At 58.6% G+C, this 80,931-nt stretch carries 67 protein-coding genes and 1 tRNA gene; 42 read left to right on the forward strand and 26 right to left on the reverse strand.

What is annotated here, in order from left to right; translation table 11 throughout:
• Nucleotides 1-466: 466 nt before the first annotated feature.
• Both HMPREF2692_RS00910 and HMPREF2692_RS00915 read left to right on the forward strand, forming a co-directional pair.
• The gene (locus tag HMPREF2692_RS00910) at nt 467-2,443 is read left to right on the forward strand and encodes a Rib/alpha-like domain-containing protein (protein ID WP_070822419.1); all 1,977 of its coding nucleotides are present in this window, start codon (nt 467-469) and stop codon (nt 2,441-2,443) included.
• A 21-nt stretch (nt 2,444-2,464) separates the two neighbouring features.
• On the forward strand, nt 2,465-8,428 hold the full coding sequence (locus HMPREF2692_RS00915; protein WP_371326275.1) for a putative Ig domain-containing protein: 5,964 nt from the start codon (nt 2,465-2,467) through the stop codon (nt 8,426-8,428).
• A 588-nt stretch (nt 8,429-9,016) separates the two neighbouring features.
• Here the strand turns inward: HMPREF2692_RS00915 and HMPREF2692_RS00920 are convergent.
• From HMPREF2692_RS00920 to HMPREF2692_RS00935, 4 genes are all read right to left on the reverse strand, one after another.
• A complete protein-coding gene (locus tag HMPREF2692_RS00920; protein ID WP_070822423.1) occupies nt 9,017-10,393 on the reverse strand; it encodes an NAD-dependent succinate-semialdehyde dehydrogenase in 1,377 nt (458 codons plus the stop codon).
• Nucleotides 10,394-10,465: 72 nt separating this feature from the next.
• On the reverse strand, nt 10,466-12,028 hold the full coding sequence (locus tag HMPREF2692_RS00925; protein ID WP_070822425.1) for an APC family permease: 1,563 nt from the start codon (nt 12,026-12,028) through the stop codon (nt 10,466-10,468).
• A 75-nt stretch (nt 12,029-12,103) separates the two neighbouring features.
• Nucleotides 12,104-13,027, reverse strand: a complete 924-nt coding sequence (locus HMPREF2692_RS00930; protein WP_070822427.1) for a universal stress protein — start codon at nt 13,025-13,027, stop codon at nt 12,104-12,106.
• A gap of 3 nt (nt 13,028-13,030) precedes the next feature.
• Complete coding sequence (locus tag HMPREF2692_RS00935; RefSeq protein ID WP_070822429.1) at nt 13,031-14,542, reverse strand: flavin monoamine oxidase family protein; 1,512 nt, start codon at nt 14,540-14,542, stop codon at nt 13,031-13,033.
• Nucleotides 14,543-14,706: 164 nt separating this feature from the next.
• On the opposite strand from HMPREF2692_RS00935, the gene HMPREF2692_RS00940 reads away from it, so the two are divergent.
• Complete coding sequence (locus HMPREF2692_RS00940; RefSeq protein WP_070822431.1) at nt 14,707-15,420, forward strand: TetR/AcrR family transcriptional regulator; 714 nt, start codon at nt 14,707-14,709, stop codon at nt 15,418-15,420.
• Between the two features lie 26 nt (nt 15,421-15,446).
• Here the strand turns inward: HMPREF2692_RS00940 and HMPREF2692_RS00945 are convergent, their stop codons facing one another.
• The 3 genes from HMPREF2692_RS00945 to HMPREF2692_RS00955 are packed head-to-tail and all read right to left on the reverse strand — an operon-like array spanning nt 15,447 to nt 19,505.
• The gene (locus HMPREF2692_RS00945) at nt 15,447-16,487 is read right to left on the reverse strand and encodes a histidinol-phosphate transaminase (RefSeq protein ID WP_070822433.1); all 1,041 of its coding nucleotides are present in this window, start codon (nt 16,485-16,487) and stop codon (nt 15,447-15,449) included.
• A gap of 54 nt (nt 16,488-16,541) precedes the next feature.
• Complete coding sequence (locus HMPREF2692_RS00950; protein WP_070822435.1) at nt 16,542-17,819, reverse strand: amino acid permease; 1,278 nt, start codon at nt 17,817-17,819, stop codon at nt 16,542-16,544.
• A 27-nt stretch (nt 17,820-17,846) separates the two neighbouring features.
• On the reverse strand, nt 17,847-19,505 hold the full coding sequence (locus HMPREF2692_RS00955) for a thiamine pyrophosphate-dependent enzyme (protein WP_061920964.1): 1,659 nt from the start codon (nt 19,503-19,505) through the stop codon (nt 17,847-17,849).
• 137 nt (nt 19,506-19,642) lie between these two features.
• On the opposite strand from HMPREF2692_RS00955, the gene HMPREF2692_RS00960 reads away from it, so the two are divergent.
• Nucleotides 19,643-20,536, forward strand: a complete 894-nt coding sequence (locus tag HMPREF2692_RS00960; RefSeq protein ID WP_070822437.1) for a LysR family transcriptional regulator — start codon at nt 19,643-19,645, stop codon at nt 20,534-20,536.
• Here HMPREF2692_RS00960 and HMPREF2692_RS00965 read toward each other — a convergent pair.
• Both HMPREF2692_RS00965 and HMPREF2692_RS00970 read right to left on the reverse strand, forming a co-directional pair.
• Nucleotides 20,533-21,204 (reverse strand): TIGR03089 family protein, encoded by a 672-nt coding sequence (locus HMPREF2692_RS00965; protein WP_062041833.1) that lies wholly within the window; start codon nt 21,202-21,204, stop codon nt 20,533-20,535. The two genes, HMPREF2692_RS00960 and HMPREF2692_RS00965, sit on opposite strands and share 4 nt — an antisense overlap.
• 220 nt (nt 21,205-21,424) lie before the next feature.
• Nucleotides 21,425-23,068: an LCP family protein gene (locus tag HMPREF2692_RS00970; RefSeq protein WP_179294277.1), complete on the reverse strand. Its 1,644-nt coding sequence runs from the start codon at nt 23,066-23,068 to the stop codon at nt 21,425-21,427.
• Nucleotides 23,069-23,254: 186 nt separating this feature from the next.
• Between HMPREF2692_RS00970 and HMPREF2692_RS00975 the strand changes: the two genes are divergently transcribed.
• From HMPREF2692_RS00975 to HMPREF2692_RS00985, 3 genes are all read left to right on the forward strand, one after another.
• Nucleotides 23,255-24,169 carry a glycosyltransferase family 2 protein gene (locus tag HMPREF2692_RS00975; RefSeq protein WP_061920970.1) on the forward strand — a complete coding sequence of 305 codons (915 nt, stop codon included), beginning with the start codon at nt 23,255-23,257 and terminating at the stop codon, nt 24,167-24,169.
• A 65-nt stretch (nt 24,170-24,234) separates the two neighbouring features.
• Entirely contained in the window at nt 24,235-25,329 is a 1,095-nt protein-coding gene (locus HMPREF2692_RS00980) for a mannose-1-phosphate guanylyltransferase (protein ID WP_061920973.1), read from the forward strand.
• Nucleotides 25,330-25,840: 511 nt separating this feature from the next.
• A complete protein-coding gene (locus HMPREF2692_RS00985) occupies nt 25,841-26,089 on the forward strand; it encodes a WhiB family transcriptional regulator (RefSeq protein WP_005528147.1) in 249 nt (82 codons plus the stop codon).
• Nucleotides 26,090-26,187: 98 nt separating this feature from the next.
• On the opposite strand, the gene HMPREF2692_RS00990 is transcribed toward HMPREF2692_RS00985, so the two are convergent.
• The gene (locus HMPREF2692_RS00990) at nt 26,188-26,658 is read right to left on the reverse strand and encodes a metallopeptidase family protein (RefSeq protein WP_061920975.1); all 471 of its coding nucleotides are present in this window, start codon (nt 26,656-26,658) and stop codon (nt 26,188-26,190) included.
• A gap of 94 nt (nt 26,659-26,752) precedes the next feature.
• Between HMPREF2692_RS00990 and HMPREF2692_RS00995 the strand changes: the two genes are divergently transcribed.
• Entirely contained in the window at nt 26,753-27,250 is a 498-nt protein-coding gene (locus tag HMPREF2692_RS00995) for a DUF3499 domain-containing protein (RefSeq protein ID WP_082778557.1), read from the forward strand.
• A 54-nt stretch (nt 27,251-27,304) separates the two neighbouring features.
• Complete coding sequence (locus tag HMPREF2692_RS01000) at nt 27,305-28,672, forward strand: phosphomannomutase/phosphoglucomutase (RefSeq protein WP_061920979.1); 1,368 nt, start codon at nt 27,305-27,307, stop codon at nt 28,670-28,672.
• Nucleotides 28,673-28,898: 226 nt separating this feature from the next.
• On the opposite strand, the gene HMPREF2692_RS01005 is transcribed toward HMPREF2692_RS01000, so the two are convergent.
• On the reverse strand, nt 28,899-30,248 hold the full coding sequence (locus HMPREF2692_RS01005) for an FAD-dependent oxidoreductase (RefSeq protein ID WP_061920981.1): 1,350 nt from the start codon (nt 30,246-30,248) through the stop codon (nt 28,899-28,901).
• Between the two features lie 337 nt (nt 30,249-30,585).
• Between HMPREF2692_RS01005 and HMPREF2692_RS01010 the strand changes: the two genes are divergently transcribed.
• The 4 genes from HMPREF2692_RS01010 to HMPREF2692_RS01025 are packed head-to-tail and all read left to right on the forward strand — an operon-like array spanning nt 30,586 to nt 34,288.
• Entirely contained in the window at nt 30,586-32,262 is a 1,677-nt protein-coding gene (locus tag HMPREF2692_RS01010) for a nitrite/sulfite reductase (RefSeq protein ID WP_061920983.1), read from the forward strand.
• On the forward strand, nt 32,259-32,534 hold the full coding sequence (locus HMPREF2692_RS01015) for a hypothetical protein (RefSeq protein ID WP_061920984.1): 276 nt from the start codon (nt 32,259-32,261) through the stop codon (nt 32,532-32,534). The genes HMPREF2692_RS01010 and HMPREF2692_RS01015 overlap by 4 nt, the downstream gene beginning before the upstream one ends.
• On the forward strand, nt 32,531-33,244 hold the full coding sequence (locus HMPREF2692_RS01020; RefSeq protein WP_061920986.1) for a sirohydrochlorin chelatase: 714 nt from the start codon (nt 32,531-32,533) through the stop codon (nt 33,242-33,244). The genes HMPREF2692_RS01015 and HMPREF2692_RS01020 overlap by 4 nt, the downstream gene beginning before the upstream one ends.
• A gap of 3 nt (nt 33,245-33,247) precedes the next feature.
• Nucleotides 33,248-34,288, forward strand: a complete 1,041-nt coding sequence (locus tag HMPREF2692_RS01025) for a sulfite exporter TauE/SafE family protein (protein WP_061920989.1) — start codon at nt 33,248-33,250, stop codon at nt 34,286-34,288.
• A 12-nt stretch (nt 34,289-34,300) separates the two neighbouring features.
• Here the strand turns inward: HMPREF2692_RS01025 and cobA are convergent, their stop codons facing one another.
• Entirely contained in the window at nt 34,301-35,065 is a 765-nt protein-coding gene (gene cobA / locus HMPREF2692_RS01030; RefSeq protein WP_061920991.1) for a uroporphyrinogen-III C-methyltransferase, read from the reverse strand.
• Between the two features lie 122 nt (nt 35,066-35,187).
• On the opposite strand from cobA, the gene HMPREF2692_RS01035 reads away from it, so the two are divergent.
• Both HMPREF2692_RS01035 and manA read left to right on the forward strand, forming a co-directional pair.
• Nucleotides 35,188-36,234, forward strand: a complete 1,047-nt coding sequence (locus tag HMPREF2692_RS01035) for an exopolyphosphatase (protein WP_201040658.1) — start codon at nt 35,188-35,190, stop codon at nt 36,232-36,234.
• Between the two features lie 18 nt (nt 36,235-36,252).
• The gene (gene manA, locus HMPREF2692_RS01040) at nt 36,253-37,509 is read left to right on the forward strand and encodes a mannose-6-phosphate isomerase, class I (protein WP_061920993.1); all 1,257 of its coding nucleotides are present in this window, start codon (nt 36,253-36,255) and stop codon (nt 37,507-37,509) included.
• Here the strand turns inward: manA and HMPREF2692_RS01045 are convergent.
• Both HMPREF2692_RS01045 and HMPREF2692_RS01050 read right to left on the reverse strand, forming a co-directional pair.
• A complete protein-coding gene (locus HMPREF2692_RS01045; RefSeq protein ID WP_061920994.1) occupies nt 37,493-37,852 on the reverse strand; it encodes a hypothetical protein in 360 nt (119 codons plus the stop codon). The two genes, manA and HMPREF2692_RS01045, sit on opposite strands and share 17 nt — an antisense overlap.
• Nucleotides 37,853-37,930: 78 nt before the next feature.
• Nucleotides 37,931-38,746 (reverse strand): hypothetical protein, encoded by an 816-nt coding sequence (locus HMPREF2692_RS01050; protein WP_061920996.1) that lies wholly within the window; start codon nt 38,744-38,746, stop codon nt 37,931-37,933.
• A gap of 550 nt (nt 38,747-39,296) precedes the next feature.
• On the opposite strand from HMPREF2692_RS01050, the gene HMPREF2692_RS01055 reads away from it, so the two are divergent.
• The 9 genes from HMPREF2692_RS01055 (at nt 39,297) to HMPREF2692_RS01095 (ending at nt 49,417) form a co-directional block, all read left to right on the forward strand.
• Complete coding sequence (locus tag HMPREF2692_RS01055; RefSeq protein WP_061920998.1) at nt 39,297-39,650, forward strand: DUF4259 domain-containing protein; 354 nt, start codon at nt 39,297-39,299, stop codon at nt 39,648-39,650.
• A gap of 2 nt (nt 39,651-39,652) precedes the next feature.
• Entirely contained in the window at nt 39,653-40,267 is a 615-nt protein-coding gene (locus HMPREF2692_RS01060; protein WP_061921000.1) for a dTMP kinase, read from the forward strand.
• A 4-nt stretch (nt 40,268-40,271) separates the two neighbouring features.
• Complete coding sequence (mtrA, locus tag HMPREF2692_RS01065; RefSeq protein WP_061921002.1) at nt 40,272-40,964, forward strand: MtrAB system response regulator MtrA; 693 nt, start codon at nt 40,272-40,274, stop codon at nt 40,962-40,964.
• Between the two features lie 93 nt (nt 40,965-41,057).
• Nucleotides 41,058-42,752 carry an MtrAB system histidine kinase MtrB gene (mtrB, locus tag HMPREF2692_RS01070; RefSeq protein WP_082778558.1) on the forward strand — a complete coding sequence of 565 codons (1,695 nt, stop codon included), beginning with the start codon at nt 41,058-41,060 and terminating at the stop codon, nt 42,750-42,752.
• Entirely contained in the window at nt 42,752-44,494 is a 1,743-nt protein-coding gene (locus tag HMPREF2692_RS01075; RefSeq protein WP_061921004.1) for an LpqB family beta-propeller domain-containing protein, read from the forward strand. Before mtrB ends, HMPREF2692_RS01075 begins: the two co-directional genes overlap by 1 nt.
• Before the next feature lie 126 nt (nt 44,495-44,620).
• The gene (locus HMPREF2692_RS01080; protein ID WP_246817627.1) at nt 44,621-45,319 is read left to right on the forward strand and encodes a ComF family protein; all 699 of its coding nucleotides are present in this window, start codon (nt 44,621-44,623) and stop codon (nt 45,317-45,319) included.
• 199 nt (nt 45,320-45,518) lie between these two features.
• Complete coding sequence (gene hpf / locus HMPREF2692_RS01085) at nt 45,519-46,166, forward strand: ribosome hibernation-promoting factor, HPF/YfiA family (protein ID WP_070822439.1); 648 nt, start codon at nt 45,519-45,521, stop codon at nt 46,164-46,166.
• Nucleotides 46,167-46,379: 213 nt separating this feature from the next.
• On the forward strand, nt 46,380-48,938 hold the full coding sequence (gene secA, locus HMPREF2692_RS01090; protein WP_061921008.1) for a preprotein translocase subunit SecA: 2,559 nt from the start codon (nt 46,380-46,382) through the stop codon (nt 48,936-48,938).
• Between the two features lie 125 nt (nt 48,939-49,063).
• Nucleotides 49,064-49,417: a hypothetical protein gene (locus tag HMPREF2692_RS01095; protein WP_062035669.1), complete on the forward strand. Its 354-nt coding sequence runs from the start codon at nt 49,064-49,066 to the stop codon at nt 49,415-49,417.
• A 43-nt stretch (nt 49,418-49,460) separates the two neighbouring features.
• Here the strand turns inward: HMPREF2692_RS01095 and HMPREF2692_RS01100 are convergent, their stop codons facing one another.
• Entirely contained in the window at nt 49,461-49,868 is a 408-nt protein-coding gene (locus HMPREF2692_RS01100; protein WP_061921012.1) for a hypothetical protein, read from the reverse strand.
• A 183-nt stretch (nt 49,869-50,051) separates the two neighbouring features.
• Between HMPREF2692_RS01100 and HMPREF2692_RS01105 the strand changes: the two genes are divergently transcribed.
• Together HMPREF2692_RS01105 and HMPREF2692_RS01110 are read left to right on the forward strand one after the other, a co-directional pair.
• Complete coding sequence (locus tag HMPREF2692_RS01105) at nt 50,052-50,462, forward strand: HAD-IA family hydrolase (RefSeq protein WP_061921014.1); 411 nt, start codon at nt 50,052-50,054, stop codon at nt 50,460-50,462.
• A 9-nt stretch (nt 50,463-50,471) separates the two neighbouring features.
• Nucleotides 50,472-50,978, forward strand: coding sequence for a DUF6912 family protein (locus HMPREF2692_RS01110; RefSeq protein WP_201040661.1), 507 nt, complete (start codon nt 50,472-50,474; stop codon nt 50,976-50,978).
• Here the strand turns inward: HMPREF2692_RS01110 and rsgA are convergent.
• Nucleotides 50,975-51,994, reverse strand: coding sequence for a ribosome small subunit-dependent GTPase A (rsgA, locus tag HMPREF2692_RS01115; RefSeq protein WP_062035668.1), 1,020 nt, complete (start codon nt 51,992-51,994; stop codon nt 50,975-50,977). The two genes, HMPREF2692_RS01110 and rsgA, sit on opposite strands and share 4 nt — an antisense overlap.
• Nucleotides 51,987-53,255: a 3-phosphoshikimate 1-carboxyvinyltransferase gene (aroA, locus tag HMPREF2692_RS01120; RefSeq protein WP_235591304.1), complete on the reverse strand. Its 1,269-nt coding sequence runs from the start codon at nt 53,253-53,255 to the stop codon at nt 51,987-51,989. The genes rsgA and aroA overlap by 8 nt, the downstream gene beginning before the upstream one ends.
• A 20-nt stretch (nt 53,256-53,275) precedes the next feature.
• On the opposite strand from aroA, the gene HMPREF2692_RS01125 reads away from it, so the two are divergent.
• Nucleotides 53,276-53,965 (forward strand): SOS response-associated peptidase, encoded by a 690-nt coding sequence (locus HMPREF2692_RS01125; protein WP_070822441.1) that lies wholly within the window; start codon nt 53,276-53,278, stop codon nt 53,963-53,965.
• Nucleotides 53,966-53,982: 17 nt separating this feature from the next.
• On the opposite strand, the gene ybaK is transcribed toward HMPREF2692_RS01125, so the two are convergent.
• Nucleotides 53,983-54,501, reverse strand: coding sequence for a Cys-tRNA(Pro) deacylase (gene ybaK, locus HMPREF2692_RS01130; protein ID WP_083323789.1), 519 nt, complete (start codon nt 54,499-54,501; stop codon nt 53,983-53,985).
• A 40-nt stretch (nt 54,502-54,541) separates the two neighbouring features.
• Between ybaK and HMPREF2692_RS01135 the strand changes: the two genes are divergently transcribed.
• Nucleotides 54,542-55,147 carry a sigma-70 family RNA polymerase sigma factor gene (locus tag HMPREF2692_RS01135; protein ID WP_371326274.1) on the forward strand — a complete coding sequence of 202 codons (606 nt, stop codon included), beginning with the start codon at nt 54,542-54,544 and terminating at the stop codon, nt 55,145-55,147.
• Nucleotides 55,144-55,416 carry a mycothiol system anti-sigma-R factor gene (gene rsrA / locus HMPREF2692_RS01140; RefSeq protein WP_062035663.1) on the forward strand — a complete coding sequence of 91 codons (273 nt, stop codon included), beginning with the start codon at nt 55,144-55,146 and terminating at the stop codon, nt 55,414-55,416. The genes HMPREF2692_RS01135 and rsrA overlap by 4 nt, the downstream gene beginning before the upstream one ends.
• 94 nt (nt 55,417-55,510) lie before the next feature.
• Here the strand turns inward: rsrA and HMPREF2692_RS13520 are convergent, their stop codons facing one another.
• Both HMPREF2692_RS13520 and HMPREF2692_RS01145 read right to left on the reverse strand, forming a co-directional pair.
• Complete coding sequence (locus tag HMPREF2692_RS13520) at nt 55,511-55,585, reverse strand: 50S ribosomal protein bL37 (protein WP_096030696.1); 75 nt, start codon at nt 55,583-55,585, stop codon at nt 55,511-55,513.
• A 114-nt stretch (nt 55,586-55,699) separates the two neighbouring features.
• A complete protein-coding gene (locus HMPREF2692_RS01145; protein WP_061921027.1) occupies nt 55,700-55,960 on the reverse strand; it encodes a WhiB family transcriptional regulator in 261 nt (86 codons plus the stop codon).
• 561 nt (nt 55,961-56,521) lie between these two features.
• Between HMPREF2692_RS01145 and HMPREF2692_RS01150 the strand changes: the two genes are divergently transcribed.
• Complete coding sequence (locus tag HMPREF2692_RS01150) at nt 56,522-56,998, forward strand: hypothetical protein (RefSeq protein ID WP_062035662.1); 477 nt, start codon at nt 56,522-56,524, stop codon at nt 56,996-56,998.
• A 38-nt stretch (nt 56,999-57,036) separates the two neighbouring features.
• On the opposite strand, the gene HMPREF2692_RS01155 is transcribed toward HMPREF2692_RS01150, so the two are convergent.
• Nucleotides 57,037-58,275: an Rv3212 family protein gene (locus HMPREF2692_RS01155; protein WP_062035661.1), complete on the reverse strand. Its 1,239-nt coding sequence runs from the start codon at nt 58,273-58,275 to the stop codon at nt 57,037-57,039.
• A complete protein-coding gene (locus HMPREF2692_RS01160) occupies nt 58,272-59,597 on the reverse strand; it encodes a DEAD/DEAH box helicase (RefSeq protein ID WP_070822443.1) in 1,326 nt (441 codons plus the stop codon). The genes HMPREF2692_RS01155 and HMPREF2692_RS01160 overlap by 4 nt, the downstream gene beginning before the upstream one ends.
• A gap of 76 nt (nt 59,598-59,673) precedes the next feature.
• Here HMPREF2692_RS01160 and HMPREF2692_RS01165 point away from each other — a divergent pair, with 76 nt between their 5' ends.
• The 8 genes from HMPREF2692_RS01165 to HMPREF2692_RS01200 all read left to right on the forward strand — a co-directional run bounded on the left by HMPREF2692_RS01165 (nt 59,674) and on the right by HMPREF2692_RS01200 (nt 72,057).
• Complete coding sequence (locus tag HMPREF2692_RS01165) at nt 59,674-59,898, forward strand: DUF3107 domain-containing protein (protein WP_061921035.1); 225 nt, start codon at nt 59,674-59,676, stop codon at nt 59,896-59,898.
• 69 nt (nt 59,899-59,967) lie between these two features.
• Complete coding sequence (locus tag HMPREF2692_RS01170; RefSeq protein WP_083323790.1) at nt 59,968-60,918, forward strand: DUF3152 domain-containing protein; 951 nt, start codon at nt 59,968-59,970, stop codon at nt 60,916-60,918.
• A gap of 9 nt (nt 60,919-60,927) precedes the next feature.
• Nucleotides 60,928-61,707, forward strand: a complete 780-nt coding sequence (locus tag HMPREF2692_RS01175; protein WP_061921039.1) for a hypothetical protein — start codon at nt 60,928-60,930, stop codon at nt 61,705-61,707.
• Nucleotides 61,704-64,880: an ATP-dependent DNA helicase gene (locus HMPREF2692_RS01180; protein ID WP_235591009.1), complete on the forward strand. Its 3,177-nt coding sequence runs from the start codon at nt 61,704-61,706 to the stop codon at nt 64,878-64,880. Before HMPREF2692_RS01175 ends, HMPREF2692_RS01180 begins: the two co-directional genes overlap by 4 nt.
• Nucleotides 64,864-68,073 (forward strand): ATP-dependent helicase, encoded by a 3,210-nt coding sequence (locus tag HMPREF2692_RS01185; protein WP_070498502.1) that lies wholly within the window; start codon nt 64,864-64,866, stop codon nt 68,071-68,073. Before HMPREF2692_RS01180 ends, HMPREF2692_RS01185 begins: the two co-directional genes overlap by 17 nt.
• A gap of 156 nt (nt 68,074-68,229) precedes the next feature.
• Nucleotides 68,230-69,291 (forward strand): potassium channel family protein, encoded by a 1,062-nt coding sequence (locus HMPREF2692_RS01190; RefSeq protein ID WP_235591010.1) that lies wholly within the window; start codon nt 68,230-68,232, stop codon nt 69,289-69,291.
• Nucleotides 69,291-70,010, forward strand: coding sequence for an NAD(+) diphosphatase (locus HMPREF2692_RS01195; RefSeq protein WP_061921045.1), 720 nt, complete (start codon nt 69,291-69,293; stop codon nt 70,008-70,010). Before HMPREF2692_RS01190 ends, HMPREF2692_RS01195 begins: the two co-directional genes overlap by 1 nt.
• A complete protein-coding gene (locus HMPREF2692_RS01200; protein ID WP_061921047.1) occupies nt 70,003-72,057 on the forward strand; it encodes an ATP-dependent DNA helicase UvrD2 in 2,055 nt (684 codons plus the stop codon). Before HMPREF2692_RS01195 ends, HMPREF2692_RS01200 begins: the two co-directional genes overlap by 8 nt.
• Nucleotides 72,058-72,132: 75 nt before the next feature.
• On the opposite strand, the gene HMPREF2692_RS01205 is transcribed toward HMPREF2692_RS01200, so the two are convergent.
• Nucleotides 72,133-72,996 (reverse strand): hypothetical protein, encoded by an 864-nt coding sequence (locus tag HMPREF2692_RS01205; protein WP_062035655.1) that lies wholly within the window; start codon nt 72,994-72,996, stop codon nt 72,133-72,135.
• Nucleotides 72,997-73,056: 60 nt separating this feature from the next.
• On the opposite strand from HMPREF2692_RS01205, the gene HMPREF2692_RS01210 reads away from it, so the two are divergent.
• Entirely contained in the window at nt 73,057-73,566 is a 510-nt protein-coding gene (locus HMPREF2692_RS01210) for a M48 metallopeptidase family protein (RefSeq protein ID WP_062035654.1), read from the forward strand.
• Nucleotides 73,567-73,611: 45 nt separating this feature from the next.
• Here the strand turns inward: HMPREF2692_RS01210 and HMPREF2692_RS01215 are convergent, their stop codons facing one another.
• Nucleotides 73,612-74,988 (reverse strand): zinc-dependent metalloprotease, encoded by a 1,377-nt coding sequence (locus HMPREF2692_RS01215; protein ID WP_062035653.1) that lies wholly within the window; start codon nt 74,986-74,988, stop codon nt 73,612-73,614.
• Nucleotides 74,989-75,081: 93 nt separating this feature from the next.
• On the opposite strand from HMPREF2692_RS01215, the gene HMPREF2692_RS01220 reads away from it, so the two are divergent.
• On the forward strand, nt 75,082-76,146 hold the full coding sequence (locus HMPREF2692_RS01220) for a YlbL family protein (protein WP_061921055.1): 1,065 nt from the start codon (nt 75,082-75,084) through the stop codon (nt 76,144-76,146).
• Here the strand turns inward: HMPREF2692_RS01220 and HMPREF2692_RS01225 are convergent.
• Nucleotides 76,143-76,826 (reverse strand): beta-N-acetylglucosaminidase, encoded by a 684-nt coding sequence (locus HMPREF2692_RS01225; protein ID WP_235591011.1) that lies wholly within the window; start codon nt 76,824-76,826, stop codon nt 76,143-76,145. The genes HMPREF2692_RS01220 and HMPREF2692_RS01225 overlap by 4 nt on opposite strands.
• Before the next feature lie 90 nt (nt 76,827-76,916).
• The gene (locus tag HMPREF2692_RS01230) at nt 76,917-77,468 is read right to left on the reverse strand and encodes a PPA1309 family protein (protein ID WP_061921059.1); all 552 of its coding nucleotides are present in this window, start codon (nt 77,466-77,468) and stop codon (nt 76,917-76,919) included.
• A gap of 121 nt (nt 77,469-77,589) precedes the next feature.
• Between HMPREF2692_RS01230 and HMPREF2692_RS01235 the strand changes: the two genes are divergently transcribed.
• On the forward strand, nt 77,590-80,556 hold the full coding sequence (locus HMPREF2692_RS01235; RefSeq protein ID WP_061921061.1) for a UPF0182 family protein: 2,967 nt from the start codon (nt 77,590-77,592) through the stop codon (nt 80,554-80,556).
• A gap of 160 nt (nt 80,557-80,716) precedes the next feature.
• Nucleotides 80,717-80,793: transfer RNA gene (locus HMPREF2692_RS01240), tRNA-Met, on the forward strand.
• Nucleotides 80,794-80,931: the final 138 nt, after the last annotated feature.

Raw genomic sequence — 80,931 nt, forward strand, 5'->3', positions numbered from 1 at the left:
CCCTGGGGTGGAACTGCTAACAACGTAATGGGTAGGCAGGGGTGTTTTTCCAAAGTATTTCTGAAATCTATTTTTCCAGCCGCGTCCGGCTATCAGTGCAGGTTATAGCGAAATAAAACGAACATTACGGGATGAGAACTCTGAACACCTAATCAATTTAGTGTGATTAGGGTCACATATTTTCCAGTGGCTGCTCGGCTAGGAATTGTTACTGTTATTGGGTAAGAGTTTCCCAGAGATTTCTAAAGTTTTTGCTAAGGAGCTCAATACGTCTACATAACATCTCGAGTAATTCGATCCCTCTACGAATAGCCAACCTCCTCACGTACTTTGTTATCGCTCTGTCTGCTCTACAGCTGCGACAACACCTGAATTAGAGAAAGCATTGGTCATGTCCAAAATAACTTTTCGGCCACCTCGTTCTGTAGCTGCACTCAGCGGGCTTAATTTAAGCGGCCGCTGGCGTATGCTCACTGCCTCTGGCATGGCTGCCGCGCTAGTTATGGGCGGGGTCGTTGTTGTACCCAACCTCCTCGATAATGAGCCTGCAGCCCAGGCGGAGACCGCAGCGCCAGGTTCCTCCGAAGAAACCGCCATAAACACTACGGTTCCCGCGGGAAGTACCCGCTCCGTGAACGGCTTCGTGGGCCTGCAGACCGGCGGCACCATGCAATCGAACCTGAACGATCCAAACGTTGCGCCCATGTCTGGCGTGAAAGTCTTTGCCCAGTGGTTCGAAAAGGACGGCACGGCGTCGCCGATTTATACCACCACCACCGGCGCCGATGGTCAGTTCCACATCGGCATGACCTCCTTTACTGACGCCAAGGGCGTCCGGCGCAACTTCGACGCAGACCCCAACTTGCCGGAGGGGGAGAAGCTCCGCATCTGGTCCATCAATCCGGATACCTCACAGTACAACCTGCTCTACTCCTATGGCCAAGAGCAGATCATGCCGGAAAGCAACGTCGCCAACACCGAGGCAGGCGCTAGCCAGTCCGTGGGGTCTGATACCTATAACGACATCAAGATCGCTTACTCGCCCATCGCTAACAACAAGGTGATGCACAACCTGGCCGAAGCTGCTACCAACGAGCGCTCGGGCTCCTATGGCCAATACTCCGGTACCGTCTTCTGGAACCAAACCAACGCCGCCGCCGGCGCCCTCTTGTGGCAGAACTACCAGTCCGTCAACGGTGTCGACTCCGTGGCTCCAGACGTCACTGTGTATGGCTCCTACCTTTCTGATTACGCGCTATCGCGCATCTACGATCCCGCAACCATGGCCGCCATCGGTTACAAGGGCCGCGTGCGCGATTCCAACTGGAGTACCCAGCAAGAACTCGCGCTGCAGCAGTGGATTAAGCAGCGGATGGCAGCGGAAGGCCAGCAGAAGTGGATCGCAGAGACCGTCCAAGCCAAGACCGATGCCAACGGTAAGTACACGCTGCAGTTCCGCGGTATCTGGGGAAATAGCTGGGACGATAGAGGTATTTTGTCCAAGGATTATACCTGGCACAACCTGGCTGATTCTGCCGCGGACGGTTCTTGGGCCAACGGCAACATGAAGTCGAAGCACGTCAACGACGAGTGGATGTTCTTCTCATTGCAGGACATGCCGGGAATTTCCGTGAACACGCCGTTTAACTACAACGGTTACACCGGCAACACCACCAGCAACTTAACCTCTGCCGGCACCTTGGCCGGATGGCCGTCTAACTGGGGCGGTTCGCTGGATTACGCCACCAACATCAACTTTGCGCTGTACCCGGGCAACCTGAAGTTTGACGTCACCCCGTATGACTCTTTCTCCAACGTCGCTACTGCGGGTCAAGCCATCGAGACCAGCACGACGGGCCTGCAGTACGACAAAATCGGTAACACGCGTTATCAGATCGCGTGGTTCGACGAGGCCGGCAATGAACTGACCCAGTACACCTGCCCGCCGGAAGCGCCGGACGCGAGTGGCACGCTTCCTTCCTGCGGTTTTGTCACCGACCCTAACTTGAAGAAGACCACCACCTACACCGCACGCTTGTTTGCGGTCTCGCCCTCTGGCGTGCGCGATGGCCTGGCGATAACGCAGGATTCCTTCACCGTTAAGCCATTGCCGGCGTCCGGGCACTACGAGCCCACCTATGGTTCTACAACCGTGGCTCAAAGCAGCACTGGTTCCGTTGCGGCGCCGCTTTTTGACGACTCGACTACCGCAACAACCGTTGAAACCCTGCCGGCACCAGCCGGTACCACCTACAAGCTGGCGGATGGCGCCCCAACGTGGGTAAAGATTGATGACCAAGGCACCATCACCGCCACACCGGGCACCGACGTTGCGCTGGAAGATTACACCGTCCCGGTCATTGTCACCTACGCCGATGGCTCGACCGACCTCGTCAATGCCAAGGTCACGGTCACTGACGGCATCCTGCCGCAGATTGAGTAGATCGATTCGCAGAACCTGGAGCTGGGCGAAGCCATCGCGCCGATTAAGGTTACGCCGACGGATAACGTCGGTGTGACCAGCGTTGAGGTCAGTGGCCTGCCAGATGGCGTCACCTATGATCCTGCGGCCGGAACCATTAGTGGTACTCCGTCAGCCACCGGGGCGTCGACAGTTAACGTCCGCGTCGCCGATGCCGCCGGAAATGTCATCGAAACTGCATTCAGTATCAACGTCGTGGATTCTTCCGCGCCGGTTCTCACCAGCCCGGATGCCATCGTCCCAGAGGATAAGCCTGCTTCGATTCCGATCAAGGTGGACGATCCTAAAGCCACCGTCACCGTGGAAGGTGATATCCCGCCGGGCATGACCTGGAACGAGCAAAACGGTGCCCTCGAAGGTACCCCAACCGAACCGGGCATCTACACGGTCGCCGTATCGGCCACCGATCCCCAGGGCAATAACTCTGTATCCAACCTGGTCGTTACTGTTACCGACACCAAGGCGCCGACCATTGCCAAGATCGACGACGCCACCGCAGAGGCCGGTCAACCGATCACCGCAATTCCAGTAGACGTCACCGATAACTTCGACAAGTCCGTCAGCAACGTTGTAGTCGCGGGCCTGCCACCAGAAGTTACCTATAACCCGGAGACCCACAAGATCGAAGGAATCCCGCAGGCACCGGGAGAGTACCCAATTACGGTGACTGCGACCGATGCCGCCGGCAATACCTCGACCCAGGAATTCCTTCTCAAGGTAGCCGACACCACCGCGCCGCAGGTAGATAACATTGCCGATGCCACCGTAGAAAATGGCACTGCGCTGGACCCAATCACCGTGACCAGCAATGAGCCGAACTCCACCTTTGCTGCATCCGGCCTGCCAGAAGGTGTTTCCATCGACCCGAACACCGGCATCATCTCTGGTACACCAAAGACTGAAGTCACGAGCCCAGATGGCAAGAACTTCCCGGTCACCGTCAAGGTAACTGATCCTTATGGAAACGTCACCGAGAAAACCTTCAACATCACGGTCACCGATACCGTTGCCCCGGCTCTGCGCCCGCTTCGTGACGTATCGGTTCCTGAAGATCAGCCGCTCAACCTGGAGCCTGTCACCAGCCCGGACCCGACTGCCAAGATCACCGTTACCGGCCTGCCAGAGGGAGTGACCTTTGATAGCGAAACGGGGCTCGTTACGGGCACCCCAACCGCTCCGGGGCGCTACCTCGTTACCGTTACCGCCACCGACCCAGCTGGTAATTCCACGAGCGAGACCGTTGTCTTGCTCGTGGGCGATGCCACCGCGCCTACCTTCGATGATCCGGAGGATCAGACGATTAACCAGGGGAAGCCCATCAAAGATATCGATCTGATGAGCCTAAACCCGGCCGACAACTCCACCGCACCGCAGGATCTCGCCTGGACCGTCACCGGCCTGCCCGAGGGTGTGACCTACGATCCCGCGACCAAGAAAATCTCCGGCACCCCGAAGGAAACCGGCTCTTCCGTAGTAACCGTCACGGTTTCCGATGCTGCGGGCAATACAACGACTCAGACCTTCGTCATTGCGGTTAACGATGCAACGGCGCCTGCCATCACTCCGGTGGACAGCGTCAGCGTCCCGGAGGATAAGCCAATCACTGAGATTCCGGTCGCTACCGATGATCCGAAGGCGGAGATTGAAGTCACGGGTCTGCCTGAGGGCTTGAGCTACAACCCGGATACCAAGAAGATCGAGGGCACCCCGACTAAGCCGGGTACCTATGATGTCGTTATTGCGGCAACTGATGCAGCGGGCAACGTGTCCCACGAACCGTTCACCATCACCGTCGAAGACAAGACCGCCCCGGTCATCGATCCGATTGAGAAGCAGGATATCGCTCTGAACGAGACGATTAAGCCGGTCGTGGTCTCGGTAAATGATCCGGATGCTACCGTCCAGGTTGATCCGGAGACCCTGCCGAAGGGGGTTAGCTTCGACCCCGTGACCAACACCTTTACCGGCCGCCCAGAGAAGCCGGGAACCTACACCATTAAGGTCACGGCTACCGATGCCGCCGGCAATACCTCGCAGCCCGTTGATTTTGTCATCACCGTCTCCGATAAGACCGCGCCGCAGATCGCGCCGATTTCGGATCCTACCGTTCCCGCGGATTCCTCGATCACGCCAATTGAGATCACCGCTGAGGACAACGTTGCGGTGACCTCCTTGACAGTCACTGGCTTGCCTGAGGGTTTGAGCTATAACCCCGATACCAAGCAGATTGAGGGCACCCCGACTAAGCCGGGAAGCTACCCAGTGACGATCACCGCTAAGGACGACGCTGGCAATACCACCGAAGAAGTCTTCAACATCAACGTCAATGACGCCGGTGCACCAGTCATCCAGCCGCTGCCCGATAGCACGGTCGCTGCGGGATCTGAGGCCAACCCGATTCCAGTGCGCGTAGATGATCCTTCTGCGAAGGTAACGGTTGAAGGCCTACCTGATGGCATGACTTTTGACCCAGAGGCGGGACTAATCACCGGTACCCCGACCAAGCCGGGCACCTACACCGTGACCGTGACCGCGGTCGACGAAGCGGGCAACAAGGCTATCGATACCTCGACCATCACCGTCACCGATGCCCAGGGGCCAAAGCTGGACGAGATCAGTGACCAAGACGTTGCTGCCGGCAGCGCCATTAAAGATATCGTTGTCAAGGCGGATGACCCTGATGCCAAGATTTCCGTAGTCGGCCTGCCAGAGGGCGTTCAGTATGACGCCGCTACCAACACGATTTCTGGCACGCCAACCACCGCGGGCACCTACCCAGTGCGCGTCCTGGCAACCGATGTAGCCGGAAACACCTCCTACGTTGACTTCACCATCACGGTCAGCGATTCCACTGCTCCGAAGGTCGAGCCCATCGCCGATCAAGAAGTAGACAAGGGCGATGCCATCACTCCTGTCAAGGTACTCAGCGACGATCCGAGCGACACCGTGACGGTCATCGGCCTGCCTGCTGGTCTCAGCTTCGACCCAGAAACCCGGACCATCTCTGGCACGCCAACCACCGCTGGTGAGCACCCCGTGACCGTGGTTGTCACCGATGCCGCGGGCAACACGACCAAGGAGACCTTCACCATCACCGTCGTCGACCCTGGAGCGCCGGTTCTGGAACCAATTTCGGATCAGAAGGTGCCGCTAGGGGAAGCGATTACGGAGATTAAGCCAACCGTGACGGATCCGTCGATTTCTACGACGATCACCGTGACCGGGCTGCCGGACGGCGTTACTTACGACACCAATACCAATACGATTTCGGGTACTCCAACCCGCGCGGGTGACTTCCCCATCGTGGTCACCGTAACGGCCACTGACGCCGACGGTAAGTCTTCCGTCGAGAAGTTCACGATCACCGTGGTCGATTCTGAGGGGCCTTCCTTAGACGGCGTCGCCGATCGGACCGTCACGGAAGACACCGAGCTTGACCCGATTCACATCACCTCGGATGACCCGCAGGCTACCCTGACCGTGACTGGCTTGCCTTATGGCGTTCGGTTCTTCGCGTCCACCGGCGAGATTTCCGGTGTGCCAACTACTCCGGGCACCTATGAAGTGACGGTGACCGCCACCGATGCGGCAGGCAATACTACCGAAAAGAAGCTGACCATCACCGTAAAGGATGCAACCGGTCCGCAGGTGGATCCGATTGCAGATCAGGCTGTCGATGCCAATACGCCGATTGAAACGATTCGGGTCTCTTCTGATTCGGACACGGATAAGGTAACGGCCTCCGGTCTGCCGGATGGCGTGAAGCTTGAGACCGTTGACGGCGTTGCCACCATCACCGGCACCCCGACCAAGCCGGGCACCTACGAGGTCACCGTGACGGTCACCGATGCCAGCGGCAATGCCACCGACGAAACCTTCACCATCGTGGTCCGTGAGCCGGCCGATACCAGCGCGCCGAAGCTTGACCCGATTTCGGATCAGACCGTGAAGCTGGGCGAAGACGTCACTGAAGTCACCGTTCACAGCGATGACCCAGCAGCAACGCTGAGCGCAACCGGCCTGCCTACTGGCGTCGAATTTGACCCAGCTACCGGCACCATCAGCGGCAAGCCGAGCGCCCTCGGCCACAGCGAGGTTACTATCACGGCAACCGACGCCGCTGGAAACAAGTCCACCACGACGTTCATCATCGACGTCGTCGCAGCCGCGCCGACGGATCCGACCGACCCGACCGACCCGACCGACCCGACCGATCCGACCGACCCAACGGATCCGACCGACCCAACGGATCCGACGGATCCGACCGACCCAACGGATTCGGTCACGGCACCGGTGATTGCACCTATCGCTGACGTGGATGTTGCAACCAATACGACGATGCTGCCAATCAACGTCGTGGTTGATAACGAGGAAGCAGACGTCACCGTCACCGGCCTGCCGGATGGCGTGACCTATGATCCGGCCACCGGCCAGATTTCTGGCAAGCCAACCAAGGCTGGCGACTACACCGTGACTGTTAAAGCAACGGTGAATGGCGTATCTTCGACCAGCGAATTCCACATCGTGGTCAAGGATCCGCAGCAACCGCTGGCAGACGCAAATAGCCCGGCATACCCGCCGGTAGACGTCGAGCCGGGTAGCGAGGTCAAGGTCCCACAAACCGGCGATACGGTACTTCCTGAGGGCACTAAGTTCTCCACCACGGATCTGAACGCGAGCGTTGACCCAGCAACGGGTGAACTGACTGTCAAGGTCCCGGAGGATGCAACCCCGGGTGATATCATCACCATTCCGGTGACCGTGACTTATCCAGACGGCTCTACTGATGAGGTAGAAGTTGTTGTCACGGTTGTTGAGCCTGCGCCTGCCGACGTCACGGATTACGAACCTGCTTATTCCAAACCCGTAAAGGTTGCATCCGGTGAGACTGGTTCTGCTGAAGTTCGGTACGGTTCTGATGATGCTCCGAGCGGCACGACCTATAAGATTCCTGCTGATTGGGCCGGCCAAGGTGGTTGGAACGTAAGCATCGATGAAGCCACCGGCAAGCTGACGGTTATCGCGCCGAAGGCGGGCACGGCAACTCCGGATGATCTCGAACTCGTTGTTCCGGTAGTCATCACCTACCCGGATGGGGCAGTGGCTGACACCATTGCGGCAACGTTCACCCTGGATACCTCCGGCGATACTCCGGAAACCCCGGATACACCGTCTTGGAACGATGCGAAGGCCCCGGCTGGTAGCGCCGTGAAGGTTCCAAATGCCGGCGGCAAGGTACCGGCAGGTGCCAAGCTCGATGAGGCCACCGGCCCAGGTTCCGCGACCTTGGAAGAGAACGGCGATGTCATCGTCACCATCAAGCCAGACGCCAAGCCAGGCGATACCGTAACCGTCATCGTCCGCGATGGCTCCGGCGAGGAAATCGACAGCATCACCGTGACCGTCACCGAGCCGAACACCGACCCTGGTACTGACCCCGGTAAGAACCCAGGCAGCTCGGATGGCTCTTCTGACGGTTCCTCCGACGGTTCCTCCGACGGTTCTTCCAACGGTTCTTCCAACGGTTCTTCCAGCGTTGACCTGGGTCGTTGTATCCCAGCTGGCCTGGCTGTAGGCCTGCCGCTGCTGTTCCTGATTCCGGTTGGCATGGCTTCCCAGATCAAGGTTCCGGGTCTGTCCCCGTTCATCGAGCAGATTTCCGGCCAGATTGGCAAGGCCAACATCGAACTGCAGAAGCAGCTGGGTATCTACAACCCGGCTATTGCTAAGCAGGTTGCTGGCATCAACGCTCAGTTCGGTAAGTACGGCGAGTCAGCTGGCAAGGTTGCTGGCGGTGTCGCTCTGGTTGCCGCTGGTGCACTGGCTATCGGCCTGCTGGCAGATGCTTGCTCCCCGAAGAACTCCTCTTCCTCCAACGGTTCTTCTGACGATGCTTCCGATGGTTCCTCCAACGGCGGTTCCTCCAACGGTGGTTCTAGCAAGTAATCTCTCGCTGAGAAATCTCCCTACGAGCAGCCGAAGCTACTGCTTAAGGCAGCCGGTTAATCCCGGTTGCCACTAGCTTCACCACCAAGCGAAACGCCCGTCTTCTATTTCTTTCCAAGTAGAAGGCGGGCGTTTGGTGATCCCGCGGCCTTCGCTGTTGTCTGCGGCGGGTTAAGGGTCAAAAGGGGATGCGGACGAAATCTTGAAGTCTGCTGGTCACAATTGCTAAAAGCTGCGTGTATATTCCGGCAGGCAATATATCGGGGTGGATTTCGACCAATCCCGGGGTTTGAACCGTACCTGTGCTAGCAAGTGCGGTTTGATTTGCCTTCATGTCTAAGAATCGACCGCGATGTCCGGTTTGTACAGGGGGCAGGCCCGCCTACAAAAACTGCTTTCAAAGCTGCAACCACCACTATGCGTAGTACTCGACGGTGGATTAGGAGCCTGGTCAGCATTAAAAGCCCTGTGGCCAAACAGGGGTCAGGTCCGACGCTAACAAAAAGACCGGCCGACGACACGCCGACCGGACATACTTTTTTGCTACTTAACCCAGTTTTTATATTGGGGTGATTCTCTGCGTCGAGATTAGTTCTCGACGTAGTACATCTGCTTGTTGACGAACTCGTCCATACCCAATGGGCCGAGCTCACGGCCGAAGCCAGAGCGCTTCACGCCGCCGAAAGGCAGCTCTTCGCCCTCACCGGCCGGGGTGTTGACGTTGGCCATGCCCACCTCGAGGCGGCGAGAGATGGCGGCTGCGCGCTCGGTGTCCTTGGAAAAGACGGTGCCGCCCAGGCCGAACTGGGTGTTGTTAGCCAGCTCGAGCGCTTCCTCGTCGGAGGAAACCTTGTAGACCACAGCAACTGGGCCGAAGAACTCCTCGTAGTAGATGTCAGAGCCGACTGGAATGTCGGTGATAACGGCGGGGGAGATGAAAGCACCCTTGTCCGCCAGCTCGCCGCCAGCGCGCAAGGAAGCGCCTTCCTTCACCGCGCGCTGAATCTGATCGTGCAGGGTCTCCGCAGCCGCACGCGAGGACAGGCAGGAGTAGGTGCCTTCGCCCTGGGCGTCGGCAGGCGCTGCCTTTGCTGCCTGTGCGAGCTTGGTCAGCTCAGCCACGAACTCCTCGTAGATGTCCTCCATGACAATCATGCGCTTGTTGGAGTTGCAGGCCTGGCCCGTATTGTACATGCGGGTCGTCCACGCCAGCTTGGCTGCTTCCTTGACGTCGTCGGTATCGAGAAGAATGTAAGGATCGGATCCACCGAGCTCGAGCACTGCCTTCTTCAGGTTTTGGCCTGCCTGGGCACCCACGATGGCGCCGGCGCGCTCGGAGCCAGTCAGGGAAACTCCCTGGATGCGTGGATCCGCGATGATGGTGGAAATCTGATCGTGGGTGGCGAAGATGTTGTTGTACACGCCTTCCGGAATGCCGGCGTCATCCATGATCTTCTGCACGGCGAGTGCGGAGCGAGGGCAGATTTCTGCATCCTTTAGGACGATGGTGTTGCCGAGGACCAGGTTCGGGCCCACGAAGCGGGCAATCTGGTAGTAGGGGAAGTTCCACGGCATGATGCCAAGCAGCGGGCCGATGGGCAGGCGGCGGATTACCGCAGTGCCATTGGCAGAAGCCGGAATCGGCTGATCCTTGGTGAACTCCTCGCCGTTATCGGCGTAGTACTTGATGATGGCCGCTGAGAACTCTGCTTCCTCGATGCCTTCGGAGATAGGCTTGCCCATCTCTTCCGCGGCAATCTTGGCCAGCTCCTCCTTGCGCTCCGCAAAGAGGTGTGCTGCGCGAGCAACGATTTCCGCGCGCTCGGACATCGGGCGCGCGCTCCACTCGCGGTAGGCTGCGGCGGCCTTCGCCAGTGCGCCTTCTACCTCGGCGTCGGTGGCGGAGTCGAAGGTCTCGACGATCTCGTCAGTAGCAGGGTTCTGAACTCGGTAAGTGTTAGACATTAATACTCCTTGTTGTGTGATCCAGCTCTTTTTAGAGCCTAATAGTGAACTAGGTTGAAATAGGGCTAGCCTCTAAACTAGCGGCAATTGAGAGTCTTCGCCGGACGTTATCCGCTTCAATGTGCGGCCCTTGAAGAAATCCGGATGGGCAAAGCGCGTGAACAGCATTAATACGGCGCCGAGCAACAGAATTCCCATGCCCAGCACGAAGACGGTGCCCACTCCGAAAATTGAGGAGCCAGAACCGTATTCCGGGCTAAGCGAATCGAATGCGGTGGTAAAGAACATCAGCAGCAAGAAGCCGCCACCCAGCAGGGGGAAGACGAACTTGAAGATGATGTTGTGTACGCTGCTGAAAAGCTCGTGGCGGAAGTACCAAATGCAGGCCACGGCGGTGATGCCGTAGTAGAAGCAGATCATCAATCCGAGGGCAGAGATGGTGTCCCACAGAGCGTTCTCAGAAAGGATGCGCGTGACCGTGTAGAAACCGCCCGCTGCAATAGCGGAGGCAATCGTGGCCGTAGACGGCGTGCGGAACTTGGGGCTGATCTTGGAAAAGACCGGCGGCAACGCCTTGTAGTATCCCATCGCCAGCAGCGTACGGGCGGGGCCCACCATCGTGGACTGCAGCGAGGCGAAGGAACTGGAGAGCACAGCGACATAGATAAGCAGGGCGGCCGAGCCCAGCACAGGGGAGGAGAGCGCGGCGAAGATCGATTCCTGGTTCTCCGGGGTGCCGGCACCCAGGCCTTCATCACCCGTTCCTGCCCACGTGATGACGGCCAAGGCAGTCAGAATGTAGAGGCTGATGATGACCAAGACCGTGATGGTTGCAGCGCGCCCCGGAGTCTTTTCTGGGTCCTTCGTTTCCTCGTTCATCGTCAGCGTGACGTCCCAGCCCCAGAACATGAAGATGGACAAGGAAATGCCGGCCGCGATGAGGGAGAAGTTGCCGATTTCCAGCGGATTAAACCATGAAACTGAAATCGGGGTGAAGTCGAATCCGCCGCCCTTATAAGCGCGCACGATGGCCACGATGTCAAAGACCACAATGGCCATTATCTGGATGGCAACCAGCACGTATTGCAACTTCTGCGTGGAATCTAGGCCACGATAGGAAACCCAGGCTGCGATCGCGATGAAGACCATCGTGGTGGGGATATTAATCCAGAGATTGCGCGTCAGGTCTGCAATTTCGGGGCGGCCTGATATCTGAGCAAGGAAGAGATAGAAGAAGTCCACAGCGACTGCGGCAAGGTTCGAAAGCACCAGGATGGTGGCAGTAATAAGGCCCCATCCGCCCATCCAGCCCACCCAGGGGCCAAAGGCTTTGGTGGCCCAAGTAAACGAGGTACCGGAATCCGGAACCGCATTGTTGAGCTCACGGTAGGTAAAGGCCACCAGGAGCATCGGGATGAATCCCAAAAGGAGGACCGCCGGAACAAACTCGCCCACCGCGGAAATGGTGGGGCCAAGTCCGGAAGTCAGCGTATAGGTCGGCGCGATGCAGCTGATGCCGATGACGACTGCGCCGAGTAAGCCGACGCGTCCGGTAGCCAGGCCTTTGGTGGAGGCGATGTTATCGCCGCTGCCCGGCGTGGGCTGAATCGGTGGTGCAGGAGTGGCACTAGTCATGACTACTCACCGCCTTTCAAAAAGAACTAGGAAATACGGTCTGGTGGTAGGAAGCGATTTGGGCGAAAGCGCCTGCTAGATCGCTTCGTGTTCGGCGCCGGCGTGCATGTAGCCGGCTGGTACGACGACCATAGGGACAGGGATGGAGCGCAGCATTCGCGACGCCGTGCCACCCAAGAAGAGCCGGCCGGGAACCGCGAGGCGAGAAGAGCCAACCACGGCGAGCTCTCCGTCTTGCCAGGTGACGTTTTCCATTGCTGCTTCGACGTCGCGCCCAGTGGCGACGTCGGTTGTGGCGTAACCAGCCGAGAGCATTTCTTCGGCGATATCGCCCAGCTTGCGGTTGGCATAAGCGCGTACCGCATTGGGAACGTCGGTGCCGAGGCCATGCAGATCGGACTCGCCAGGTAGCACGAGCGAAAGCAGGCGCAGCGGAATGCGACGGCGCCGCGCGCGGTCCAAACCAATCGCGATGACATCCGTGGTGCCTGGGCGCGGACCAAACATGGCGGTGATGCGGCTAATCGGGCCGGGGTAGGAGTAGCCGTGTGGCGCGAGAGCGATAGGGACAGTACCGGAGTGCAACAACGTGTTGACCGCAGTACCCATTTGGAAGCGGCCGAAAAGGCCGCCCTTGCGCGCACCAACCACGATCATGTCGCAGTCCAGTTCTTCCGCCGCGCGATTGAGCGCTTCGGCTTCAGACTCGCCGGGGACGATTCGGGCGGTGGCGCGGATGTCACTGGGGACTTCGCCCAGCGCCTCCTGTAACCAACCTGCAATCTGTTCTTCCAGGATGGAACTGTATCCGCGGTCGTGCGGGTAGACACCGGAGAGGGAATTATTGGCCGGCGCGGCCATGACGATCTCAAGGTTGACGTTGCGGGTCTTAGCAAGGGCGATGCCCAAGCGGAGCGCGTCCTTGCCGTAGTCCGTAGCAACGTAGCCCACCAAGATATGTCCGGTGGCTGCGCGACGATCAAAATCAGAAGCAGACAATACTTAACCCTTATCCGCAATCTTCTGGGCGACGAGCTCGCCCTGGCGGATAGCGCCGTCGACGTGCTGGTAGCCCTCGGCCGCGATGTCGGAGCAGGCGTAGTAGATGGAGCCGGTCGGCTCGTTCTGCAGGTGGCCCCAGCGGGATAGGCCGCCTAGGTCATAAGAGGTGGCGTAGGCGCCGCGGGTCCACTCCTCAGCGGCCATGTCGGAGAGGTAAAACGCGATTGGCTCCTTGGTCTTCGGGCCCAGGTAGTCCGCCATGGCAGAAAGTATGCGCTCCTTGCGCTCTTCTTCTGGCAGGTGCCACATTTCCTCGGCATAAACGTCGGAGACGAAGCCAACCAAGGTGCCGTACTGGTCTTCTTCGCCCTCGGCGGAGGCAGCAAAGCTCTTGCCGTAGTTGGTGTTGTCGTAGACCTCCTGAACCAAACGGCCGCCGCCGAAGCCGGTGCCGGAAAGACCCTCTTCGCGCCAGAAAGGCTTGTCGTAGATGGCGTGGACCTTGATGACCAAGCCCATGGAGATGTGCTGGTGCACGATCTGCTGGTCTCGTGGCAGCGGCGGAACGAAGGAGATGCGGTTGTACAGGTTTGGTGGAACCGCGAGCACGGCGTAGCGCGCCTTCACGGTGACCTTCTCGGAGTAGGCGATGACCTCGCGGGCCTCGCCGTTGTTCGGCACGCCGTTGCGAACGTCGGCTGCGACCTTGTTGAGGTCATCAGCGGTGGTTGGGTCAACCTCGGCCCAGTGCAGTTCGCGCACCGGGGTGCCGAGGTAAACATCCTCGCCTAGCTCTTCGGCTATGGTTAGAGACACGGACTGCATGCCGCCGACCACGCGGCGGTCCAGGATGAAGTCCTCGTCGACCAAGTTGGAGAAGGAACCCGCGGAAGCAGCCATCAGGACTGTCTGAAGCGTGGAGAAAGCATAAGAAGGCTTTGTGAGCATGCCCGAGGCGACGTAAATGGAGACGTTGTCGATTGCCTCCGGGTCATCAGACAAGCCTTCGAGCCACTTGCGGAAGGAGATGGAGTCCAGCTCCTTCGCACGCGGGTGTGCCCAGGGGCGCGCCGGGTCCATTTCGGCTGCGAGGTCATCCATGATCTTGATGAGGCGGTCCATCTCCGCGATGGTCTTCTCGGAAGCGGGGAAGACGGTGCCCTCGTACTCGTGGCGGGTGCCGTCTGGGGCAACGTAGATGGACTTGCCCTCGCGGTAGCGCTGGAAGGTTTCGAGTCCTAGCTCATCAACGAGCTCGATGAGCCGCGTCTGATCCGGGGAAATCCACTGTCCGCCCAGCTCCACGAAGTGCTCGACACCCTCGGCATCCTTGACCTTGCCATTCCAAGTACGGCCGCCGACGCGGTCGCGGGCTTCCAAGACTGCGACGGAAAGGCCCTTCTTCTTCAGCGTGCGTGCTGCCATGAGGCCGGCAGGGCCCGCGCCGATGACGACAACGTCGCGCTCGAGGACCGGGTTGGTGTTGGATTCGTTGCTAAATAATGACAACATGGTGGGTTCTCCTGTGCGAAGTGGTGAACATCTTCCTCTACGCGGTGCAGAGGAAACGTCTATGGGAAAATTGTTTGAAAGCTCAGCGCAAAATGAACAACATTCATTTTGTGTTGCGTGTCACTGTACAGGAATCAATGTGACTCTGGATAGAGGTTTGAGCCATGAATTTTTCGCGCGCTAAAGGTCGGCCACCAAAGGCGCTGGTAAACCGTGAGAAAATTGCCGAGGCCGCTTTAAAAATTGTGGAGGAAAGTGGCTATGCCAAACTCACAATGGCCCGAATTGCCTGCGAAGTGGGGGTGGGGCCGAGTGCGTTGTACAACCATGTACTTAACAAACATGAGCTGCTCATCCTTGTAGAGGATGCGGTTATGGCGCAGGTAGACGCATCGCTTCTCGACGCCGCCTTAGCGGGCGAGGTGAGCGTGCGTTACGCATTAGAGGTCTGGGCGCGTTCCTACCGCGATGTATTCGCGCGGCACTATCCGCTGGTGGAGGTCATTGCTTCTACCCCCGTGTCCGGTGCTCCACGGGCAGTGAAAATGTACGAAAAATTAGCTGAGGTACTGGCATTTGCCGGCGTCGAATCCGCGCAGATTCTGCCGCGGATCATCATGCTGGAGTCCTTCATCTACGGCTCCGCCTTCGACGCCAATGCTCCCCAAGAAATCTTCGAGGTTCCCGAAGACGGTGATATAGAAGCACCGCATCTGCGCAGCGCTCGTGCTGCATGGCAAGAAAAACTTTCGGCTGCGGCAACTAAAGAGCAAAAAGCCGCCAACCCGTTTGCGGAAGATCCGTTTCAAACGGGTTTGGCGGCGTTATTGGCAGATTTCCTGCCGACGGTTCCAGGTGAGCAACCGCCGTCTAAGTAGGGAAAGGGCGATGGGATAGAAGGCGATTATTCGCCGTATGGGCGAATGCCCGCACGCTCCCAGGCGGCCAAGAAGATGTTTGTTTCTTCCTCAGTTGTAATGGAAACGCGAACGCCTTCATCCAGGTAGCGGCGAATGATGACGCCTTCGTCGGAAAGCTTGCGTTCAACCTCTTCGGCGTCGCCGCGTGGAATCCAAACGAAGTTGCCCTTGGAAGGGCGCGCGCCAATTGCCTCTGCTACGCGCTCGCGCTGCACCTTGGTCTCTTCGACGCGGGCAAGCAGCTCCTCTGCCGAGTTAAGCGCTGCGATGGCAGCCTTTTCTGCCATGTAGGTAACCGTTAGCGGCATGGTCATTAGCTTGAGGCCGTGGATGAGCTCCGGGGAGGCGATGCCGTAACCCACGCGTGCACCGGCAAGGCCGAAGGCCTTGGAGAAGGTGCGGGCGCCCACCAGGTTCGGGTAGTTGAAAATCTCCTCGGCAGAGTCCGGGGTATCCTCCGCGTCGTTGTACTCCCAGTAAGCCTCATCGAGGATAACCACGATGTCCTTCGGAACCCGCTCCATGAAGTCACGGAACTCGCCCTTGGTGATGGTGGTGCCGGTTGGGTTATTCGGGTTGCAGAGGATGATGACGCGGGTCTTGTCCGTGATGGCCTTAATTACGGCATCCAAGCCCAAGCGGTCGTCCTCGGTAAGCGGAGTCATCACTGGTTCCGCGCCGGCCATGCGCACGTAGAGCGGGTAAGCCTCGAAGCTGCGCCACGGGAAGATTACTTCGTCACCAGTGTGGCAGGACATTCCGATGGCCTGCTGAACGATGGCCGAGGCGCCCGCCGCGATGGTGAGGTGATCTTCAGGAACGCCCAGGTACTTAGAAAGCTCGGTGGTCAGTTCTGGGCAGCCATCGATCTGGTAGCGGTTGGTCTCCGCTGCCGCCCGCGTCATTGCCTCGAGCACGGAGGGAAGCGGCGGGTTAGGGATTTCGTTGGAGGAGAGCTTCAGCTTGTCGCCGTCGGACTTGCCGGGCTTGTAATCAGGGAACTTGTTGAGATCAGAGCGAAGCATATGGTTTTAAAACTCCTAACTTTAAAGCGACTTTTAAGAAGTGATAGATAAGAATTAGAACATGTTCCACACGGTAACCGCCATAATGACGATTCCCATGCCAAATACGAAGTAGTTCCACGGGTCATTTTTGAACTTGGAATAAGCGTCGAACTTCTTGAACATGTAGACCGGGACCAGGTAAACGAGGAAAGCCACGAAGATGCCACCGACGACCGAAATCATCGACACGATGGATGGGTTATAGACCGCCACCAGGGTAGTGCCAACGAAGGTGATGAGATAAATGATGTTGAGCAGGCTGCGGTGCGAGATACGCTCAGCCATCTTTGGCGCTGCTAGGCGCAGCAGGTACTCTGTGCCTTCCTCGGTGCCCAGCATGTGGCCGAAGTAGGAGGAGATGATGGCGCACATGACCACAACGGGTGCCATGTAGGCCATGAACGGGGTGCCGGTGACGTTAGCGAAGTAGGACAGTACCGGAATGTTTTGTTCCAGCGCCTCATTCATACCGTCGGCGCCCAAAGCCAGGACGCATGACCAAACAAAGAACATGGTAAAGACCACCAGCAAGATGGCGGTAAGCAGCTCCGTGCGGTCAACGCGCTTGGCGGTCTTCTCGCCATAGGCCGGCTGCATGTCTAGTGCGAACTGAGACAGTGCCGCCATGTGGGAAAAGGAAAATACAAGCACCGGCAGAATCAGCAGGATTCCCTTGAGGATTCCAAAGTCGCCTTCACCGTTGTCGTAGTGCAGGAAGCTCTGAAAATCCCAGCGTGGGATGAGGTAGATGGACGTTGCTGCCAAAGCGAAGATGAGCGGATAGACCAGCACCTGGGCCAGCCACAGCATGGGCTTGCGGCCCACGGCGAACGCGCCGGTCATAATGCCCACGCAAAGGATGGCGAGTACCCACCGGTTGATGGAAGGTCCACCCAGTTGGTTGACGATGAAGCTATCGACCGAGTTGGTGATGCTGATGCCGTAAATCAGCACCGTGGGGAAGATAGCGAGCCAGTACAAAATGGCGATAACGATGCCGGAGGTGCGGCCAAAATACTGCGTGGCCAGTTCCAGGACGTCCTTGCCGTGGTCGTGGATGGGCGCGCCACTGACTATTCGGACATAAGTGCGGTGCGAGAAATAGACCAGCGGCAGGATGAAGACCGTGGCAAAGACCAGTGGCCAGAAACCAAATCCACCAGCGTTAAGTGGAAGGAACAAAATTCCTGCGCCGACGGCAGTGCCGAACAGGGTGATGACCCAAGTCATGGTGGAGCCAGCAGGTTTGGCCTCCGCACGCTCAACAGCGGTAGCAACGGTATCGCTCATTGAAAAATCCTTTGTTTGGGGACAGGTTTAGTCGTTGTCAGGCAGCGACAGAGCTTGATCCACAATCACGTTGATGACTGCTGGAATCTGCTTCTCGCGCATAGCCTGCAGGGCGCGCTCGACGGCAGGGCCTGCCTCGGCGTCGGAAGTGACAAGCTCGCCGTGTGCGCCGAAGCCACGGGCGACGGCGGCGAAATCCGGGTTGGAAAGCTGGGTGCCGGAAACGCGATCAGGGAAGTGGTTCTTTTGGTGATCGCGGATGGTGCCGAATTCGCCGTTGGACATCACGACGGTCAGATAAGGAGCGCCGTACTGCAGGGCGGTAGCCAGCTCTTGGCCATTCATCAAATACTCGCCGTCGCCAGCAATGGCGATGACGGTGCGCTCAGGAAACTCCAGCTTGGTGGAGACTGCACCTGGAACGGAGTAGCCCATCGAGCCATTGCGCACGCTGAACTGGGAGGGGTAGACGTTGGTGTGCATAAACTGCTGCGCCCAGATGCAGTGATTGCCGGCGCCGAAGGTGTAGATGGAATCCTCTGGGGCCTGCTCCTGAATGGCGCGCATGAGTGATTCGATGTGTGCGGTTCCCTCAGGAGCCGGGCGCCAGTCGGCTTCGTCCTGAACCGTAGAGAAAGCCACCTGCGCCGCGTGCGCATCCGCGAACCACTGCTGCTGGGCAGCAGAGGCCTCGCCCGCATTGATCTCAGATAGCGCTTCGGCGAAGGCTACCGGGCTGGCCAGGATGTGGCGGGTGACGGCTGCGGAGTTGCCGCGCAGGCTGGAATCGATGTTGATGAAGAAGTTGTGGTCATTTGCGCCTTGACGCAGCTTGTAGCCGTCAGTCGGGACGTCGCCAAGCACTGCTCCAACGGCGAGTACGAGGTCGGAATCCTTGAGCAGCGCAGCTGCCTTCTCATCTCGGCCGTAGCCCAGCCAGCCGGCGTTGGCCGGGGAAGAAAAAGGGATGCGGTCGCTGGCGCGGAAATCGTGGACCACCGGAATCTGGTTGGTCTCTGCAAACTCGGTGATTTGGCGTGCGGACTCTGGGGTCCAGCGCGGGCCGCCGGCGAAGATGAGTGGGCGCTCGGCGGAGCGTAGGGCCTCGGAAAGCTCGGCGATATCGCTTGGGGATACCGCGCCGTCTGTCACGTTGATTGGCTGGATAATCTCCCCGTCGAAGTCCATGTGGAGAATGTCCTCCGGCAGGCCCACCACTACTGGGCCTGGGCGGCCCTGCTTGGCCTGGAAGAATGCCTCGGCCACCACGTGGGAAGCACGGGATGGGTCATCGAGGATGAAGACCTGCTTGGTCTGGGTGCCAAACCAAGCCTTTGGGTCGAACTCCTGGAAGGACTCACGGTCACGGTCGGGGAAGGGAATAAGGCCCACGAAGAGGACCATCGGGGTGGAATCCTGCCAGGCGGTGTGAATGCCAACGAAAGCATTGGAGGCGCCTGGGCCGCGGGTGACCATTGCGACGCCCGGCTCACCGGTGGCCTTGCCGTGTGCCTCTGCCATGTAGGAAGCGCCGCCTTCCTGGCGGGTAACGATGGCTTCGATGGGGCTGTCATAGAGCCCATCAAGTACTGGCAGGAAGCTCTCGCCTGGGACGAGGTATGCGCGCTTGACGTTGTGTGCTGCGAGAGATTCAGCGATGGCGGTGCCAACATGGCGACGAGTCATAGTTTTCAGACAATCCTTCTTTTGTGATTGGTGCAACAATTTCACCCTATTGTGAAGGGTTTTCGTCCATGTTGTCTAATGTCTAAGATTTTTCAAATCCATGCTCATTGGTAATAGCTCGTGTTAAATGAAGATTTATGGATTACACGAGGGCGAAATATTTCTTGGCGCTTGCGCGCACCGGTTCCGTGACCACCGCGGCAGAGCAATTGAGCATCACCCAGCCAGCGCTAAGCCGCCAGCTGCGGCGCTTTGAGGAGGAGCTGGGGCTCGAGCTTTTCGAACGCGCAGCTGGGGTGCTGCGTCTCAACGAGGCGGGCAAGGCATTGATTCCCGTGTGCCAGCAATTGGTGGCAGATAATAACAGGGCTACGCAGGCGGTTTCGGCGCTGCAACGCGGCGAGATGCGCGCCTTGCAGGTGGCGGCAACGCCGACGACCATCTCGACGATCTTGGCGCCTTTCATCGTTGACGCGCGCGAGGAGATTCCGCTTCTGACCACGCTGGCGGTCGAGCACTACGAGGTGTACCAGGCGCTAGATACCACCGCCGATGTGGTGGTGACGCCAATTCCAGTAAAGGAGGGGCTTGATTCCGTTCCGCTGGGGGAGGCCACTATCCGGGCGTGGGTAAACAAGGAGCACCCTCTAGCGGGCCAAGACAGCATTGAGGTGGAGGACTTGGTCACTCATCGCCTAGCCATGTCAGGCCGGCGCAGCGTCTCGCGCGGGTTCTTCGATGCCTTTGTAGGGCGCAGCCACGCTGTGCTTGGCGACGTCGTCGAGTGTGAGGACACCGTTACGCTCATCGCCCTCGCGCGAGCCGGGCGCGCAATCGCCATCTCCAGTGCTCTGCAGGCTCACGACGCGGTAGGCCTGCGCATCTGCAACGCGGAGGAGATGCTAGGCGGTGTGCCCCTGCACGCGGCTTGGCGTAGCGGGCACTTCGCCGCCGCGGAAATCCATGCCGTGGTCACGCGCCTCCAGGAGTTTCTGGGAATTAACCCCGCCGATGGCGTTCGTGCCAGCTAAAGACGCAGATCCACCTTCTCGTTGGCGGCGATTTCTTCTAAACGCTCGGCAGTGCACATGCCGGCGACAATCACGGCGGAGCCTCCACATGCGAGCGGTTCGAGAATCAACTTCTTAAAGGAATCCTTGTCCTTCCACCCCGCGGACATTACGCGTTGGGCAGGGCCGGCGGCAGGATAAAGCTCCGGTAAAGCGGTGGTGGGGCCATAGAACTGATCACCGTAGAAACGCACGGTGGGCCCAAAATCAATGGCGCCGGCGGGCAATTCGCCGCCAGATTCGATGACGCCGCGCCCGAATGGATCATCGGTAACGAGCACAACATCGGCGCCTGTGAATTCCTCGCTCAACTCTGCAAAGCCCTCGGGCGCGGCAAAAATAACATCGGGGCTTGCGCCGTCTAGCTCGGCGCGCGTGAACGCTGTGTCGACGCCGGCAGCAATGGCACCCAAAGCGATAACTGCGGGCTGCCAGGAAACAGGAAGGTCGAGGAAAATGAGGGAATCGGAAGCGAGCTCAAGCTCTTCTAAGAGCATGTTGGCAATCTTGGAGACCCAGTTATCCAAGGTCTGTGCGGAAAAATCCATGCGCGCGCCGGTGGCTTCGTTGTAGAACGTCAGGCGCGGCGCTGCGGCATCTGCGGAAAGTAGGTGCTGAAGCATATCCATGTCCGCCCATGGTAGGTGACTGAGCCTTTGCGCGGCAGGGAATGCTTTCACACCACGGTCCTAGGCCCCCGAGCGCCCCGGAAGGTGAGTGATAGGGATACTCATTTTCTAACATTAAATGGCAACTACCTGCCAAAAAATTGGGGAACGATCCCTAAGAAAAGCCAGGAACCTTTTGGATTAGGTCCCTGGCTTGAGAATTACTTAGTTTGTGTGGCGTTTAGTTTACGCAGCGCGGGCCCTCGCCGCCGGCGTCGATTTCCGGGGCAACCTCTGCCGCGCCCATGTCGCTGCCTGGGGTGCCGACCTGCTCGCTCGGTGCGGTGTCGGTAGGTTCTGCGTCCTGTGCTTCCTTGTCGGACGGGCCTTCGTAGTCGTCGTAAGCCACGACGACAAAGGTGTTTTCATCCAGCGACGGGCTGGACGTAACCGGCAGACCGCCGAGCTGCTCAGCCAAGTCTTTGGCGCGTTGATCGTTCTCATCCGCGGCGACAACCTGGGACTCGTAGTACAAGCCCGGCTCGGCATTGCTGGTCTGGCCGACCTTGTAGCCCACGCCAGTCAGCCACGTGCCAACGCCGGAGGCCAGGCCGTCGATGCTGCCCGCGTTGAGCACGTTGACCTCGATGCCATCGGCCACTGGCTTTTCGGAAGGGTTGGAGCCTGCCTCTGCGCTTGACGACGCCGCGGCTTCCTCCGTCTGCTCCGCAGTCTTGGCGAGGTCATCCATAAACTTATGGACCTCTTGCTTGTTGATGGTCACGACGGACTCACCGTAGTCACCCACGCCGTCGATGGAGGTCACCGGAATGGTGGTGAAGGTGACGTTGCCGCCGGCCAAGCCCGAAAGCTGGGTGACCAACCCCATGACGTCCCAGCCCTCATCGATGACTACAGAGCGTTCGATTGCGTCAGCAATCTTGGAGAGCTTATTCGGGTTAGCTAGGGTGCCAGAGGAGAGCACCTTGGAAACCAAGGAAGCCATATATGCCTGCTGGCGCACGATGCGGTCCAAGTCGCCGCGCGGAAGCTCGTAACGCTGGCGGACGAAGGACAGGCCCTGGGCGCCGTGGAGGGTCTGGCGGCCCTTTTTGAAATCAGCGCCAGACATGACGTCCTTGACGTCGTTGTTCAAGCACACGTCGACGCCACCGACGGCGTCGGTAAGCAGCACGAAGCCCAGCAGGCCGACCTCAGCGTAGTGATCGATGTCGATGTCTGTGAGCGAGCGCACCATGCTGATAAGTCCCTGGCGGCCGGCCTCCACGCCCTGCTGCTCGATCTCCTTCGCGGAATGCGGCTTCTTCTTGCCTTCAGCCTCTGCCTCGGCGTTTTCTTGCTCTAGCTCTTCGACCTTGTCCGTCTTGTGGTTGGCGAAAACGCCGTTAATCTTGGTGTTTCCAAAATCGCCGTCGTCGACGTAGGTATCGCGCGGAATCGAAACCGCAGTTGCACGGGAGCCGTCATCCGGGATGCGGATGATCATGATTGTGTCGGTGTTTTCCTCGCCCTCGTCCACACCGGCGTGCAGGTCCGCCAGTTCCTTCTCCGATAGTGGGTTACCCTTGGCATCCGTGCGCGAATCCTTGCCCACCAGCAAGATATCCATCGCGCCATCTTCGGTGTCTGCCTTAAAACCACCCTTGTTGCCTAACGCGAGGTTAGAGACAGAGGACATGCCATCTCCCACGCGGCCCACGGTGGCATAGCCAACGCCAGAGAACACCAAGATTGCCGCCGACACAAATGCCATGATGGCCTTCAGGGGCTTGGACCCCTGTTGCTTTACCGCCGTCGCCGAATTGGGCGAGGGCGAGATGGCGCGGGAACGACGCTGCTTGTCTGACTTTTTCTCAGAAGACACAGGTGGAGGACTTTCTAATTGTGGCGTTCAAAGGTGGCAGCAAGCAAGGTGGCTTCTCTCGGTGCTTGCCGTGTAGCCAAGTTAGGGCTGATCTTGTGACAGTTTAGGCGAGAAGATAAAGAAATCGTGATCTATACATGATTTTTGTCAAGCTTGTAGTGTCTTGGCAGTAACCTAGCAGCGAGTATGGGTACGCTAAGCAGCATTGTGAACACAGATAACGTAACTGCCCTCGCAGTGGTCACGGTGACGTATTCGCCGGGCCATTACCTCGGGGATTTCCTTAAATCGCTGGAAAGCGCAACCAACCGGCCCACGGCTGTGGTCTTGGCGGATAACGGCTCCACCGATTCAGTGCCGCAGGCCGCGGCTGCTGGCCGTGACGACGTTGTGTTTTTAGACACGGGCGGCAACATCGGTTACGGCGGCGGAATGAATGCCGGCGCGCGGCTCGTCAGCTCTGGCGCGCTGGGTGAGGTCGATGAAGAGTTCTTCCTCATCAGCAACCCAGACGTGACTTTTACTCCTGGAGCTTTGGATAAGTTGGTGGAGTGCGCGCGCCGGAATCCACAAGCCGCAGCCGTAGGCCCGCGCATCGTGGAACCGGATGGCTCGTATTATCCTTCCGCGCGTGCGATCCCCACATTGACCACCGGCATCGGCCACGCCCTGTTTGGCACCATCTGGCCTAGCAACCCGTGGTCGCGTGCCTATCGCAATGACGCCGATATGTCCGTTGAGCGCGAGGCGGGCTGGCTTTCGGGTTCCTGCCTTTTGGTGCGGTGGGATGCGTTCCAGCAGATCGGCGGCTTTGACGAGCGCTACTTCATGTACATGGAAGACGTCGATCTGGGCGACCGTTTTAGTCGTGCGGGCTGGAGCAACGTCTTTTGCCCTGAGGCAATCATCACCCATGCCAAAGGGCACTCTACCCAGGCGCACGCGGGTGCGATGCTGCGAGCCCACCACGACTCGGCCTACCGCTTCCAAGCGGACCGCCATCCGCAGTGGTGGCAAGCGCCAGTCCGACTAGCGCTCAAGGCCGGACTGCGGTTGCGCGGGTTTGCTCTAAGCGCCCTAGCGTGCCGCAGCAGTGGCTAGGCTCCTTGGGCATATACACTGACCCCGATAAAACACGTCGATTTATTCGCATAAGGAATTCTTCTATGAGTCAAGCAGCTGTCCAATGGGGCGCTTCTACCGATGCCGTCATCCTCGTCGGTGGCCGTGGAACCCGCCTGCGCCCGCTGACCATCGGCACCCCAAAGCCGATGTTGCCGACTGCTAACTATCCGTTCCTCCAGCACCTTCTTGCCCGCATCAAGGCTGCGGGCATTACCCACGTGGTGCTGTCGACGTCGTTTAAGGCAGAGGTCTTCGAAGAGTACTTCGGTGACGGTTCCGATATGGGCTTGGAAATCGAATACGTAGTAGAAGAGACCGCGCTGGGTACCGGCGGTGGCATCCGCAACGTCTACGACAAATTGCGCCACGATACCGTGATGGTCTTCAACGGCGATGTTCTCTCCGGTATGGACCTGGGTGGCATCTTGCAGACCCACCACGAAAAAGATGCGGACGTTACCATGCACCTGCTTAACGTGGCAGACCCGCGCGCCTTCGGCTGCGTTCCGACTGACAGCAACGGCCGCGTGACGGCGTTTTTGGAAAAGACCGAGGACCCGCCAACGAACCAAATTAACGCTGGCTGCTACACGTTCAAGCGGAAAGTCATTGAGACCATTCCGGCTGACCGCGTGGTCTCCGTTGAGCGTGAGACCTTCCCGAGCCTGTTGGAGTCCGGCCGCTTGGTGGTAGGCCACGTCGACAACTCCTACTGGCGCGATATGGGCCGCCCAGATGACTTCGTGCGCGGTTCTTCTGACTTGGTTCGCGGCATTGCTCATTCGCCGCTGTTGGAAGGCCACACCGGTGAGTCCATCGTCGATGAGTCTGCGGGAATCGCCGGCGGTGTGTTGTTGCTTTCTGGCACCGCGATTGGCCGCGGCTCCGAGGTTGGTGCAGGTTCGCGTCTGGACGGCACTGTTGTCTTTGACGGCGTGACCATCGAGCCGGGGGCAATCATCAGCAACTCGATTATCGCTTCGGGCGCGCATATCGGTGCCAACGCACACATCGACAACTGCGTCATTGGTGAGGGGGCTGTCATCGGCGCCCGCTGTGAACTCAAGGGAGGCATGCGTGTCTTCCCAGGCGTGCAGATTCCGGATGCCGGCGTCCGCTTCAGCTCTGACGCTTAAAAAGGCAGACATTTAAGTTATCTCTCCCATGACCCGTTTCCTTTTAAGGGGGCGCAGGTGGTGGGAGTTTTCGCGTTTTAGCTGGTCTTTTACGGTTTTGGTTGCTGGGTAGCTTGTGCGCGCAGAGATCCAGCAGATCGGCTTAGATGGTGGCGACACGCCGATCAAACCTTGGAATTGTTCACAGGAATATGAAGCACCACTACATATAGTACCCCCAGGACTTACCCCCAGAGGGGGATCTATGTGACGGATGTGAAAGTTGGGGATCGTGTGCTGCGTTTTTGGCGAGAATCCCCGGAAGGCCCCGTTTTCGGGTTGACGATATTTAGTGATCCGGTGTGAAATAACATCAGTGTAATCAAGCGCATCGGCGACGCCTCCGCCAAACTTTGGCTTCGGTGTAAGGTCGGTGCAACTTAGAAGAAACTACCCAACCTCGGAGAAAGGAATTAGCGTGGAGAAAAACTCAAATAATGGCGCTATTCTCCGTGGCGGTGCTGCCGCAGAGATGTCTCTCGATGAGCTTTTTGGCGCCGTCGAGCAGGAGTGGCAAGACCAGGCACTGTGCGCGCAGACTGATCCTGAAGCCTTCTTTCCGGAAAAGGGAGGCTCCACCCGCGAAGCCAAGCGTATCTGCCAGGCTTGTGCGGTGCGAGATGAGTGTCTCGAGTATGCACTTGAGCATGACGAGCGCTTCGGAATCTGGGGCGGACTGTCTGATCGTGAACGCCGCCGCCTCAAGCGTGAGATTGGTTAACCTCCGGCTAGGGAGACCTTTCTTCTTAAATCCTTCACCTCTATCTATGTTTAGTGTCATCTGGCGCTAGGGTGTGGATTGTGGTGGAGGATTTTTGCTTACCAGCTAAACCGAGGATCAACGTCCTGTGGATCAAGGTTGAGGTAATTGGCCACCAACGCAGTTAGAACCGTGCCGAGTAGCTCGGCGCGTTCGCTAGATGTTTCGACACGCTCCTCGATGGGCATCCGGAAAATTACCATGCGGGCACGTGTTGGGTGGCCGGCAGTATCAACGCCAGCGGGGACAACCCGGCCTAAGGGTACAGGGCCGTCGGAGATGATCTCTTCCGGCAGGACCGTCATATCAGCAGAAAGCCGCATGCGTGGAACCGTGTCCACCGCCAAGTCCAATCCGGCGAGCTGTTCTGCAAAAGCATTCTGGATGGGGGCATAGGCCTCGAGCACGGCCATGTCGAAGCGCTCGCTCTTGCTACGGAACCGCGGCGTCGATTGTGGCAAAAGCGGTCCGTGCATGCCCCTTCCGCGGCGGTCGCGGAACGGACGAGTGTGGGGGCGGCGCATGGTCATGCCCGTGATTTTAAGGTTTCACATGACCATTTTCGTGCGGGGCGCGCCGAGTTTCGACTATTCAAATCTCAACTAAAGGTTTAGACTCATTGCCGTGAATCATTCTCGTCATTGCTCTCGTCCAGGCTGCGGCAAACCCGCCGTGGCAACTTTGACCTACGCGTATTCACAGCAGACGGCCGTCGTAGGCCCGCTCGCGGAGGAGACTGATCCGCATAGCTGGGACTTGTGCGAAAAGCACAGCTCCCGCATCACCGCTCCCATCGGCTGGGAGATGGTGCGCGTGGACCGCATTGAGCTTGAGGAAGAAGACGACCTCATGGCTCTGGCCGAGGCAGTTCGCGAGGGCGGGCGCGTCACCACCGGGCTAGTTGAGGATGGTTCGGGCTCCGGCCAAGACCCGATCGACTACGCCGCCAACTTTGATGGCGCCGATCCTGATAGCTCCAACCACCCGGTCTTCCGCACGCGCCGCGTAAGCGAGGCCAAGCAGCGCCGCCGGGCACACTTGAGCGTCGTGCCTGACGACGCCCTGACTCAGGACGCCTCCGAATCCGCCGCGGGTGGCCGCCATCGCTTGAAAGAGGACTAGTTTTAGGCCACGGCTCCAGTATTTGGGGCTGGGGGAAGAGTACTATTGCAGGTTATGCGTACTCGTGAACAGCTAAACGCCGTTATTAAGGCCTATGACGTCCGTGGCGTCGTGGGTGAAGACATTGATGAGAATTTCGTCCGCGACACTGGTGCTGCTTTCGCCGCTATTTTGCGCGAAGAAGGCGAGAAGACGGTGGCTGTGGGCCACGATATGCGTCCTTCTTCGCCGGCGTTGTCTGCTGCCTTTGCTGAAGGCGTAGCTTCGCAGGGCCTAGACGTGGTGAAGTTGAACTTGACCTCCACTGATGAGCTCTACTTTGCAGCAGGCTCCATGGAATGCGCCGGTGCGATGTTTACCGCCTCGCATAACCCAGCCAAGTACAACGGCATCAAGCTTTGTCGCGCTGGTGCTGTCCCGGTGGGCCAGGAGACCGGCCTGGAAGCAATCAAGGACATGCTCGTAGATGGTGTTCCAGCCTACGACGGCGCCGCAGGTTCCGTCTCCGAGCGTGAGGTCCTGCCTGACTACGCAAACTTCTTGCGCTCTTTGGTTCCGCTGGAGTCTTCCCGCCCGCTCGTTGTAGCCGTGGATGCAGCAAACGGTATGGGCGGACACACGGTTCCGGCGGTCTTCGAGGGCCTTCCTTTTGACGTGCGCGAGCTATTCTTCGAGCTAGATGGCACCTTCCCGAATCACGAGGCTAATCCTTTGGACCCGAAGAACCTCGTGGACCTGCAGGCCTTTGTGAAGGAGCAGAAGGCAGACATCGGACTCGCCTTCGATGGCGACGCCGATCGCTGCTTCGTGGTCGATGAAAACGGCGATGCAGTTTCGCCTTCTGCTATCTGTGCACTTGTCGCGGAGCGCTACCTCAAGAAGTTCCCAGGCTCGACCATCATTCACAACCTGATTACCTCCAAGACGGTCCCGGAGCTTATCGCTGAAAACGGCGGCAAGGCTGTGCGTACCCGCGTGGGTCACTCCTTCATCAAGGCCCAGATGGCCAAGGAGAAGGCTGCCTTCGGCGGTGAGCACTCTGCGCACTACTACTTCCAGGAGTTCTGGAACGCGGACTCGGGCATGCTCGCTGCGATGCACGTGCTAGCTGCGTTGGGCGAATCCGATAAGCCGCTTTCTGAACTCATGGCGCAGTACTCGCGTTATGAAGCTTCTGGTGAGATTAACTCCACCGTGGAGGATCAGAACGCTGCTACGCAGGCAGTGCTCGACGGTTTGGCTGAGGAGATTGAGTCCGTCGATGAGCTCGACGGCGTGACCGTGGAGCTGAAGGGCACCGATGCGTGGTTCAACGTGCGTGCTTCCAACACTGAGCCGCTGTTGCGCCTGAACGTCGAGGCAAAGACTGCTGATGAGGTCGATGCCATCGTGGAGAAGGTTCTCGGCATTATCCGCGCTTAGGCGCTTTCCCGTGCCGGTGCCTTCGCGCAGGCCGCCTTTCTGCGTGTACCGTTTCCTGTAAATAGTGAACCCAAACAGGCTAGCTTTGCCGGCCTATTTGCAAGAAACGGTACATTCGCGGAGGCTGAGCCGCGGGTGAGCGCCGCCCTAGCCGAGCCGCAGGGCGTGGCCGCGCCGCAAAACACAAAAAGCGCCAGCACAATGCTGGCGCTTTTATGCGGGAAAATTAGCCGCGGGAGTGGGTAACCATGTCCTCCCACTCGACGTACTTCTTGCGCTCGCGGCCTTCTGCCTCACCAAGCGCACGCTCGGCAGCGTCGAGGTTCTTCCAACCATCCCAGGTCAGGAACTCGATGCCTGCTTCGGACAAGGTTGCGGTGATGTCCTCGTCGGAGGAGTGGGAAAGCTTGCCAGCCTCGGCGTCCTCGAGCAACATACCGATGGTCTCCGTTGCATCAGACTTGGTGTTGCCAATAAGTCCGACCGGGCCACGCTTGATCCAGCCCGTGGCGTAAAGGCCCGGAACGATGCTGCCGTCCTGCTCGATGACGTGGCCACCATCGTTGTTGATGACGTTTTTGTCGGTATTGAAAGGAACGGTATCGATGGCATCGGAACGGTAGCCTACGGCGAGGTAAACAGCCTGGACAGGCCACTCGGTGAACTTGCCGGTGCCGCGAACGTTGCCGTCACCAGTCAGCTCCGTGCGTTCGGTCTTGATGCCGGTGACCTTGCCGTTCTCGCCGAGGATTTCGACCGGCTGCTCGAAGAGGTGAATCTGCAGGGTGTGCGGCGCATCCTTCGGCTCGCGGATGGCGTAGCCCTCGAGGGTCTGGCAGACCAGATCCTGGGACTTAGAGTTTGCACGTGCTTCGAGAGAAGCTTCGTCGTAGTCGATGTCTTCTGGGTCGACAACAACGTTGATGGTCGGGGAGTGGTCCAGCTCCTTGAGCTCGAGCGGAGTGAACTTAGCCTGTGCGGGGCCGCGGCGGCCGAAAACGCGGACCGTTTCAGCCTGGTTCTTGGCCAGGGAGTCATAAACATTGTCTGGGATTTCGGTGACCTTGAGCTCGTCGCCGGTCTTCGCCAAGATGCGGGCGACGTCGAGTCCAACGTTGCCCACGCCCACGACGGCTACTTCCTTTGCGCTGAGATCCCACTCGCGGTTGAAGCGTGGGTTGCCATCGTAGAAACCAACGAACTCGCCTGCGCCGTGGACGCCTTCGAGGTCTGCGCCTGGGACGTCGAGGTTGCGGTCGCCGACAGCGCCGGTTGCGAAGACGACTGCGTCATAATGCTCCTGTAGCTGAGCCACGGTGAGGTCGCGGCCGATGTGCACGTTGGAGATGAGGCGAATTTGCTCGGTTTCCAAAACGCGGTGCAGGGAGTTGACGATGCCCTTGATGCGTGGGTGGTCCGGCGCCACGCCGTAGCGGATCAGGCCGAAGGGAGCTGGCATCTGCTCGATGAGATCGATCTCAACATTGCCACCGGTCTTTTTAACCAGGATGTCAGAGGCGTAGATGCCTGCTGGGCCAGCGCCGATGACGGCTACCTTCAGTGGGGCTTGCGACATGTCAGTAGTGGGCCTTTCCTCAAGATTTTTACGGAATATTGGAACGACTAGCGCTAAACGCTAAAAGCCATCGTTCAGGTACTGGTCGTAATACTAGTCGTTCTAATTCCTTTTATGAATATTAGACTGATTAGTCTGCTGAAACTTCGTGAGCGTGGGGTTTATTGAACCGCGTTAACGTAAATCCGGCAACCGGGTTATTTAGATTCTTCCAGCTTGGCGATGTTGTCGCAGGTCACATTGTAAAGAGTGGTGAAATTAATCCGAACCGCTTTGTCTATTGAGGTTAGACAGGTAGGTTTTTGGCAACCACTACGAAAGGCAATTGTTCACCGCCATGACTACCGCAACGAAACCTACCGCCAAGTCTCGTACGCGCAAGCCAGAAGGACAATGGAAAATCGACGGTACAAAGCCGCTTAACGCGGACGAGGAGATCAAGCGCGAGGACGGTGGTCTCTCCGCCCGCCAGCGTGTCATCGATATCTACTCCAAGCAGGGCTTTAAGTCCATCCCGCCGGAGGACCTTGCGCCGCGCTTTAAGTGGCTTGGCCTTTATACCCAGCGCAAACAGAATCTGGGAGGCGAGCTAACCTCCAAGCTCAGCAATGCGGAGCTGCAGGATGAGTACTTCATGATGCGCGTGCGCTTCGACGGCGGTCGCGTCAGCCCGCAGCAGCTGCGCACGGTGGGGGAGATCTCGCGGGATTATGCGCGTTCCACCGCGGATTTCACGGACCTCCAAAACATCCAGCTGCACTGGATTCAGATTGAGGACGTCCCGGGTATCTGGGAAAAGCTGCGCGCGGTGGGCCTCGATACTCTGTTGGGCTGTGGCGACGTTCCCCGCGTCATCTTGGGCTCGCCGGTGGCGGGAGTCGCGGAAGACGAAATCATCGACGCCACCCCGGCCATCGATGACATCGTGGCTAACTACCTCCCGCGCGAGGAGTTCCACAATCTCCCGCGCAAGTTCAAGACGGCCATTTCGGGCAATCGCCGGCAGGACGTTACTCACGAGATTCAGGACATCGCGTTCGTCGGCGTCGATCACCCCGAGTACGGCCCTGGTTTCGACTGCTTCGTCGGCGGCGGCTTGTCCACGAATCCCATGCTTTCCCAGTCCTTGGGCGCTTGGGTGCCGCTTGAGCGTGTACCGGAGGTGTGGGCCGGCGTGGCTCGCATCTTCCGCGATTATGGCTACCGCCGCAATCGCAATCGAGCGCGCCTGAAGTTCCTAGTCGCGAAGTGGGGCATCAAGAAGTTCCGCGAGGTGCTAGAAAATGAGTACTTGGACGCCCCGCTTGCCGACGGCGAGCCCCTTACCGTCGAGCCTGGCTCCCGCGACCACCTCGGCGTGCACAGACAAAAGGATGGCAACTTTTATCTCGGCGTCAAGCCCACCGTAGGCCACGCCACGGGCGAGCAGCTCATCGCTATTGCCGACGTCGCGGAGCGTTTCGGCATTACCCGCATCCGCACCACGCCGATGAAGGAACTTCTCTTCCTCGACGTCAAGGAAGCCGATATTCCGGCTCTTTCGCGGGCGCTCGATGAGACCGGTTTGTACTCACAGCCATCTGAGTTCCGGCGCGGCGTTATTTCCTGCACCGGCTTGGAGTTCTGCAAGCTTGCGCACGTGACCACGAAGGCCCGGGCGATTGAGCTGGTGGACATCTTGGAAGACACCTTGGGCGACCTCGACGTGCCGATTTCCATTGCGCTCAACGGCTGCCCGAATGCTTGCGCGCGTTCCCAGGTCTCGGATATCGGACTGAAAGGCCAGATAGTCACCGATTCCGAAGGAAACCGTGTTGAGGGCTTCCAGGTGCATCTGGGTGGCGCGCTCGGGCTCTCCCCGGACTGGGGGCGCAAGCTGCGCGGGCACAAGGTCATCGCGGATGAGGTCCCAGACTATGTCATCCGGTTGGTGCAGAAATATAAGGAGCAGCGCGAGGAAGGCGAGCAGTTCCGCCACTGGGTCCTGCGCGCAGATGAGGAGGATCTGCAGTGAATTTTCGTCGCGAGCCGAATCCGAACCGCAACCATCCGATGTACTGCCCCTACTGCGGCGGCATGAACCTCTTTCCCGATGAGGAAGGCGATTTCGCTTGGAAGTGCTGCGAGTGCCTGCGTATCTTTTCCGTGATGTTCCACGGTCAGGATGATGCGCCGGTAGCACCTGCCAAGGCGGTTTCTTCCAACGAGGCGTTGCAACGATCGCTGCAACGTCGCGGGCATCTGTCTACGGCTAAGCAGGATGCAAGCGCGGGGAGCAGACGATGAGCGCACTGATTACGCTTTCACATGGTTCGCGCCATCCAGAGGCAGCTCTTGGTATTGAGGCTTTGACGCGAAAGGCGGCGGCGCTTGCCGGCGCCACATCTTATGAAGCGGCTTACCTCGATTTTCACGAAACTGACCTGGAAGCTGCAGCACAACGAGTAGCTGCCGCGGGGCAGAGGGAAGCGGTGGTCGTGCCACTGCTGTTTACGCAGGGCTATCACCTGCGCGTGGATGTGCCGGAAGCGATCGATCGCGCTGCACATTCCGCCGGGCTGCGGCTGCTGCAAGGAGAAGGCTTAGGCACCGGTGCCGACATCGCGGAGCTCTTAGCAGCGCGTGCGATGGCGCCGCAGACAGGTAAGAAGCCACAGCATCTTGTCATCTATGCCGTGGGCTCTTCGGACGAGAAGGCGAATAGCGCTGTGCGCGACCTCGCTGCGAATGTAGAAAGCCTCACCCATCTGCCTACCTCGGTGGTGTTTGCAACACGTGGTGGGAAAGAGGGCGTCGCCAAGCAGGTGCGCCGCCAAGGCGAGGTGCGGGTGCTGCCACTGTTTAGCACGGCAGGGCTGTTGCTGGACCTGCTCGCGGATTCCCCTGCACAAGTAGACTCCCCGCTAGGCACTGACCTTGCTGGGGTTGTTGCTGACCGTTTTGCCCATGCAGCGGGCTTGTCCACCCAGACTCACATGCTTGCACAGATCGGATAAAAAATGCGGTCGTTCATTCTGATTGCTCTAGCCGGCGCTGCGGCACAGCTTGTCGACGGCGGAATTGGCATGGGCTTCGGCGTAACCTCCACGACCATGCTGCTCTTGGCTGGTCTTGGGCCGGCACAAGCCTCTGCGGTGGTGCACACGGCGGAACTCGGAACGACGCTGGTATCAGGGATTAGCCATTGGCGCTTTGGAAACGTGCATTGGCCAACGGTATTCAAGCTCGGGCTGCCCGGGGCGCTCGCGGCCTTTCTGGGGGCGAGCGTGTTGTCTAATATCTCGACTGCGGCTGCGGCGCCGATAACCGCGTTAATTCTTGCAGGCATTGGAACCAACCTCGTGTGGCGTTTCGCGCGCCTGCAAAAGAAGCCTTCGGCCTATCGCAGCAAGCATTCCGCGGGATTTCTAGCCGGCCTAGGGATAGTCGGCGGATTCGTCGATGCCACTGGCGGCGGTGGATGGGGTCCGATATCCACCTCGACGATGATGGCGATCGGTAAAGAGCAGCCGCGGCGCATCGTGGGAACCGTTAATACGGCGGAATTCTTGGTGACTTTCGGTGCGACTGCTGGTTTCCTGGTGGGGCTGTGGAATGACATCGTGGCTAATTTGGCAGCGGTGATTGCGCTGCTGGTTGGCGGGGCGGTTACGGCACCGATTGCCGCTTGGTTGATTTCGCGCGTTAACCCGGTGGTGCTGGGCGGTTTTGTCGGTACTGCAATTGTGGCGCTGAACATCGGCAAGGTAATAAGCGGGGCTGAAACCTACTTCGGTTGGGCCATCGCGCCTTGGTTCGTGGTGGCTGTGCAGATCCTCGTGGTTGTAGCGGGAGTGGCTGCTACGGCGATTGGTGCTCGACGCACACGTGCGGCGCGCACTGCTGAAGAAGCAGCCGAGGAGGCAGAGCGTGAAGCGCATGCGGCATTCCACGCTGCGGTGCCACACCGCCCGCGCGGGGGCCGCGGCTTCAAGGTGGTGGCGCAAACTGCCCCGGAGCTCAGCCGGACCAAGGAGTACTGGCCGCTGCAGGCGAACTAAGCCAGGTGGCGTTTACTGCGCATCCTGGCTGTTTAGCCCGGCGACCTCGCCGATGACGAAGACCGCGGGCGGGGCAACTTGCTCTTTTCTGACGGTCTCCGCGAGGTCCCCGAGGACGCACTTGTAGACCCTTTCGCTGGCCATTGTGCCCTCCTGGATGATGGCCACAGGCGTCGATGCGCAACGTCCGCCATTGATAAGCGCCTGGGCGATGGCTGCCGAATTCTTCACGCCCATGATGATACTGAGCGTAGCCCCCGATTGCGCTAGCGCTTGCCAATCCACCAAAGACTTGGCGTGGCCTGGCGGCAGGTGACCGGAAACCACTGTGAATGCATGGACAATGCCGCGCTGGGTGACGGGCACGCCTGCCAAAGCAGGAACCGAGATGGCGGAGGTAACGCCAGGGATTACTTCCACCGGAATGGACGCGGCGGTAAGTGCCTGCAGCTCCTCAAAACCGCGGCCGAAGACATACGGGTCGCCGCCTTTCAAGCGGGCTACTTTTCGGCCGGCGAGCGCATGCTCGATGAGGAGCTCGTTGATCTTTTCTTGGGAGGTTTGGCGCTTATACGGCAGCTTGGAGACATCGATGAGTTCTTTGCTTGCAACGTCGCAGAGCTTGTCCAGCTGCTGCACTGGACCCAGGTGATCCGCCAAGATAATCTCCGCCTCTTGCAAGGCGTGCATTCCACGTACCGTGATGAGGTCCCACGCGCCGGGGCCGCCACCAATCAAAACTACGGGGTGAATCTGCGGACTTTCTGCTGCAACCATGCTGGTTGATTCTAGTTGAGGTATTTCACCTCACGTGCAAAAAGGGATTATATACCTGGGGTTTATTCATAATTGGCTGGGGAAGTTCTAATAAGCACTACTGCGTGTCCGAGGGCCAGACTATGCTCGGCGGCATGGATAGTGCTTACTATGATGGCGCAGCTTATGACCCAGAAACCGTGCGTTATTTCGACGTCGCTCATGAAGGAGCTCAAATCAGGGTCTTAGGCGGTGCTATCTCGCAGCTGGCCGGCCTTTTGGGCGGGGCTAAACCGCGCTGCCTGGTCATTTTGCCTACTGATCAGATAGCCCGCGCGGCTGCCTATACAGCGGTAGGGCTGGCCGAGCCAGCGCGCATTCCGTTGGTGGTGGCGGAATCGCTCCCGCACTTTGTTGGAGCCTTGGACGTTGTCGTGGTGGTAGGTGAGCGTGCGGAGTGTGACTGGGCCTCTCGTGCACTTATTGCTGCGGATAAAAGGGGAGCCGCTACTGTACTGGTCGGGCCTTCGCGCGGTCCACTCGTGGAGGACGCTCCCGAGTCCACCTTTGTGGCGCCCACTTTGCCCACGGCGGAGGGCGCCTCGCCGGCTCGGTTCATCGCCGCGCTGTATGCGGTGGCTGCGGTCCTCGAAGAAGAAGGGGAGCTCGTAGCCCGCAGGTTGGAGGAAGCCGCCGACGCAGTGGACCGCGAGCTGGAGGCGCTTAGCCCAGAGCATGATTCCGCAACTAACCCCGGCCGCGAGCTGCGGGAATTTGTGGAGGGCGCGAGGGTTATTCATTCCTGCGGCGTCGACCCATATTCCTGGTCAGAGGAGCGTTCCGGAGTATTTATCAATGCCCTGGTTGCCCGCATGGCCGCCGCGGTTTGGGCTGCGCACGGTCTGGGCGGTACTTTTGCTGACCCTGAGGCGTTGCCACATATTTTGGAGCGCGCACAGCAAAGAGGTGGAACAGCGGTGCGTGACATATTCTTTGACCCGCAGATAGACCCGTCAGAAGAAAATGCTTTGGTACCATTGAAAATTGTTTTGTGGGGAGAGGAAGAGGCGAACCTTCCCCATTCAATCGCTGAATCGAGCAATGATCCTGAACCCGCCTTAGGGGAATTGGCGCGCGCTCTTCAGTTCATTACGCGCAGTTATGCCGCGACCGCCTACGAGATTTCTTAAAAGAAGGAAGCAATACATATGCAGCTGCTCAACAGCGCAACCCGCAACTACTCCTGGGGCTCACGGACCATGATTCCTGAGCTCAAAGGTGATCCCGCGAGCGATACCCCGGTAGCCGAGCTCTGGTTCGGCGCGCATCCGGGGGACCCTTCAACCGTTAATGGCCAGCGCCTCGACGAGGTTATTGCGGCCGCTCCGGCGGAGCAGTTGGGCAAGCGCGTGCAGCAAGATTATGGCAAGCGCCTGCCTTTCTTGCTGAAGATATTGGCCGCCGCAGAGCCGCTGTCTTTGCAAGCACACCCCTCTAAGGCGCAGGCGGAAGAGGGGTTTGCCCGCGAAAATGAGCAGGGTATCGAGGTAAGCGCCACGAACCGCAACTACAAGGATGACAACCACAAGCCGGAGCTCATAGTGGCACTCACTGAGTTCTACGCCATGGCTGGCTTTCGGCCCCTCGAGCGCACGCTGGAGCTGCTGAAGGCTTTGGAATGCCCTGAGCTCGAGCACTACCTGAACATGCTCCTGCCGGAGGCCGCTGCGGAGTCGGAAAACTTGCGTGCGCTGTTTACCACTTGGATCACTATCCCGGCTACAAAGCGTAAGGAACTCATTGCGGCAATCGTCGAGGCTGGTGAAAAGCTGATCGCGCGTCTTGAAGCAGAACCAGCGGATTCTACGGATTCGGCTGTGGCGTGGATGGCACGCGATATGCGCACAGTCATCAGCCTGAACGAGCAATACCCAGGTGACATCGGTGTCTTGGGAGCGCTGTTGCTCAACCACGTGGTCTTGCAGCCTGGCGAGGCTGTGTACCTCAACGCCGGCGCGCTGCACGCTTATGTCTCGGGCCTTGGCGTGGAGATCATGGCGAACTCCGACAACGTCCTGCGCGGCGGCCTGACCCCGAAGTTCGTGGATGTTCCGGAATTGGTCAAGGTCCTCACTTATGAAAGCGTGGATGATCCGTGCGTGCAGCAAAAAGAGAAGAGCGTAGAAGAAACCCTGCACGGCGCAAAGGCTTGGTCCTATCCGGTGCCGATCGATGAATTCATCTTGGACCGCGTAGAGCTCTGCGCCGACGATACCGTTGAGCTGAACTTCGATGGTCCGGCTATTGCGCTGTGCACCGGTGGGGAAGTGGAGCTGCGTGACAACGAAGGCCAAGAGCTCAAGCTGCAGCCGGGGCAGGCGGCATGGCTGCCAGCAGCAGAGGAGACCGTAGTGGCGCGGGTTGCAGCGGGCGAGGCGAGCCAGCTCTTTATCGCTCGTGTCTAGGGCCTGCTAGGAGACCTGTAACGTCACCGCGAATTATCTCCGCCATGGAAACTACATCCTTGCGCTCAATAAACCCCTCGGCCTCTGCCTGAATGACGTCGCCGCCTTCGACGAACGTGGCATCTAAATCTTCGACGATAACCGTAGAAGCGCCCACCAGTTCGCCGCTAAGCTCGCGTGCGTCCGGAGTGTGCGAACCCAGTGCGACGAAGATGACAACGCGCAGCGGCTCGTTCGCCGTGGATGAAGCGTTGCCAGGGCCTTCCAGAAAATCGACAATTGTGGCAACCGAAACCGCGGGAGTGCGCAAATTGGTTACCGCTTGACCATCGAGCAGTTGCACTGGGGCCTCAGCGAGGTTAGTTGCCTGACCTGCGGCCGTAGTCGCGCCGGTGGTCGGCGCTTCCGTTGGGGTAGGAGCCTAGCCGGTTGGATCGGAGATATCGACGGCTTCGGTCATGTTGGTGTCCTCGACATCAACAGCAGTCGGCTCCTTAAAAGTATCTGCATAGGTCGGCTCGGAGCTTGGCTGCGGGGCATCAACGGTATCGCCGCTGCCTCCAAAAGTTGGCGCTGTATCGGTAGCAGGAACTTCCGTGCCGTTCATCTTGCCTGGGGTGGCTTCGCCCGAAGGAGAAGGCTCGACGGGCTGAGCCGCCGTGGGCTGGCCGGAGTCGGAATCCCCGGGCTTTGGACGGACGGTTTCAGTCAGGCTTGGCTGCGTGTTGTTTGGTGCAGAAGCTTGGCTGGTTGGCTGTTGCGCAGTTGCCTGCGTAGAAGTGGTTGGTGCAGCAGTGCCGGAGGCGCTGTTAGAAGGCTCCTGTGGGTAGCCCGTTGCGTAGGTGCTGTTGGCATTCTGTTGCGCGGTGGCGTGGGACTGGGAGGAGAGGTTCTCCGGGCGGTAAACCGACGTGGGGCCAGTGTTAGAGGTGCTGCCGGTAAAAGCGTTTGGGGCCAAGAATGGGTCATTCTTGAGTGCCACGGCGCGCTTGCGGGAAGAGCTGTCTTTGTGGCTCTTGCTGCTGTGCTTGGAGTGGGGGCGGCTGCTCGTGGTGGGAGTTTGCGAGGTGCGCTTGCTTTGCGACTCGGTTTCGCCAACCTGAGTTACAGACTCGCTGGTGCTGTGCGACGCCACGGTGTCAGGCGTGGAAACACGCCAGACACCGTAGCCTACGAACAACGCGAAAAGGAGACCGAGGGCGATAAAGACATACACGCGACGTGCATCGGGCTTCATCGTACGCTCCTTTCCTTCTCAAGCCACCTATGGAGGGTTCTAAGGGGAATGGCTTAGTTCTAACCGTTACAATAATGGACTTCAAAGAAATAGCTTCCGACCAGCGGGGATGCGGGCTGGAAACTGATATGTGTAACAACTCGGTAACGACCATACCATGTAAGAGTATTTAGTGGAATAGGCATCTTACGTATCGCCATGTAGGCGGAAGTTTCCTTGAAAGAGTGTTTCGGAATTTGGTTTAGCTAGTTCGGCTTCCGCTTCGCAGTGCGCAGCCGGGGAAGTTCTGCGTCCTACACGGCCCAAGGTGCTTGTCCGTCTGGACTGAATTGGCGATTGACCTCTGTTTCCGCGCTCAGCCTAAAGTGTGTTGATTCTCTCTGTGGTTTTTAACGTATAAATTGACTGTGGCAACGCACTGACAAAAGCAGCGGCAGCGGCTAGATATAGAAGTAAACATCGCGGGAAGATTTCTCCCCTTCATCAACTGTCTGCCCGCGGTGGAGGCCACCAGCAGTAGAACTTTCGCGTTATATCAAAGGAGAGCGCAATGAGCACTTGGGACGAAGACATCTTTGCAGATGACGTCAACGTTGATTTCCTGGATGAACTCGCCAACCTTGATGACGAGGACATCGTTGAGTCTGTATCTGATGCTTGTGCCTTGGCTACGAATGACAATTCCGTTTCTGAAGAGGAACAGCGCAATGCACTAGCGGCCGCTACCATCGCCGCCATCTGGGCCGGTGCGCCGTTTAGCGCCGGTGAAATTGTTTCTTCCTATCCGTTTATCCGTGGGCTTGCCGGCTCCGGCAGCGAAGAGCTCAACGAGCAGGCTCTGGAATTGCTGGAGGGCGTGGAAGAAGATTATGACCTCGAAGCATTCATTGAGGCTTTGTCCTAATAATGCTGGTTAGCATCGAAGGAATTGACGGTGCGGGCAAGAACACGCTCGTAAACAGGATTAAAGGCGAGCTTTCTGTAGAAGTCGATGTCTTGGGCTTTCCGCGCTATGAAGAATCCGTGCACGCGCAGCTGGCCCAAGAGGCTCTCTACGGCCGGATGGGTGACTTAACGGATTCCGCCTATGCCATGGCCACCCTCTTTGCTCTTGACAGGTTTGGCGCAAAAGACTGCCTGTTGGAAGCGCAAGAGGGCAAAGACCTGCTGATTTTGGACCGTTACGTGGCCTCAAACGCCGCCTACTCGGCCGCGCGCTTGGGTACCGATGAGGTCGTAGACTGGGTCTACGATCTTGAGTTTTCGCGTTTGGGGCTGCCTAAGCCCAGCCTGCAGATCTTTCTCGACACCGACGTCGAGCTCGCCGCAGCCCGCGCCGAGGCGCGCGCAGCCGAGGACGCCGGCCGTGCCCGTGACCGATATGAAAAAGACAGTGATCTCCAGACGAACACTGCGGCGGCGTATCGTCGATTAGCGGAACGTGCGTGGGGCGGACGCTGGATCGCCACCGCTGATACCGATATGATTGTGCAATCTGTCAAGGAACTCGTAGAGGAGTAGGAAAATGGCGCCGAAGATTCTGGTCGTTGACGATGATCCAGCCATCTCGGAAATGTTGACCATCGTTCTTGAGGCCGAAGGCTTCGAGCCCATCGCTGTTACTGACGGCAATGAAGCAGTTCCTGCTTTCCACGAACACGAGCCAGAGCTCATCCTGCTTGACCTCATGCTGCCGGGCATGAATGGCGTTGATATTTGCCGCGCCATCCGCTCGGAATCGGCAGTTCCTATCGTTATGCTCACCGCGAAGACGGACACTGTCGACGTAGTGCTTGGCTTGGAATCTGGCGCTGATGATTACATCACCAAGCCCTTCAAGCCGAAGGAGCTGGTTGCCCGCATTCGTGCGCGCCTGCGCCGCACCGACTCTTCCTCCAGCGAGCTCATCGAGGTCGGCGACCTAGTCATCGACGTCCCAGAACATACCGTCAAGCGCGTCGACGGCGAGGAGCTTTCACTTACCCCACTGGAATTCGACTTACTTCTCGAGATGGCACGCAAGCCTGGCCAGGTGCACACCCGTGAAGCGCTACTGGAATCCGTCTGGGGCTACCGCCACGCTTCTGATACCCGTCTCGTCAATGTGCACGTGCAGCGTTTGCGCGCCAAGATCGAGCACGATCCGGAAGACCCGCAGATCGTCCTGACCGTCCGCGGCGTTGGCTATAAGACCGGCAAGACTGGCGCCGGCGAATAAAGAGGACCCGCAGCTATTTTTGATTGGTTTAAGCGTCTGCAGGATGGCGTTGTAGATAAGTGGCGCACATCGCTGCAGACAAGGGTCATCGGCATGATCCTCGTGGCATCCACGGTGGTCATGCTCTTGTTGGCGTACGCGCTTGTCTCGGTGCTGACGCAGCGTTTGGTCAGCCAAAAAGAAGATGCAGCCCGCCAGGAGCTCGATCGCGCGCGTACCACCGTGGAGCAGCAAATCGATGCCACTGGCAGCGCCAACTCGAACCAAGTGCGCATCAATTCCGCACGTTCTTCCCTTGGCCAGCTATCGGCTGATCACAACGAACACCAAGAAGCCTATGAAGCTGTTATCGCCGTAGAAAACGACGATAACTCTCTTACTACTTCTCCTGAGGGCTTTCGCCTGCCCAATGAATTACGGGACTTGGTGTCTAACGGCCAGGTGGCGCAGCAATACACCAGCGTGGATCACCCCGGCGGCGATCCTTATAATGCCTTGATTATTGGCACCCCAATCGATTCCGATATTCCAAACGCCCAGGTTTACCTGGTGCTGTCGATGGAGTCTGAGGAAGCCACAATGGCGCTCATGCGCGGTTTGCTTTCGGCAGCCGGCGTGGTGGTTGTCGTGTTGCTGGTCGGCATCGCTTGGCTGGCAACGCAGCAGGTTATCGTTCCCATTCGTTCCGCATCTCGCATTGCGCAACGCCTCGCGGCAGGCCACTTGCGCGAGCGTATGGTGGTCAACTCTGACGATGAAATGGGCCGTCTGGCGGGCTCTTTCAACGACATGGCTGACAAGCTTTCAAAGCAGATTAACCAGCTTGAGGAATATGGCGATCTCCAGCGCCAATTTACTTCAGACGTCTCCCATGAGCTGCGCACTCCGTTGACCACGGTACGCATGGCGGCGGACCTCATCGCTGCTGATCCGGATTCCCTTGAGCCGCATACTCGCCGCGCATCAGCGCTGATGATTCGCGAGCTTGATCGCTTCGAGGAATTGCTCGCCGACCTGCTGGAGATCTCGCGCCATGATGCGGGCGTGGCTGACCTTTCCACGGCCTCATTCGACGCCCGCTCCTGTGTTGACTCTGCGCTGGCACAGGTCCAGCACCTGGCAGAGGAATTAAACGTCGACGTGCAGGTTAATATGCCGGATGAGCCCGTCACTATCGAAGCAGATTCGCGCCGCATTGAGCGCATCTTGCGTAATCTTTTGGCCAACGCTATCGACCACTCTGAGGGAAATCCCGTGGTCGTCGATTTGCAGGCCAATGACCAAGCGGTGGGCATCGCGGTGACCGACTCTGGCGTGGGTCTGAAGGACGGTCAAGAAGAGCTCGTATTCAACCGTTTCTGGCGTGCAGATGCTTCGCGTAAGCGCCATTCAGGGGGTACCGGTTTGGGCTTGGCCATCGCCCGCGAGGATGCGGTCTTGCACGGCGGTACGCTCGATGCCATCGGTTATATCGGCGTCGGTTCGCGCTTCCGCCTCATCGTTCCGCGCTCGCCGAACACGGCCATCGAAGAGCAGCCGATTGCCCTTGAGGTCCCCAATGCCCCGCAGCCGGAACTGGAAGCGGCAGAGGTAATGGAGCAAGAAGATGTCGGCATCATCTGGCCTTCGGAGCGCCGTGCTCGTGAGTTCGTGGAGCTGGAGTCCGCGGTGCTTGACGACGCCCCGGAACCTGGCCCTGAATCCAGCGGTGATCGCTCTGGTAGCGTCGCCGAAAGCGAGGCAGCGCACCCGGATAAGGGTGTACAAGACGACGAGAAGGAGCGGTGATGAATAATCCCAACTCGTCTAGGGCTACGCGCTGGAAAAAGCAGGCGCGGCAATGTCTAGCGCTGTCTAGTGGCTTTCTCTTGTTTTCGGCTGCCGGCTGCTCGACGCTGCCGAATAACACTGCGCCCGAGGTCATCGCCACTTTTGCACCGCAAGCCGATCCGCAAGTGGAAATCATGTCCCCGAAGCAGGACGCGGATGCAGACTTGGTACTGCGTGAATTCTATAAGGCCTCCGGGAAGCCTGCCAATGACTATCAATCCACCCGCAACTTCCTAACACCGGACGCCCAAGAGCAATGGACGCCGAAAGAAGCCGTGGATGTGGTCGACTCTATCGACATCTTGACCACGGATAATGGCCTGGACCATAAAACCTTCGAAGTCAGTGGAAAACATATCGGTACCTTGAGCCCTAACGGTGCTTATACCCCGAGTGAACGCGATTATTCAGCCACCGTGCAAATGCAGAAGGTGGACGGGCAGTGGCGTATCCAAGATTTTCCGCCCAAGTTGGTCATTGAACGCAACGACTTGCGTAATAATTACCGGCCAATTTCGCTTTATTTCTTGGGGCAGTCGGGCGAATCGCTCGTTTCGGATAGGCGCTGGATCTACACCGGCCAGCAATCCATCGATAGCGAAATTGTCACCTTGTTGCTGGAAGGCCCCAATACTGATCTGCGTCCGGCGACTACAGATCTAACGCCAACTTCGGCGACGTTCTTAGGTTATGAAAACGGCACCTACAACTTCGGCGGGTTGAGCTCGATGAGCAAGGACGAGCGTTTCCGCTTTGCCGCGGCGCTGACGTGGACGTTAAACAACGCTGGTGTATCTACCACCGTTAAAGCTACGGCGGATGGTAGCCCTCTCGTTGATGGCTTGGACGTGATGACCGTCGATGATTTTGCCGAATTCAACCCTGGAAATCTGGTCAGCTCTGACGCCCAGCTTTTCGCCGTCAACAACGGAGCCTTGTTTGAAGTCGCAGGTGACCAGGTGGAGCCAGCCAACAGCGTCCTGGGCAGGGGCTCAGATGTTCAGTCTGCGGATATCTCCAAGGAAGGAATCGTAGCCGCAATACGTAAGAAGTCCTCCGATGAATATCAATTGAGCATGGGAGAGCTAGGCGTAAAGCTGGAGGATGACCTGAAGTCTAAGACACTGGCGCGCCCGACCTTTGAGGCAAACGGCCAGAGCATTTGGACTGTTGTTGATGGCAAGAAAATTGTTCGCGTATCCCGCTCGGCGAAGGGCGAACTGCATCAATCTGAGGTCGACTCCTCTAGCCTGGATAGTATTCAGGGCGAGATTTCTGTTATTCGCCTCTCGGCTACCGGAGCACGCGTTGCGATGATTATTGAGGGCAACGTCTACGTCGGCGTCGTCGTGCGCGGCAAAAACCGTAAGTACTCAATCGTTAATGCGCATCGCGTGGGTCAAGAGATACAAAATACCGCGCTTTCGCTGGATTGGATGAGCGACGGCGGATTGATGGTGGGCACAGATAGCGTGAACTCGCCGGTATGGCGCATCGAACAGGATGGCTCTTCTGCAACGACTTTGGCAACGGGTAATGTGACCGCGCCGGTGGTGGCAGTTGCAGCTTCTCCAACGAAGCTTTACATCACCGACTCTCACGCATTGCTGGAGCTACCTGCCGAAAACACCGACAACACCTTCTGGCGCGAGGTTGCCGGCCTGCAGGGTCAGCGTTCTTCACCTATCGTTGCCAAGTAAAAGCGCCTTATACAAGTTGTGACGTCTGCGCCTAAAGCTGGGGTGGCTTCAGGCAATCGTGAGACAAGCATGCGTGAGGCAAACATGGGGCGAAAATAAGCCGAGTGCTCGGGGGAGAAGAGATAGGTGGCACTAGTAGGTAAGCATTGGGATTCGCGCGTTTTGGCACAGCGTGCGGCGGCCTTGTTAGAAATAGTTGTTCCGCATCAGTGTGCCGGATGCGGGGGAGAGCTAGAGGCTGCAGCACATCTATGTGCGCGTTGCCAGCTGCATTTGCGGGCGCTGCCGCAACAGATTGCTAGGCCAGTCCCATTGGGGATGCCGGTATGGGCGCTCGGGCCCTATTCGGACGTGCGGCGAAACCTCATCGTGGCCATGAAGGAGCGGGGTAACCGCAAAGTGCGCAGCCATGTGGCAGCAGTTTATGCCGCAGGCATTGAGCATTTGCGGGCGCGCGGCGAGATTCCGGAGGAATTAGTGCTGGTGCCAGCCCCCACGCGGCGTTCTTCGGCGCGAGCACGCGGTGGCGACCCAGTAGCGCAGATTTGCATGCAGGTGGCCAAGACCTTGCCGCGGGTAAGCGTATGCGAGGCGTTGGAAGTTCGGGAGTCAGCGGCCGATCAATCCGAGCTTTCTGCAACTCAACGCTGGGACAATATGCGCGCAGCGGTGCAGGTCAGGCCCGCTGCAAGCCGGATTGTGGGACGACGATTGCTGCTTGTCGACGACGTGGTAACCACCGGCGCAACTTTGGTGGCCAGCGCCAGCCGCCTGCGGGGCAGTGGGGGAGTCCCTGACGGGGCAATCGTACTGGCAGAAGCTTAGATTCGGTTGGTTGCAGGGGTAATTCCGGCCCTATTGGTCCCCTTGGTTATGACCAGTGCTACCATGAAGAGTGTCACAGGGAAGCAGATAAAGTGTCCTAAACCATCCGGTTTCTATTTTGGAAAGTCGCACCGGAAAGGGCCCTTCACCTGCGGAATGTGCAGTCATTCAGTCCCCACGAGATAAGGGAGGCAACTCAATGTCCCAGCCCACCAACGCTCAGGTCACCATCACCGGTCGTAACGTCGAGGTGCCAGACCACTTCCAAGAGCGCGTCACCGAAAAGCTGGCCAAGATTGAACGCCTTGACCCGACTCTGACCTTCTTCCATGTGGAGCTCCAGCACGAGCCGAACCCGCGTCGTGAAGCAGAGTCTGATCGCATCCAGATCACCGCAACGGGTAAGGGCCACATCGCTCGCGCTGAGGCAAAGGAAGATTCCTTCTACGCAGCGCTGGAAACCGCTCTGGCAAAGATGGAGCGTTCCCTGCGTAAGGTCAAGGTCCGCCGTGAGAACGTGAAGTCCGGTCACCGCGCACAGAAGGGTACCGGCGAGCTGGCTGCTGAGATGGTTGCTGCTGCAGAGCACGAGCGCGCGAAGGAAGAGCGCTACATCGATCCTTATGCAGAAACCGTCGAGGATGTTCGCCCTGGCCAGATCGTCCGCTCCAAGGAGCACCCGGCTACCCCGATGAGCGTCGATGATGCTTTGAGCGAGATGGAGCTCGTGGGCCACGACTTCTATCTCTTCATCAACGAAGAAAACAACAAGCCATCTGTGGTCTACCGTCGTCACGCTTTCGACTACGGCATCATCTCCCTGTCGGAGGAGGCAACTGAGGAGTAAACCTAACTCCTTTTAAGTTTTAGCCCTTCCGCCGCGTTCGCTTAAGTCCCTGATTGTCAGGGCCTATGCGCCGCGGCGGAGGGGCTAAAGTTTTGCCGACGCACTGCAAACGTTCAGGGGTTCATAAGGTGGTCGGAATCAAGCTTTAACTACCCAGTGGGTACAATGACGAGAAGTTAACTATTTTGTCGCGATAAGAAGGACTATCTAGAAGTGTTTGGACTCTCCAAGCTGCTGCGCGCAGGCGAAGGACGCACCGTCAAGCGCCTAGCGAAGATGGCTGATGACGTTATTGCTCTCGATGCGGAGTACGCCGCGCTATCTGATGCAGAACTAAAGGCAAAGACCCAGGAATTCAAGGACCGCCTGGGGGCCGGCGAAGAGATGAATGACATTCTTCTCGAGGCTTTTGCCACCGTTCGTGAAGCCGCTTGGCGCGTGCTCGATCAGAAGCACTACAAGGTGCAGATCATGGGTGGCGCGGCGCTGCACTTCGGCAACGTTGCCGAGATGCGCACCGGTGAGGGCAAGACTCTGACCTCGCTGCTGCCGGCTTACCTCAATGCGCTTGAGGGCAAGGGCGTGCACATCGTTACCGTCAACGATTACTTGGCAAAGCGTGACGCCGAGATGATGGGTCGTGTGCACCGCTGGCTGGGCCTTAGCGTTGGCGTCATTCTTTCCGAGATGCGCCCTGCACAGCGCAAGGAAGCCTACGGCTGCGATATCACCTACGGCACCAACAACGAGCTGGGTTTTGACTATCTGCGCGATAACATGGTCCGCACGCTTGACGACGTTGTCCAGCGCGGCCATAACTTCTGCATCGTCGATGAGGTTGACTCCATTCTTATCGACGAAGCCCGTACCCCGCTTATCATCTCCGGCCCGGTGGACGGAACCTCCCAGTTCTACAACGTCTTCTCCCAGATTGCGCCGAAGATGCGCGAGGGCATCCACTACGAAGTGGACCACAAGAAGCGCACCATCGGTGTGCTCGAGGATGGCGTGGAATTCGTGGAGGACCAGCTGGGCATCGACAACCTCTATGCCCCAGAGCACTCGCAGCTCGTGTCTTACCTGAACAACGCGCTGAAGGCGAAGGAACTGTTTGCGCGCGATAAGGACTACATCGTGCGTAACGGTGAGGTCATGATCGTTGACTCTTTCACCGGCCGCGTGCTGGCAGGCCGTCGCTACAACGAGGGCATGCACCAGGCCATTGAGGCCAAGGAAAACGTGGAGATCAAGAACGAGAACCAGACTCTGGCGACCGTTACTCTGCAGAACTACTTCCGCCTGTACGAGAAGATTTCCGGCATGACCGGTACCGCAGAGACCGAGGCTGCCGAGCTGCACTCCATTTATGGTCTCGATGTTGTACCGATTCCGACGAACAAGCCGAACCAGCGTGTTGACCAGGCTGACCGCATCTACAAGACGCAGGAAGCAAAGTTCGCCGCAGTCGTCGATGACATTGCTGAGCACGTCGAGGCCGGTCAGCCGGTCCTGGTTGGTACCACCTCCGTTGAGCGCTCCGAGTACCTGTCCCAGCTTTTGACCAAGCGTGGCGTCAAGCACTCAGTCCTTAACGCGAAGCACCACGAGGAAGAGGGCCAGATTGTCGCCCGCGCCGGTCGCCCTGGCACCGTAACCGTTGCTACCAACATGGCAGGCCGTGGTACCGATATCGTGCTGGGTGGCAACCCCGAGGTCATTCTGGACGAGAAGCTGCGTGAGCGCGGCCTCGATCCTTTCGAGGATGAAGAGCGTTACCAGGAGGCATGGGACGCTGAGATTGACGAGGAGCGTGAGCGTTCCAAGCGCCTGGGTGACGAGGTCCGTGAGGCAGGCGGCCTTTATGTTCTAGGCACCGAGCGCCACGAATCCCGCCGTATCGACAACCAGCTGCGTGGCCGTTCCGGCCGTCAGGGCGATCCAGGTGAGACCCGCTTCTACCTTTCGATGCGTGATGAGCTGATGGTTCGCTTCGTGGGCCAGTCCATGGAGAACATGATGAACCGCCTGAACGTGCCTGACGATGTCCCGATCGAGGCGAAGATGGTGTCCAACTCCATCAAGGGCGCCCAGGCACAGGTGGAGAACCAGAACTTCGAAATGCGTAAGAACGTTCTGAAGTATGACGAAGTGCTCAACGAGCAGCGCAAGGTTGTCTACGCGACCCGCCACGACATCTTGGATTCTGGCGACATCAAGGACAACATCCGCGACATGATCGATGACACCGTGTCGGCTTATGTTGCCGGCGCTACTGCCACCGGCTACGTCGAGGACTGGGACTTGGACGAGCTGTGGAATGCTCTGGAGTCTCTCTATGGCCCGACTATGAGCCACGAGTCCTTGGTGGAGGGCACCGAGTACGGTTCTGCCGGCGAGCTAAGCGCAGAGCAGCTGCGCGATGCATTGTTAAGCGATGCTAACCACGAGTACGACGAACTCGAAGAGTCCGTTAGCGCTATCGGCGGCGAGTCCCAGATGCGCAACACCGAACGCATGGTCATCCTGCCTATTATCGACCAGAAGTGGCGTGAACACCTCTACGAGATGGACTACCTGAAGGAAGGCATCGGCTTGCGCGCGATGGCACAGCGCGATCCGCTGGTGGAGTACCAGAAGGAAGGCGGCGAGATGTTCAACGCCATGAATGAGGGCGTCAAGGAAGAGACCGTCCGCCAGCTGTTCATGCTCCGCAAGCAGTTCAAGGCGCAGCAGGAAGCGCAGGCAGCTTCCCCTGAAACCACCGAGGCTTAACGGATTTAAGCTCATTTGAAGCGTCTGGCCAAGAAATTGGTCAGGCGCTTTAAGTTTTATGTCAGTTTCCTATACTCTAGAAGGAAGCTAACAATAGATTTTCTTTTTCTAAGAAGGGTAACTCCGTGCGCAGTCGTTCACTCAGCCTGGGATTTTCGGCATTTTTGTCTGCCACGCTCCTGAGCGGAACCGCACAAGCCTACGGCGAGGTTGAGCAGGAACCGCGTTCCTGCCATGAGGCTGTTGTCGCTGCAGGCATGGAAGACTACTTTTCTGCTGCCGAAACCGAGAATCTCACGGTTGCAGAATGCGCAGAACGCATTGCAGAAGGAAAACCCAGTAAGACCCCCGAAGAACGCCCTGCCTTCGGCCAGATCGGCATGCTCTTCGGCGGCATCGCCTCTGTGATTGGTCTCGGCGTCGACGCATGGACCTCGGTGGATTGGACCGACATCCTTCTGCGCCTCGGTTCGCTTTAATATTTGGCCCTAAGTAGTTGGTGCGAGTCCTGCCCCCTTAATCCTAGATATTCAGGTTGTGGCCAAGGGAGAGCAAGCGGAACTCTTCTAGCCGATTGTGCTTGAAGGAGCCGGTAAAACCATGGTGTTTGCCGCCAATATCGGCTGAGCCAAAGAACTCACCGTTAGCACGGGCGTGCAGGCTTCGCAGCTGTGCGCGCAGCGGCCTATCGTGGGGTCGGTGATTGAGCGCCCAAGCGCGTAAATGCACTTTGATATCGCGGTTGTATTTATTGCCCGCTAGATGATGTAGTGGGCGCAGCCCGCCCGTAACCTCCAGTGCGAAGATGACAAGGTCGAGGATTTCCTTGCGGGCGGAAAGGTCTTCTTCCGTGGGCTTTCTCTCATAGCGCACTCGATCGGGCGCGGTATAGAGCTTGAGGTGGCTAAAACCGGGGATAGGTGAATACAACTTAAGTGAGCCTTCCTGCAGGTCATACAGGAGGCGAACGCACCCACCATTGTGCCACGTGGCGTCGGAAAGCGCTGGCTCCTGTGAGAATACTGAAAGGGGTGGGCGCGATATTTTTTATTTTTAGATATACTTTCGTCCGTCAAAAAGCACACCCGCTCTTTTAGTATTAAGGAAGTTTAAATGCGCGGTCTTATCGTAGATTTCGTTGGTGTCTTGGACGGCACCGAGGAAGACGTCAAGCGCTGGCGTTCCCTGTTCGCTGCAGCCAAGGCTAACGGCGTAGCGACCGCCATCCTGTCTAATGATCCAGGTGGCCCAGGCGCAGAGCATATCCGCGAGTGGGAATACCGCGGCATCGTTGATGCGGTCATTCTTTCCGGCGAAATTGGGGCAGAAAAGCCTGAGTTGGCTGCCTTCCAGGCTGCGGCGGATGCCATCGAGCTGCCAATCAATGACTGCGTCATGGTCGATGACTCCATTCTCAACGTACGTGCTGCCGTTGATTTCGGAATGCTCGGCATGCTGTATACCGTCTTCGACCGCACCAGCGTCGAGGTCCAGGCTGTATTCGACATCGAGGGTGAGTTCTAAGTGGCTAAGGTGCGCGTTTATCTGCCAGCGACCTTCGCTATGCTCAGCGAGCTTAAGGAGACCGGCCAGTTGGCCGCACGCTCCGGTTGGGGCTTTACCGTGACCCCAGCGCTGCGCGAGTTCTACACCGAGGGCGATGAAGAAGAGATTGCCTACTCCGCCTTCCTGGAAGCCTCCATGGCATCCCTTCGCCTGCTCGCCATTGGCGACGAGGAGAATTTCCCGCATCGTCGCGTAGTTATTTCGGTAGACGTTGACGAGTCCGTGTTAACTCCCCAGCCTGACATGGGTGATCCGGTAGTCAAGCTGAATCCTGCAGTCATTACGGAGGAAAACCTGCAGGCTATCCACGTGGACGTGGAAGAGTCTGAGGAAGCTACCGCGAAGGCCATCGAGGTCATCGATAACGCCGATCTTGGTGACGAAGACGCGGAGCTGGCCGTAGGAGACGCCCTGGATAACTTTATGGCGTTCTACGACCCATCTGAGCTGCCCTTCTTGGTGGAGCTGCTCTAATTTTCCCAATCGACGTTGGTGCGCAGCGCTTCGAGCAGCTTGCGCACCGCGTCACGACGGCGGGCGGAGGCTGAGCCTTCGGGGATTTTCAGATCCAGCCCGCATTCTGGATCGGCTGGGGGACCGACGTGCGTGCAGCCGCGTGGGCAATATTCTGTTGCCGCGGCTAGATCTTCAAAGACACCGAGGACTGTATCGGCGTCGACATGCGCTAGGCCAAAGGAACGGATGCCTGGGGTATCGATAATCCAGCCGCCGTCTGCACAAAGCTCTTCTGGCAGCGGAAGAGCGACGGATTGCGTGGAGGTATGGCGTCCCTTGCCCACGGCGGAGACCTCACCGGTCTCGCGCTTAGCGTCGGGAACCAAGCGATTAACGAGCGTGGATTTACCTACGCCGGAGTGCCCGATAAGGGCCGTGACGTGGCCATTTATCACATCACGCACTTGGTCCAAGGAGTCATCGACGCCCGCCTCGACGACGGTGACGTCAAGATCTGCGAATTCGGCAGCAAAAGGTGTCGGGTCAGTGAGATCGGTCTTGGTCAGACAGAGCACTGGGTGCACGTTGCCGACGAAGGCGGCGATGAGTGCGCGCTCTACAAAGCCAGAGCGTGGGGGAGGATCCGCTACTGCGGTGACGATGAGCATGCGGTCGGCGTTGGCGACGACGATGCGCTCATAAGGATCCGTATCGTCGGCAGTGCGGCGCAAAACAGAAGTGCGCTCCGCAAGCTTGACGATGCGTGCGAGGGTGTCCTTGCGCCCGCTGGTATCACCGACGACGCCGACTCGGTCACCGACCTCGACCGGGGTGCGGCCCATCTCGCGTGCACGCATGGCGACGACCTGCGGTCCCTCGTCGAGCGCTACGCCCCAGCGGCCGCGGTCTTTGGTCACCACCATGCCGAATTTGGCGTCCTTGTGCTTGGGGCGGTCCTTTGTACGCGGACGCGAGCCCTTACCGGGGCGGATACGTACGTCGGATTCGTCGTATGAGCGTGCACTTCTAGCCACGGGCGGCCTCCAGCATTTCTTCCCACATTCCCGCAAAGCCAGGAAGTGTTTTCGCAGTGGTGTTGATGTCTTCTACTTCCACGCCTTTAACGCGCAGCCCGATGATGGCGCCGGCGGTTGCCATGCGGTGGTCCGCGTAGGAATTCCACTTCCCGCCGTGGAGCTGCGCCGGTTCGATATAGAGGCCGTCGGAAAGCTCCGTGACCTTGCCACCTAGGGCGTTGATTTCGGTTGCGAGCGCTGTCAGACGGTCTGTTTCGTGGCCGCGCAGGTGAGCGATGCCGTTAAGACGCGAGGGCGAGGAAGCAAGCGCACACAGGGCAGCGACGGTAGGCGTGAGCTCGCCGATATCGCCCATGTGCTTTTCGATGCCATGCAGGTCGCCGTCCGCGGCACCGATGACGGTGACGGAATCTTCTGTTTGTTCCACGTGGGCGCCCATGGCTTGCAGGATCTCGCACATCTCAGCGCCCGGCTGGGTCGTGTGCTGTGGCCACTGCGGGATGGTTACGCGACCGCCAGCAACCGCTGCTGCGGCCATGAACGGAGTGGCGTTGGAGAGATCGGGCTCGATGTTCCATTCCCCGCCGGCGATGGGGCCGGGGCTAACGCGCCAGGTATTGTTACTTTCTTCGACTTCGACGCCGGCTTGGCGCAGCATCGCACAGGTCATCTCGATATGCGGCAGGGAAGGAAGCGGGCCGCCTTCGTGGGTGACGGTGATGCCTTCCCTAAAGCGCGCGCCCGAAAGCAAGAGCCCGGAGACGAACTGGGAGGAACCGGAGGCGTCGATAGTCACTGCGCCGCCTACTGGAACTGACGTGGACGAGATGGCAAAGGGCAGGCCCTCGCCCTCGACCTCAACGCCGAGGCTGCGCAGTGCGGAAAGCATCGTGCCCATTGGGCGCTTGCGTGCTTGCGGGTCACCGTCGATGCGGACAGGGCCATTGGCTAGTGCTGCGACGGGTGGGACAAAGCGCATGACCGTTCCTGCGAGACCGCACTCGACGGTGGCGCCGTGCAGCGGGCCCGGATTGACGTGGACGTCGTTGCCTTCGTGGCGGAAGGCAACGCCCATGGACTCAAGCGCTGCCTCCATAAGACGCGTATCGCGTGACTGCAACGGATTGCGCAGGATAGATGGAGAGTCAGCCAACGCTGCCAGAATATAGGCGCGGTTAGTGATCGACTTCGACCCTGGAATGGGTTGTTCCCAATCCAGTGGGCCGGTGGCACGCGGGGCTGACCAATACAAAGACATGTAGTCCATAATATAAGTTCATGTGCGGAAGATTTGTTTTGTTCAGCGAGTCTTTACTCGCCGCGGTTGGCGACTGGCCAGGTATTGAGGAGGTCCACGCCCCACAAGGGCTGCCGCCGGCGCGTTATAACATCGCCCCGACACAGCCGATTGCCGTGGTGCGTGTACAGGAATCCGTAGCACGTGTGGAGCCAGCACGCTGGGGTCTTATCCCACATTGGAAGAAGGACCTAAACGGTCCGCCGCTTTTTAACGCGCGTGCCGAAACCGTGGCGACTAAGCCTTCGTTCCGCGAGGCTTTCGCGCACAATCGCTGCATCATTCCGTTGGACGGCTACTACGAATGGAAAGCTGACGTACCAAGCCCAGGCGGTGGAACCAAGGCCAAGGGCAAGGGCAAGAAGACGCCCTATTACGTCACCGGCCCAGAGGGCATGCTCTTTGCTGCCGGGCTGTGGTCCTCGGGCCAAGACAGGCTTTCAGCCACGATGATTACCACCGAAGCCACCGAAGAAATGGCGTGGCTGCACGGCCGCCTGCCTAAGTTCCTGCGGCAGGAGGAAATCGGGCCATGGCTGGCAGGCGAGCCTCTGCTCGAGCCAAGCACCGTCACCGGTTTTCAGGCGCGGCCCGCGGATCCAGCCGTGGGCAACGTGCGTAACGACTATGCCGAGCTTATTGCAGAACAATCCCCGGAAGGGCTGTTCTAGAACGATTGCTGCGCCAACTACTGCGCTACCAGGTCGGTGAAAGTGAAATCGAGAACCTTGGCTAAGTCCTCCGCATTCACTTCGATGTCGAGGCCACGGCGCCCGCCGGAGAAAAAGATGGTGTCGAAGAGGACAGCCGTTTCATCAATTGCGGTGGGAAGAACGTGCTTTTGGCCTAGCGGAGAGATTCCGCCTGGAATATAGCCGGAGGATTTCGAGGCATCTTGTGGATCGGCCATCGTCGCCTTCGCCGCACCGAATGCCGCGGCCGCCTTCTTTAGGCTGAGCTTGTGTGAGACTGGCAGCACGCAAACCGCTAATTCCCGCTTGGCGCCTTTGCCTGCGGTGAGATCGACCACCAGAGTTTTGAATACGCGATCAGCATCGATGCCTAGTTCCGCTGCGGCAGTGTCGCCGAAATGATCCGTACCGCCCTCGAAGATTGCCACCTCATGTGGGATCCCCGCTTCTTCCAAGATCTTTAAAGCTGGGGTAGCGGCATGCGGAGTTTTCTTGGACTTGGACATAAGCTGCATTTTAGTAGCCGCGTCATGCCAACCCATTAGGATGGGATACGTGGCTACAAAAATTACTAGCGCTAAGGACAGTCAGCGCCTCTTTGAGGAGCAAGCACTGCCCTTGCTCGACCAACTCTACGGTGGAGCCATGCGTCTTACGCGCAACCCGCAGGACGCCGAAGACTTGATTCAAGAGACCTATTTGAAGGCTTATAAGAATTTCGGCTCCTTCAAGCAAGGCACCAACCTCAAAGCTTGGCTCTACCGAATCATGACCAATACCTACATCAACTCCTATCGCAAGGCGAAGCGCCGCCCGGCGGAATCTTCAGCAGATGATCTGAGCGATTTTCAGCTCTATACAACTGCCGGCCATGATTCGACCGGCCTGGAATCGGCCGAAGTCGAAGCATTGAAGTTGATGCCGGATTCCGCGATCTCCGAGGCTATGAATGATTTGCCGGAGGATTATCGCATGGTTGTCTATTACGCCGACGTCGTAGGCCTGGCGTACAAGGAAATCGCAGAAATTATGGACACTCCACTTGGCACGGTCATGAGCCGGCTACATCGTGGAAGAAAACTCCTTCGTGGCGCGTTGAAAGACGTGGCTAGAGAAGAAGGCATCGGTCTCAACCACCCAGACATGGAGGAGAAGCAATGAGCAACGCTACAGGAAACAATTGCGGCGCATGTAATTCTCCTGAGGTCCAGGCACTGTTTTGCGAGCTATTGGATGAGCGCACAAGCTATGCGCGTGCGCTAGAAATCCGTGAACATATTGCCCAGTGCGACGAATGCCAAGCACGGCTTGAAAGCGAAGAAGTGGTTCGTGCGCTCGTTCGCAAGTGTTGTTCTGGCACCAAAGCGCCACAGTCGCTGCGTCAGCGCATCACCATCGAAATAACTCGTACCGAGGTTCGCTGGAATTAAAATCCAAAGGTAGATTCAGCAGCTTATTTTAGATACAGCAAAAGGCTCGCCTTCCTTCAATGAAGGGAGAGCGAGCCTTTGTCGTGCTGCTTATTTATGCGCTAGGACGCTTGCCGTGATTTGCACTCTTCTTACGGCGATCCTTGCGCTTACGACCACGCTTAGACATGGGCGGCCTCCTTGCTAATAGGTGAGCGGATAAATTACTTACCCACTGACTTTAGTGGCTGGATCAGCCGGTGGGAAATCGGGTTAGGTCAGCGGAGAAATAGGGGAGTGAAATTTAAACGGTAACGCGTGCGCGGCCGCGGCCGCGGTTGCGGCGGCGCTTGAGAGCGCGGCGCTCTTCCTCAGACATACCGCCCCAGACGCCGGCATCCTGGCCGGACTCCAGTGCCCACTTCAGGCAAGCGGAGGAAACTGGGCAGCGGTTGCAAACCAGCTTGGCCTTTGCGATCTGGGTAAGTGCAGGGCCGGAGTTGCCTACTGGGAAGAACAGCTCTGGGTCTTCGTCGCGGCAAACAGCTTCGTGGCGCCAATCCATGATTGAAATCTCCTAACAAAATTTAGACAGCATGACAGGTCTCTGCGGTCCACAAATGCGGACTACAGCAATTAACAGGGGTGGGAGTGAACCGGTCTGCACTCAGTGGGGCCCTGTCTCGAGTTAGGGCCAGCGTCGGCACCGCCATGATTCACTTTGTGTTCACTTGGATGTTTTTCCAAGTTTTGGACTGCTTAAACAGCCCGTTGTTTTTGCTACTTGAGAATCATGACATGTTTACCTCCATCCCGCTAGGGTTAAGAGATAAATTGTGGCAAAGATCACTGACTTTCATGCAAGTGAACGGCGAAAAATGGCGCCCTTCTTCCTGCAAGAAAGCTGGCAATAATTAGTTTACCTGCCACTTTGGGTGATTTTAGGTGAGTGTGGTGACTTGGATCCCGTCAAATCTACTTCTGGACAGATGCCCCCGATGCGCATCCGCGTCGAAAGTTAAGGGCGCGTATTGGCAGTACTTGTTTCCACGCGTTATCAAATCCGCGCGCCGTAACGGCATGACAATGCGTCTCATGCTTTAAACAGGTGAGTAGACTGTGGCGCGTGACTGAGAAGAATTCGAAGAAGAACACTGCCAAAAAGTTTGAAAAAAGCGCCGCGGCGAATTCGGGCGCGCCGCGCTCGGTGCTGATTGCTGCGGGCATTGCCATCGTGCAGTCCGTGGCTGTTATTGCCTTCGGCCTCTTCCTCATTATCCGTGAATTGAAGGGTGCTGAGAACGCTTCGATGGTCTCTGAGGCAGGCGCTTCCAACTTCGTTGGTTTCGGCACCGCTGTCTTCATCTTCATCGTGTTCGGCTTTGTGATTATCGGTGCCCTAGCCTTTGTAAAGGGTAAGCGCTGGGGCAGGGGAGCAGTGGTCCTCGTCGAGATCATCCTTGCCGCGAGCTCTTTCCAGATGTTTAGCGGCGGCGCTGCGGTGCTGGGTGTTATCACTCTTGCCAGCGCTCTTGCCGCGCTGTATTTCGTGATGGTCGTGCCGGACTCCGCGAAGTGGGCCGAGGCCAACTTTCGTGGCTAGCTAGGGCCGCTGGCAGCGGCGATTGTGCGGGCAGCGCTTTAAAGCGCGCTAAGGCCCACTGCGGTGTCGCCGCGTTGTTCCACGATGGCGGTTCCAGACTGCGTGAGGAAGACGGGGCCCTCGTAGTCGCCGCGGTCGACGGGGATGTTGCGTTCGGTTTCACCGGTGCTCCAGTTGACCACTGCGATTCCCTCATCGGTTGGCATAAGCAGGCGATCTCCTACTGCCATGCCGGTTCCGATTGCGTCCTCAAAGACGTGGTCCACCTTGAGCGTAGTCGGAGTAAACAAATAGAGGCGCTGGCCATCAAACCAAGACATGTGGTGTGGAAGATCCGCTGTAGCCGGTGCGAAAGGCGTCGAAGAGTTATTAACCTCCGGGGAAGGCGCAACCGGTTGTGAGGCGGTCTTTTCGCCGGTCTCAGAGTAAGAATCGATGCGCGGGGTCTCGCCGGGCTGATAGACCGCCGCGGCCTTTTGGCCCACTGCAATTAGCCTCGAGCCTTGATTATCCATGGTGGCATCGGCGGAAATCTCCGGCTTACGCGAATCCTCCGGGGTGGCGCCCATCAGGCGCAGCGACGTAACGTTTGGATTCTCTGGGCAGGACTCAGTAACGGCGAGGTTTTCAGTGCGCGTTAGAGCCGAGGTGATGGAACACTCCTCGTGTTCCTGCATATCCGGCTCTTGCTTGGCCTTAACATCGCCGTACTCGATGGTGCGCACCATGTCCGAGCGCCAAATGTCTACGCGTTCAGTAGAGACGGTGCCTACTCGGTCATTGGAGGCAATGGCCACGACATCTTCGGAATTGATAGCGCTGCGCGTATCCGAGTACTGACCCGTCGCCGCATCAATAGCCACGGTATCGCCACAGCCCACGCCGGTGCGGTAGGTGGCAACTACCTTGCCCCAAGCAGTGCCCAGGGAACACAAGTCTAAACCCGCACGCGTGTAGTGCCATACCGGATTGCCATTCGGGTCAGAGGCAGTAATTGTTTCACCCTCGTGCGTGATGGTCAGCCCCTTCGCAGAAAGCGCGCGGTATTGGCCCGGCACGGGCGTATTGGGCAAGCGGAAGGATTCGGCAAGCTTGACCGGGGGTTCCGCGAGCACCTCGACGTCGTCAGGCATGGCATGGCTTGCCGGAACCAGCTCAGAGTCGCGGATATCGGCGCTAAAGTAGGCTCCTCCTACAGCGATCGCACACACCGCAGCGATGGCGCCAGTCAACTTCCAGTCAGTCGCGCTCGCGCGAAGGATTGGGGTCTTGCTCATCGACGGCGGCTCCTGGAACGGCGGGTTCGGGTGGAATTGCGTGGCGAAGGCTTTTCGCGCAGGCGGGTTGTGCCGATTACCTTAGTCGCGGGGCCGACGGACTCGGCAATGCCCTCTTCAAAACCTAGGGCCTCGGCAAGCTCGGGGGAGGTGCTAAACCACTGCGGCGGTTCTGCTTCGTTGAGGTCGAGTTCGTCGTTGATAAAGCGCCATTTACCCAGCTCGTCGTAGCCCACCAAGGTGATTGCGGTGCCGGTATGGCCTGCGCGGCCAGTGCGGCCAATGCGGTGGACAAAGGTCATAGGGTCATCTGGAACCTGATAGTTGATGACGTGGGTGACATCGTCGACGTCGATACCGCGTGCGGCAACGTCGGTGGCGACGAGAATTTCCACCTTGCCCCCGCGGAATGCGTTGAGGGACTTTTCACGCGCTGCTTGGCCCAAATCACCGTGCACTGCGCCGACTCTAAACCCGCGCTGAGCTAGTTCGTCTGCAACTTCCGCTGCCGAGCGCTTGGTACGGGCGAAGATGATGGTCTTGCCGCGGCCTTCCGCCTGCAGCGCGCGGGAGACAATTGCCAACTTGTCCATGCGGTGAGCCTGGAAGGTCACCTTGCGGGTAGAAGCATGAGTTTGGTTCTCGTCGCCTGATTCGGCGCGGATATGGATAGGCCGCGACATGAAAGTACGTGCCAAGGTCAAAATAGGGCCAGGCATGGTGGCAGAAAACAGCATGGTTTGGTGCGCATTGCCGTGGAGAGCTTCCAGAATCTTTTCAATATTTGGCAAGAATCCCAGATCAAGCATCTCGTCGGCCTCGTCGAGCACGAGGATTGCCACGTGCTCGAGGTTCAAGTGGCCTTGCTGAACCAGATCCAAAAGGCGGCCCGGGGTACCTACGACAACATCGACGCCTTTGTTGAGCATCTTGATCTGCTCTTCATAAGGGCGCCCGCCGTACAAAGTGGCAAGGCGGACCGGGAGATTGCGAGCAGCAGCTGAAAGATCTTCGCCGACTTGGACCGCAAGCTCGCGAGTAGGAACCACGATGAGGGCGCGAGGGGTGCCGTCTAGTTCCTTAATATCGGCGTCGTCAAACACACGATCTAGAACTGGGATGCCGAAGCCGAGCGTCTTTCCCATGCCAGTGCGGGCTTGGCCGATGAGGTCTTGTCCGCCGAGCGCGATCGGAAGAGTCAGTTCCTGAATGGCGAACGTGCGCTCAATTCCGCGGCTGGCCAGGGCATCTACGATCTCTGCTGCGACGCCGAGGGACGCAAAGGTAGGTGATTGCGAGGGCTCAGACTGTTGAAATGACACAACTTGATAGTAGCCGGTACGGCTATAGTGGGGCCATTGAGACTTTAAATTAAACTTTTAAGGAGGAGACCTTTCCATGGATATCAAGATTGGTTTCGCAGACACCGCCCGTGAGCTCGTCATTCACGCAGAGGGCACTCAGGAAGAGCTGGTAGCCAAGGTCAATTCCGCATTGGCAGATAACGCTACCTTGGAGTTGGAAGACACCAAGGGCCGCAAGTACATCGTCCGCACTGACCGTGTGGTCTATGCAGAAATCGGCGTCGCTAAGACCCATGCCGTCGGTTTTGCAGGCGCTTAAACCCATGAGGTTTGCGCCCTAGCAGAGGAATTGCCCTCAAAAAGGGCGCAACGGGTAATCTATTTCCTCATGAAAAGCCCTGTGGATAGTTCGCAACGCGCCCCACGTCACCCGCACCGCAAGCCTGGCCAAGATCCGTGGATCGTCAGGTTTGCACAGGCTTATGGTTGGTGGCGCGTTGTTGCGATCCCAGTGATGGTGGTGCTGACCGTTTGGGTGCTTGTCGACGTCGCACGTCCCGCGCAAGAAGAAGAGGCCACCGTAGCTTCCGGCAGAGACGCGGCGGCTACCTCCGAAGAAGACCGAGTAGGCCCCGATCCCGCCAAGGCCAGCCACATTGCTGTGGCGAAGGAGGGGCTACCTGCCGGCGGTGATTTCTCGGAAAAGGGCGACGATACTTACCACGATGCGGGTACCGCCGGCGCGCATGCGGGTAAGGGCGGCAAGAAGAAGGTTCGTTACTCGGTAGAGATTGAAAACGGCGTCGACACGACCCCGTACGGAGGCGACTCCGCCTTTGCTGCCATGGTCGATGCAACGCTGGGGGATCCACGCGGTTGGACGGCTACCGGTGACTTCGAATTCGCCCACGTAAAGGCCGATGAAAATCCGGATACGCGTATTCGCTTGACCTCCCTGGAAACCACCGCTGAGCTCTGCGGCGCGCAGCTGGAAACGGAAACTTCCTGCCACACCGGAATCACTGGTGAGTCCACGGTCAATCTCAACGAGTCCCGCTGGGTGCGCGGGGCGCTGCCATTCGAAGGTGACTTGGGCAATTACCGCCAGTACCTCATCAACCACGAGTTTGGCCATGCCATTGGCTATGCCTCCCACCAGGCGTGTGGCGGCAACGGGAAGCTTGCGCCGGTCATGATGCAGCAGACGCTTAGCTTGAACAACGCTGAGCTCTATGAAAAAGATTCCAAAGAAGTCTATCCCAACGAGGATGTAACCTGCGAGCCGAATCCATGGCCGTATCCAAACCCGCGGGTTAAAGATCCGCATAAGCCGGAATAGGAGAACTAAATGTTGCTTCCTCCAGAGCACGTGCTGAATGCATTTCACGCTGGCGCCAATCTCCGCCAGGTCCAAAGTGAGGTTCTGGGACCGGAGTGGGATCACGGCATCAAGGTAGGTGACGTTGTCTTCGCCCGCGCCAACGAGCTTTCCGGATGGTCCGCCAAGGTCCGTGAGAAGCTCGTCGTAGAAGGCGCGCGCGTGGTGAGGCCGGTCCTTAGCACGGATGCCCGTTTTACAGCTGCGGGCTGGAAGGCCAATCAGTATGTTCCAGGGCAGCTGCGTGGGCGCATCGATGAAACCGCACAGATGGCCTTGCGCTTGGACGCGGCGCTTTCTACATTTCCTATGCCGAATGTTGGCCAGCGTGACGACGTTTTCGCTCGCGCCGAGCGTGCCGCTTGGGCGGAGACAGGGGAGGCCTATTCGGCGGAGCTAACTGATAGCCTCCCCGTGGGCATCGCGCACGTGGACGTGCTGGGCACGACCGTTTACTCTGGGGCGAATCCGCCGGCGCTTGTCGACGTCGTGCCTTCCGCAGCCCCACGTCCACTGGGCTGGAGCGCGGCACTCGTTATTGTCGACGGCCTAGTAGCCGAGTCTGTGGATGATGGAATTTGTTCGCGCTTTGGACACGTGCCAGGTATGCCGCAGTTGTTGTTGCGTGCCTCAGCTTATCGCCGCTACGTCAATAACTTGCATCCCGCTTCGAAGTCAACCACGCGTTCGAATATTGAAAGGGTCGAAGCTCTGCTGGTGTCCAGGGCATCTGAAATACTAAACGGGTGAGTTACGATCCCCGTTCTACTGCCCGTGTAGGCGTCGTTTTGCCGCCTTCCCCTCAAGTGCGCCTCGTGCCGCGCCATGCCAATTACAGCACGCGCACTTGGGATTTTCCGCTGCCGCAAAAAGGTGCCTGGCGCGTTTTAGGCTCGGCTGGTGCCGGCGTTTCCAGCCTGCTGATTGACGTGGTTTTGGAAAAGCTGCGCAGCGGCGCCGATCCTTCGGGCATTCTGGTTGTTTCCACCTCCAAGGAATCTGGCGCCATCCTGCGCCGTGAATTGGCAGAACACCTTGAGGATTACGCGGCGCAGGCCTCCATGGTGCGCTCCGTGCACTCGCTGGCCTTTGCGCTGTTGCGTAATGCAGCGGACGAGGAGATCCGCCTTATCACCGGCGCGGAGCAGGACGCCGTCATCCGTGAACTACTCGAGGGCCAAGCCGAAGAACATCGCGGCAGCTGGCCGGCGGAGGTACGGCCGGCACTGACCTTCGAGGGTTTCGCGCGCCAATTGCGCGACCTTCTGTTGCGCGCTATCGAGCGCGGCCAAGGTCCTGATGAGCTCATGGAGTTGGGTAAGAAGTATGACCGACCGATGTGGACTGCGGCGGGTGAATTCCTGCTGGAATATGAGCGCACCCAGCAGCTAGCCGGCCTACACTCTTATTCGGCGGCGGAGTTAGTCAACGAGGTACTGCTGCGCTCTAGCGCTACCGAAAACCACCCGTGGCACACCATCATCGTTGACGATGCCCAGCTGCTTGATCCAACCTCCGGATTGCTTGTGCAAAAGCTCTCGCGTGGGGCGGAACTGACCGTAGTAGCAGGTGACCCTGACCAAGCGGTCTTTGCTTTCCGCGGTGCCAATTCGGAGTTCTTGACTTCTTTTCCCGCAGAGCATGAGCTGGTGCTGGATGAACCGCGGCGTCGTCCAGCGCCTGCCTGCATCAGCATCGTGGACTCGCGCTCGACCTTGCGTGATGTGGTGGCCGACGCGGTGCGCCGCCGGCACTTGGAAGACGGCGTCGACTGGCGCGATATCGCCGTCATCGTCCGCTCTAGCGGAGATATCGGCCAGATTCGCCGCACGCTGCTAGCCGCTGGCGTGCCGGTTCATATCAATCCCACGGACGTAATCTTGGCCGAGCAAAGGCTGGTCAAGTCGGTACTTTTGGCATTACGGGCGCTCGAGCATGAACTCAGCAATGCGGAACTCGAAGACCTAGTCACCGGGCCTGTGGGCGGAGCGGATCCCGTAACCTTGCGCCGCCTGATTCGTGGCCTGCGGCGGTGGGCGCCACAAGCGCGCGGCATTGATTCGCTGCGTGGACTTTTGGAAGGGCAGTTGCCGGATTTCGCGGGGCTTTTGACCGAGCGCGAAGAAACCATCTTGGAGCGCATCCGCGCGATTGTGCAGGCAGGCCGCGCTGCCATTGGTGCGCAAGCCTCTATCGAGGAAATCCTGTGGGAGGTATGGAATGCCACTGGGCTCGATGCTCGTTTGCAGGCGGCTGCGTTGCGCGGTGGTGCAACCGGCTCGCAGGCAGACCGCGACCTGGATGCCATGATGGCGCTTTTTGATGCTGCAGGTGACTACTCTGAGCGCCGTCCCGGAGCTTCGCTCGATTCCTTCCTGCGGCACATCGAAGAACAAGAATTGCCCACCGGCGTGCGTGACCGCCGCAGCGCTATCCCGCAGGCGGTAGAGGTGATTACTGCGCACGGTGCGGTGGGCCGGGAATGGGACACTGTTGTCATCGCTGGCGCTCAGGAAGGTGCTTGGCCTTCCCTCGGTGAGACGGGATCGATCTTTGAGCAGGAAGCGTTAATTGATCTGCTGGATCGGTCGATTACCCCGGGCACGCCGGTAAGCCATGTGGCAAGCCGCTTGAGGGAGGAACGCCGCTTGTTCCATGTGGCCACGACCCGCCATCGTGCGCGTTTGTTGCTTGCCGCGGTCGATGCACCCGATGCTGACGTGCCCGAAGAGCCGTCGCGCTTTATTAGTGAGTTTGCGCGGCAGGGCAGCGTGGACGTGCCCGGTGCAGTCGAACGCCGGGAAGCAAATAAGCGCCTGCGCGCGGTGCGTTTGCCGCAAGAGTTGGGCTTGCAAGTGGCCGAACCCGAACCGGTATCAGTGCGCGGTGAGCGGGAAATTGACCCGCTCGAGGTAGCGGTGCTTTCGGTGCCTTCTTTCGTGGCCCAATTGCGCCGTGTTGTCATGGATCCTGAAAGCGGGGAGGCTGAGCGCAGTCAGGCGGCACGTCAGCTCGCACGGCTTGCCAAGGCCGGAGTGCCCGGAGCCCATCCTGAGCAATGGTGGGCTGCACGCTCGGTGGCGGTAGCGGAAGAAACGGAAGACTCTGGCACGCCCACTGGCCGTGTCTCGCCATCCCGCGTGGAGGCGCTCTTGCGTTGTCCGCTCAATGCAGTACTTGGAAACTTGAGCGAGGAAGAAGAGACGCCGCTGGCGTTGCTGCGCGGCACCATGGCGCATGCATATCTTGAGGCGCTGGGCCGCGGCGTGGATCCAGAACTTGGCAAAAAGATGGTCAAGGATGCTTTTGGCCTCATCCTTAATGCGCCCAGCTGGAAGCGAGACTCCGAGCTCGCGGACTTTGAGCGCCTGCTTGAGCGCACGCATCAGTGGGCCCAGGACACTGCTTCTAACTTCGAGCTGATTGGTGTGGAGGTTCCGGTCTCCGTGGAGGTCATGCCGGGAATTAAGGTGGCAGGCTATATGGACCGCCTGGTTAAAGCAGGCGAAGACTACATGGTGGTTGACCTCAAGACGGGCAGCAGCGCGCCGTCTCGTGAGGAAGCCAAAGACAATGCGCAGCTAAAGACCTATCAGCTGGCCTTGGCACATGGTCAGCTGTGCGACGCTAACGAAGACAGAGCACACGGTCCTGTAATCCGCACGGGTGAGGGTATGGCTCGCGGTGGCGGCGTGCTGGTTTATCCAGGCACTGATCAAAAGTCCATCACCAGCCGTGACCAAGCTGCTGTGCCGCCGGAAGAACTAGAAGAATTCGCTGGGAAGCTGCCCGCGCTGGTAGCTGAACTTTCCAGTCAGCACTTGACCGCCCGGGAAAATGAGTCCTGTGGGCGCTGCGCAATCCGGTCCATTTGTCCCATCCAAGCAGAAGGAAAGCAGGTCTCTGATGAGCTCGCAGACTAAACTATTAAGCCCCCAGCAACTTGCTGCTGCTTTGGATAAGCCTTTCCCGCCGACGGACGAACAGAGCAAGGTCATCGAGGGCCCGCTCGGTCCGAAGCTGGTCGTCGCCGGCGCGGGCGCTGGCAAGACGGAAACCATGGCCTCGCGTGTGGTCTACCTCGTGGCCAATGGCATGGTGCGCCCAGAAAACGTCTTGGGTCTAACCTTTACCCGCAAGGCAGCTCAGCAGCTTGAGCAGCGCATCCGTAAGCAATTGATGAAGTTGCGAGATTCCCGCATCGTCGCGCCGGATTCTGCAGCGGCGGAAGCACTGGAAAACATTGCGCCGAAGGTCGCCACGTATGACTCCTACGCGGGGGATTTGGTACGGGAATATGGCCTGCTCATGCCGGTTGAGCCAAGCGCGCGGATTATTACAGATGCAGAACGCTTCGCCATCGCGCACGATGTCGTGCTTAATTACGGCGGCAAGTTATCTGCGTCCCAGTCGGTGGCGACGGTTACTGAGACCCTGCTCAAGCTTGCACAATCCATCGATAACGCGTTGATGGATCCGGCCGATATCCGGGAGCATGCCCGGATCTTCACTGCCACCGCTTATGACCTAGAAAAGACCCGTAAAAACGGCCCGGAATTCAACAAGGATGTGCAACGGTACCTAGACCGCCAGCAGCTGCGTGTGGAGTATCTTCCACTCGTTGAGGCCCTGAAGGAAGAACAAGCGGCCCGTGGCGTCATCACCTTTGGCGAGCAAATGGCAATCGCCGCCAAGCTGGCCCAGAGCCATCCCGCAGTAGGCGAGCAGCAAAGCCAGCGTTTCAACGTGGTGATGCTCGATGAGTACCAGGACACCTCCCATGCACAGCGCGTGCTTCTTCGTTCCCTGTTCGGCGGCGTGCGCCCAGGCGTATCCGTAACGGCCGTGGGCGATCCAATGCAATCTATCTACGGTTGGCGTGGCGCCACGGCAGAAAATCTTGCTGCCTTCGTAGAGGATTTCCCTCAGGAAGATGGCTCACCCGCGCCGAAGGACCAGCTGACCACATCCTGGCGCAACCCACAGCGTGCTTTGGAACTGGCAAACGACGTCGCGGCCAAGCTCTTTTCCGAGTCCGCTGGCCCACGGCCTGTTGATGAGCTGCAGCCGCGCGATGGCGCGCCGGAAGGCGATATCGAGCTGGGGTATTTTGCCTCTGAGCGCGAGGAGCATGAACACATCGCCCAGCATCTCAAGAGCCTTTATGAGCGATACGAGGACCCAAACGATTTCAGCGCGGCGGTGCTTGTGCGAACGAATAAGCAATCGCCCCTTATCGCACAAGCCCTAGATGACGCAGGCGTGCCGAATGAAATCGTCGGCCTAGGCGGCTTGCTCTGGCAGCCGGAGATTCAAGATCTCATTGCCGTTGCCACCATCCTCGTCCGTCCGCAGGACACCAACGCCGCACTGCGCGTGCTCACCGGGCCCATGTGCGGGCTAGGCGTAAAGGATCTGCAGCAGCTATTGGCACGTCAACGCAACCTTGCCGGCGGCGATGCAGCGGCATCAGGACGGTTGCGTTGGGAGGGCGGCGACCCAGTCGAGCATCTCGCCGCCCAACTAGCGGAGCTGACTGAAGAAGGCACCGGACAAATTTTGGGCCTGGCCGATGCTTTGGCAGACCTTGGCGAGCGCGAACGCTATAGCGCGTCGGGGTTGGTGCGCATGGAGGAGCTTTCTTCGAAACTGCGCCACCTGCGTACCTACTCGCTGTCTAAGTCTTTATCGGATCTCTTCGCCGACATCGAAGCACTCTTTAATATCCGCACCGAGGTCCTAGCCAGCGGCACGTTGGGCGGCACCACGCACCTGGACGCTTTTGCCGACGTCGTCGCTGATTTCCACGGCGATTCCCTTTCCGCATTGCTGGACTATCTCTCGATGGCACGCGAACGCGAAGACGGCCTTACTCCCGGCGAAGTTCCCGCTGTAGCCGGGCGCGTGCAAATCATGACCGTGCACAAATCCAAAGGCCTGGAGTGGAAGCACGTCTGTGTGCTCCACGCTGACTCCACGAGCTACAAGGGCCAAGCCGAAACCTTCCTCACCTTCGTGGAGAAGGTCCCCGGTGACGAAGACGTCATCGAGCTGGACCCTGATGCCACAAAGCGTTCGGAATTCGGCAAGGCATGCGAGGCCTATAAGGAAAGCGTGCGCCAGAACCAGCGCGAGGAAAGCGCGCGCCTGTTCTACGTTGCGATGACCCGCACCGAGTCCACGCTGACGATTACGGGTTCTGGAACCAACAAGGTCCAAAATAAGTCGAAGAAGGGGCCCTACGAATACCTAGAACTGCTGCGTGCAAAGCATCCTGACTTGGTTCAGCATTGGGACGTGCCTGCTAGCCCCGAGGAGGCTGCCGCGCACGAGGTAATGCTCGAGGGCACTTTCCCATCGCTGGAAGCTAGCTCGCATGCTGTGAAGGCAGCGGAGACTGTGCTGGAGGCCATGGACAAACTTCCGGAGTTGCGCGCAGGAGAAACCTTTGAGCTTTGGGAACAAGAAGCCGGTGCTTTGATCGAGGAATACGCGGCATTGCAAGCACCCGTCGTGGACGTAGAGCTTCCAACCGAGCTGACAGCTTCCGACATGGTCTCGCTCAGTTCAGACCCCATTCAGTTCGCGCGGCGCCAACGACGTCCCATTCCTTTTAAGCCGAATGCATACGCCAAACGCGGTACCGCTTTCCACGCTTGGCTGGAAGATAGGTTTGGTTCGCCGGCTCTGTTGTCGGAGGATGAACTGCCCGGCTCCGATGAACAGCCTGAGCAGGACTTGGAAGCATTGAAGGAGGCATTCCTTTTCTCCGAATGGGCGCAGCGCACCCCGGAATACGTTGAGGCGCCTTTTGAAATCACCATCGGTGATTCGGTAGTACGCGGACGCATGGACGCAGTCTTCCGCGAAGCAGACGGCACCTGGTTTATCGTGGACTGGAAAACTGGCCGCCCGCCTAAAGGCGCGGATATGCGCGCGGCAGAGATCCAGCTGGCGGTCTATGCTGAGGCATGGCGGCGCGTGCATAGCACCGAAGACGTACGCGCGGCATTCTTCTATGTCCATGACGGCTATCTCTTCGAACCGCGGGATTTGCCCACTGGAAAGCGGCTGGTAGAGCTTCTTGAATCGTCAGTTTCTGCTTCTGCGGGTTAAGGTATTTAGCCGGTTCGTAAAACGCGGGTCCCATTTTGCCTATGCTCGCGTTAACGCGTGCTGCTAAAGCCATAAAAATCGAAGCTAGAGGAAGACCAAAGTCCAGTGCCGAAACAACGTGCGCAACGCATAAGCCGTCGCTTTAAGGCGCGCTTCATGCCGCAGATTGAGCTGACGTCGCAGCCTGATCACGCGCTCATTGATGTGATCACGGTTCCGCGTGCTGACAATGACAGTCCGTGGAAGCAGCTGGGCAGCCGCGTCCTGTGGGCATTCGCGCTGCTTGTCTTCGTCACCGTCGTCGTTTACTTCGACGGTGATGGCTACAGCGAAAACCTGTCGTTTCTCGATGCTGCCTACTACGCCGCAGTCTCTCTCACCACAGTGGGCTATGGCGATATCGTCCCGGTGACCCCGCAAGCCCGCTTCGTCAACCTGCTCATAGTTACGCCAGCCCGCCTGATCTTCCTTGTTTTGTTGGTCGGCGCGACGCTGTCAGTGCTTACAGATAAAGCACGTCGTACATTCGAAATCCAGAATTGGAGAAAGCAATTGCGCAACCACACTGTTGTTATTGGTTACGGCACCAAGGGCGCGGGCGCCGTCGCTGCTTTGCTGGCTGACGACGTCCCGGCCTCCCAGATCGTGGTCATCGACACCAACCGTGCCTCGCTCGCGAACGCTGAACACCACGGCCTGGTCACCATCTTCGGTTCCGGCACTAAGCAAGATGTCCTGCGCATCGCGGGCGTCGAGAATGCGGCGTCTGTTGTCGTGACTCCGTCCACGGACGATACCGCCGTTCTGTGTACTCTCTCGGTGCGCGAGCTGAACCCGAAGGCAAAGATTGTCGCTTCGGTGCGTGAGTCTGAGAACCGCCACCTGCTGCGCCAATCGGGTGCCGATTCCGTGGTTACCTCCGCGGAGACTGCCGGACGCCTGCTGGGCCTTGCCACCGTAACGCCGACGGTAGTGGAAATGATGGAGGATCTCCTCTCCCCAAACGAGGGCTTTTCCGTCTCCGAACGTGCGGTCCGCGAGTTCGAGGTGGGCTCCAACCCACGTCACCTCGCAGACATCGTGCTGGCAGTGCTGCGTAACAACGAACTGCACCGCGTGGATACCGCGGATGCTTACTCCCTCAAGCCCGGTGATCGCCTCCTTTACATCAAGCACGAGATGGAGCAGGCAACTGAAGAAGAGGACGAAGAAGACTAGTGTTTCTTCCTGTCACCGAGAGCAACCGAGTGCCGGTCGATGACACGGGTGCGCCGGTCTTGGTCGCGGAGCCCAGCGGCCCCATCCTCGTTGAGGTAGGGGCCGTTCAGGCGTTTTCTATCCCCGATCAATCCGCTACGAAGCTGGGAACGCTCCGTGACGCTGCCTTCTTCGCAGAAAACCCTGACATCCTCAAGGCCATCCATTTAGTTCGCAATCGCCGGGAGACGCGTTTTGATGCGCGTACGGGTGATGAACTGTACTTCCCAGAACCGGGCGTCGTCGGGCGCTCGCTCCAAGACCCACGCCGCATGGTCTTTCCGCGGATCAACCCCGCAGTCATCGGCATTATCTACTTGGCAGGCACGGATAAGATCCTTCTGGCTCGCAACCGCGTGCGCAATAGCTTTTTCTCGCTCATCGCGGGCTACGTCGAACCGGGGGAGAGCCTGGAAGAAGCTTTCGCGCGGGAAGCGTTGGAGGAGACCGGCAGGCGCGTGCACGAAGTGCGCTATTGGGGCTCGCAGCCTTGGCCGCCTAGTGGCTCGTTGATGATGGGCTTTAGTGCGGTCACGGATGATGTCCAGGCTGTTTGCGATACTGATGGCGAGCTCGAAGAAATCCGCTGGGTTTCACGCGCTGAGCTGCCGGATTTAAACATTGCCCGCAAGGGCTCGATTGCACACACGATGATTATGGAGTGGTACCACGGTGAATAGGCCGGATTTGTCCCTATTGGACGAGGACCAGCTTGCAGCAGCCACCGCCCCGCGTGGGCCGGTGTGCATCCTGGCGGGCGCGGGCACCGGTAAGACCCGTACGGTTACTTATCGCATCGCCAACATGGTGGACCAAGGTTTCGCTAGCCCGCAGCGCATCCTGGCGGTTACCTTTACTACCCGTGCTGCGGGCGAGATGCGTGACCGCCTCAACCACATGGGAGTCGGCGGTGTCCAGGCGCTGACTTTCCACGCGGCGGCGCGGCGTCAGCTGCGCTATTTTTGGCCGCAGGTGGCAGGTGATTTGCCGTGGGAGCTCGTCGATAACAAGTTCTCCCTCGTTGCCCGTGCGGTGCGCTCGCTGAATCTCGATAATTCGAAGGACTCCATCAGGGATTATCTCAGCGAGATCGAGTGGGCTAAGTCCTCGCTGGTTGGGCCAGATTCCTATCCGGAGGTAATCGCCACGACAGACCGCGAAGCGCCTGCTGAACCTGCCAAGGTCGCGGAGGTATTCCGCCGCTATGAGCAGCTCAAGTCCACTCCGGACCGCATGTTCTTGGACTTTGATGACCTGCTCATGCACATCGCTGGCGCCATTGAGAATGTCCCTTCCGTGGCAGAGGTCTTCCGTGAGCAGTACCGCACCTTCGTGGTGGATGAGTACCAGGACGTTACCCCGCTGCAGCAGCGGGTTCTAGATGCGTGGCTGGGGGAGCGCGATGACCTCACTGTGGTCGGCGATGCTAACCAGACGATTTACTCCTTCAACGGTGCCTCGCCGGACTATCTGCTGAACTTTTCGCGCACCTACCCCAACGCCACAATCGTGAAGCTGCAGCGTGACTACCGTTCCACCCCGCAGGTAACGGACTTGGCCAACCGCGTCATCGCGAAGGCATCTGGCCGCGCTGCCGGTACACGCTTGGAGCTGCAGGGTATGCGCGAGCCCGGCCCAGAGCCGACGTTCAAGGCTTTTGAATCCGAAGAGATCGAGGCAAAGGAAGTCGCGGGCCAAATCCTGACTCTGCTCAACAAGGGCGTTAAAGCCTCTGAGATCGCGGTGCTCTACCGCATCAACGCCCAGTCCGAGCAGTTTGAGCAGGCGCTTGCCGACGCCGGCATTGTCTACCAAGTCCGCGGTGGCGAGGGCTTCTTTCGCCGCCCGGAAATCCTGGAAGCAATCCGCGTGCTCATTGCGGCTACCCGCCGTGAAGACTTGCCAGCGGATCCCGTCGCCATCGCTCGTGCTGCTTTCGTTGAATTGGGGCTTACGCCTAGCGAGCCGCAGGGTGCCAAGGCACGTGAGCGTTGGCAGTCGCTGAATGCCCTCGTAGATCTCATCGAGCAAATTGTCCAAGACCATGAAGGCATTGATTTGAGCGGAGTGCTGGGAGAGCTGCATCGCCGTTCTGAAAATAAGCAGAACCCCACGATGGAAGGCGTCACGCTGGCGACCATCCACGCGGCCAAGGGCTTGGAGTGGGACGCCGTGTTCTTGGTGGGCCTGACGGAGAAGCTGCTACCTATCAACTACGCCATCAAGGCAGGTGACGAGCAGGTGGAAGAAGAACGCCGCCTGTTCTACGTCGGAATCACCCGCGCCCGCGAGCACCTCGCTTTGTCTTGGGCTTTGGCAAAAACCACTGGTTCTCGGGCCTCCCGTGAACGCACCCGCTTCCTTGACGGCTTGGTGCCGGGAATCGAAGAAAGCGCTGGTAGCGGTAGGCGCTATCGCGAGCGCAAGTGCCGGGTATGTGCAGCGCCGTTGAGCAGCCCGGCTGAAAAGGTCTTGGGACGCCACGAGTACTGCGATTACGAGGGCGACGAAGAAGTGTTCTCCGCTTTGCGCGCTTGGCGTGCGAACACCGCCCGCGATGCCAAAGTTCCGGCCTACGTCATCTTCTCCGATGCCACTCTGCAAGCAATCTCTGAGGCTCTCCCGGCTGACGAAGGCGAGCTGCTCGAAATCTCCGGCGTCGGCCCCTCCAAGCTTGAGCGCTATGGTGCGGAAGTTCTGCAGATCATCTCCACGCTGCGCAGCTGAGCAAGTATTCAGGGCAGCAAACTCAGACCTGCATTTTTAGTCAGATGCCGCAGGGAAGCGCCACGATGCTAGCGCTTAGCGCCGCTGGGACTTTTCAAAACAGTAGGGGCACTTCGGATGCTCGAGGACTAGGCGGTATTGGTTGTGGCCGTAAGGGTCTACTTCCAGTAACTCGCCTTGCATGACGCGGCTACTTTTTGCACCAGGTGGGCTGGGGCGGCCTGCAAGCCGTCTTAAAAAGATCATGGTTTGCATGGCAACTGCTTTGATAATGACCTCGTCGGCCTTAGCATCTGCCGTATCCAGCTGGGTGACGACGTTGTGCCACTGCTCATCGCCGTCGATTCGGTGCAGATGCGAGCACATGGGACACGGCCCGCGGCCGGCGGTTCGCAGAGGGCCAATTACACCACGGGCATCAAACATCGACACAGGTAAAAAGTCGCCCTTGCACTTGCGCAGTGTTTCAGCCAGTTCCACCGGCTTATCAAGGAAATCCACCGCTACCACCGGAAAATGCGGGCTGACAGCCTTGATATACGAGTAGGTATTTTCTTGTTCTAGCTGGTTACGCAGCACGAATCCATCCTGGCTGGCGGCTGCCCGTATGGCCTCGGCAAGCGGGCTTTTGCCCAGCACAACCACGCAGCTTCGCGCAGGCTCCGGCCACAAAATGTTGTAACAAATGAGATCCTCAATCAGCGAGCTCGCAGCGGTTTCCTCCATGCCGGCGCGGGTGAGGAGCCGCTGAATACTATCGCGCGTAATGGGCTGGTGGAGGCGAGACAGGGAAGCGATAATTTCGCTTTCCACCTCGACCACCCCCACGCGAGTGGCGTCCATGCCGAACTGAATGACGCCGGGCTCGCGCTCCAGAATGCTTACCCCCGGCGCCAACATGTAGGCAGTCGTTGATTGCTCTTGCGATGCAACTGGCATGCTTTTCCCCCTAAAGCCACGCTCGTTGCTCCCATTCCAGCACAAGTACAATGACCTGTCATGTCGAGTAATGAGAACTCAGGTGTCGCCGTGCGCGTTATCCGTTCTGCAAAGCGCAAGCGGACGGTGCAAGCACGGCTTGTCGACGGCGTCTTAGAAGTCCGGATTCCTTCCTGGATGTCGGCGAAAGAGGAGGCCAAAGCCGTGGCCGACATGCAGGCGAAGGTAGCGCGCAAGCACACCTCGACGCGGCGCTCTGATGCTGATCTGCACGAGCGTGCCGTCCAGCTCAACAAAAACTTCCTCGACGGGCGAGCGAAGATCGGCTCAATTCGTTGGGTGGGCAATCAAAACACACGGTGGGGCAGCTGCACTACCTCTACCGGCGACATTCGCATCACCGATCGCCTCAAGGACGTACCAGAGTATGTCCTTGATTCTGTCGTCATCCATGAGCTGACTCATACCTTCATCCCCGGGCACGGGCCGGAATTTTGGCAGTGGGCTGACCGCGCGCCGAAAGCGGAGCGGGCCAAGGGATACTTAGAGGCCTACCAGCGCTTTGGCTGATAGGCCTCTAATGGCAACGGGGTAGATAGGCAGTGGCCCTAGGCGCTATTCCTTGTCTTCACCGGAGTTATTGGAATCGCCGTTTTCATCCTGCTCGCGCAGCATTTCTTCAAGCTTTGCGAATTCTTCCTCGAAACCGGAATCGGTGGCATCGTCGAGCAAGCTGTCGATGAAGGCGGCCGGGTTATCGAGGTGCTCTGCCGTAGGAAGGAAGTCTGGGTGGTCCCAAGCCTTGTCGCGCTTGTCAACGCCCACGGCGACCGTCGCACGACGCCACAGCTCGGCAGCAGCGTCGACCTTCGGCGCAGATAACTCGATGCCGACGACCTTGGAAATGGCCTTTTCTGCGGATCCGCCGGTGGCACGGCGATGCGCCCACGCCTCGTTCATGGTGGAGGTGGACGGGATGCGATCTCCCAGTGCATCGTTTACTACCTGATCAACCCAGCCCTCAACGAGCGCGAGCAAGGTTTCCAGGCGGGAGACAGCACCGGCATTGCGGGAGGTGATGCGCGGGGTCAGATCCATGCCCTGCAGCTTGCTCATCGCATCCTGGATGGCTTGTGGGTCACCGGATTCGAGGTTGAGCTCGCGGGTTGCTTCCTCGATGTGGGAAGTGTCGATGACAAGGCCAATTGCGTACTCCTCGACGGAGGAAACCAAGCGCTCAACCAGCCACGGAACGTGCTTGAACAGGCGCTGGCGGGCGGCCTCGCGGGCGCCAATATAGACCAGAATTTCCTGGCCCGGCACATTGAGATCGCGCGCGATCTTTTGGATGTTGTGTGGCAAAAGCGCGGTGCTACCGGCAGGGGAGACCGGAATACCAAAGTCGGAGCCGGTAAGTGCCTGGGTGGCAAGGTCACCAAGTGCGCGGCCCAACTGCATGCCAAAGTTCATACCGGACATCTGATTCATCATGTTTGCCATCGGACCCATCATCTCGCGGGCTTCTTCCGGCATTGACTCCAGCTGCGCATTGTTCATGTGCTCGGCAACTGGGGTAACCAAGCGCTTCCACATTGGCATCGTTGCTTCGAGCCACTCGCTGGAGTTCCACGCTTTGACGCTGCCGGAAGCGGTGGGCAATTCGGTGGCGTCGTCAAGCCAAAGCTCCGCTAGGCGTACGGCTTCTGCTACCGCATTGCTATCGGCACTGCTGATTTCCTTGTCGTTGGAAATCTGCTGGTGCGCGATGCGCTGGGCCATCTCATAGTTGACCGGGCCGGAGCCCTCAGGAGAGTTCATTGAGGAGCCCATGCCAGAAAGCATCTGGCCGAACTGATTAAGAAGGTCTCCTAGACCACCGCCCGCGGCGCTGCCGCCGAAGCCGAAGGCGCCAAACGGGTTCTGGTCGCGGCGCGAGTTATCGTCGTCACCGTCATCATTGTTGGGAAAAGAAAAACCGAATCCGTTGCTCATGCGCTCCAATGTACCGGCTGGCGGTGGGCTGTTTCCATCGCTCGCGCAACGCTGTCAGCGAACAAGGATGAAAACGTTGTAGGCTAATTCCTCGTGAATTCACCAGAAAATCGACGCCTCCGCACGCTCGTTTGGGGCGCTATCCCGGTCATCGTGCTGGGTGGTGCCTTGAGCATCGATCGCATCCCTGGCACGGATATTGCTTTAACCGTGCCTTATGCGGCCGAGGGGCCTGGCCCAACCGTGGATACGCTCAGCGAGGTTGATGGCACTGAGGTCGTGGACGTGAAAGCGCCAAAGACCTATGAGACTTCCGGTCAGCTCAATATGACCACCGTGTCTGTGCGCACCAACATGACGCTGACGCAAGCCTTGGGGCGCTGGATCATGACTGATGACACTCTGGTACCAATCGATACCGTCATCCCGCAGGGGCAGACGGATGAAGAGGTAAACGAGTCGAACGAGCAGGCCTTCACACAGTCGGAGTCGGCTGCGACGGTCGCTGCGATGAATTATCTCGACGTGCCAGTGAAGATCGTGGTGGCGCAGGTTCTAGAGGATGCACCTGCCGCGGGGGTCGTGCGTGCAGATGACGTTATTACCTCCGTTGATGGTGAGAAGGTAACGCAGCCGGGGCAGGTGCAGGACATGGTCCGCGCGAAGAAGCCCGGCGATGAGGTTGAACTCGGCATTGAACGCGGTGGCAAGAAGCTGCAAGAAAAGGTCACGCTGGCGGCGCATCCACACGATGATTCGGTGGCGCTGATGGGCATTTCGATGACCTCGAAGCCTAAGGAAGATATCCAGGTTGATTACAACCTGCAGGACATCGGCGGGCCGTCCGCGGGCATGATGTTTACCCTCGCGGTAATCGACAAGCTTTCTGATGGCGAGCTCAACGGCGGCAAGTTCGTTGCCGGTACCGGCACCATCAGCGAAGACGGCACGGTGGGTCCCATCGGCGGAATCGTGCACAAGGTCGCCGCTTCGAAAGAAGCCGGCGCCGAGCTCTTCCTAGCACCCGCAGACAACTGCGCGGAGGCCACGAGCCGCGACACCGGCGACATGGTTGTTGCCAAGGTGGAGACCCTGGACGATGCCATTAAGGCGATGGATGACTTCGCCCACGGCAAGCAGGTTCAGACCTGCAATTAGATAAGACCGAGCTCTTTAAGACGCTCTTCGGGATCGTCTTGGTCGGTTGAGATCATCTGCTGCATCACGAGACCGTCCTTGTTATCCACCACCGTCAAGATGGCGGTGTTGCCCAGCATGGACCAGCCGACGACGCGGTCGCCTTCATCCTTGACCACGCGGGAGCTGCGCAGCTCGGTGAGCACCTGCGTGGTTTGGGCGGCCTTGGACTTGTTCTTGAAGAACTGGAACTGGCCGATTTCCGAGCCGGAGCAGTTATAAGAATCTGCGACACCGTTGGGATCACAGCGGTCGAACTGCTGGAAGATCTCCACCGGAACAAGGGTTTCGAAGGTCTCGTAGGCTTCTTCTACCTGCTTGGAGAGCTTTCCGTTGCCCTTCTTTTCGCCATTGGCAGCAGTCGCAGAAGCGGAGGCGGACTCGCTTGCCGGCTCGCTCGCGCCAGATTCTGTTTCCTCGGAGGTGGTGGCCTCGGCCGAGGATTGCTCAGAAGAAGTGGTAGTAGCGGTGCTTGCCGACGTCTTCGGGGCCGGGGTTTCAGCCTTCTGGCTGGTAGCTACAGGAGCAGCCGGTGCGGGCTGGCTAGCCTCCTGGCCGTCCCCACATGCCGCGAGGGAGCAACTTGCAGCAAACAGTCCAGCTGCTACGCAGGCGGTGCGGGCGGACAAGGAATTTCGCACGAGGTACTCCTTCAAAGCTGTGAGTTCAAAAGAAAGCATTGAGACTTCAGGTGTAGAGAAATTTGGGTCTAAGACACTTAGTGCCTCAGTTTAGTCGAGTTCATCGGGATCTTGTTCGAGCCCGTAGCGCAATGCGGCGATGACACCCGGTGCCACGTCTGGGCCGCCGCGCAGCTGGATATCGTCTTGTGCAAACGGGCCGGCTGCTTCCAGTTCTTCCTCGGTTGGGCGCACCTGCAGCAGGGTCAGTTCGACGCCTTCCTCACGCAGCACACCGGAGAAAAGGCGTGCAGGACGCGGGCTAGAGTCTGCGCTCTGGCCAGCCTCAGCAGAGGTGTCGCGGAATTTAATCTCTTGGGCCAAGATGACGCCGGCGATCTCGTGTGGCCAGACCACGCGGGAGACATAATCGGCTAGCTGCTCGGAGCCGGGTTCGATGTTTTCCGGGATATTGTCCTGCACGATAAGGGTCAGCGGGGAAGCGTCTTCCTCATTGAGCTCTGCCAGCTGGTCCGCGACCAAAGAAGTCGGCACCAGAGCGAAAAGGGTAGGGGGTGCCTCCCAGCCCTCAGCGTGGACAAATTCCACTGCTTCACGCATGGCTTTGTTTAATGCTGGCTGAGAAAGCTCGGGGGAACTCATGAGACTCCTTATTCGTTAACTGTGTATTGCTTCCCTAAGCTGGAAGACTATACCGCTTATATTCGCACGATTTTGATTGGAGCTGGCGTTGGCCTCTGGTATCTCCCGACCCGCTGCCCCAATGAAGCGACCTCCCAGGGGCTTGTCCTGGACGGTCGCTATCATTGCCGCCTTACTGTTCATCGGCCCATTGTTAGTGGGCTTTTATACAGATTGGAAGTGGTTCGGCGCAATTGAATACCGTGGTGTCTTTACCACCACCTTGGTAGCGCGAATCGTGCTTTTTGTCATCTTCGCAGTGGTATCGGCAGGCGTGGTTTATGCCGCGGGCCGCGTTGCATGGCGTGGCCGCCCCGAGAGCTTAGATTTTAACGATCTGAATTCGCCGGTTTACCAGTACCGTCGTTCCATCGAAAAGACCATGGGCGTGTTCCTAAAGGTTATCCCGCTGCTAGTCGGTGTGGTGGCAGGCCTGATGGGGCAGGCTTCGTGGCGCCAGTTCATGCTCTTTTTAAACGGCCAGGATTTCGGCGTTGATGATCCGCAGTTCCACAAGGACTTGGGATTCTATGCCTTCCAGCTGCCGGTGTGGAACATCATCGTTTCGGCGTTTTCGATGCTGCTTCTGGTGTGTTTCTTGCTGGCGCTGTTTAGCCATTACATTTTGGGCGGCATTCGCATCGGCAACCGTGCCTCCGGTGTGCGCGGTTCCATTTCTCGCCCGGCTCGCGTGCAGCTAGCGGTAACCGGTGGCCTATGGATGCTGCTGCAGGTAGCAGGCTACTGGTTGGATCGTTATCAGCTTCTGTACAACCAGCACTCGCTGTTTACCGGTGGCTCCTACACCGACATCAATGCTTACCTGCCGGCCAAGATCATTCTGATGGTCGTCGGCGTCGTCGTAGCAGTGGCGATTTTCGCTGCGGTGGTAATCAAGGATCTGCGCATCCCTGCACTGGCAGTGGTGCTGATGCTGCTTTCCTCCGTCATCATCGGTCAGGCTTGGCCGCTTTTGATGGAGCGCTTTTCCGTCAACCCGAACCGCCAAGCAAAGGAAGCGGAATACATCGCTCGCAATATTGAATCCACCCGCTATTCCTACGGGCTCACGGATGAGCAGGTTACCTATGAGGAGAACTGGGGAGCAGAGGAAGTAGCCGATTCTAAGGTGGCTTCGGATTCCTCCACGATTTCGAACCTGCGCTTGTTGGATCCGGATATCTTGGCGCCAACCTTTACCCAGATGCAGCAGCTGAAGAACTTCTACGGTTTCCCAGAGACCTTGGCGATGGACCGTTACACCGTGGACGGTGAACTGCGCGACTTCGTGGTTGCCGCACGTGAGCTGGATCCGAATGAGCTGCAGGAAAACCAGCAGAACTGGATCAACCGCCACACGGTTTATACCCACGGAAACGGCTTTGTTGCGGCCCAGGCAAACACCGTCGACGAGGTTGCGCGCGACGCCGGCTCTGCCCGCGGCGGATTCCCAATCTTTACCGTCTCCGATCTGCAAACCCAGCAGGGCAAGCAGCACGAGGGTGAAGGCGAGACCAAGGACGCCGAGAAGTCCCTGGGAATCAAGGTGGACCAGCCGCGCACCTACTATGGTCCGGTCATTGCCGGCGCACGCGATGGGCGTGACTACGCCGTAGTGGGTGAGACCGGTGATAAGCCAGTTGAGTACGATACCGATTCCACCACTTACACCTATGACGGTAAGGGCGGCGTTGAGATCGGCAATATTGTGGACCGCACCGCGTATGCGCTGAAGTACCAGGAGATGAACCTGCTGCTGTCTGACCGCGTGGGCTCCGAATCTAAGATTCTCTACGACCGCGACCCGCGCAAGCGCGTGGAAAAGGTAGCGCCGTGGCTGACCACCGATTCTGCCACCTACCCAGCCGTCATTGACGGCCGCATCAAGTGGATTGTGGATGGTTATACAACGCTTGAGTCTCTGCCTTATTCACAGCGCACCTCGCTGACAGATTCCACGCAGGATACGCAGAACCCGAACGGCACCAGCCAGCGGCTTATCAACGAGCAGGTGGGTTATATCCGCAACTCTGTGAAGGCTACTGTCGACGCTTATGACGGCTCCGTGGATCTCTTTGAGTTTGATGACCAGGACCCAGTTCTGAAGGCCTGGGAGGGCGTATTCCCGGGCGTCGTCAAGCCGAAAGCGGAAATCTCTGACGAGCTGCGCGGCCACTTCCGTTACCCGGAAGACATGTTCAAGGTGCAGCGCGATCTGTTGGCGAAGTACCACGTTTCCGACCCAGGCGTGTTCTTTAATAACGATGCCTTCTGGTCTGTGCCAGAAGACCCAACCGCCGGCGAGGCACGTGGTTTGAACCAACCTCCTTACTACGTCATGGCGGCGGATCCGAAGTCCGGGAAGCCAAGCTTCCAGCTGATTACTTCTTATCGCGGTTTGAATCGTCAGTTCCTCTCCGCGCATATGGCGGTGTCCTCGGACCCAGAGAACTACGGTCAGATCACCGTTCGCGTGCTGCCGACGAATACTCAGACCCAGGGCCCGAAGCAGGCGCAGGACGCCATGATGTCTTCCGACCAGGTCGCTCGTGACCGCACGCTGTGGGAAGGCTCGAATGACCTGAACTACGGCAACCTGTTGGCACTGCCGGTAGGCGGCGGCGAGATTCTTTACATGGAGCCTATTTACTCGCAGCGTAAGGACCAGGAATCCGCGTTCCCGAAGCTGCTACGCGTTCTCGTTTCCTACAAGGGTCGCGTGGGTTATGCCCCGACTATCGGTGAGGCCCTCGACCAGGTGGGCATCGATCCTAAGTCCGCGCAGGACATCACTGAGATCGACGGCGACGGCAGTGCAGCTGACGCGAAGAAGGACTCCGGTGAGGACTCCAAGTCCAAGGATGAGGGCAAGGCTTCGGCTCCTGCCTCGGCACCGGCGGCCTCTAGTGAGGCCGATGCCATTGACGGCATCAACAAAGCACTCGACAACGTAGAGAAAGCCCGCAACGGTTCCTTCGAGGAATACGGCAAGGCTCTCGACGAGCTCGACCAGGCTGTTGAGGCCTACAAGAAGGTCGAGTCGAAGTAGGCAAGTAGAAAATACTGCCTAGATAAACGCGAATGGCCACCTGCCCAGGGGATTTGGGTGGGTGGCTATCTGTCTGTATAGTTACAGAGGTCGCCGACGAGAGCGGTTATGAAAAATAATCAGTCTCGTTAAAGCGTAGATGTTTAGAAGTACATCTCGACGCGGGGTGGAGCAGCTCGGTAGCTCGCTGGGCTCATAACCCAGAGGTCGTAGGTTCGAATCCTGCCCCCGCTACCAACTTCCAAGCCCCTACCAGGAGAAACACTGGTAGGGGCTTTAGTTATTTCTCTTAAGGCGCACGTCCTGGGACTCAAATCGGGACTTTAGCGATGGCTTTTTGTGGGTTAAGTAGCAGAATGTGTGTCCGTTCGGCGT

Source organism: Corynebacterium sp. HMSC036D03, assembly GCF_001836185.1.
Classification (GTDB): domain Bacteria; phylum Actinomycetota; class Actinomycetes; order Mycobacteriales; family Mycobacteriaceae; genus Corynebacterium; species Corynebacterium simulans.

Excerpts from the sequence above, each read along its gene's own strand:
- HMPREF2692_RS00910 (WP_070822419.1), top strand. The coding sequence starts at position 467 with ATGCTCACTGCCTCTGGCATGGCTGCCGCGCTAGTTATGGGCGGGGTC.
- HMPREF2692_RS00920 (WP_070822423.1), bottom strand. The coding sequence starts at position 10,393 with ATGTCTAACACTTACCGAGTTCAGAACCCTGCTACTGACGAGATCGTC.
- HMPREF2692_RS00925 (WP_070822425.1), bottom strand. The coding sequence starts at position 12,028 with ATGACTAGTGCCACTCCTGCACCACCGATTCAGCCCACGCCGGGCAGC.
- HMPREF2692_RS00935 (WP_070822429.1), bottom strand. The coding sequence starts at position 14,542 with ATGTTGTCATTATTTAGCAACGAATCCAACACCAACCCGGTCCTCGAG.
- HMPREF2692_RS00940 (WP_070822431.1), top strand. The coding sequence starts at position 14,707 with ATGAATTTTTCGCGCGCTAAAGGTCGGCCACCAAAGGCGCTGGTAAAC.
- HMPREF2692_RS00945 (WP_070822433.1), bottom strand. The coding sequence starts at position 16,487 with ATGCTTCGCTCTGATCTCAACAAGTTCCCTGATTACAAGCCCGGCAAG.
- HMPREF2692_RS00950 (WP_070822435.1), bottom strand. The coding sequence starts at position 17,819 with ATGAGCGATACCGTTGCTACCGCTGTTGAGCGTGCGGAGGCCAAACCT.
- HMPREF2692_RS00955 (WP_061920964.1), bottom strand. The coding sequence starts at position 19,505 with ATGACTCGTCGCCATGTTGGCACCGCCATCGCTGAATCTCTCGCAGCA.
- HMPREF2692_RS00960 (WP_070822437.1), top strand. The coding sequence starts at position 19,643 with ATGGATTACACGAGGGCGAAATATTTCTTGGCGCTTGCGCGCACCGGT.
- HMPREF2692_RS00965 (WP_062041833.1), bottom strand. The coding sequence starts at position 21,204 with ATGGATATGCTTCAGCACCTACTTTCCGCAGATGCCGCAGCGCCGCGC.
- HMPREF2692_RS00975 (WP_061920970.1), top strand. The coding sequence starts at position 23,255 with ATGGGTACGCTAAGCAGCATTGTGAACACAGATAACGTAACTGCCCTC.
- HMPREF2692_RS00980 (WP_061920973.1), top strand. The coding sequence starts at position 24,235 with ATGAGTCAAGCAGCTGTCCAATGGGGCGCTTCTACCGATGCCGTCATC.
- HMPREF2692_RS00985 (WP_005528147.1), top strand. The coding sequence starts at position 25,841 with ATGTCTCTCGATGAGCTTTTTGGCGCCGTCGAGCAGGAGTGGCAAGAC.
- HMPREF2692_RS00990 (WP_061920975.1), bottom strand. The coding sequence starts at position 26,658 with ATGACCATGCGCCGCCCCCACACTCGTCCGTTCCGCGACCGCCGCGGA.
- HMPREF2692_RS01000 (WP_061920979.1), top strand. The coding sequence starts at position 27,305 with ATGCGTACTCGTGAACAGCTAAACGCCGTTATTAAGGCCTATGACGTC.
- HMPREF2692_RS01005 (WP_061920981.1), bottom strand. The coding sequence starts at position 30,248 with ATGTCGCAAGCCCCACTGAAGGTAGCCGTCATCGGCGCTGGCCCAGCA.
- HMPREF2692_RS01010 (WP_061920983.1), top strand. The coding sequence starts at position 30,586 with ATGACTACCGCAACGAAACCTACCGCCAAGTCTCGTACGCGCAAGCCA.
- HMPREF2692_RS01020 (WP_061920986.1), top strand. The coding sequence starts at position 32,531 with ATGAGCGCACTGATTACGCTTTCACATGGTTCGCGCCATCCAGAGGCA.
- HMPREF2692_RS01025 (WP_061920989.1), top strand. The coding sequence starts at position 33,248 with ATGCGGTCGTTCATTCTGATTGCTCTAGCCGGCGCTGCGGCACAGCTT.
- cobA (WP_061920991.1), bottom strand. The coding sequence starts at position 35,065 with ATGGTTGCAGCAGAAAGTCCGCAGATTCACCCCGTAGTTTTGATTGGT.
- HMPREF2692_RS01035 (WP_201040658.1), top strand. The coding sequence starts at position 35,188 with ATGCTCGGCGGCATGGATAGTGCTTACTATGATGGCGCAGCTTATGAC.
- manA (WP_061920993.1), top strand. The coding sequence starts at position 36,253 with ATGCAGCTGCTCAACAGCGCAACCCGCAACTACTCCTGGGGCTCACGG.
- HMPREF2692_RS01050 (WP_061920996.1), bottom strand. The coding sequence starts at position 38,746 with ATGAAGCCCGATGCACGTCGCGTGTATGTCTTTATCGCCCTCGGTCTC.
- HMPREF2692_RS01055 (WP_061920998.1), top strand. The coding sequence starts at position 39,297 with ATGAGCACTTGGGACGAAGACATCTTTGCAGATGACGTCAACGTTGAT.
- HMPREF2692_RS01060 (WP_061921000.1), top strand. The coding sequence starts at position 39,653 with ATGCTGGTTAGCATCGAAGGAATTGACGGTGCGGGCAAGAACACGCTC.
- mtrA (WP_061921002.1), top strand. The coding sequence starts at position 40,272 with ATGGCGCCGAAGATTCTGGTCGTTGACGATGATCCAGCCATCTCGGAA.
- mtrB (WP_082778558.1), top strand. The coding sequence starts at position 41,058 with ATGATCCTCGTGGCATCCACGGTGGTCATGCTCTTGTTGGCGTACGCG.
- HMPREF2692_RS01075 (WP_061921004.1), top strand. The coding sequence starts at position 42,752 with ATGAATAATCCCAACTCGTCTAGGGCTACGCGCTGGAAAAAGCAGGCG.
- hpf (WP_070822439.1), top strand. The coding sequence starts at position 45,519 with ATGTCCCAGCCCACCAACGCTCAGGTCACCATCACCGGTCGTAACGTC.
- HMPREF2692_RS01105 (WP_061921014.1), top strand. The coding sequence starts at position 50,052 with ATGCGCGGTCTTATCGTAGATTTCGTTGGTGTCTTGGACGGCACCGAG.
- aroA (WP_235591304.1), bottom strand. The coding sequence starts at position 53,255 with ATGTCTTTGTATTGGTCAGCCCCGCGTGCCACCGGCCCACTGGATTGG.
- HMPREF2692_RS01125 (WP_070822441.1), top strand. The coding sequence starts at position 53,276 with ATGTGCGGAAGATTTGTTTTGTTCAGCGAGTCTTTACTCGCCGCGGTT.
- ybaK (WP_083323789.1), bottom strand. The coding sequence starts at position 54,501 with ATGCAGCTTATGTCCAAGTCCAAGAAAACTCCGCATGCCGCTACCCCA.
- rsrA (WP_062035663.1), top strand. The coding sequence starts at position 55,144 with ATGAGCAACGCTACAGGAAACAATTGCGGCGCATGTAATTCTCCTGAG.
- HMPREF2692_RS01145 (WP_061921027.1), bottom strand. The coding sequence starts at position 55,960 with ATGGATTGGCGCCACGAAGCTGTTTGCCGCGACGAAGACCCAGAGCTG.
- HMPREF2692_RS01155 (WP_062035661.1), bottom strand. The coding sequence starts at position 58,275 with ATGAGCAAGACCCCAATCCTTCGCGCGAGCGCGACTGACTGGAAGTTG.
- HMPREF2692_RS01165 (WP_061921035.1), top strand. The coding sequence starts at position 59,674 with ATGGATATCAAGATTGGTTTCGCAGACACCGCCCGTGAGCTCGTCATT.
- HMPREF2692_RS01170 (WP_083323790.1), top strand. The coding sequence starts at position 59,968 with ATGAAAAGCCCTGTGGATAGTTCGCAACGCGCCCCACGTCACCCGCAC.
- HMPREF2692_RS01175 (WP_061921039.1), top strand. The coding sequence starts at position 60,928 with ATGTTGCTTCCTCCAGAGCACGTGCTGAATGCATTTCACGCTGGCGCC.
- HMPREF2692_RS01185 (WP_070498502.1), top strand. The coding sequence starts at position 64,864 with ATGAGCTCGCAGACTAAACTATTAAGCCCCCAGCAACTTGCTGCTGCT.
- HMPREF2692_RS01190 (WP_235591010.1), top strand. The coding sequence starts at position 68,230 with ATGCCGCAGATTGAGCTGACGTCGCAGCCTGATCACGCGCTCATTGAT.
- HMPREF2692_RS01205 (WP_062035655.1), bottom strand. The coding sequence starts at position 72,996 with ATGCCAGTTGCATCGCAAGAGCAATCAACGACTGCCTACATGTTGGCG.
- HMPREF2692_RS01210 (WP_062035654.1), top strand. The coding sequence starts at position 73,057 with ATGTCGAGTAATGAGAACTCAGGTGTCGCCGTGCGCGTTATCCGTTCT.
- HMPREF2692_RS01215 (WP_062035653.1), bottom strand. The coding sequence starts at position 74,988 with ATGAGCAACGGATTCGGTTTTTCTTTTCCCAACAATGATGACGGTGAC.
- HMPREF2692_RS01230 (WP_061921059.1), bottom strand. The coding sequence starts at position 77,468 with ATGAGTTCCCCCGAGCTTTCTCAGCCAGCATTAAACAAAGCCATGCGT.
- HMPREF2692_RS01235 (WP_061921061.1), top strand. The coding sequence starts at position 77,590 with ATGAAGCGACCTCCCAGGGGCTTGTCCTGGACGGTCGCTATCATTGCC.